This is a genomic window from Roseomonas haemaphysalidis (assembly GCF_017355405.1).
Taxonomy (GTDB): Bacteria; Pseudomonadota; Alphaproteobacteria; order Acetobacterales; family Acetobacteraceae; genus Pseudoroseomonas; species Pseudoroseomonas haemaphysalidis.
Window position 1 is genome coordinate 3023244 of record NZ_CP061177.1, and the last position, 112678, is coordinate 3135921.

Annotated in this window: 103 protein-coding genes (2 of these 103 only partly in view); 62 read left to right on the plus strand and 41 right to left on the minus strand. The window is 71.4% G+C overall.

The features are described from left to right. A protein-coding gene (locus tag IAI59_RS14030) for a nucleotidyltransferase family protein (protein WP_207419614.1) crosses the window boundary here: on the plus strand, positions 1-85 show its end. The gene continues 506 nt to the left of window position 1, outside the view; 85 of the gene's 591 nt are visible here — the last part of the coding sequence; its start codon lies off the left edge, out of view; its stop codon occupies positions 83-85. 28 nt (positions 86-113) lie between these two features. Here the strand turns inward: IAI59_RS14030 and IAI59_RS14035 are convergent, their stop codons facing one another. The 3 genes from IAI59_RS14035 to IAI59_RS14045 form a co-directional block, all read right to left on the minus strand. Then, positions 114-1253, minus strand: a complete 1140-nt coding sequence (locus tag IAI59_RS14035; protein ID WP_237181019.1) for a DegT/DnrJ/EryC1/StrS family aminotransferase — start codon at positions 1251-1253, stop codon at positions 114-116. A 29-nt stretch (positions 1254-1282) separates the two neighbouring features. Then, positions 1283-2260 carry an NAD-dependent epimerase/dehydratase family protein gene (locus tag IAI59_RS14040; RefSeq protein WP_207419613.1) on the minus strand — a complete coding sequence of 326 codons (978 nt, stop codon included), beginning with the start codon at positions 2258-2260 and terminating at the stop codon, positions 1283-1285. Between the two features lie 189 nt (positions 2261-2449). After that, positions 2450-2815: a RidA family protein gene (locus IAI59_RS14045; protein ID WP_207419612.1), complete on the minus strand. Its 366-nt coding sequence runs from the start codon at positions 2813-2815 to the stop codon at positions 2450-2452. Positions 2816-2991: 176 nt separating this feature from the next. On the opposite strand from IAI59_RS14045, the gene IAI59_RS14050 reads away from it, so the two are divergent. Both IAI59_RS14050 and IAI59_RS14055 read left to right on the plus strand, forming a co-directional pair. Beyond that, a complete protein-coding gene (locus tag IAI59_RS14050) occupies positions 2992-4224 on the plus strand; it encodes a glycosyltransferase (RefSeq protein WP_207419611.1) in 1233 nt (410 codons plus the stop codon). A gap of 17 nt (positions 4225-4241) precedes the next feature. Beyond that, positions 4242-5057, plus strand: coding sequence for a phytanoyl-CoA dioxygenase family protein (locus tag IAI59_RS14055; RefSeq protein WP_207419610.1), 816 nt, complete (start codon positions 4242-4244; stop codon positions 5055-5057). Here IAI59_RS14055 and IAI59_RS14060 read toward each other — a convergent pair. From IAI59_RS14060 to IAI59_RS14085, 6 genes are all read right to left on the minus strand, one after another. Then, positions 5054-6052 carry a branched-chain amino acid ABC transporter permease gene (locus tag IAI59_RS14060; RefSeq protein WP_207419609.1) on the minus strand — a complete coding sequence of 333 codons (999 nt, stop codon included), beginning with the start codon at positions 6050-6052 and terminating at the stop codon, positions 5054-5056. The genes IAI59_RS14055 and IAI59_RS14060 overlap by 4 nt on opposite strands. Positions 6053-6056: 4 nt before the next feature. Then, a complete protein-coding gene (locus IAI59_RS14065; protein ID WP_207419608.1) occupies positions 6057-6944 on the minus strand; it encodes a branched-chain amino acid ABC transporter permease in 888 nt (295 codons plus the stop codon). Positions 6945-6984: 40 nt separating this feature from the next. After that, a complete protein-coding gene (locus IAI59_RS14070) occupies positions 6985-8223 on the minus strand; it encodes an ABC transporter substrate-binding protein (protein WP_207419607.1) in 1239 nt (412 codons plus the stop codon). 27 nt (positions 8224-8250) lie between these two features. Next, positions 8251-8955, minus strand: coding sequence for an ABC transporter ATP-binding protein (locus IAI59_RS14075; RefSeq protein WP_207419606.1), 705 nt, complete (start codon positions 8953-8955; stop codon positions 8251-8253). Continuing rightward, the gene (locus IAI59_RS14080; RefSeq protein ID WP_456315977.1) at positions 8948-9664 is read right to left on the minus strand and encodes an ABC transporter ATP-binding protein; all 717 of its coding nucleotides are present in this window, start codon (positions 9662-9664) and stop codon (positions 8948-8950) included. Before IAI59_RS14080 ends, IAI59_RS14075 begins: the two co-directional genes overlap by 8 nt. Positions 9665-9860: 196 nt before the next feature. Further along, positions 9861-10379, minus strand: coding sequence for an RrF2 family transcriptional regulator (locus IAI59_RS14085; protein ID WP_207415694.1), 519 nt, complete (start codon positions 10377-10379; stop codon positions 9861-9863). A gap of 66 nt (positions 10380-10445) precedes the next feature. Here IAI59_RS14085 and cysK point away from each other — a divergent pair, with 66 nt between their 5' ends. Then, positions 10446-11414, plus strand: a complete 969-nt coding sequence (gene cysK / locus IAI59_RS14090) for a cysteine synthase A (RefSeq protein WP_237180482.1) — start codon at positions 10446-10448, stop codon at positions 11412-11414. A 201-nt stretch (positions 11415-11615) separates the two neighbouring features. After that, entirely contained in the window at positions 11616-12401 is a 786-nt protein-coding gene (locus IAI59_RS14095; RefSeq protein ID WP_237180481.1) for a prephenate dehydrogenase/arogenate dehydrogenase family protein, read from the plus strand. Here IAI59_RS14095 and IAI59_RS14100 read toward each other — a convergent pair. Further along, positions 12379-13842, minus strand: a complete 1464-nt coding sequence (locus IAI59_RS14100; RefSeq protein ID WP_237180480.1) for a DUF4403 family protein — start codon at positions 13840-13842, stop codon at positions 12379-12381. The two genes, IAI59_RS14095 and IAI59_RS14100, sit on opposite strands and share 23 nt — an antisense overlap. Before the next feature lie 98 nt (positions 13843-13940). Between IAI59_RS14100 and IAI59_RS14105 the strand changes: the two genes are divergently transcribed. The 3 genes from IAI59_RS14105 (at position 13941) to IAI59_RS14115 (ending at position 16054) form a co-directional block, all read left to right on the plus strand. Continuing rightward, positions 13941-14330 (plus strand): cupin domain-containing protein, encoded by a 390-nt coding sequence (locus tag IAI59_RS14105; RefSeq protein ID WP_207415690.1) that lies wholly within the window; start codon positions 13941-13943, stop codon positions 14328-14330. A gap of 102 nt (positions 14331-14432) precedes the next feature. Next, complete coding sequence (locus tag IAI59_RS14110) at positions 14433-15746, plus strand: DEAD/DEAH box helicase (protein WP_207415689.1); 1314 nt, start codon at positions 14433-14435, stop codon at positions 15744-15746. 32 nt (positions 15747-15778) lie between these two features. Beyond that, positions 15779-16054: a hypothetical protein gene (locus tag IAI59_RS14115; protein WP_237181131.1), complete on the plus strand. Its 276-nt coding sequence runs from the start codon at positions 15779-15781 to the stop codon at positions 16052-16054. Here IAI59_RS14115 and IAI59_RS14120 read toward each other — a convergent pair. Together IAI59_RS14120 and IAI59_RS14125 are read right to left on the minus strand one after the other, a co-directional pair. Further along, the gene (locus IAI59_RS14120) at positions 16027-16425 is read right to left on the minus strand and encodes a DUF4345 domain-containing protein (protein ID WP_207415688.1); all 399 of its coding nucleotides are present in this window, start codon (positions 16423-16425) and stop codon (positions 16027-16029) included. The genes IAI59_RS14115 and IAI59_RS14120 overlap by 28 nt on opposite strands. After that, positions 16422-17210, minus strand: coding sequence for a DUF1194 domain-containing protein (locus tag IAI59_RS14125; protein ID WP_237180479.1), 789 nt, complete (start codon positions 17208-17210; stop codon positions 16422-16424). Before IAI59_RS14125 ends, IAI59_RS14120 begins: the two co-directional genes overlap by 4 nt. Positions 17211-17297: 87 nt before the next feature. On the opposite strand from IAI59_RS14125, the gene IAI59_RS14130 reads away from it, so the two are divergent. Both IAI59_RS14130 and IAI59_RS14135 read left to right on the plus strand, forming a co-directional pair. After that, positions 17298-18860, plus strand: coding sequence for a circularly permuted type 2 ATP-grasp protein (locus tag IAI59_RS14130; RefSeq protein ID WP_456315974.1), 1563 nt, complete (start codon positions 17298-17300; stop codon positions 18858-18860). After that, complete coding sequence (locus IAI59_RS14135; RefSeq protein WP_207415687.1) at positions 18860-19807, plus strand: alpha-E domain-containing protein; 948 nt, start codon at positions 18860-18862, stop codon at positions 19805-19807. Before IAI59_RS14130 ends, IAI59_RS14135 begins: the two co-directional genes overlap by 1 nt. Before the next feature lie 70 nt (positions 19808-19877). Here the strand turns inward: IAI59_RS14135 and IAI59_RS14140 are convergent, their stop codons facing one another. Then, on the minus strand, positions 19878-20303 hold the full coding sequence (locus IAI59_RS14140; RefSeq protein WP_207415686.1) for a CsbD family protein: 426 nt from the start codon (positions 20301-20303) through the stop codon (positions 19878-19880). A gap of 160 nt (positions 20304-20463) precedes the next feature. Between IAI59_RS14140 and IAI59_RS14145 the strand changes: the two genes are divergently transcribed. From IAI59_RS14145 to IAI59_RS14170, 6 genes are all read left to right on the plus strand, one after another. Beyond that, the gene (locus IAI59_RS14145) at positions 20464-21945 is read left to right on the plus strand and encodes a PAS domain-containing protein (RefSeq protein ID WP_207415685.1); all 1482 of its coding nucleotides are present in this window, start codon (positions 20464-20466) and stop codon (positions 21943-21945) included. 137 nt (positions 21946-22082) lie between these two features. After that, complete coding sequence (locus tag IAI59_RS14150) at positions 22083-22265, plus strand: CsbD family protein (protein WP_207415684.1); 183 nt, start codon at positions 22083-22085, stop codon at positions 22263-22265. A 105-nt stretch (positions 22266-22370) separates the two neighbouring features. Then, on the plus strand, positions 22371-23306 hold the full coding sequence (locus IAI59_RS14155) for a hypothetical protein (RefSeq protein WP_237180478.1): 936 nt from the start codon (positions 22371-22373) through the stop codon (positions 23304-23306). 141 nt (positions 23307-23447) lie between these two features. Further along, positions 23448-25022: a GMC family oxidoreductase gene (locus IAI59_RS14160; protein ID WP_237180477.1), complete on the plus strand. Its 1575-nt coding sequence runs from the start codon at positions 23448-23450 to the stop codon at positions 25020-25022. Further along, positions 25019-26425 (plus strand): M20/M25/M40 family metallo-hydrolase, encoded by a 1407-nt coding sequence (locus tag IAI59_RS14165; protein ID WP_207415683.1) that lies wholly within the window; start codon positions 25019-25021, stop codon positions 26423-26425. Before IAI59_RS14160 ends, IAI59_RS14165 begins: the two co-directional genes overlap by 4 nt. Next, on the plus strand, positions 26422-27984 hold the full coding sequence (locus IAI59_RS14170) for an ABC transporter substrate-binding protein (protein WP_207415682.1): 1563 nt from the start codon (positions 26422-26424) through the stop codon (positions 27982-27984). The genes IAI59_RS14165 and IAI59_RS14170 overlap by 4 nt, the downstream gene beginning before the upstream one ends. Positions 27985-28016: 32 nt before the next feature. Here IAI59_RS14170 and IAI59_RS14175 read toward each other — a convergent pair whose 3' ends face one another. The 3 genes from IAI59_RS14175 to IAI59_RS14185 are packed head-to-tail and all read right to left on the minus strand — an operon-like array spanning position 28017 to position 30714. Beyond that, the gene (locus IAI59_RS14175) at positions 28017-28331 is read right to left on the minus strand and encodes an AtuA-related protein (protein WP_207415681.1); all 315 of its coding nucleotides are present in this window, start codon (positions 28329-28331) and stop codon (positions 28017-28019) included. Beyond that, complete coding sequence (locus IAI59_RS14180) at positions 28328-29719, minus strand: acyclic terpene utilization AtuA family protein (protein ID WP_207415680.1); 1392 nt, start codon at positions 29717-29719, stop codon at positions 28328-28330. The genes IAI59_RS14175 and IAI59_RS14180 overlap by 4 nt, the downstream gene beginning before the upstream one ends. 5 nt (positions 29720-29724) lie before the next feature. Further along, entirely contained in the window at positions 29725-30714 is a 990-nt protein-coding gene (locus IAI59_RS14185; protein ID WP_237180476.1) for a Bug family tripartite tricarboxylate transporter substrate binding protein, read from the minus strand. Positions 30715-30858: 144 nt separating this feature from the next. On the opposite strand from IAI59_RS14185, the gene IAI59_RS14190 reads away from it, so the two are divergent. Next, the gene (locus IAI59_RS14190; protein WP_207415679.1) at positions 30859-31749 is read left to right on the plus strand and encodes a LysR family transcriptional regulator; all 891 of its coding nucleotides are present in this window, start codon (positions 30859-30861) and stop codon (positions 31747-31749) included. Positions 31750-32332: 583 nt separating this feature from the next. Further along, complete coding sequence (locus IAI59_RS14195) at positions 32333-32926, plus strand: transglycosylase SLT domain-containing protein (protein WP_207415678.1); 594 nt, start codon at positions 32333-32335, stop codon at positions 32924-32926. A 28-nt stretch (positions 32927-32954) separates the two neighbouring features. Here IAI59_RS14195 and IAI59_RS14200 read toward each other — a convergent pair whose 3' ends face one another. After that, a complete protein-coding gene (locus IAI59_RS14200) occupies positions 32955-33803 on the minus strand; it encodes a type 1 glutamine amidotransferase (RefSeq protein WP_207415677.1) in 849 nt (282 codons plus the stop codon). Between the two features lie 126 nt (positions 33804-33929). Between IAI59_RS14200 and IAI59_RS14205 the strand changes: the two genes are divergently transcribed. Beyond that, the gene (locus IAI59_RS14205) at positions 33930-34691 is read left to right on the plus strand and encodes a transglycosylase SLT domain-containing protein (protein ID WP_207415676.1); all 762 of its coding nucleotides are present in this window, start codon (positions 33930-33932) and stop codon (positions 34689-34691) included. A 7-nt stretch (positions 34692-34698) separates the two neighbouring features. Here the strand turns inward: IAI59_RS14205 and IAI59_RS14210 are convergent, their stop codons facing one another. Beyond that, complete coding sequence (locus IAI59_RS14210) at positions 34699-35988, minus strand: NCS2 family permease (protein ID WP_207415675.1); 1290 nt, start codon at positions 35986-35988, stop codon at positions 34699-34701. Between the two features lie 180 nt (positions 35989-36168). Between IAI59_RS14210 and IAI59_RS14215 the strand changes: the two genes are divergently transcribed. The 5 genes from IAI59_RS14215 (at position 36169) to IAI59_RS14235 (ending at position 40136) form a co-directional block, all read left to right on the plus strand. Next, positions 36169-37008 carry a transporter substrate-binding domain-containing protein gene (locus IAI59_RS14215; RefSeq protein WP_207415674.1) on the plus strand — a complete coding sequence of 280 codons (840 nt, stop codon included), beginning with the start codon at positions 36169-36171 and terminating at the stop codon, positions 37006-37008. 64 nt (positions 37009-37072) lie between these two features. Next, a complete protein-coding gene (locus tag IAI59_RS14220) occupies positions 37073-37735 on the plus strand; it encodes an amino acid ABC transporter permease (RefSeq protein ID WP_207415673.1) in 663 nt (220 codons plus the stop codon). An 11-nt stretch (positions 37736-37746) separates the two neighbouring features. Then, complete coding sequence (locus tag IAI59_RS14225) at positions 37747-38514, plus strand: amino acid ABC transporter ATP-binding protein (RefSeq protein ID WP_207415672.1); 768 nt, start codon at positions 37747-37749, stop codon at positions 38512-38514. Position 38515: 1 nt separating this feature from the next. Continuing rightward, entirely contained in the window at positions 38516-39646 is a 1131-nt protein-coding gene (locus IAI59_RS14230) for an enolase C-terminal domain-like protein (protein WP_207415671.1), read from the plus strand. A gap of 88 nt (positions 39647-39734) precedes the next feature. After that, positions 39735-40136 carry a host attachment family protein gene (locus IAI59_RS14235; protein ID WP_207415670.1) on the plus strand — a complete coding sequence of 134 codons (402 nt, stop codon included), beginning with the start codon at positions 39735-39737 and terminating at the stop codon, positions 40134-40136. A 77-nt stretch (positions 40137-40213) separates the two neighbouring features. Here IAI59_RS14235 and glnA read toward each other — a convergent pair whose 3' ends face one another. After that, positions 40214-41653 (minus strand): type I glutamate--ammonia ligase, encoded by a 1440-nt coding sequence (gene glnA, locus IAI59_RS14240; protein WP_207415669.1) that lies wholly within the window; start codon positions 41651-41653, stop codon positions 40214-40216. Between the two features lie 142 nt (positions 41654-41795). Further along, on the minus strand, positions 41796-42134 hold the full coding sequence (locus tag IAI59_RS14245) for a P-II family nitrogen regulator (RefSeq protein WP_207415668.1): 339 nt from the start codon (positions 42132-42134) through the stop codon (positions 41796-41798). A gap of 318 nt (positions 42135-42452) precedes the next feature. Here IAI59_RS14245 and IAI59_RS14250 point away from each other — a divergent pair, with 318 nt between their 5' ends. Beyond that, positions 42453-43640 carry an aminotransferase gene (locus IAI59_RS14250; protein ID WP_207415667.1) on the plus strand — a complete coding sequence of 396 codons (1188 nt, stop codon included), beginning with the start codon at positions 42453-42455 and terminating at the stop codon, positions 43638-43640. 156 nt (positions 43641-43796) lie between these two features. Here the strand turns inward: IAI59_RS14250 and IAI59_RS14255 are convergent, their stop codons facing one another. Then, a complete protein-coding gene (locus tag IAI59_RS14255) occupies positions 43797-45341 on the minus strand; it encodes a GMC family oxidoreductase (RefSeq protein WP_207415666.1) in 1545 nt (514 codons plus the stop codon). Positions 45342-45520: 179 nt separating this feature from the next. Between IAI59_RS14255 and IAI59_RS14260 the strand changes: the two genes are divergently transcribed. Then, complete coding sequence (locus IAI59_RS14260; RefSeq protein ID WP_207415665.1) at positions 45521-45790, plus strand: HU family DNA-binding protein; 270 nt, start codon at positions 45521-45523, stop codon at positions 45788-45790. Between the two features lie 39 nt (positions 45791-45829). On the opposite strand, the gene IAI59_RS14265 is transcribed toward IAI59_RS14260, so the two are convergent. Genes IAI59_RS14265 through IAI59_RS14275 form a run of 3 tightly spaced genes read right to left on the minus strand, consistent with a single transcriptional unit; the run spans position 45830 to position 50372 of the window. Then, positions 45830-46522 (minus strand): ribonuclease activity regulator RraA, encoded by a 693-nt coding sequence (locus tag IAI59_RS14265; protein ID WP_207415664.1) that lies wholly within the window; start codon positions 46520-46522, stop codon positions 45830-45832. A gap of 17 nt (positions 46523-46539) precedes the next feature. Further along, a complete protein-coding gene (gene ydiJ, locus IAI59_RS14270; RefSeq protein ID WP_207415663.1) occupies positions 46540-49587 on the minus strand; it encodes a D-2-hydroxyglutarate dehydrogenase YdiJ in 3048 nt (1015 codons plus the stop codon). Then, positions 49584-50372, minus strand: a complete 789-nt coding sequence (locus IAI59_RS14275; RefSeq protein ID WP_207415662.1) for an enoyl-CoA hydratase — start codon at positions 50370-50372, stop codon at positions 49584-49586. The genes ydiJ and IAI59_RS14275 overlap by 4 nt, the downstream gene beginning before the upstream one ends. A 200-nt stretch (positions 50373-50572) precedes the next feature. Between IAI59_RS14275 and IAI59_RS14280 the strand changes: the two genes are divergently transcribed. From IAI59_RS14280 to IAI59_RS14290, 3 genes are all read left to right on the plus strand, one after another. Next, entirely contained in the window at positions 50573-51562 is a 990-nt protein-coding gene (locus IAI59_RS14280; RefSeq protein ID WP_207415661.1) for an ABC transporter substrate-binding protein, read from the plus strand. Further along, positions 51549-53294, plus strand: a complete 1746-nt coding sequence (locus IAI59_RS14285; protein ID WP_237180475.1) for an ABC transporter permease — start codon at positions 51549-51551, stop codon at positions 53292-53294. The genes IAI59_RS14280 and IAI59_RS14285 overlap by 14 nt, the downstream gene beginning before the upstream one ends. A gap of 90 nt (positions 53295-53384) precedes the next feature. Beyond that, positions 53385-53774, plus strand: a complete 390-nt coding sequence (locus IAI59_RS14290) for a DoxX family protein (RefSeq protein WP_207415660.1) — start codon at positions 53385-53387, stop codon at positions 53772-53774. 52 nt (positions 53775-53826) lie between these two features. Here IAI59_RS14290 and phoB read toward each other — a convergent pair whose 3' ends face one another. The 6 genes from phoB to pstS all read right to left on the minus strand — a co-directional run bounded on the left by phoB (position 53827) and on the right by pstS (position 59153). Then, positions 53827-54549 carry a phosphate regulon transcriptional regulator PhoB gene (phoB, locus tag IAI59_RS14295; RefSeq protein WP_207415659.1) on the minus strand — a complete coding sequence of 241 codons (723 nt, stop codon included), beginning with the start codon at positions 54547-54549 and terminating at the stop codon, positions 53827-53829. A 5-nt stretch (positions 54550-54554) separates the two neighbouring features. After that, the gene (gene phoU / locus IAI59_RS14300; protein WP_207415658.1) at positions 54555-55274 is read right to left on the minus strand and encodes a phosphate signaling complex protein PhoU; all 720 of its coding nucleotides are present in this window, start codon (positions 55272-55274) and stop codon (positions 54555-54557) included. A 17-nt stretch (positions 55275-55291) separates the two neighbouring features. Next, positions 55292-56140: a phosphate ABC transporter ATP-binding protein PstB gene (gene pstB / locus IAI59_RS14305; RefSeq protein ID WP_207415657.1), complete on the minus strand. Its 849-nt coding sequence runs from the start codon at positions 56138-56140 to the stop codon at positions 55292-55294. Between the two features lie 8 nt (positions 56141-56148). Next, a complete protein-coding gene (pstA, locus tag IAI59_RS14310) occupies positions 56149-57033 on the minus strand; it encodes a phosphate ABC transporter permease PstA (protein WP_207415656.1) in 885 nt (294 codons plus the stop codon). Further along, the gene (gene pstC, locus IAI59_RS14315; protein WP_207415655.1) at positions 57030-58013 is read right to left on the minus strand and encodes a phosphate ABC transporter permease subunit PstC; all 984 of its coding nucleotides are present in this window, start codon (positions 58011-58013) and stop codon (positions 57030-57032) included. The genes pstA and pstC overlap by 4 nt, the downstream gene beginning before the upstream one ends. A 90-nt stretch (positions 58014-58103) precedes the next feature. Further along, the gene (pstS, locus tag IAI59_RS14320) at positions 58104-59153 is read right to left on the minus strand and encodes a phosphate ABC transporter substrate-binding protein PstS (protein WP_237181133.1); all 1050 of its coding nucleotides are present in this window, start codon (positions 59151-59153) and stop codon (positions 58104-58106) included. Between the two features lie 277 nt (positions 59154-59430). Between pstS and IAI59_RS14325 the strand changes: the two genes are divergently transcribed. Continuing rightward, the gene (locus IAI59_RS14325; protein ID WP_207415653.1) at positions 59431-60411 is read left to right on the plus strand and encodes a sensor histidine kinase; all 981 of its coding nucleotides are present in this window, start codon (positions 59431-59433) and stop codon (positions 60409-60411) included. 21 nt (positions 60412-60432) lie between these two features. Here the strand turns inward: IAI59_RS14325 and IAI59_RS14330 are convergent, their stop codons facing one another. Then, positions 60433-60624: a hypothetical protein gene (locus IAI59_RS14330; protein WP_207415652.1), complete on the minus strand. Its 192-nt coding sequence runs from the start codon at positions 60622-60624 to the stop codon at positions 60433-60435. Positions 60625-60807: 183 nt separating this feature from the next. Between IAI59_RS14330 and IAI59_RS14335 the strand changes: the two genes are divergently transcribed. Continuing rightward, on the plus strand, positions 60808-61365 hold the full coding sequence (locus tag IAI59_RS14335) for a sigma-70 family RNA polymerase sigma factor (protein WP_207415651.1): 558 nt from the start codon (positions 60808-60810) through the stop codon (positions 61363-61365). Positions 61366-61396: 31 nt separating this feature from the next. Here IAI59_RS14335 and IAI59_RS14340 read toward each other — a convergent pair whose 3' ends face one another. After that, complete coding sequence (locus tag IAI59_RS14340; RefSeq protein ID WP_237180474.1) at positions 61397-61798, minus strand: PRC-barrel domain-containing protein; 402 nt, start codon at positions 61796-61798, stop codon at positions 61397-61399. A 209-nt stretch (positions 61799-62007) separates the two neighbouring features. Between IAI59_RS14340 and IAI59_RS14345 the strand changes: the two genes are divergently transcribed. From IAI59_RS14345 to IAI59_RS14435, 19 genes are all read left to right on the plus strand, one after another. After that, entirely contained in the window at positions 62008-62277 is a 270-nt protein-coding gene (locus tag IAI59_RS14345) for a hypothetical protein (protein ID WP_207415649.1), read from the plus strand. A 107-nt stretch (positions 62278-62384) separates the two neighbouring features. Then, the gene (locus IAI59_RS14350; protein ID WP_237180473.1) at positions 62385-62693 is read left to right on the plus strand and encodes a con-10 family general stress protein; all 309 of its coding nucleotides are present in this window, start codon (positions 62385-62387) and stop codon (positions 62691-62693) included. Positions 62694-62788: 95 nt separating this feature from the next. Next, positions 62789-62971, plus strand: coding sequence for a hypothetical protein (locus tag IAI59_RS14355; RefSeq protein WP_207415648.1), 183 nt, complete (start codon positions 62789-62791; stop codon positions 62969-62971). Between the two features lie 32 nt (positions 62972-63003). Further along, positions 63004-63261 (plus strand): hypothetical protein, encoded by a 258-nt coding sequence (locus tag IAI59_RS14360; protein ID WP_207415647.1) that lies wholly within the window; start codon positions 63004-63006, stop codon positions 63259-63261. Positions 63262-63427: 166 nt separating this feature from the next. Continuing rightward, entirely contained in the window at positions 63428-64069 is a 642-nt protein-coding gene (locus IAI59_RS14365; protein WP_207415646.1) for a PA2169 family four-helix-bundle protein, read from the plus strand. 105 nt (positions 64070-64174) lie between these two features. Further along, positions 64175-67162, plus strand: a complete 2988-nt coding sequence (locus tag IAI59_RS14370) for a maltotransferase domain-containing protein (protein ID WP_207415645.1) — start codon at positions 64175-64177, stop codon at positions 67160-67162. 9 nt (positions 67163-67171) lie between these two features. Continuing rightward, complete coding sequence (gene treS, locus IAI59_RS14375; protein WP_207415644.1) at positions 67172-70465, plus strand: maltose alpha-D-glucosyltransferase; 3294 nt, start codon at positions 67172-67174, stop codon at positions 70463-70465. Between the two features lie 5 nt (positions 70466-70470). Then, positions 70471-72621 carry a 1,4-alpha-glucan branching protein GlgB gene (gene glgB, locus IAI59_RS14380; protein WP_207415643.1) on the plus strand — a complete coding sequence of 717 codons (2151 nt, stop codon included), beginning with the start codon at positions 70471-70473 and terminating at the stop codon, positions 72619-72621. Between the two features lie 22 nt (positions 72622-72643). Continuing rightward, the gene (gene glgX / locus IAI59_RS14385) at positions 72644-74758 is read left to right on the plus strand and encodes a glycogen debranching protein GlgX (RefSeq protein WP_207415642.1); all 2115 of its coding nucleotides are present in this window, start codon (positions 72644-72646) and stop codon (positions 74756-74758) included. Continuing rightward, on the plus strand, positions 74755-76539 hold the full coding sequence (treZ, locus tag IAI59_RS14390) for a malto-oligosyltrehalose trehalohydrolase (protein WP_207415641.1): 1785 nt from the start codon (positions 74755-74757) through the stop codon (positions 76537-76539). Before glgX ends, treZ begins: the two co-directional genes overlap by 4 nt. Next, positions 76536-78575: a 4-alpha-glucanotransferase gene (gene malQ, locus IAI59_RS14395; protein WP_207415640.1), complete on the plus strand. Its 2040-nt coding sequence runs from the start codon at positions 76536-76538 to the stop codon at positions 78573-78575. Before treZ ends, malQ begins: the two co-directional genes overlap by 4 nt. 86 nt (positions 78576-78661) lie before the next feature. Continuing rightward, positions 78662-81262 (plus strand): malto-oligosyltrehalose synthase, encoded by a 2601-nt coding sequence (treY, locus tag IAI59_RS14400; RefSeq protein WP_207415639.1) that lies wholly within the window; start codon positions 78662-78664, stop codon positions 81260-81262. A gap of 372 nt (positions 81263-81634) precedes the next feature. Further along, positions 81635-82669, plus strand: coding sequence for a family 8 glycosyl hydrolase (locus tag IAI59_RS14405; RefSeq protein WP_237181134.1), 1035 nt, complete (start codon positions 81635-81637; stop codon positions 82667-82669). A gap of 135 nt (positions 82670-82804) precedes the next feature. Beyond that, entirely contained in the window at positions 82805-85861 is a 3057-nt protein-coding gene (locus IAI59_RS14410; protein ID WP_207415637.1) for an ATP-binding protein, read from the plus strand. Between the two features lie 149 nt (positions 85862-86010). Beyond that, entirely contained in the window at positions 86011-86766 is a 756-nt protein-coding gene (locus IAI59_RS14415) for a response regulator transcription factor (protein WP_207415636.1), read from the plus strand. A gap of 9 nt (positions 86767-86775) precedes the next feature. After that, positions 86776-87528, plus strand: coding sequence for an HD-GYP domain-containing protein (locus IAI59_RS14420; RefSeq protein ID WP_207415635.1), 753 nt, complete (start codon positions 86776-86778; stop codon positions 87526-87528). A gap of 63 nt (positions 87529-87591) precedes the next feature. Beyond that, positions 87592-88347 (plus strand): SDR family oxidoreductase, encoded by a 756-nt coding sequence (locus tag IAI59_RS14425; protein ID WP_207415634.1) that lies wholly within the window; start codon positions 87592-87594, stop codon positions 88345-88347. Between the two features lie 194 nt (positions 88348-88541). Next, complete coding sequence (locus IAI59_RS14430) at positions 88542-89048, plus strand: PepSY domain-containing protein (protein ID WP_207415633.1); 507 nt, start codon at positions 88542-88544, stop codon at positions 89046-89048. A 29-nt stretch (positions 89049-89077) separates the two neighbouring features. Beyond that, the gene (locus IAI59_RS14435) at positions 89078-89737 is read left to right on the plus strand and encodes a hypothetical protein (RefSeq protein WP_207415632.1); all 660 of its coding nucleotides are present in this window, start codon (positions 89078-89080) and stop codon (positions 89735-89737) included. Positions 89738-89791: 54 nt separating this feature from the next. Here IAI59_RS14435 and IAI59_RS14440 read toward each other — a convergent pair whose 3' ends face one another. Continuing rightward, the gene (locus tag IAI59_RS14440; protein WP_207416069.1) at positions 89792-90808 is read right to left on the minus strand and encodes a polyprenyl synthetase family protein; all 1017 of its coding nucleotides are present in this window, start codon (positions 90806-90808) and stop codon (positions 89792-89794) included. Between the two features lie 154 nt (positions 90809-90962). Between IAI59_RS14440 and IAI59_RS14445 the strand changes: the two genes are divergently transcribed. From IAI59_RS14445 to IAI59_RS14460, 4 genes are all read left to right on the plus strand, one after another. Continuing rightward, positions 90963-91709 (plus strand): tRNA1(Val) (adenine(37)-N6)-methyltransferase, encoded by a 747-nt coding sequence (locus IAI59_RS14445; protein ID WP_237181135.1) that lies wholly within the window; start codon positions 90963-90965, stop codon positions 91707-91709. Positions 91710-91773: 64 nt separating this feature from the next. Continuing rightward, positions 91774-94032, plus strand: coding sequence for a glycosyltransferase family 4 protein (locus IAI59_RS14450; RefSeq protein WP_207415631.1), 2259 nt, complete (start codon positions 91774-91776; stop codon positions 94030-94032). Next, positions 94029-95045 carry an NAD-dependent epimerase/dehydratase family protein gene (locus tag IAI59_RS14455; RefSeq protein ID WP_207415630.1) on the plus strand — a complete coding sequence of 339 codons (1017 nt, stop codon included), beginning with the start codon at positions 94029-94031 and terminating at the stop codon, positions 95043-95045. Before IAI59_RS14450 ends, IAI59_RS14455 begins: the two co-directional genes overlap by 4 nt. A gap of 77 nt (positions 95046-95122) precedes the next feature. Beyond that, positions 95123-96184, plus strand: a complete 1062-nt coding sequence (locus IAI59_RS14460; protein ID WP_207415629.1) for an alpha/beta hydrolase — start codon at positions 95123-95125, stop codon at positions 96182-96184. Between the two features lie 3 nt (positions 96185-96187). On the opposite strand, the gene IAI59_RS14465 is transcribed toward IAI59_RS14460, so the two are convergent. Together IAI59_RS14465 and alaS are read right to left on the minus strand one after the other, a co-directional pair. After that, positions 96188-97258 carry a DmpA family aminopeptidase gene (locus IAI59_RS14465; protein ID WP_207415628.1) on the minus strand — a complete coding sequence of 357 codons (1071 nt, stop codon included), beginning with the start codon at positions 97256-97258 and terminating at the stop codon, positions 96188-96190. Further along, complete coding sequence (alaS, locus tag IAI59_RS14470; RefSeq protein ID WP_207415627.1) at positions 97255-99903, minus strand: alanine--tRNA ligase; 2649 nt, start codon at positions 99901-99903, stop codon at positions 97255-97257. Before alaS ends, IAI59_RS14465 begins: the two co-directional genes overlap by 4 nt. A gap of 98 nt (positions 99904-100001) precedes the next feature. Between alaS and IAI59_RS14475 the strand changes: the two genes are divergently transcribed. The 4 genes from IAI59_RS14475 to gstA all read left to right on the plus strand — a co-directional run bounded on the left by IAI59_RS14475 (position 100002) and on the right by gstA (position 102769). Continuing rightward, positions 100002-101339 carry a replication-associated recombination protein A gene (locus IAI59_RS14475; RefSeq protein WP_207415626.1) on the plus strand — a complete coding sequence of 446 codons (1338 nt, stop codon included), beginning with the start codon at positions 100002-100004 and terminating at the stop codon, positions 101337-101339. An 85-nt stretch (positions 101340-101424) separates the two neighbouring features. Further along, positions 101425-101679, plus strand: coding sequence for a hypothetical protein (locus IAI59_RS14480; RefSeq protein WP_207415625.1), 255 nt, complete (start codon positions 101425-101427; stop codon positions 101677-101679). 59 nt (positions 101680-101738) lie between these two features. Beyond that, positions 101739-102128 (plus strand): CrcB family protein, encoded by a 390-nt coding sequence (locus tag IAI59_RS14485; RefSeq protein ID WP_207415624.1) that lies wholly within the window; start codon positions 101739-101741, stop codon positions 102126-102128. Positions 102129-102160: 32 nt separating this feature from the next. Beyond that, entirely contained in the window at positions 102161-102769 is a 609-nt protein-coding gene (gene gstA, locus IAI59_RS14490; protein ID WP_207415623.1) for a glutathione transferase GstA, read from the plus strand. On the opposite strand, the gene IAI59_RS14495 is transcribed toward gstA, so the two are convergent. Next, positions 102735-103007, minus strand: coding sequence for a hypothetical protein (locus IAI59_RS14495; RefSeq protein WP_207415622.1), 273 nt, complete (start codon positions 103005-103007; stop codon positions 102735-102737). The genes gstA and IAI59_RS14495 overlap by 35 nt on opposite strands. After that, complete coding sequence (locus IAI59_RS14500) at positions 103004-103873, minus strand: oxygenase MpaB family protein (RefSeq protein ID WP_207415621.1); 870 nt, start codon at positions 103871-103873, stop codon at positions 103004-103006. The genes IAI59_RS14495 and IAI59_RS14500 overlap by 4 nt, the downstream gene beginning before the upstream one ends. A 118-nt stretch (positions 103874-103991) precedes the next feature. Here IAI59_RS14500 and IAI59_RS14505 point away from each other — a divergent pair, with 118 nt between their 5' ends. Further along, positions 103992-104597 (plus strand): NUDIX domain-containing protein, encoded by a 606-nt coding sequence (locus tag IAI59_RS14505; protein ID WP_207415620.1) that lies wholly within the window; start codon positions 103992-103994, stop codon positions 104595-104597. Between the two features lie 4 nt (positions 104598-104601). Here the strand turns inward: IAI59_RS14505 and IAI59_RS14510 are convergent, their stop codons facing one another. Beyond that, positions 104602-104808, minus strand: coding sequence for a hypothetical protein (locus IAI59_RS14510; protein WP_207415619.1), 207 nt, complete (start codon positions 104806-104808; stop codon positions 104602-104604). A gap of 117 nt (positions 104809-104925) precedes the next feature. Here IAI59_RS14510 and IAI59_RS14515 point away from each other — a divergent pair, with 117 nt between their 5' ends. Beyond that, entirely contained in the window at positions 104926-105906 is a 981-nt protein-coding gene (locus tag IAI59_RS14515) for an RluA family pseudouridine synthase (protein ID WP_207415618.1), read from the plus strand. A 4-nt stretch (positions 105907-105910) separates the two neighbouring features. Then, positions 105911-108433: an AsmA family protein gene (locus tag IAI59_RS14520; RefSeq protein WP_207415617.1), complete on the plus strand. Its 2523-nt coding sequence runs from the start codon at positions 105911-105913 to the stop codon at positions 108431-108433. Positions 108434-108578: 145 nt separating this feature from the next. Here IAI59_RS14520 and recA read toward each other — a convergent pair whose 3' ends face one another. Together recA and IAI59_RS14530 are read right to left on the minus strand one after the other, a co-directional pair. After that, positions 108579-109616 carry a recombinase RecA gene (gene recA, locus IAI59_RS14525; protein WP_207415616.1) on the minus strand — a complete coding sequence of 346 codons (1038 nt, stop codon included), beginning with the start codon at positions 109614-109616 and terminating at the stop codon, positions 108579-108581. Positions 109617-109795: 179 nt separating this feature from the next. After that, positions 109796-111262: an ATP-binding protein gene (locus IAI59_RS14530; RefSeq protein ID WP_237181136.1), complete on the minus strand. Its 1467-nt coding sequence runs from the start codon at positions 111260-111262 to the stop codon at positions 109796-109798. A 419-nt stretch (positions 111263-111681) separates the two neighbouring features. On the opposite strand from IAI59_RS14530, the gene IAI59_RS14535 reads away from it, so the two are divergent. Further along, on the plus strand, positions 111682-111924 hold the full coding sequence (locus IAI59_RS14535; RefSeq protein WP_207415614.1) for a hypothetical protein: 243 nt from the start codon (positions 111682-111684) through the stop codon (positions 111922-111924). 8 nt (positions 111925-111932) lie between these two features. On the opposite strand, the gene speE is transcribed toward IAI59_RS14535, so the two are convergent. Beyond that, on the minus strand, positions 111933-112678 hold the 3' portion of the coding sequence (gene speE, locus IAI59_RS14540; RefSeq protein WP_207415613.1) for a polyamine aminopropyltransferase. Its footprint extends 118 nt past the window's final position; only the last 746 of its 864 coding nucleotides appear in the window; its start codon lies beyond the right edge, outside the window; its stop codon occupies positions 111933-111935.

The window sequence follows — 112678 nt, forward strand, 5'->3', positions numbered from 1 at the left end:
CAAGGCGGCCAGCTATCGCCGCCGCTGGCCCTGGCTGTCGGTGGAGGACCCGGCGGGCCGCGGCCCCACCGATCCTTCGGCGTAGCCCCGCCCGGTCCGCCGCGGATCGACGCTCAGGCCAGGGCGCGCAGCACGCCGCAAACGCGGTCCACCTGCTCGTCGGTCAGTTCCGGGAACATCGGCAGGCTCAGGATCTCGCGCGATGCCGCTTCCGTTTCCACGCAGCCGGCGGGGCCGAGGGCGACGCGGTCCAGATAAGCCGGCTGCAGGTGCACCGGCACCGGGTAATGGATGCCGCTGCCAATGCCCTGCTCCTTCAGCAACGCCATCAGGCTGTCGCGCTCGGGGTGCCGCACCACATACTGGTGGAATACGTGGGTGGCGCCGGCACGCCGCACCGGGGACACGATGGCGGTATCGGCCAGCGCGGCGTCGTAGCAGTTCGCGATATGCTGGCGGCGGGCGTTGCCGGCTTCCAGCAAGGGCAGGCGCACGCGCAGCACGGCGGCCTGCAGCTCGTCCAACCGGCTGTTCACGCCCGCCATGTCCGAGATGTAGCGCGACGTCCAGCCATACTGGCGGATGGCGGCGATGCGGCTGGCCAGCGCCTCGTCCGCCGTGGCCAGCACGCCGGCATCGCCCAGCGCGCCAAGGTTCTTGGTGGGATACAGGCTGAAGGCGGCCGCCACCCCCAGCGTGCCCAGCTTGCGGCCGCCGAGCGTGGCGCCATGCGCTTGGGCGCAGTCCTCGATCAGCGGGATGCCGGCCTCGGCGCAGGCCGCCAGCATGGGGTCGAGGTCGCAGGGCTGGCCATAGAGATGCACCGCGATCACCGCGCGCAGCGGCGGCAGGCCCGGCGGCGGGTCCTGCAGCACGGCGAGCAGCTCGTCGGCATCCATGGTGTAGGTGTCGGGGTCGATGTCGATCAGCACGGGCGTCGCACCCACCATCTCGATGGCGGCGACGGTGGCGACGGCGGTGTGCGACACGGTGGCCACCGCCATGCCGGGCCCGATGCCCAGGCCGCGCAGGATCAGCACCAGAGCGTCCGTGCCATTGGCGCAGCCCACCGCGCGCGGCAGGCCGAGCCAGTCGGCGAACTCGCGCTCGAAAGCCTCGCCTTCCTTGCCCAGGATGTACCAGCCGGAGTCGAGGGCGCGGCCCAGCGCCTCGTCCAGCGCATCGCGGTGCGCGCGATAGGCGGCGCCGGGGTCGGCCAGCGGGATCATGGTGGTGATCGGGGGCAAGGTCATCGTGCCCTTCTCCTCAGGGGACAGGCTGCTCACAGATAGGCTTCCAGGCGCGGGCGGAACCAGTCCAGGCTGCGGCGCAGCCCGTCTTCCAGCGACACCTTCGGCGCCCAGCCGGTGGCGGCGCGAAAGGCCGTGTCGTCGGCGTGGTAGGAGCCGATGTCGATCGCCGCGCGCTCGGCCGGGAATTCCTTGAACAGAAAGCGGCCGCCGCCATTGGCGGCCACGGCGGCCTCGGCCAGGGCCAGCAGGCTGACCGGCGGCGCGCCACCCAGGTTGAAGACGCTGCCGGCGCAGGACGGCGTTTCGGCCGCCAACAGAAAGGCTTCCACCACGTCGTCCAGATAGGCGAGGTCGCGCAGCTGCGCGCCGCCCCAGACCTCGAAGGGCTGTCCTTCCAGCAGGCGGCGCAGCCAGATGCCCAGAAAGGTCTGCCGTGCGTCGCGTACCCGGAGGCGCGGGCCGAAGCAGTTGGTCAGCCGCAGGGAGGTGACGCGGCGGTTGCGGGTGCGGTGCTCCAGCATCCAGTACTGCTCGCCCGCCAGCTTGGACACGCCATTGGGGTCGGGCGGCGCCAGCGGATGCGCCTCGTCCACCGGCAGGTAGCGCGGCGTGCCGTAGAACTGACGGGTGGAGGCATGCACCAGCACCGCGTCCGGCGACCCATCCCGCAGCGCCGCGATCAGCCTGAGCTGTGCGGTGGCATTGATGTCGAGGTCGGCAAAGGGGTCGGCCATGGACCCGGCATGGCTGGTCTGGCCCGCCATGTTGAACACCGCGTCCATGTCGCGGGTGTGCGGCGCCAGGTCGGCGTCGCGCAGGTCGGCTGTCACCAGGGTGGCGCCGCTGCCGTCCAGGTTGCCGGGATGCGCGCCGCTGCCGTCCAGCATGGCATCCAGCGCCAGCACCTCGGCGCCCATGGCCCCTAGCGCGTGGCACAGCCCGCTACCGAGAAAGCCCGCGCCACCGGTGACCAGCACGCGCTTGCCGCGCCAATGAGCGGCGTTCATGCCCGGTCCCGGCACGGGCAACCGCCGCTCGCGGAGTTGGACTGCATGGATCAGGTCTCTCGACAGCTGGACGAAGGCCCATCAGGCAGGGGAATTGCGGCGGAACCGGGACCCTCGCTTGTTGCGTCCGCGGCGGCGGCAGCATGCCCCGCGCGCGGCCGGCGGAGAAGGCCACACGCGGAATTTATTTTAGGAAGGCTGCAACCCTGGCGCCAAGGCGATGCCAGTGATTTCCACGCGCCAGCGCGGGTCCACCAGCAGGGCCTGGATGGTCATGCGGGCCGGCTTGGCGGAAGCATCCAGCCAACGGTCCCAGGCACGGTTCATGGCGGCGGCATCGGTGATGTCGGCCAACACGATCTGCACCTGCAGCAGGCTGCGCTTGTCGGTGCCGGCCGCCGCCAGCAGGGCGTCGATCTGCTGCAGGATGTCGGCGGTCTGGCCTTCGGCGTCCAGCGTGGCGTCGTCCGCCACCTGCCCGGCCAGAAAGATGAAGCCGTTGGCGACCGTGGCGCCGGACAGGCGCTCCTCCTCGGCAAGGCGGGTAATGTTCATGGCAGATCCTTGTTGATGCGTGGGGTCCCGTTGTCGGGCGCCGGGGAGCCGGGCGCAACGCCGTCTTACCCACCATGCCGTTCGTCTCAATAATAAAACAATCACGTATTTTTGTGTTTAATCCGCTGCGCGTCGCAGATTAGAACCACCGATATCGTTCGAGGCCTGAAACAAACATGCAGCCGCTGCGGGTTCTGGCTTTTTCCACGCTGTTCCCCAACGAGGCGCAGCCAGGGCACGGCGTGTTCCTGGAGCACCGCCTGTCGGCACTGGCGGCGCAGCCCGGCGTGCAGTTGCAGGTTGTCGCGCCGGTACCGTATTTCCCGCTGCGGCACGGGCGCTTCGGGCGCTATGCCCGCTTCGCGCAGGTTCCGCGCGGCGGCCGGCGCAACGGGCTGGATGTCACGCATCCGCGCTACCCGGTGGTGCCCAAGCTCGGCATGACGGTGGCGCCGGCGGCCATGGCCCTGGCCGTGCTGCCGCACCTGCGACGGCTGCAGGCGGCGGGCGAGGACTTCGACGTCATCGATGCCTACTACCTGTATCCCGATGGCGTCGCCGCCGCGCTGCTCGGCCGGCTGCTGGGCAAGCCGGTGGTGCTGACGGCCTTTGGCAGCGATGTCAGCCAGATCCCCGCCCACCGCCTGCCCCGTGCCGCCATCCGCTGGGCGATGCGCGGCGCCGAAGGCAGCACCGCCGTCTGCGCCGCGCTGCGCGAGGAGCTGCTGCGTCTCGGCGCCGCCGCGGAAGGCATGCGCGTGGTGCTGCACGGCGTGGACCTGACGCTGTTCCAGCCGCCGCAGGATCGCGCGGCGCTGCGCCGCGCCCTTGGCTTCGACGGGCCGACCTTGGTGTCCGCCGGCCACCTGATCCCGCGCAAGGGGCATGACTTCGCCATCCGTGCCATGCAGGACCTGCCGGACCACACGCTGGTGATCGTCGGCCAGGGGCCGGAGGAGGCGGCGCTGCGCCTTCTGGCGCAGCAACCCGGCGTGCAGCACCGCGTGCGCTTCGCGGGGCAGGTGCCGCAGATGCGGCTGGCCGAGATCTTCGGCGCCGCCGACGTGGTGCTGAACTGCTCGGACCGCGAGGGCATCGCCAACGTGCTGATGGAGGCCATGGCCTGCGGCACGGCCGTGGCCGCGACGCCGGTCTGGGGCTCACCCGAGGTCATCACCACGCCGGATGCCGGGCTGCTGCTGCGCGACCGCAGCGCCGGCGCCATCGTGGACGGCGTGCGGCAGCTTGCCGCCTGCCCGCCGGACCGCGCCGCCACCCGCCAGCACGCCGCCCGCTTCACCTGGGACGACACCGCGCGGCAGCACCTGGGCGTGCTGCGCCAAGCCGTCGCGCGGCGCAACACCGCCAGCCACACCCCGCGCGGCACCCCGGCCGCCAAGCCGATCTGACACAGCAGGACCGTACCATGACCCTTCAAACCGACATGCGGCGGGATGGCTACGTGATCCTGCGCGGCCTGCTGCGCCCCGACGAGATCGCCAGGCTGCGCGGCGAGTTGCGCGCGCACTTCGCCCGGTCCTGGCATGCCGAGGGGCTGGGCAAGCACCAGCCGGAAGCGGCGCTGAAAATTCCGGCGATCGGCTGGATCTACCATCACCCGGCGATCCTGCAGGGCTTTCGCGCCGTGTCCGGCAGCGACGCCCTGGTGTTCACCGCCAATTCCGACGCGCACATGAACATGCTGAGCTGGTGGCACAAGGACACCAGCGAAAACCAGGGCGGCTGCTTTTCGGGCGACTATTTCGCCCGGCCGGGCTGCAACGTCTTCCGCGCCGGGATCTACCTGCAGGACCAGAGCCACAAGGGCGGGCTGACCGTGCGCCCCGGATCGCAAACCAGCCGCTCGCCCATGACCGGCCCGGCCGAGACGCTGAAGACGGCGGCGGGCGACGTGGTATTTTTCGACATCCGCCTGTCGCATGCCGGGCAATTCCCCGACCCCGTGGAAACCGCGCTGCTGCGCGCCGCCCGCATCCGCCGGCTGCGGTCCACCGCCACGGTGCTGAAGCACGGGTGGCACCGGCTGATGCGCAAGCCGGACAAACTGTCCCTGTTCTTCACCTATGGCGCCGCGGCGGCGGATACGGAGGAGTTCTGCCACTTCGAGTGGAACCGCCAGGCCCGCGGCCGCAACGGCATCGCGCCGCCGCTGACGCCGGTGCTGTCGGGCGGGCTGGAACGGGCGGGCGTGCGCTTCGGCGCGATGGCGGCGGGCGGCTAGAGCCGCACCCGCAGCCAGCGCGCCACCTCGCCCACGATGCCGGCGCGAAAGGCCACCACGCAAAGCACGAAGATGACGCCCTGGATCACCGTGACCCAGGCGCCAAGCTCGGCCAGGTAGTTTTGCATGGTCACGATCACCGCGGCGCCCACCACGGGGCCGAACACGGTGCCGAGGCCGCCCAGCAGCGTCATCAGCACCACCTCGCCCGACATCGCCCAATAGACGTCCGTCAGCGTGGCGATGCCGAAGACCAGCGCCTTGGTGCCGCCCGCGACGCCGGCCAGCGTGGCCGACAATACGAAGGCCAGCAGCTTGTAGTCATCCGCCCGGTAGCCGAGCGAGATGGCGCGCGGCTCGTTCTCGCGGATCGCCGTCAGCACCTGGCCGAAGGGCGAGTGGATGATGCGGCTGATCAGCAGGAATCCCACCAGAAACACCGCCGCCACCACCCAGTACATGGACATGTCGGCCGACAGGTCGAAGAGCCCGAGCAGCCGCCCGCGCGGCACGCCCTGGATGCCATCCTCGCCGCCCGTGAAGCGTAGCTGCAGGCACAGAAAGTAGATCATCTGCGCCAGCGCCAGCGTGATCATGGCGAAGTAGATGCCCTGCCGGCGGATGGCGATCCACCCCGACACGGCACCGAGCCCCGCCCCCACCGCGCCACCCGCCAGGATGGCGAGCTCCGGCGAGAAGCCCCAGACCTTGGCCGCGTGCGCGGCGATGTAGCCGCCGGTGCCGAAGAACATGGCATGGCCGAAGGACAAGAGCCCGACATAGCCGATCAAGAGGTTGAAGGCGCAGGCGAACAGCGCGAAGCACAGCAGCTTCATCAGGAACACGGGGTAGAGAAAGAACGGACCCGCGACCAGAACGGCGAGCAACACCAGAAAGGCGACGGACTGCGCCCGGTTGAAGCCCAGCGCCTGCAACCCGGGCAGTCCGCGCGCGCGGGAGGTTTCGGGCGTCGTGGTCAGGCTGTCGGCGGCCATGGGCTCAGGCCCTCCCGAACAGGCCGGCGGGGCGCGCCAGCAGCACGATCGCCATGATGACGAAGATGACGGTGGAGGAAGCTTCCGGGTAGAACACTTTCGTCAGCCCCTCGATCAGCCCCAGGCCGAAGCCGGTGACCACGGAGCCGAGGATGGACCCCATGCCGCCGATCACCACCACCGCGAAGACGGTGATGATCAGGTTGGACCCCATCTGCGGGTTGACCGAGTAGATCGGCGCCGCCAGCACGCCGGCGAAGGCCGCCAGCGCCACGCCGGCGGCGTAGGTCAGCGTCACCATGCGCGGCACGTTGACGCCGAAGGCCTGCACCAGCGCCGCGTTTTCCGTCGCCGCGCGGAGATAGGCGCCGAGCCGCGTCTTTTCGATCACGAGCCATGTGGCGAGGCTCATGACGATCGCCGCGACCACCACCCACATGCGGTACTTCGGCAGGAACATGAAGCCGAGGTCCACCGGCGGCCCGGACAGGATCTCCGGCGGCGCGTAGGGCAGGCCGGAGGAGCCGAAGCCGTTGCGGAACACCCCTTCGATGATCAGCGCCAAGCCGAAGGTGAGCAGCAGCCCGTAGAGGTGATCCAGCTTGTAGAGCCTGGAGATCAGCACCTTTTCCAGCAGCACGCCGAAGGCGCCGACGATCAGCGGCGACAGTACCAGCGCCCACCAGTAGCCGAGCCCGCCCCAGGCCAGCAGCATCCAGGCCACGAAGGCGCCCATCATGAACTGGGCGCCGTGGGCGAAGTTGATGACGTTCAGCATGCCGAAGATGACGGCGAGGCCGAGCGACAGCAGCGCGTAGAAGGCGCCGTTCACCAGCCCCAGCACCACCTGCGGCAGCCCTAGCTCCAGCTGGAACAGGATGTCTTCGATCACCGGCTTCTGGTTCCGTGCATGACAGAGGGCATGGCCGGCGTCAGGTGCGGATCAGGCTGCAGCCGCCTTCGGACAGCGGGCGGAAGGCCTGGTCGGCGGGCGTGGTCTGCACCAGCTTGTAGTAGTCCCACGGTGCCTTGGATTCCTCGGGCGTCTTGACCTCGAACAGATAGGCGGGGTGCAGCTTGCGGCCATCGGCACGGATGGTGCCGGCGCCGAAGCAGTCGTCATCCGTCGGCATCGCCTTCATGCGCGCCACGGCGTCCGCGCCGCTGGCCTTGGCGGCCGCCGGGCCCATGTCGGCCGCGGCCTTCAGGTAGTGCAGCACGGAGGCATAGCAGCCCGCATGCGACATGGAGGGATAGTTGTTGGTGATGTTCGGCAGCACGCGCTTGGTGAAGGCGCGGGTGCGGTCGTTCATGTCCCAGTAGAAGGTGGCGGTGCAGACCAGGCCCTGCGCGGCCTTCAGCCCGAGGCCGTGCACGTCGCTGATGAACATCAGCAGCACCGCGATCTTGGTGCCGCGCTGGGTGACGCCGAATTCCGCCGCCTGCTTGACGCTGTTGATGGTGTCCGTGCCCGCATTGGCCAGCCCGATCACCTTGGCGCGGCTGCGCTGGGCCTGCAGCAGGTAGGAGGAGAAATCGGTCGAGGCGAGCGGGTGCCGCACGGCGCCCAGCACCTTGCCGCCGGCTTCCGTCACGAAGCGGCTGGCGTTGCGCTCCAGGTCGTGGCCGAAGGCGTAGTCGGCGGTGATAAAGAACCAGCTGTCGCCGCCGGCCTTGACCATGGCACCGCCCGTGCCCTTGGCCAGCATGTAGGTGTCATAGGTCCAGTGCACCGTGTTGGGGCTGCACTGCGCGCCGGTCAGGTCCGTGGTGCCGGCGCCGGAGTTCAGGAACACCTTGTTTTTCTCGCGCACGATGCCGTTGATGGCGAGCGCCACGGCGGAATTCGGCACGTCCACGATCACGTCCACCCCGTCGCGGTCGATCCACTGGCGCGCGATGGTGGAGCCGACATCGGGCTTGTTCTGGTGGTCGGCCTGCACGACCTCCACCGTCACGCCCTTGGCGGCGATGCCGGAATCGACCACCGCCTGCCGCACGCAGGCCGTGGAGGTCGGGCCGGAATTCTCGCGGTACACGCCGGACTGGTCGTTCAGCACGCCGACCTTCAGCGTGGGCTGCTGCGCGCGGGCGGGCACGGACAGGCCGACCGCCGGCACCAGGGAGGCAACGGCGGCGGATTTCAGCAGCGTGCGGCGATCATGGGCCATCTTGTGTTTCCTCCTGGGGGGCCGGCGTCAAACGCCGAGGTACTGGTGCAGCCGCTCCGTGGAGCCGGCCATGTCGTGGTTGGCGATCTCGTCCACCACCTGGCCGTGGTCGACCACGTAGTGCCGGTCCGCCACCGTCTGGGCGAAGCGGAAGTTCTGTTCCACCAGCAGCACGGTGAAGCCGCGCTGCTTGATCTGCCGGATGGTGTGGCCGATCTGCTGCACGATCACGGGGGCCAGCCCTTCCGTCGGCTCGTCCAGCATCAGCAGGCGCGCGCCGGTGCGCAGAATGCGGGCGATGGCCAGCATCTGCTGCTCGCCGCCCGACAGCTTGGTGCCCGGGCTGCGCGCGCGTTCCTTCAGGTTCGGGAACAGCGTGTGGATCTCCTCCACCGTCATACCGCCCGGCCGCACCACCGGGGGCAGCAGTAGGTTTTCCGTGACATCGAGGCTGGCAAAGATGCCCCGCTCCTCGGGGCACAGCGCGATGCCGGCGCGCGCGATGATGTCCGACCGCGCCCCGATCAGCTCCCGCCCCTCGAAGCGCACGCTGCCCTGGCGGCGGCCGATCAGTCCCATGATGGCGCGCAGCGTGCTGGTCTTGCCGGCACCGTTGCGGCCCAGCAGCGTCACCACCTCGCCTTCCCGCACCTCCAGGTCCACGCCGTGCAGCACGTGGCTTTCGCCGTACCAGGCATTCAGCCCGGCGAGCTTCAGCAAGGGCTCAGCCATGCGCCGCGGCCCCGCTCATCGCCGGGTCGGTGCCCAGATAGGCGGCGATCACCTCCGGGTGGCGGGACACGGTGGCATAGTCGCCTTCCGCCAGCACCCGGCCGCGCGTCAGCACCGTGATGGTGTCGCACAGCCCTTCCACCACCTTCAGGTTGTGTTCCACCATCAGCACGGTACGACCCTGCGCCACGCGCTTCACCAGCGCCACCACGCGGTCCACGTCCTCGGCGGTCATGCCGGCGGTGGGCTCGTCCAGCAGCATCATCACCGGGTCCAGCGCCAGGGTGGTGGCGATCTCCAGCGCGCGCTTGCGGCCATAGGGCAGCTCGCCGGCCGGGCGGTGCGTGAAGCCCAGCAGGCCCACGTCCTCCAGCAATTCCATGGCGCGGTCGTCATACTTCCGCAGCACGCTGTCGGACCGCCAGAAATCGAAGGAGCCGCCGCGGGCGCGCTGCAACGCCACGCGCACGTTTTCCAGCACGCTGAGATGCGGAAACACGGCGGAGATCTGGAACGACCGCACCAGCCCCAGCCGCGCCACCTCCGCCGGCTTCATGCGGGTGATGTCGCGCCCGTCAAACAGGATGCGCCCCTGCGTCGGTTGCAGGAACTTGGTCAGCAGGTTGAAGCAGGTGGTCTTGCCCGCGCCGTTCGGCCCGATCAGGCCGTGGATGCTGCCCCGCCGCACCCGCAAGCCGACATCGCTCACGGCCTTGAAGCCCAGAAATTCCTTGGTCAGGCCATCTGTTTGAAGAATGCTGCCTGAATCGAGGCTGTCCCGCACCCTGTGCCACCCCGCTTTTCCGAACGTCCCTTCGGGGCCTGTTGCACGGCCCGTTGCACAGCAGGATGCCGGGGCCATGACCGCGATGCAAGGGTGCTTTGCAGCAAGCGGGAAGGTCGCTTCAGATAGCGAAGTTGAGGGCTTCTGGGGTGGGGCGGCGGAGGCCCTTGGCGGCGGCCTGCTGCAGCAGCTGCGCGACCGTGGTCTCGCCCAGCCGGTCCAGCAGCAGCGCTTCCAGCGCGTCCCACAGCGGCGCCACCACCGCGGCATTCAGCGCCCCGCCCGCCGGTGCTCCGCCTGCCGGTGCTTCGCCTGCCGGTGCTTCGCCCGCCGCGCGGCCCGCGCCGGGCCCCGCCGCGTCGCCGTCCTCCTCGCTGGCCCCGCTCACCGCCCCCACCACCTCCGACAGCCGCATGTCCCGCGCCGCGCGCCCCAGCCGGTAGCCCCCCTTCGGGCCCCGCGTGCTGCCCAGCAGCCCCGCCCGGCTCAGCGCCTGCAGCACCGGCTCGATCCCCCGCCGCGCTTCCCCCAGCCGCTCCGCAATGTCGCCCGCCGGCACCGTGCCCCCGCGCCCCGCGTGAAACGCCACGTCCAGCACAATCGACACCGCCACCATCGCCCGGTCCCGCCGCAACAACATTTTTCCGCCCTTTCCCGCGATCCACGCCTGCATCACGTGGTATAGCGCCCCATGCCCCACGGTCACATGCCCCCGCCGCGGCCCGCCGCACCCCGCCTCTACAACAGCATCCTCGACACCGTCGGCCACACCCCCCTGGTCCGCCTGCCCCGCCTCGAGGCCGAGCGGGGCCTGACCGCCCGCCTCGCCCTCAAGCTCGAGTTCTTCAACCCGCTGGCCTCGCTGAAAGACCGCATCGGCCGCGCCATGATCGACGACGCCGAGGCCAGCGGCGCCCTCCGCCCCGATGCCAGCCCGCCGCAGACCATCGTCGAGCCCACCTCCGGCAACACCGGCATCGCCCTCGCCTTCGCCGCCGCCGCCAAAGGCTACCGCCTGGTCGTCACCATGCCCGACGGCGCCTCCGCCGAGCGCCGCAAGATGCTCCGCCTGCTCGGCGCCGAGGTGGTGCTGACCCCGGCCAGCCAGGGCATGGCCGGCGCCATCAGCCGCGCCGAGGCCATCGCCCAGCAAACCCCCGGCGCCTGGATGCCCCGCCAGTTCGACAACCCCGCCAACCCCGCCATCCACCAGCACACCACCGCCGCGGAAATCTGGGACGACACCGCCGGCACCGTGGACGTCGTGGTCGCCGGCCTCGGCACCGGCGGCACGCTGACCGGCATCGGCCGCGCCCTCAAGCCCCGCAAGCCCGGCCTGCTGCTGGTCGGCGTGGAGCCGGCCGAATCCGCCGTGCTGTCCGGCGACGACCCCGGCCCGCACGAGATCCAGGGCATCGGCGCCGGCTTCAAGCCCGCCGTGCTCGACCTCGAGCAGGTGGACACCCTCAAGCGCGTCACCGAGCGCGACGCCTTTGCCGCCGCCCGCCTGTGCGCCCGCAGCGAAGGCATCCCCATCGGCATCTCCTCCGGCGCCGTGCTCCACGCCATGCTCGACCTCGCCGCCCATCCCCAGCACCACAACCACCTCATCGTCGGCATCGCCGCCTCCTTCGCCGAACGCTACCTCTCCACCGATCTCTTCCACGGATTGTGAGAAACAGGACTTGACGGCGGCGCGCGGGGCAGGCTTGGTGGCGGCATGAACATGCTCCTGCCCGCATCGCGCCGGTATTACCGCCCGCTCCCATAGCGCGCGGCAGGATCGACCTTTCTCGAAACCATGCCGCCGCGAGGCGGCATGTTGGTTTCCGGACCCTCCCCTCGCCCCGGCGCTCCGCCTGACCCGAGGGACATCATGCTCGACACAGCCACCCAGCCCACCGGCCTGAAACGCCTCCGCCCGCGGCCGCGCCTGGGGCTGATCGGCCACGGCGCTTTCGGCGCCTTTATCGCCCCGTACCTGTCGCGGCTGTGCGACGTGGTGGTGCATGACCCGGGGCGGCCCGACCTGCCCGGCCGCGGCGCCACGCTGGCCGAGGCGGCGGCGCAGGAGATCGTGGTGCTGGCGGTGCCGCTGGCGGCCATGCGCGGCGTGGCGGAGGCCATGGCGCCGCTGCTGCGGCCCGGCACGCTGGTGGTCGACGTGTGTTCCCTGAAGGTGGCGCCGCTGGCGCTGCTGGCGGAGCTGCTGCCGCCGGCGGTGGACCTGCTGGGCACCCACCCGCTGTTCGGCCCGCAAAGCGGCCGTGCCGGCATCGCCGGGCTGCAACTGGCCCTTTGCCCCGTGCCCGGCCGCGCGCGGGGCCGGCTGGCGCGGCTGGCGCCCCGCGTGCTGGCCCGCGCCTTCGGCCTGGACGTGGTGGTGACGACGGCGGAGGAGCACGACCGCCAGATGGCCTATGTGCAGGGCCTGACGCACATCGTGTCGCGCATCGTGGTGGCCATGGACCTGCCGCCGCTGGCGCTGCGCACCACCACCTACGGCCACCTGGACCGCATGGTGGAAACCGTGCGCCATGACTCGGATGCGCTGTTCCGCACCATCGCGCGGGACAACCCCTTCGCGGCCGAGGTGCGAGCCCGTTTCGCGGACGCCACCGCAAGCGTTCTGGGCGGCCTCACGGCACCGGCAGCGCCCTGACCTCCGCCTCCACCCCCGCCTCGGCGGTGCCCAGGATGGCCAGCGCGTCGTTTTCCGGCACCACCCGCTCCAGCCGCAGCGCCGGGCGGGTCAGCGTCACCGCCAGCCCGCCGGTGAAGGCGGGGTCGGACAGGCGGCGGCGCAGCTCGGCCATGGCATCGTCCATGGCGGGCTTCAGGTCGTAGACGGCGACCTCCTCCACCCAGGCGCGGATCCGCTGCTCAAAGGCCAGGGTCAGCGCCGACCACACCAGGCTGTCCACGTCCCGCCCGATCTTGACGTCGCGCAGCCGGATGCGCGTGCCGTCCTGTTCCAGCACCGGCTCGGCCGAGATGGTCACGCGCCCGGCGGTGTCCGGCCAGCGCCCAGGCAGGTCGGCGCGGAAGCCGACATCCAGCGTGATGGCCGGCGCGCTGGGGTAGACGAAGATTTCCGTCACCCGCAGCCCCACCGTTCCCAGCGGCGTCTCGACCGGAATGTCCTGCCGGCCGAACTCGCGCATCAGCCAGTCGCGGATCATGTCGTAGCCGGCGCGCACCGGGATCGACAGCCGCAGGCGGCCATCCCGCGCGGCGCTGCCCGCCGGCAGCGCTTCCAGCGGCGGCAGAAAGCCCGGCGGCGCTTTCGGAGGCGGCGTCGAACCGATGGTGGTGCGCGCCCGCAGCCCCAGCACCAGCCGCAGGTCGCGCGCTTCCACCGCCACCTCCGAGAGCCCCACGGATTGCGGCGCGATGCCGATGAACAGCGGCGGCGCTGCGGGCAGCTGCACGCGGATGCTGCGCGGGTCCCACAGCGCCAGCGCCTGCGCGCGCACCGTGTTGCAGGGCAGCAGCGCGTCCAGCTGCGCCGGCAGGCCGGCCAGCGCGGTTTGCACCTGCGCGCGCACCCGTTCCTCGATGTCGATCCACCAGCCACCGACGATCTCCAGCCGTGGCGCGCGGGTCCAGCGGTAGTCCACCTTCACGTCCAGCCTGGGGCACCAGTCCCGGTCCAGGCCGACGCCCAGCACCGCCTGCACCTCCGCCGCCGCGTCGATGGGATTGCGGTCCAGGCCGAGAAACCGCGCCAGCCCGCCGCCCGTGCCGGCGGTGCCGTCCACCGTCAGCGCCAGGGTGGCGCGCAGCCGGCCACCGGCCTCCTCCAGCGTGATGGCACCGCGCCGGATGGTGATGTCATAGGGCGTGTCCGCGCCCGGCTCTGCGGCCAGATGGAAGCTCGCGGGCATAGCGCGCTCGGCCGCCTGCCGCAGCAGCGTGAAGGGCAGCCGCAGCCCCAGCGCCACCGCGCTGTCCTGCGCCGGCAGGGCCAGCACGGCGGCGCGGCGCGCAGGGGCCGCGTTCAGCGCGGCGTCCCGCCCCTGCAGCCACAGCACGCCACCGGCCAGCGCCAGCAGCGCCGAGCCGAACCCCACGCCCCAAACCCAGCGCCGGCGGCGCGACATCCAGCCTCGTTCCATGGCGCAAAGGATACCGGGGGAAACGGCTTCCGCCAGTACGCCGGGCGGCCTAGCCTGGAGTTGTTTCGATGAAGGATGCAGCCATGCTGTCCCGCAGACTCTTTGCCGGCTGCGCCCTGTGCGCGGGCCTCGGCCTCATCGCCGCGCCGGGCGGGGCGCAGACCGCGGTGACGCGCACGGTGCTGCGGCAGGTGCCGCTGGAGGGCACCAACATGGTGACCATCCAGGCTTTCGTGGACTTGGCGCCGGGCGCGCTGATCGCCCGCCACACCCACCCGGGGCAGGAAGGCAGCGTGGTGTTGGACGGCTCGCTGAACTTCGAGATCGACGGCCAGCCGCTGACGCTGAGCAAGGGTGACAGCTTTCTGGTGCCGGCCGGCGTGCCCCATGGCGGCACCAACGGCCCGGCGGCCACCCGGCTGTTCGCGACCTATGTGGTGGACAAGGACAAGCCGCTCGCGTCACCGGCGTAACGCGGCGTGCAATTCGATTGACGCACTGCAACATCGTGCATACAAGGCCGCCTCCTGTCCTGCGCCCCGGCGCTTCCCGCGCCTGGAGGCGCTGTTTCCACCATGACCGTTTCTTTCCATGAACTCGGCCTCGCCGAGCCCCTGATGCGCGCGCTGGTCGAGGAAGGGTATAGCACCCCGACCCCGATCCAGGCCGGCGCCATTCCGCTGCTGATGCAGGGCCGTGACCTTCTGGGCATGGCGCAGACCGGCACCGGCAAGACCGCCGCCTTTGCCCTGCCCATCCTGCACCGCCTGGCCACCGACCGCCGCGCGCCCCCGCGCGGCGGCGCCCGGGTGCTGGTGCTGGCGCCGACGCGCGAGCTGGTGTCGCAGATCGCGGCTTCCTTTTCCGCCATGGGCCGGCACCTGAACATCCGCGTCACCACCGTGTTCGGCGGCGTCGGCCAGGGCAACCAGGTGGCGGCGCTGAAGCCGGGCGTGGACGTGCTGGTGGCGGCGCCGGGCCGGTTGCTCGACCTCGTCGGCCAGCGGCTGTGCGACCTGTCGCAGGTCGAGGTGCTGGTGCTGGACGAAGCCGACCAGATGCTGGACATGGGCTTCGCCAAGCCGATCGAGCGCATCGTGGGCCTGTTGCCCCGCGCGCGCCACACGCTGCTGTTCTCCGCCACCATGCCGGCCACCATCGCGACGCTCGCCGCCCGCCTGCTGAGCGACCCCGCGAAGGTGCAGATCACCCCGCCGTCGACCGTGGTCGCGCGCATCGCGCAGTCGGTGATGTTCGTGGACGCGCACAACAAGCGCCCCGCCCTGCTGCATGTGCTGAAGCGCCCCGAGGTCGGCCAGTCCGTGGTGTTCACGCTGCAGAAAAGCACCGCCAACCAGGTGGCGCTGTTCCTCAACGAGGCCGGCATCCCGGCCGAGGCGCTGCACGGCAACCGCAGCCAGGGCCAGCGCGAGCGCGCGCTGGCCGCCTTCCGCGACAACTCGGTGCGCGTGCTGGTGGCCACCGACATCGCGGCGCGCGGCATCGACATCGATGACGTCACGCATGTGGTGAACTACGACCTGCCCAACATCGCTGAAAGCTACGTGCACCGCATCGGCCGCACCGCGCGCGCCGGCCGGTCGGGCTACGCCGTGTCGCTGTGCGAGGCGGAGCAGCGCGCCTGGCTGCGCGCCGTGGAGCGCGAAACCAAGGGCGCGATCGAGCGCGACGACGACCACCCCTGGCATTCCGAGGCCTCGGCCAACTCCACCATGCGCCCGCCCGTGCTGGGCGGCGGCGGCGGCAACCGCGGGCCGCGCCCGCAGCAGCAGCCGCAGCAGAAGCGCGAAGGCCGCAACTGGACGGAGGAAGAGAAGCTGGCCGCCCGCCGCGCGGCGCAGCAGAACAACCGCCGGCGCGCGGCCTGAAGTACCCGACCACCCCGGACGGCCGCTACTTCGTGGTGCGCGGCCGCCTGTGGCGCTGCGCCAACCCGGCCCTGGCGCCGGAGCGGCGGGCCGAGCTGCAGCGCGAGCTGATGGCCGCCCGCCGCGCCAAGGGCGTGGCGATGCGCGCCGGCGACGAGGCGGCGCGCGAAGCCGCCCGCCTTCGCGTGGATGCCGCCAAGCACGCCCTGGGCGAGCGTGGCGCCCCCTGGTGGGACGACGGCGCGCCCGACTACAACCGCCACATGGCACGCAACACGCCCTATGCGGACTGGTTCGCCGCCCTGTAGGCCACCCGCCCCTGCCACCAGCACAGCAGCGGCGTGACCACCAGCTCCATCCCCAATGCCAGCGACATCGGCGTGTCCGGCCAGCCGTGCAGCAGCACGCCCAGCAGCCGCCCCAGCCCGCCCGCCACCACCACCGCCGTCAGCAGCCGCATGCGCCCGGCGCGGCGCGGCAACGCGGGAATGCAGCTCCAGAACCCCAGCCCCAGACCCAGCAGCAGCCCGGATAGGTAGCGGAAGTGGCTGTCGGCGCCGGGCGGCGCGCTGTCCGCGCCCACCATCTCCAGGCCCAGCAGCACCCCCGCCAGCCCCGCGAAGACCGGCACGCAGCCGCCGAGGGCAATGGCGCAGCGCACCGCCAGCAGTTCCTTCATGCGATCTCCCGCACCAGCTTGGCGCGCATCGCGCGGGCGAAATCCGCCCGGCCCTCGGCGGTCATCACAAAGGCGCCGGGGCCGCCGATCACCTCGCGCCCGTAGATCTCCGCCAGCCCCGGCGTGCCGCCCAGGATGGCCAGGCCGTTGACGGTGATGCCGGCGGCCACCGCGCTGTCCCGCGCTTCGGGCGCGCGGCGCAGGCCCCGCATGTCCGGCGCATCGCCCGACAGGTCGATCACCTTCTCGTCCGCCACGAAGGGCGCGGCGGCGATCAGCCGGGCCGCGTGGTCGATGGCGTCGCCGATGGCGTTCCAGCTTTGCCGGGACCGCGGCGCGGCGCGGATGGCATCGCCCGCCGCCAGCGCACCCGCGGCATCGGCCACCCGCCGCCAGTCCACCACCGTGGCCGCACCGCCCGGCGCCCCCCATTCCACCAGCGCGATGCCGATGGCGCCCTGCGGCCCGCCCCGGATGGCCGCCAGCACGGAGGGATGCGCCAGCGCCTCGGCGCAGCCCTCGCGCTGCAGGCGGAATTCCTCGGCGTCGATGCTGCCGGAGGCATCGATCGCCAGCACCAGCAGCAGGTCCACGGGGTCGGCGGCCCGGGCCGGGGTGGCGGCGATCAGCGCGGGCACGGCGAGCATCTGGCGGCGCAGCATGCGGCGGTCCTTGCGGCGGACATCCAGGGTCGGCGGCGCCGGGGTTGCTGTCAACGCCATGCGCGCGGGCAGGCTGGGCAGGCTTTGGGCAGACAGGGCGCCGCCCCGCCCTGCGGCGGGCAATGAAACGATCCGGGCCGCTTGCGCGTCACCCCAAAGCCTTGCTCAAGTCGCAATGGACCATCCCAGCCGAGGAAGACGGAACCAACCGTGCCAGAACGACCTTCCTCCCGCCCCGCCGCCGCCTTCGACGAGATGCACGCCGAGGGCGCCATCCGGACCCCCTATGCGGAGATGGCCCGCTTTCTCGACACCACGGGCGAGGCCGCGCTGGAACAGAAGCGGCTGGAAGCGGAAACGCTGTTCCGCCGCATCGGCGTCACCTTCGCGGTGTATACGGAGGGCGGCGACCCGGAGCGGCTGATCCCCTTCGACGTCATCCCCCGCATCCTTGCCCGCGACGAGTGGGAGCGGCTGAGCCAGGGGCTGGAGCAGCGGGTGCGCGCGCTCAACGCCTTTCTGTCCGACGTCTACGGCAAGCGCGAGATCATCGAGGCCGGGCGCATCCCCGCGGCCCTGGTGCTGGAGAACGAGGGCTTTCTGCCGCAGATGCAGGGCTTCACGCCGCCGGGCGGCGTCTGGACCGTGATCAGTGGCATCGACCTGGTGCGCACCGGGCCGGATAACTTCTATGTGCTGGAAGACAATTGCCGCACGCCGTCCGGCGTGTCCTACATGCTGGAAAACCGCGAGGCGATGTTCCGGCTGTTTCCGGAGATCTGCGCCCGCCACCGCATCGCCCCCGTCAGCCACTACCCGGAAGAGCTGCTGGAAACGCTGAAGTCCATCGCCCCCGCCCGCTGCGGCGCCGAGCCCTGCGTGGTGGTGCTGACGCCGGGGCCCTACAACAGCGCCTATTACGAGCACTCCTTTCTGGCCGACGAGATGGGCGTGGAACTGGTGGAAGGCGCCGACCTGTTTGTGCGCGACGAAGCGGTGTTCATGCGCACCACCGCCGGGCCGAAGCAGGTGGACGTCATCTACCGCCGCATCGACGACGAGTTCCTGGACCCCGAATGCTTTCGCGCCGACAGCGTGGTGGGCGTGCCCGGGCTGATGGCGGCCTATCGCGCCGGCAACGTGGCGCTGGCCAACGCGCCCGGCACCGGCATCGCCGACGACAAGGCCGTCTATCCCTACGTGCCCGAGATGGTGCGCTTCTACCTGAAGGAGGAACCGATCCTGTCCAACGTGCCGACCTTCATGTGCGAGCGGCCGGCGGACCAGGACTACGTGCTGGCCAACCTGGACAAGCTGGTGGTGAAGCTGGCGCGCGGCTCCGGCGGCTACGGCATGCTGGTCGGCCCGCATGCCACGCAGGAGCAGCGGGACGACTTCGCGGCGCGCATCCGGGCGCGGCCGGGCGACTACATCGCGCAGCCGACCCTGGCGCTGTCCACCGTGCCGACGCTGGGAGAGGATGGCATCGGCCCGCGCCATGTGGACCTGCGGCCCTTTGTGCTGTTCGGCAAAAGCGTGCGCATGGTGCCGGGCGGGCTGACCCGCGTGGCCCTGCGGCAGGGCTCGCTGGTGGTGAACTCCTCGCAGGGCGGCGGCACCAAGGACACCTGGGTGCTGCTGGAGGACCCGCCGGATGCCGCGCAGCTCGCCCTGCCCGCGCCGCCGGACGCCGCCGCCATGGCGCAAAGCCAGACGTTGGGCGGCATGACGCAGTCGCAAACGCCCGGCAGCCAGACCCAGGGCAACGCCTGATGCTGTCCCGCACCGCCGACTGCCTGTTCTGGCTCGGCCGCTATTCCGAACGCGCGGGCAACGTGGCGCGCGGGCTCGCCGCCACGCTGCGCATGGCCATGCTGGCGCAGCCACTGGCCGCCGACAATGAATGGCGCGCGCTGCTGATCGCCACCGGCTCCGAGCCCGGCTTCAGCGCCAAGCACGCCCATGCCAATGCCGAGGCGGTGGTCCACTGGCTGACGCTGGACCTGGACAACCCGTCCGGCATCGCCGCCTGCGTGGAAGCCGGGCGGCGCAATGCCCGCACCGTGCGCACCGCGCTGACGGTGGACATGTGGGAAGCTATCAACGACACCTGGATCGAGTTCCGCCGGCTCGACCCTTCCGTCATCCGCGGCGACCGCCTGCCGGGCTTTCTGGACTGGGTGAAGTCGCGCGCCCTGCTGTTCAACGGCGCCGCGACCGACACCATGCTGCGCGACGACGCCTGGCGCTTCGTGCACCTGGGCACCATGCTGGAGCGCGCCGACAACACCGCGCGGCTGCTGGACGTGCGCCACGCCGCTTTCACCCCGGCGGCGGAAGGCGATGCCGCGCAATACGCGCAGTGGCAGGCGGTGCTGCGCTCCGTGTCCGCGCTGCGCGCCTACCAGCACGTGTTCCACGCCCGGCTGCAGCCGCATCTGGTGGCAGAGCTGCTGCTGCTGCGGCAGGAGCTGCCCCGCTCGCTGCTCGCCTGCTATCGCAACGTGGAAGCGGTGCTGGACGCGATCGCGGACAACAACGGCGGCACGCGCGGCGAATGCCACGCGCTGGCGGCGGCGCTGCATGCGCAGATGCGGCAGGGCAAGGTGGACGCTGTTCTGGCCGGCGGGCTGCACGACTTCCTGACCGGCACCATCGACCGCAACATCGCGCTGGGGCGCGAGATCGGCGCCTTCTACCTGTCCGGCCAGCGTTCCTGATACCGCCGCCGGCCGGCCACACGAGCGGGGCGCTTCGCCATGGGGCCGCCCGGGGCGGCCCCCGGCGGCGTCAGCGCCAGTCGCGGTTGTACCAGGCCTTCGGCTGGGGCGCCGTCACGCGGCCGGCCAGAAACGCCACCACGGCCACCAGGCCCAGGGTGACCAGCGGGAACCCGCGCACCACATGCGCGGCGCCGGATGCCCCGGCCACCACCGCGTCCCGGGCGTCGCGGCCGTATTCGCTGGCCTTGTCGCCCACCCGGTCGAGCAAGGGCCCCGGGCCCTCGCCGGCCAACTCGCTGGCCTTGCCGGACAGCGCCTGCGCCGCGTCGTTGGCGGCATCCTTGGCCTGACCGAAGGCGTTCCGGGCGGTGCCGGCGGCCTTGTCCAAGACGCCGTCGGCCTGCATGCCGCCGTCGCCCGTGGCGTTGCCGAGGGTTTCCTTGATGCTGCCGCCCGCCTTGTCGGCCGCGCCCTTGATCCGGTCTTCGTTCATTGCCCTGGTCTCCTGTGAACTGGTGGACGGCATTGCAACGCCCGGGCAGGCCGCACGGTCATCCAGCTTGCCAAATCCTCATCTGGCTCACAGGTTCCGGAGCATCCCGCAAACAGGTGCGCCCGCATCAACTCTGCGCCGCCTCGCCCGTTTGCGGCGCATGGCCCTCCCTGGCTCCCCCACCCATGCCGACACCCAGCAGCTCCGCTCCATCGTCGCCGGCGTCAGCGACGGCGTGATCCTGATCGACACCGACCAGCGCATCGTCTGGGCCAACCAGCCGGCCCTGGCGATGCACGGCGTGTCGGATGTCGAGGCGCTGGGCGGCACCGCCACCGGCTACCGCGAGCGGTTCGAGCTGCGCTACCGCAACCGCCACCACCTGCCGGAAGGCGAATATCCGCTGGAACGCGTCATGGCCGGCGAGGCCTTCGACGAGGTGGTGGTCGAGGTGGCGCGGGCCGGCGAGCCGGACGCGCAATGGACCCACCGCATCCGCAGCCTGGTGCTGACGGACAAGCACGGCGTGCCGGACCTCCTGGTGCTGATCCTGCGCGACGAGACGGAGCGCTTCGATGCGGAGGAGCGGTTCGAGCGCGCCTTCAACGCCAACCCCGCCCCCGCGCTGATCCTGCGCCTGTCCGACCTGCGCCACATCCGCGTCAACCGCGGCTTTCTGGAAATGACGGGCTTCCGCGAGGATCAGGTGGTCGGCCGCTCGGCCTATGACGTGGACGTGCTGGAAGGCGCCGCGCGGCGTGAGCTGGCGGTGGAACGGCTGCGCGAGGGCCGCACCATCCCGCAGATGGAGGCGACGCTGCAATTGCCGGACGGGCGCAAGAAATGCGTCGTGCTGGCCGGCCAGCCGATCGACATCGGCAGCACCGCCTGCATGCTGTTCACCTTTGCCGATCTGGACCTGCGCCGCCGTGCCGAGGTGGCGCTGCGCCACAGCGAGGAACGCTACGCCCTGGCCTTTCGCGCCCTGCCCGCGCCGGCGCTGCTGATGACCGGGGACGACTTCCGCGTTCTGCTGGCCAACGACGCCTTTTGCCGCGACACCCGCCGCGCGGAAGCCGACGTGGTGGGGCGCCTGGCCCGCGACTTGCCCCTGTGGGCCGACCCCGCCGCCGCCGCCCGCCTGGCCGAGCGCTTCCGCCGCGACGGCCGCCTGGCCGACGAGGACGCCGTGCTGCACGTGCAGGACGGCGCCCCGCTGGCCTGCCTGGTATCCGCCGCCGTGGTGGAGCTGGGCGGGCAGCGCTGCATGCTGCTGGTGGCCCCCCGCGCGCCGGAGCGCGCCAGGACCAGGGCGGATGTCGCGGCGGCGGTGGCCGCCGTGATGACGGATGCTGGTGCCATCCGCGCCATGGTGCTGGACCACCTGGCGCGCACCGCATCCGACCGGCCGCAGGACGTGCCCGCCCCCGCCCTGTCCGGCCTGCCGAAGCGGGCGCGGGAAGTGCTGGTCCTGGTGTCCCAGGGGCTGGACGACGGCGCCATCGCGGAGCGGCTGGGGCTCGGCCGCGTCACGGTGCGCAACCACATCAACCGGTTGTACCGGCGCCTCGGCGTCGGCTCGCGCGGGCAGCTCATCGTTTGGGCGCGCGAGCGGGGCATGGGCCAGGAAGACGGCCAGTAGGATCTGATGCCGCCGCATCCATTGAGCGGGTGCAGCCGAACCCCGTTCGCAACGTGCCGGCGCAACTCGCGCCGCATCCGCTGGTTCCACAACAGCCATGACGCCGCTCGCGCCATGGGCCAGCAGGGGAAACCGGGATGGACAAGGACCGCATCGAAGGCGCCGCCAAGCAGGCCGTGGGTTCCGTGAAGGAAGCCTTTGGCAAGCTCACCGGCGACAGCAAGACGCAGGCCGAAGGCGCCGCGCAGAAGGCCGAGGGCAAGGTGCAGAACACCGCCGGCGGCATCAAGGACACGGTGCGCGACATCGCCCGCAAGTAGCGGTCGCGCCCCGCCCACGATCGACCACAACCAACCGGCTCGGCGCCCCGCCGGGCCCTTTCGCGATATTGGCCGCCGTTCCGCGCGGCCCGAAGGAGCAAGCTTATGTCCTCCACCTATCGTGGGCAGGTGCCCGCCGGCACGGCGCCCGCCGCCGCCGTCGGTTCCCTGTTGCGCCGCGTGTCCTGGGGCGCGATCTTCGCCGGTGCCATCGTCGCACTGGCCGTGGGTCTGATGCTGAACGTGCTGGGCGCCGCCGTGGGCGCGACCCTGGTCGACGCCACCGCCCGTTCCACGCCCAACGCATCGAGCTTCGGCATCGGCGCCGGCGTGTGGCTGCTGGTGTCCAACCTGATCGGCCTGGGGCTCGGCGGCTATGTCGCGGCGCGCCTGTCCGGCACCGCCAGCAGCACCGACGCGACGCTGCACGGCATGACCATGTGGGCGACCTCGTTCCTGATCTCGGCCGTGCTGCTGGGCAACCTGGTGTCCGGCGTCGCCTCCACCGCCACCAACGGCATCGCCAGCGCCGTCGGCGGCATCGCGCGTGGCGCGGGCTCCGTGGCCTCCACCGCCGGCGAGCAGGTGGCCAACCGCACCAGCACGGGCACCATCCAGTCCGCCACGCAGTCGATCATCGATCGCGCGCAGAACGCGCTGTCCGGCACCGGCAACCCGCCCGCTTCCATGACCTCGGACCAGCGCAAGGCCGAGATGGCGACCCTAGTGGGCCGCCGCGTCACCGATGGCAACCTGTCCGCCCCCGACCGCGAGCGCCTGAACGCCCTGGTCGCGGCGGAATACAACATCAGCCCGCAGGACGCGCAGCAGCGCGTGACGCAGGCCGAGCAGCAGGCGCAGCAGGCTGTTCAGCAGGCCGAGCAGCGTGCCCGCGAGGCGGCCGACGCCGCCGCCAAGGGCGCTTCCGTGGCATCGTTCTCCATCTTCCTGACCATGCTGCTCGGGCTGGTCGCGGCGGTGGTCGGCGCGCGCCGCGGCACCCGTGACCACGCCGTGGCCTACGGCACCACGGTGGCCTGACCATCCGGCAGCGGCCGCTCCCGCCGATTTCGCATCGGCGCCGGGGCGGCCGCGTTCGGAATGTCTGCTGGCCCGCGCAGGCTTCCCAGCGGCGGGGATCGCGTCCACTCTGGTCTGATGAACAGGGTGGAACGGTCAGGAATGATGGAAGCCGAATACGATACCATCGTCATCGGCGGCGGCTCCGCCGGCGCCACGCTCGCCGCGCGGCTGAGCGAGGACCCGGCCCACCGCGTGTTGCTGCTGGAAGCCGGGCAGGACCTGCGCACCGCCGACACGCCCGAGCATATCCAGATCCCCAACCCGATGCGCGCCATCGGCGACGACGACTTCCGCTGGCCCGCCCTGATGGCGCGGCGCACCGAGCGGCAGGAGCCGCGCCTGTTGTGGCGTGGCCGCGCCATGGGCGGCAGTTCCACCATCAACGGGCAGATCGCCATCCGCGCCGTGCCGGACGACCTAAACCGCTGGGAAGCGGCGGGCTGCGCCGGCTGGGGCTGGGATGCGATGCTGCCGTATTTTCGCAAGCTGGAAACCGACAAGAACTTCCCCGACGCGCCGTACCATGGCGACAGCGGGCCGATCCCGGTCTACCGGGCGCCGATGGAAGACTGGGGCAACGTGGACCGCGCCCTGCGCGATGCCTCGCTGGCCCTCGGCTACGGCTGGTGCGAGGACCACAACGCCCCCACCGGCACCGGTGCCTCGCCCTACGCCATCAACAGCATCGCCGGGCGCCGCGTGTCCACTAACGACGGCTACCTGGAGCCGGCGCGCGGGCGCGCCAACCTGCGGATCGTCGGGCACGCGATGGTGGAAGGCATCCTGCTGGAAGGCAACCGCCCGCACGCCAGCGGCGTGCAGGTGCGCGTCAACGGCGAAACCCATCGCCCCCGCGCGCGGCGCGAGGTCATCCTTTGCGCCGGCGCCATCCATTCCCCCGCCATCCTGCAACGCTCCGGCATCGGTCCCGCGGCGCTGCTGGAAAAGCTCGGCATCGCGGTGCGGGCCGACCTTCCGGTGGGCGAGAATCTTCTGGACCACCCCATCGTCGGCGCCTTTCTGCACCTGCGCGACGACTCCCAGGTGGGCACGCTGATGCACCGCCACACCAACTGCTGCCTGCGCTACGGCTCCGGCCTCGGCGGCGCGGGCGACAACGACATGATCATGATCGCCGGCAACCTGGCCGGCGCGGCGCTGAGCAAGAATGGGCCGGATTCCACGCGCGGGCGCATCGCCGTGTCCGTGTACCAGGCTTTCAGCCAGGGCCATGTGCGCATCACCACCACCGACCCCGCCGTGGACCCGGCGGTGGAGGAGCGCATGCTGTCCGACGAGCGCGACCTCCTGCGCATGCGCGACGGCGTGCGCCGCCTGCGCGAGATCTGCCTGTCGGACGGCGTGCGGCGCGTCGCGCACCGTGCCGAATACGGCGTGTCCGGCCGCTCCATGGAAGATGCGCTGAGCGATGCGGAGCTGGACGACTGGCTGTTCGGGGAGGTCGGCGACGCGCAGCACGCCAGCGGCACCTGCCGCATGGGCGCGGAGGATGACCCGCGCAGCGTGGTGGACAGCGAATGCCGCGTGCTGGGCTGCACCGGGCTGCGGGTGGTCGATGCCTCCATCATGCCCGAGGTGCCGCGCGCCAACACCCACCTAACCACGGTCGCCATCGCCGAGCGCATGGCCGACCGGCTGGGCAACGCGGCATGAGCGACACTGTCGCCGATGCCCTGGCCGCGCGGGCCGATGCCGTCCGCGCCCGGCTGGAAGCGCTGATCCGCCTGCCCAGCGTCAGCACCGACCCGTCCTTCGAGCCCGGCATGCGGGCCGCCCGCGCCTACCTGCTGGACTGGTTCCGCGACATGGGGCTGGACGAGGTGCAGGAGCTGGATGGCGGCGGCCACCCCGCGCTCTACGGCAGCTGGAGCGGCGCGCCGGGCAAGCCCACCCTGCTGATCTACGGCCATTACGACGTGCAGCCGCCGGACCCGGTGGAGGAATGGACCAGCCCGCCCTTCGAGCCGACGGAGCGCGATGGCTGCCTGTTCGGCCGCGGCGCCTCGGACGACAAGGGCTCCTCCGTCATCGCCATCGCCGCCGTGGAGGCATGGCTGCGCCAGCCCGGCGGCTGCCCCGTCAACATCAAGCTGTTTCTGGAAGGCGAGGAGGAAGTCGGCAGCCCCACCCTGCCCGCCATCGTCGCGAAGTTCGGCACGCTGCTGCGGGCGGACGCCATGCTGTCCGCCGATGGCGGCCGCGCCAGCCGCACCATTCCCACCATCAATGTCGGCGCGCGCGGCAACACGGGCTTCGAGGTGAAGCTTTCCACCGCCGCCAAGGACCTGCATTCCGGAAAGTATGGCGGGGCCGTGCGCAACGCGCTGCACGAGATGGCCAAGCTGGTGGCCACCCTGCACGACGCGGAAGGCCGCATCGCGGTTGCCGGCTACCTGGACAGTGTGGCACCACCGTCCAACCAGGCGCGAAACGACACCGCCGCCTTTCCGGTGGACGAGGCGGAATTCTGCGCCGAGGTCGGCGCCGCGCCGCTGGGCGAGCCGGGCTACACCCTGCGGGAGCGGCTGACGCTGCGCCCTTCCATCGACGTCAACGGCCTGTGGGGCGGCTACACCGGCCCCGGCGCCAAGACCGTGATCCCGCGCGAGGCGCGCGCCAAGCTGACCATGCGGCTGGTGGCCGGCCAGGACCCGGCCGAGGCCCGCGCGCTGGTGCAGGCCCACCTGCGCGCGCAGTGCCCGCCCGGCGCGCGCGTGGAGTTCACGGTGCAGGGCGGCGGCTCGCCCGCTTCCAGCCTGCCGCTGTCCCACCCCCTGGTGCGGGCCGGCAGCACGGTGCTGGAGCGGTTGCTGGGCCAGCGCCCGGTGCCGGTGCGGTTGGCCGCGACGGTGCCCATCACCGCGCTGTTCAAGAAGCTGCTGGGCATCGAGACGCTGATGTTCGCCTTCGGCCTGCCGGACGAGGACGTGCACGCACCCAACGAGTTCTTTCGCCTGTCCTCCATCCCGCTCGGGCTGCGTGCCTGGGTGATGCTGCTGCAGGAGCTGGGCCAGGTGGACCCCGCCGCGTTCCATGTGAAGGACACCGTGCCATGAGCCGCTTCAAGGCCGCCCTGCTCGCCTTCGCCGTGCTCGCTTCCCCCGCCGCCGCGCAGGCGCCGCTGACGGTGCTGCGCGTGGTGCCGCAGGCCGACGTGGCGGTGACCGACCCGCTGTTCACCACCGCCTGGATCTCCACCATCCATGGCACCATGGTCTGGGAAAGCCTGTTCGCATGGGACAGCCAGTTGCAGGCGCGGCCGCAGATGGCACGGGAATGGAGCACCTCGGCCGACGGGCTCACCTGGCGCTTCACGCTGCGCGACGGGCTGAAGTTCCACGACGGCTCGCCCGTCACCACGGAGGACGTGATCGCCTCCCTGCGCCGCTGGATGGGCATCGACGCGATGGCCAGGAAGGTCGCCGCCGTCACCACCGCCATGACCGTGGTGGATGCGAAGACTTTTGAATGGCGCTTGTCCGCGCCCGTGCCCGGGCTGCTGGACACGCTGGCGGCCGCGCCGTCCCACTTCGCGGTCATCATGCGCGCGCGGGACATCCCGGAACCGGGCAAGCCCGCCACGTCCGTGATCGGCTCCGGCCCTTTCCGCTTCAATACCGACCTGCGCGTCAGCGGTGCCCGCGTGGTCTACGACCGCAACCCCGACTACGTGCCGCGCGACGAACCGCCGGATGGCCTCGCCGGCGGCCGCGTGGTCAAGGTGGACCGCGTGGAGTTCCAGGTGCAGCCCGACCAGGCCACCGCCGTCAGCGCCCTGCAGGCCGGCGAGGTGGACATCCTGGAACGCCCCTCCTTCGACCTGCTGCCCCTGCTGCGCGGCAACCGGCAGGTGAAGCTGCAGGTGCTGACGGAACTGGCCAGCCAAGCGGTACTGCGGCCCAACGCGCTGTATCCGCCGTTCAACGACCCGCGCGCCCGGCTGGCCCTGTCCTACATCATCAACCAGGACGACCAGATGTCCGCCGGCTACGGCGACGCCGCCTACTTCCAGGCCTGCAACTCGTTCTTCGTCTGCGGTTCGCCCAACGGCACCACGGCGGGTGCGGAGGACTTCGGGCCCAACCTCGCCCGCGCGCGCCAGCTGCTGGCCGAGGCCGGCTACAAGGGCGAGCCCATCCGCATGCCCGCCACGCGCGACATCTCCTACATGGGCCCCATGGCCGAGGTGGCGTCGGACGCCATGCGGCAGGCCGGGCTGAACGTGCAGGTGGAATGGAGCGACTGGGCCAGCGTGGTCAGCCGCACCACCAACCAGGGCGCACCCGATGCCGGCGGCTGGAACATCTATGTCAGCGGCATGCCCGGCGTGCTGGCCTGGACCCCCAGCACCAACATCTTCGCCGCCATGCCCTGCGACCGCAGCAACCTGGCCGGCTGGCCCTGCGACGAGGAGGTCGAGGCGCTGCGCACCCGCTACGCCAACGCCCCCACCGCCGAGCGGCCCGCCATTCTGGACGCGCTGCAGCGGCGGCTGGCGGTGGTCAACCCGTACCGCCTGCTGGGGCAGGCCACGCAGCCGGTGGCCTTCCGCAGCAACGTGGCGGGGCTGCTCAATTCGCCCGTCATCGCCTACTGGAACATCAGCAAGGACTAGCCGCGCGGGGGGGGGCCGTGGCCCCCGCCGCCTCAGCCCCGCTCCACCGGCATCTGCAGCAACAGGAACGACAGCGTCTTGCCGTGCCCGTCCAGGTTCAGCGCGCCGTTGACGCCGCCTTGCAGCACGTCCTCGATCACGAAGTTGAAGGCGCCGAGGCCGGGCAGGTCGAAGCGCCGCACCGATGTCGCGCCACGATGCGCGAACAGCGCCAGCACCTTCGCCTCCGTCACCTGCGCGGCCAGCAGCGGCCAGTCCCCGGCGCGATGCGCGACCAGCGCGATGTTCAGGCGGTTGCCCTTGTCGCCGGCGCGGGCATGCGCCAGCGCGTGCAGCGGGGTGCTCATGCGACGCCCTCCAGCTCCATCATCGTGACGCGCGGCGCCAGACGTTCCCGCGGCACCAGGAAGGACAGGGTGCGGATGCGGTCCGTCACCCGCTGGCGCACGCCGCCGCCGCCCGCCGGGCCGCAGCAATACATCGACAGCACTTCGCGCGAGGCCCGCGCCGCATCGGCCTTGCTGTCGCTGGCAAAGGCCAGCCGCAGCCGCACGTCGCCCGGTGCTTCCGCCGAAGCCTCCCGCAAACCGCCGCCATCGCCGTCGAACACGCTGACCACGCCGATCAGGTCCAGCCGCGACTGGCCGCGCAGCCCGAGCAGCCGGATGCGCTCCAGCAGCGTTCGCCCCGCCAGCTCGGCGCGCGCGCGGGCATTGGGGCCGGCGTAGGAGATCTCGCCCTCGCCCAGCCAGCCGCCGGGCAGGCTGACGGTGGCCTTCAGCGTCGGCGGCCGGGGGCGGCCATGCGCGCCGTAGATGCGCAGGCGGTCCGCCGCCTCCTGCACCATGGTGATGCCCGTCACGTCCAGCACCACGTCCGGCGTCAGATAGGCTGCGGGATCGTGCAATTCGTAGAGGAGCTGCTCCGTCACGGTCTGCCGGTCCACCCGGCCGCCGGTGCCGGCGGGCTTGGTGATCAGGATGCCGCCATCGGCGCTGACCTCGGCGATGGGAAAGCCCAGCGTGGCCATGCCTTCCACATCCTTGCAGCCGGGGTCAGCGAAGTAGCCGCCCGTGACCTGCGAGCCGCATTCCAGCAGGTGCCCGGCCAGGGTGCCGGCCGCCAGCCGGTCCCAGTCGTCCTCGCGCCAGCCGAAATGCGCCAGCATGGGGCCGAGCGCCAGGGCGGGGTCGGAGCAGCGGCCGGTGATCACCACCTGCGCGCCGCCGCGCAGCGCCTGCGCGATGGGCGCCGCGCCGAGATACACATTGGCGGCGATCACCTTGTCCGCTTCCAGCACCGCCCCCGCATCACCCTCCCACGGGTCGAGGTCGGCCAGCGCGTCCGTGCCGCGGATGTCGTCGCCTTCCACCACGCCGACGCGGAGCGCCGGCAGCGCCAGCTCCCGCGCCAAACCCAGCACGGCGGCGGCGGCGCCGCGCGGGTTGGCGGCGCCGCCGTTGGTGACGATGGGAATGCCCGCCGCCACGCAGCGCGCCAGAATGGGCCGCAGCAGGTCCAGCAGCGCCGGCTCGAAGCCGCCGCCGGGGTCCTGCAGCCGCTCGCGCTGCGCCAGGGCCAGGGTGCGCTCGCCCAGCACCTCCAGCATCAGCGCGGCGGGGCCGCCAGCGGCGGCCAGCGCCTCCACCACCGGGCCGGGCGCGTCCAGCCGGTCGCCGGAAAAACCGGAGCCGCAGCCGATGCGCAGCAGGGCCTTGGGGTCGGAACCGAGCACCGCGCTCAATCCGCGGTCGCGCCGGACACGCGCACCACCTCACGCCACTTGGCGATGTCCTTTTCCAGCCAGGGGCGGAACTCGGCGGGCGGCATGCCGATCGGGATCAGCCCCTGCGCGAACAGCAGGTCCTTGAGGTCGGGCGCGAACAGCGCTTCGCGCATCGCGGCGTAGATGCGGTCGCGGATCGGGTCGGGCAGCTTGGCCGGGCCGAACAGCCCGTGCCAGGCGGCGACGTCGAAGTCCGTGATGCCCTGCTCGATCGCGGTGGGCACCTCCGGCACCATCTCCAGCCGCTTGGCCGAGGTGGTGGCCAGCGCCTTGAGCCGCCCTTCCTTCACGAAGGGCAGCACGGCGGTGACCTGGTAGATGGTCATCGGCACGGTGCCGCCGATCACGTCCGTCACCGCCTGCGCGCCGCTGCGGTAGGGCACGTGCACGAAGGGCGCGCCGGTCTTCATCTTCAGCAGCTCTCCCGCCAGGTGGGAGGAGGTGCCATTGCCGGCCGAGGCATAGCTGACGCCGTTGCGCTGCTTCTTGGCCCATTCGATGAACTCGGGCAGCGTGCGCGCCGGCACGGACTGCGACACCACCAGGAGGTTGGGCGCCTCCGTCACCAGCGAGATCATGGTGAAGTCGCGCATCACGTCGTAGGGCATCTGCGGCATCAGCGACATGTTCACCGAATGCGAGGCGATGCTGCCCATGCACAGCGTGTAGCCATCGGGCGCCGATTTCGCCACCGCGTCGCTGCCCACCACGCCGCCGGCGCCGGCCCGGTTCTCCACCACCAGCGGCTGGCCCAGCAGCGGTTGCATGCGCTGCGCCAGCAGCCGCGCGATCACGTCCGTGCTGGTGCCGGCGCCGAAGGGCACCACCAGCTTGATGGGCCGGTTCGGCCAGCCATCCTGCGCGCGCGCCCCGGCGGCGGGCAGTAGCCCGGCGGCGAGGCCGGCGCCCAACAGGGCACGGCGGGTGGCGGTGATGGGGGGCATGTCGAGAACTCCTGGCCGCTTCCTGGCGGCGGCCGGTGGGGCCGCCGATGACCGGGCCTGTTGGCGGCCCTTCGCCCAGCAGTGAAGGCGCCCCGCGCCCATCAGGCAATTGCTATGTTTTTGGGTGAGTCATAACCTCCCGCTATGACCATATCCCTGCGGCAGCTACGCGCCCTGACGGCGGTGGTGGAAACCGGCAGCTTCGGCCGCGCCGCCGCCCGGCTGAACCTGTCCCAGCCTGCGCTCACGGTGCAGATCCGCGGGCTTGAACAGACGCTGGGCCTCACGCTGTTTGACCGCTCGGCCCGTGGCGCGCGGCCCACCCCCACCGGGCTGGGGCTGGCGCAATCCATCGACCGCGTGCTGACAGAACTGGACCACGTGGTGGAAGGCGCGCGCGACCAGGCGACGCGCCGCTCCGGCAGCGTGCGGCTGGCTGTGCTGCCATCGGTCGCCGCCACGCTGCTGCCCGGCGCCCTGGCGCGGCTGCGGGCCGAGCATCCGGGCATCCGGGTGCTGGTGCATGACGCGGTGACCCGGCGGGTGGCCGAGCAGGTGCGCGACGGCTCCGCCGAACTCGGCATCGGCACCCTGCCCGGACCCAGTGCTGAATTGCACGCCACGCCCTTGTTCGAGGACGATCTCGTGGCCGTGCTGCCCCCCGGCCACCCGCTGGCCGCCGCCACGCTGCTGACCCCCGCGCAACTGGCCGCCGAGCCGCTGGTGCTGACCGACCCGGACAGCAGCGTACATGCCCTGGCCGAGTGCGCCTTCGCCGCCGCCGGGCTGGTGCTGCGCCCAGCCTACGAGGCGACCTACATGAGCACGGCGGTGGCCATGGTTCGCGCCGGGCTTGGCATCGGCGTGCTGCCGGCGACGGCGGTGGACCTGCAGGTGGCACCGGCGCTGCAGACACGGCCGATCGATGCGCCCGCCATGCATCGCCACATCCTGCTGCTGCGCCGGGCGGGTGCCAGCCTGTCCCCGGCGGCGGAAGCGCTGACGGCATCGCTGCTGGCGTCCGTCAGGCGCTGACCTAACTGCCCAACAACTCCCACTAACCCCGAATACGTAGACGCGGCGTCGATCAACGAATCGCGCCAACGGCTAGCGGCCCGGACAGCATGAATTTTTGAGTTCTGCCTATTTCCTGATCACTGAAACGTGTGGTGAGTAACGCCATGAAGTGTCAGGCAAATCATTGTGGTGTCTGCGACACAACAGTGCCTGATCGCGGCAGCAGCGTGGTCCAATAAAGCGACGAATGACTATGGGCACGGCGGACTGCAACCTGACTCACAAGCAATAAAAGTTCCTAATGCTGGCACAAGCACCGTACGGATATCACACTACGATGGCAAAAATGCCATAGCGACATGCAGATATCTTTATATAAATGTACCCGCATGTCTCGCTAGGTGCCCGGTCTTTTTGCTTTGCCTCCCGGAACGGCCATGGTAGCGGAGCAGCCATGACGCCCGCGAAAAGCCGGCCGGTGCCCCCGCACCGGCGCAGATCCGCGGCGTTCCCGTGCAATTCCGCACGGAGCGCCACATCGCTCCGGGTTGCGGGCCTCGCGCACCGGTCCCGATCGTCGCAGCCTTCGCGGCTGGCGATCATGGCCTTTGCAACGGCCTTCGCGCTCGGCGCTCCCACCCTGGTGTCCAGGCCCGCCGAGGCAGCTGGACCACGATCCGAGTGCCTGGAAGCCGCCCGCGCCGCGGAAGCCGCCTATGACCTGCCGCAAGGTCTGCTGGTGTCCGTGGCCCTGGCCGAATCAGGCCTCCACGCCCATGCGTTGAATATCGGCGGCCGATCCTTCTATCCGGAAAGCGCCGTGGAAGCCCGCCGGTTGCTGGCATCGGCCAGTGCTGGCCAATCTGTGATGGCCGGCTGCGTGCAGGTCAACGCCAGGGTGCATGCCCCGGGTTCCGACTGGCCGCTGGACCCGCGCCGCGCCGCCAACTGGGCGGCCCGGCACTTGCGGACGCAGTACGAGCGCATCGGCAACTGGGCCGATGCCATCCGGCTGTGGAACGGCGGCGCGCCGGCCAGCTCCAACAAGCTGGTGTGCCGCGTCGAGGCGAAGCTGCAGGTGGTGAACCCGGGCAGCACCCTGCTGGGACGCACCGGCTGTGGCCGGGGCCAGATGGCCCGCGTCCGCAACAGCGGCACGACGCTGCTGGAACTGGCCGAAGCCTCGGGCAACTAGCGGCGCGACGGACCGGCGGTGCGCGCGCTCAGCGCGCGTCCCGCCGCGCCGCCGCCAGCCGGTCGATGAAGTTGCGCAGTTCCAGCCGCCGCATCGCCGTGTCCGTCACCTGGCCGTCCAGGCCCAGCTGCCACGCCAGGTCGCGCCGGTCCGGTTCCTCGGCCAGGGCATCCACCCGCCGCGCAAAGGCTTCCAATCCGCTCCGGTCCCGCGCCAGCCCGTCTTCCACCAGCGTGTCCGCCTGGCGCCCGAGCGCCGGCCCCACCTCGTTGAGCGACAATTCCGGGTGGTATTGCACGCCCCAGAACAGCCCCTCGCCCTGGCGGATCTCCACGGCCTGCACCGGCGTACCGGCGCTTTCGGCCAGCAGCACGGCGCCGGGCGGCAGGGTGTCCACCTCGTCGCCATGGATCGCGATCGCGTCCCAGGCCATGGATCGGCCGGCCAGCAGCGGGTGGCCGCGCCCCGCATCCGTGGCCGTGATGCGCCGGGCGAAGCCGGCTTCCTGCCCATGCCGGCGCTCGCGCACCGTGCCGCCCGCCGCCGCCACCGCCAGTTGCAACCCGGCGCAGGAACCGAAGGCCGGCACGCCCTGGGCGAAGACCCGCCGCGTGAAGTCCAGCATCCGCCGCACCTCCGGCGTATCCTCGTAGACATGCATCGGCGAGCCGCACAGGAACACCGCGTCAAAGGCGCGAAGGTCCTCCGGCGCCGCTTCCTCCACCGGTTTCACCAGGTCGATGCGGGCGTCAGGCTGCATCTGCCGCAGTGTCTCGGCGTAGCTTTCGCCGGAGCTGCGGCCCGCGCTTTCGCGACGCTGCTCGCGGGCTTCCCGCGGCTCGCTTTCGGCGAGAAGGAAGCGAAAGGTCTGAGGCATGGACGATCCTGCGCGACTGCCGTGGCGCCGCGTGCGTGTGAGGGCTGCCGTTCAACGTGCCGGCGGCGCCCGAGTTCCCCCGCCCCGCGCTGGACGCCGCCGCCCGCAGGCGCCACCTTTGGTGCGATGCCGCATCTCTCCTCCCTGCCCCGGCGCTTCCGGCTGGCCGCCATTGCCCTGGCCACGGCGGGGGCCTGCGCCGGCCCCGTCCTGGCGCAACAACCCGCCGACTGGGGCCGCTGCCGCGCGGCCATCGCGCAGGCGGAGGCCGGGTCCGGCGTGCCGCCCGGCTTGCTGGGTGCCATCGCGCTGGTGGAAAGCGGCCGGCGCAGCCCCACCGGGGCGCCGCAGCCCTGGCCCTGGTCCTACAATGCCGCCGGCGAGGGCCGCGCGCCCGCCACCAAGGCCGCCGCCATCGCCGAGGTGCAGGCATTGCAGGCGCGGGGCGTGCGCTCCATCGACGTCGGCTGCCTGCAGGTGAACCTGCTGCACCATCCGGATGCCTTCGCGGACCTGGACGCGGCCTTCGACCCGCTGATCAACGCCCGCTATGCCGTGCGCTTCCTGAAGGAGCTGCGAGGCCGCAGTGGCGACTGGGGCACCGCCATCGGCCGCTACCATTCCGGCGAAACCGAGCGGGGCGGCGCCTATTCCCGCCGCGTCGCCCTGGCGCGCATGGGGGCGGCCTTCAACGGCGGCGGCGGGGTGCCGCTGCCGCCGGGCCTGATGGCCGGCATCTGCGCCCCCGGCCTTTCGCCGATGCTGATGTTCGGCGGCGCGGCCGAGGCACGGCGCTTCATGACGCCCGAGGCCCGGCGCCGCGCCATCCCCGCCACGCCGGTCAGCAACCGGCCCCGCCTGGCCTGCCTGCGCCCCGCCCGGCGCTGAGGCGCCTTCAGGCGCCCAGCACGAAGCGCGCGGCGGACAGGGCCGCGATCAGCCACACCGCCCCGTGCACCTCCCGCCCGCGCCCGGCCACGAGCTTCACCGCCACGTAGGTGATGAAGCCCAGCTCGATGCCCGAGGCGATGGAGAAGGTGAAGGGCGTGGCGATGGTGACCACGATGGCGGGGAGGTATTCGGTGATGTCGTCCCACGCCAGGTCGCGCAGGCCCTGGGTCATCAGGCAGGCCACCAGCACCAGCGCCGGCGCCGTGGCGAAGCCGGGGATGGAGGTGGCCAGCGGCGCCAGAAACAGCGTCAGCAGGAACAGCACCGCCACGGTCAGCGCCGTCAGCCCGGTGCGACCGCCCGCCTGCACGCCCGCCGCGCTTTCAATGTAGGATACGGTGGTGGAGGTGCCCAGCGCGGCGCCGATCATCGCGCCGCCGGAATCGGCCATCAGCGCGCGGCCGAGGCGCGGCACGGAGCCGTCCTTGGCCATCAGCCCGGCGCGGTGGGTGGTGGCGATCAGCGTGCCGGCGTTGTCCAGCAGGTCCACCATGAAGAAGGTGAAGACGATGCCCGCGACGCCGAGCTTCAATGCGCCCGCGATATCCATCTGCAGAAAGGTGGGCGCCAGCGACGGCGGCAACGCCACGATGCCCTGAAAGTTGGTCAGCCCCAGCGGCACGCCCAGCAGCGCCGTGACGGCGATGCCGATCACCACGCCGCCGGTAACACCGCGCGCCACCAGCCCGGCGATCAGCAGAAAGCCGAAGCAGGACAACAGCGTCTTGGGCTCGTGCAGCGGGCCGAGCGTCACCAGCGTAGCGGGGTTGTCCACCACCAGCCCCATGCCCTGCAGCCCGATCAGCCCCAGAAACAGCCCGATGCCGGCGGCGATGCCGAGCTTCAGCGACAACGGGATGGAATTGATCAGCCATTCCCGGAAGCCGAACATTGACACCGCGAAGAAGATCAGCCCCGACAGGAACACCGCCCCCAGCGCCACCGGCCAGGGCACCCCCATGCCGCCGACCACGGCGAAGGCGAAATAGGCGTTCAGCCCCATGCCCGGCGCCAGCGCGATCGGGTAGTTGGCCAGCACGGCCATCAGCGCCGAGCCGATGGCGGCGGCCAGGCAGGTGGCGACGAAAGCGGCACCGTGGTCGATGCCGGCGGCAGCCATCATGCCGGGGTTGACCACCACGATGTAGGCCATGGTCAGAAACGTGGCGAGGCCGGCCAGCATTTCCCGCCGCGGCGTCGTGCCGCGCTCGGAAAGAAGGAAAAAGCGGTCCATCGGCAGGCCCCCACGCGTGTTGCGTCGCAAGATGGAACGGTTGCGGGTGTGTGACAACGGCCTTGCCCTGGCCGCTACCGGCGCCCGGTGCTTCGGGCTAAACACTGTGGCCTGCATGGCACGCCGCCTGCATCACCGCCGCGAAGCGGCCCGCCGGGCCAGCGAACAGGAGCATTCAGCATGGTCTCACGCCGCATGGTGGGAAGCGCCGCCGGCATCGCCCTCGCGATGGCCGCGGGCGCCACGGCACCCGCCCTCGCCCAGCCTGCCAATGAGTCGGTGTTCGACCGTGTCCGCCGCACCAAGAAGCTGCGCTCGGCCGCCGTCGCCGGTGGCGCGCCCTACTACCACAAGGACCTGGCGACGGGTCAGTGGCGCGGCTTCTACATCGACTTGCTGAAGATGCTGGCCGAGGAGCTGGAGGTCGAGCTGGAATTGAGCGAGACCACCTGGGGCAACGCGGTGCTGGATCTGCAGTCCAACAAGATCGACATCTTCTTCGGCCTGAACCCGACGCCCAAGCGCGCGCTGGTGGTGGATTTCTCCATCCCCTGCTTCAGCAATGCCTTTTCCTTCATCACCAAGAAGGGCTTCGCGGCCAAGACCTGGGACGACCTGAACAAGCCGGAGGTGAAACTCGCCGTGGACCTCGGCTCCTCGCAGGACCAGGTGGTGACGCGGCTGTGCCCCAAGGCGCAGGTGGCCCGCTTCAAGACGGCGGACGAGGCGACCATCGCGGTGCAGACCGGCCGCGCGGACGCGCAGTGCCTGGTGCTGATCCTGGCGCTGACCGCCAAAAAGAAGAACCCCGCGCTGGGCGACGTGCTGGTGCCGACGCCGGTCTTCGCCACCACCTCCAACGCCGGCTTCCGCCGCGAGCCGGACAAGACCTGGCGCGATTTTGTCAACGCCTGGATCGAGTTCAACAAGGGCCTTGGCGCGGTCCGCAATGCCATCGTCTCCAACATGGAGCTGGTGGGCATCTCGGAAAGCGACTTCCCGCCCGGCGTCACCCTCTGACCTGATCGCGGCGCGGCACCCCGCCGCGCCGCCCCATGGACTTCGCGCGCACTGGACGGCCGGCATGTATCAATGGGACTTCTCTTTCATCTGGAGCTATCGCTGGCTGTTCGTGAACGGCACGCTGGTGACGCTGGCCTTCACCGTCGGCATCGTGCTGCTGGGGCTGGCCGTGGGCCTGCTGTCGGGGCTGGTGCGGCTGTCGCGCTTCGCGCCGCTGCGCTGGCTGAGCCAGGCCTATGTGGAGGTGTTCCGCTGCACGCCGGTGCTGGTGCAGCTGGTGTGGTTCTACTACGCCCTGCCCATCCTGTCGGGCATCGAGATGTCGGCCACCACGGCGGGGGTGCTGGCGCTGTCGCTCTACGGCGGCGCCTTTTATTCCGAGATCGTGCGCGGCGGCATCGCTTCCATCGAGACGGGGCAGACCGAGGCCGCGCTGGCGCTGGGCATGACGCCCGCGCAGTCCATGCGCCGCATCGTCTTGCCGCAGGCGCTCAAGCGCATGGTGCCGCCGCTGATGAACCAGTCGATCATCCAGCTCAAAAACACCTCGCTGGTGTCCGTGCTGGCGGTGCCGGACCTGCTGTACCAGGGCCAGGCCGTGGCGCATGACACCTACCGGCCGCTGGAGATCTACACGCTGGTGGCCGTGATCTACTTTGTCATCCTGTTCCCCCTCACCCTGCTGGTCGGCCGCCTGGAACGCCGCCTGGCGCGTGCCGACTGAGGGCCGTCCGCATGACCGCGAAAATCGAAGTCGCCGCGCTGAGCAAGAGCTTCGGCGACCACCTGGTGCTCCGCTCCGTCGACCTGCGCGTCGATGTGGGCGAGGTGGTGGCGCTGATCGGCCCGTCCGGCTCCGGCAAGTCCACACTGCTGCGCTGCCTGAATCTCCTGGTGACGCCGGATGGCGGCCGCGTGCGCGTGGGCGAGCAGAGCCTGGACTTCGGCACCAGCCGCGCCCTGCCCGGCACCGCGGCACTGGCGAAATTCCGCGCCGGCACCGGCATGGTGTTCCAGCAGTTCAACCTGTTCCCGCACAAGTCGGTGCTGGGCAACGTCATGGAAGGCCCGCTGACCGTGCGCCGCATGAAGCGCCCGGAGGCCGAGGCGCTGGCGCGCGGGCTGCTCAGCAAGGTCGGGCTGGCGGACAAGGCGGAGCAGTTCCCCGCCCGCCTGTCCGGCGGCCAGAAGCAGCGCGTGGCCATCGCCCGCGCGCTCGCCATGCAGCCCGGCATCATGCTGTTCGACGAGGCCACCAGCGCGCTGGACCCCGAGCTGGTGGGCGAGGTGCTGGCCGTGATGCGCGACCTGGCCGCCGAGGGCATGACCATGGTCATCGTCACCCACGAGATCGCCTTCGCACGCGAGGTCGCGGACCGCGTGGTCTTCCTGCGCGACGGCGTGATCGTCGAGGACGGCCCGGCGAAGCAGGTGATCGACACCCCGCGCGAGGCCGCGACCCAGGCCTTCCTGTCCCACTTCCACCGCCAGCGAGACGCCTGACATGCCGCAAGGCCCCATCATCGACCGCCTGCGCATCTTCCTGGTGGAAAGCCCGATCAAGATGGCCCGCGCCCAGGGCGTCGGCAGCGTCAAGGGCAGCGTCAAGCGCGTGCTGATCGAGCTGACCACCGCCTGCGGCCTGACCGGCTGGGGCGAGGCCGCGCCGTGGGAGGTTTTCACGAATCCCGCCGAGGCCGCCTACGCGACGCTCGACGTTTATCTCCGCCCCATCGTGGTGGGCCACCCGGCGCGGCGCCTGCGCGAGCTGCTGGCGAAGATGGACCGCGCCGTGATCGGCCAGACCGACGCCAAGGCGGGCATCGAGATGGCGGTGCTGGATATCCTGGGCAAGGCACAGGGCGTCTCGGTCGCTGACCTGTTGGGCGGCCGGGTGCGGGACACGATCCCGCTGTCCTTTTCCATCGCCGACCCGGACTTCGCGGCCGACCTGGCGCGGATGCACAGCATGGTCCCGGCCGGCAACCGGCTGTTCAAGGTCAAGACCGGCGTCAAGCCGCATGCGGAGGACATGGCGCACTTGGAGGCCATCCGCGACGCCTTCGGCGACACGGTGGACCTGCGCCTCGACTACAACCAGGCGCTGGCCCCCTTCGCCGCCATGGCGGTGCTGCGGGACGTGGACCGCTTCCGCCCCACCTTCATCGAGCAGCCGGTGCCGCGCCGGCACCTGGACAGCATGGCCGGCTACGCCGCCGCGCTGGACACGCCCATCCTGGCCGACGAGAGCTGCTACGACGCCGCCGACCTGCTGGAGGTGGTGCAGCGCCGGGCGGCGGATGCCATCAGCGTCAAGCTGATGAAGTGCGGCGGCATGCTGCGCGCGCAGCAGATGATGGCGATCGCGGACACCGCCGGCCTGCCCGGCTATGGCGGCACCTTGTGGGAAGGCGGCATCGCGCTGGCCGCCGGGACGCAACTGATCGCGGCGACGCCCGGCATCTCGCTCGGCTGCGAGTTCTACATGCCGCACCACGTGCTGACCGAGGACGTGCTGGAACAGCGCATCCCGCATGAAAACGGCGCGGTGGTGGTGCCGGAGGGGCCCGGCCTCGGCATCGCGGTGTCCGAGGCCTCGGTGCGCCACGGCGCGCGCATCCTGGCGGAAGCCTGATCGGCGGCGCGCCACCTTTCGCGCTCACGGGCGTTGCACCCCCACGGCCGGGCCCTGGCGCCCGGCCACACACGTGGAAAGGCCGCACATGTCCCATGATATTCCGAACAACGCTCTGATCATCGTCGCCGACGGCGGCAAGGCCATGGTGCTGCGCAACACCGCTGCCAACGGCGCCGAGCTGGAACTGCGCGAGGAAGGGCACATCGCCCCCGACAGCAGCGCCCAGGGCCCGTCCGGCTCGCGCCCCGAGGACCAGACCCCGGGCCAGACCGGCGAGGCGACCTTCGCCAAGCAGGTGGCCCAGGCATTGAACACCCTGAAGCAGCGCAACGACTTCGACGCGCTGGTGCTGGTGGCCGATCCGCAGACGTTGGGCCAGATTCGCGGCGCGCTGCACAAGACGGTGGAGAACGCCGTGATCAAGAGCCTGTCCAAGGACCTGACCAACCACAGCCTGAGCGACATCGCCAAGGCGCTGGTGAAGTAAGGCGCGGCCCCAGGGCCGGAACGCAAAACGCCCCGGGGCTTCCCCCGGGGCGTTTCCGTATCTGCTCCCGCGAGGGATCAGACGGAGTAGTACATCTCGAACTCGACCGGGTGCGGCGTGTGCTCGAACTTGTACACGTCCTGCCACTTCAGCTCGATGTAGCTCTCGATCTGGTCCTTGGAGAACACGTCGCCGGCCAGCAGGTACTCGTGGTCGGCGGCCAGGGCCTCCAGCGCCTCGCGCAGCGAGCCGCAGACGGTCGGGATGTCGCGCAGCTCCTCCGGCGGCAGGTCGTACAGATCCTTGTCCATGGCATCGCCCGGGTGGATCTTGTTCTTGATGCCGTCCAGGCCCGCCATCAACATCGCCGAGAAGGCGAGGTACGGGTTGGCGGTCGGGTCGGGGAAGCGGACCTCGACGCGCTTGGCCTTGGGGTTCGTCGCATACGGGATGCGGCAGGAGGCCGAGCGGTTGCGGGCCGAATAGGCCAGCAGCACCGGCGCCTCGAAGCCCGGGATCAGACGCTTGTAGGAGTTGGTGGACGGGTTGGTGAAGGCGTTCAGCGACTTGGCGTGCTTGATGATGCCGCCGATGTAGTACAGCGCCTCGTTGGACAGGTCCGCATAGCCGTTGCCGGCGAAGAGCGGCTTGTTGTTCTTCCAGATGGACTGGTGAACATGCATGCCCGAGCCGTTGTCGCCGTAGATCGGCTTCGGCATGAAGGTCGCGGTCTTGCCGTAGCTGTGCGCCACGTTGTGGATCACGTACTTGTAGATCTGCATGTGGTCGGCATGCTGCACCAGGGGCCCGAAGCGGGTGCCCAGCTCGTGCTGCGACTGCGCCACCTCATGGTGGTGCTTCTCGCCGGCCACGCCCATCTCGATCATGGTCGAGAGCATCTCGGCGCGCAGGTCGCTTTCGGTGTCCACCGGCGGCACCGGGAAGTAGCCGCCCTTGACCACCGGGCGGTGGCCCATGTTGCCTTCCGGGTAGTCCTTCATGTTGGCGCCCGGGCCCTCGATGCTGTCGAGGGAGTAGTGGCCGTAGTTGCCGCCCGTGCCGAACTTCACGCTGTCGAAGATGAAGAACTCGGCCTCGGCGCCGAACAGCGCGGCATCGCCGATGCCGGTGGAGGCCACGTAGGCCTCGGCCTTCTTGGCGGTCGAGCGCGGGTCACGCGAATAGCTCTGGCCGGTCGAGGGCTCGATGATGTCGCAGAACAGGATCAGCTGCGGCTTGGCGGCGAACGGGTCCATGCAGGCGGACGCGGCGTCCGGCATCAGGATCATGTCGGACTCGTTGATCGCCTTCCAGCCGGCGATCGAGGAGCCATCGAACATGATGCCGTCGGTGAACATGTCCTCCTCCATGGTGGAGACATGCTGGGCGGTGTGATGCCACTTGCCCTTCGGGTCCGTGAACCGGAAATCAACGTACTCGACGCTGTTCTCCTTGATCATGTCCATGACCTTGGAGACAGCGTTGGACGCTGCTGCGGCTGCGGGCTTCTTGGCCATGCTGTGTGGTCCTGTTCCCTAACGACACTCAAACCGCGCGACCGGAACTCGCTCCGCCCGCGTGCGGCCCCCGCCCGCCACATGGCGCCGGGAGCCTGAACCGACGCCACCCCGCGCTGCGGGGCGGCGAAACCTGGATCGACTAGACCGCGTCCTCGCCCCGCTCGCCGGTGCGGATGCGGATCACTTCCTGCACGTCGGACACGAAGATCTTGCCGTCGCCGATGCGCCCGGTGCGGGCCGCGGCCTGGATGGCCTCGATCGCGCGCTCGGCCAACCCGTCGGAGCAGACCACCTCGATCTTCACCTTGGGCAGGAAGTCCACCACATACTCGGCGCCGCGATACAGCTCGGTATGCCCCTTCTGCCGCCCGAAGCCCTTGGCCTCGACCACGGTCAGACCCTGCAGGCCGATCTCGTGCAGCGCGTCCTTCACCTCGTCGAGCTTGAAGGGCTTGATGATCGCCTCGATCTTCTTCATCGGCTCCACTCGCGGGCGGCGGCCTGCGCAGCTCCGCCCGTCCTCTCCCCCCGGTATGCCCGCCGCCGCGCCCCCACCGGGCGCTGGCAGCCACGGCGAAGCCCGGCGGCTTGAGGTGCTGTGTCGCACGGGGTGAGGCGCAGGGGCAATGGCACCCCTTCGGGTTTTCCACCGTGAAACCACTTGCCCTGGCGGGAACGGCTCGCGAAACAGGCAACCTGCCCACCGAAGCGGCAGCCGCGCGCTGCCGAGGTTGCATCGCCGCCGCCCCCCCGGCATGATCCCGCACCCCCAAGTCCGAAAGCGACGCCCGACGCCATGAAGCCGCTGAACGCCCTGCTCTCCGCCTCCGGCACCACCGTCTTCACCGTCATGTCGGCGCTGGCCGCGCAGCACCAGTCCATCAACCTGGGCCAGGGCTTCCCCGACTACGAGGGACCGGCCGATGTGGTGCAGGCCGCCGCCGATGCGCTGCTGGACCACCGCAACCAGTACCCGCCACTTGCCGGCGTGCCGGAACTGCGCGCCGCCGTGGCCGAGGCGAATCGCCGCTTCTACGGCCTGGAGATCGACCCCGCGACGGAGGTGGTCGTCACCTCCGGCGCCACGGAGGCGCTGGCCGCCGCGCTGATGGCGCTGATCAACCCGGGCGACGAGGTGGTGCTGTTCGAGCCACTCTACGACACCTACCTGCCCGTCGTCCGGCTCCTGGGCGCCACGCCCCGTGTGGTGCGCCTCAGCCCGCCGAAGTGGGAGCTGCCCCGCGCCGAGCTGGCCGCCGCCTTCGGCCCCAGGACCAAGGCCGTGCTGCTGAACACGCCGATGAACCCGGCCGGCAAGGTCTTCACCGCTGCCGAGCTGTCCTACATCGCGGAGCTGCTGCAACGCCACGACGCCTATGCGGTGTGCGACGAGGTCTACGAGCACCTGACCTTCGACGGCTGGAAGCACATCCCGCTGATGACGCTGCCCGGCATGCGCGAGCGCTGCCTGCGCATCGGCTCCGCCGGCAAGACCTTCAGCCTGACGGGCTGGAAGGTCGGCTACATCACTGGTGACAAGAGCCTGATGCCCAACGTCGCCAAGGCGCACCAGAACCTGACCTTCACCACCGCGCCTAACCTGCAGCGCGCCGTGGCGGTCGGCCTGTCCAAGCCGGACAGCTATTTCGAGGGCCTGTCCACCGAGTTGCAGGCGCGGCGCGACCGCCTGGCCACGGGCCTTGCCGCGCTGGGCTTCGGCATCCTGCCCACCCAGGGCAGCTACTTCATCACCGCCGACTTCTCGCCCCTCGGCTTTTCCGGCGACGACGTGGCGTTTTGCCGCCACATCACGGAAGCCGCCAAGGTCACCGCCATCCCGGTCTCGGCCTTCTACGACGGCGCAGATGCACCCCGGCACTACGCCCGCTTCGCCTTCTGCAAGAACGAGGCGGTGCTGGACGAGGCGCTGGCGCGGCTGAAGGCCTGGAAAGAAGCCCGCAACCCCGAGGCACTCGCGGGTTGAAGCAAAGGCCGGGGGAAGGAATTCCCCCGGACCCCCATCTTTTTTCTATCGGTCAAGAAACACGCCCCAGCCGATTGGCGCTTCGCCCATCACGGGAACCAAACAGTCAAAAAGAAGAGGGAAGATCGGGGGAATTTCTTCCCCCGACCTTCCCTCTCACGCCGCCGCCCGCATCCGCCGCGCGATCTCCTCGCCGATCATCACGCAGGTGAAATGCGTGTTCGCCCGGCAATCCGCCGGCATGACCGAGGCATCGGCCACCAGCAGTCCCTGCAGCCCCTTCACACGCCCATCCGGGTCGACCACGCCGCGCGGGTCCTCCCACGCGCTCATGCGGCAGGTGCCGGCGGCGTGCTGGATGTCGGTGGCCTGCTCCAGCATCAGGCGGTCGAGTTCCTGTTCCGGCAGCGCGGCGGCTTGCGCGATGGGCAACCCGGTGTCGGCCAGCGTCACGGCGGTGGTGATGGCGGAAAGGCCCGGCCGGGCCGCCAGCGCCGCCAGGCGGCGCACGGCGTCGCGCATCCGCAGCCGGTCGGCGGGATGGGACAGCATGTTCTCCTCCACCACCGGGTCCGCCGCGGGATCGGGCGAGGCGAGCGTGACGGCGCCGCGCGAGAACGCCTCAAACACGCTGGCGGCGATGGCGCCGCTGTCGGTTTCCATGCGGTGGTTGAAGGCCATGAAGATCATGTCCCGCGTGCCGCCACCGCCCAGGCCGGAGCTGTAGGTGACGCAGCAGTTGGTGTGCCGCGAATCGATGTGCGGCGAACGGTGCGACGGTGCCAGATGCAGCGTCGCGCGCATTACCGGGTGGTCCATGAAATGCCGCCCCACATCCGGCAGCTCATGCGCCACCTCGATGCCTAGGGCGCGCAGCGCGGCGCCGCCGCCAATGCCCGAGCGCATCAGGATGGCCGGCGAATGCACCGCCCCCGCGCACAGCACCACCTGCCGTGCCGCGATCTCCGTCCACCCCTCGCCCGGCAGCATCACCCGCACGCCGCGCACCGTGCGCCCGTCCAGCAGCACGCGGTCCACCAGCGCGCCGCCGCGAATCTCCAGGTTGGTGCGGCCACGGATGGGTTCCAGGTAGGCGTCGTTGGTGGTGACGCGCTGTCCGTCGCGGCTGTTGATGGGGTAGCAGGAGACGCCCTCGCCGGTCGCGGCGTTGAGGTCGGGGTTCCAGGGGTAGCCCTCGGCCAGCGCGGCGTCGCGCAGCCCCTTGTCCACCGCGCCCCAGTTCTCCTGCGGCGCGCGATACACCGGGATGGGCCCGCCGACGCCGTGGCCCGGCGCACCGGGATCATCCTCGAAGCTCTGGAACACGGGCATCACGTGCTCGGCGTCCCAGCCCTCGCAGCCGAGCTCCGCCCATTGGTCGAAGGCCGCCGGCACGCCACGGATGGCGATCTGCCCGTTGACCACGGAGCTGCCGCCCAGCGCCTTGCCACGCCAATAGAACTTCGGCGCCTGCTCCGCCGTGCGGCGCGAATGCAGCGCGGACCATTGCCACGCTTCCTGCTGGGCGCGCTGGTGGATGATCGGGATCGGGTTGGCGCTGCGCAGCACCTGCGGCGCTTCCGCCGCGCGCCAGTCGCGGCCGGCTTCCAGCAGCAGCACGCGCCGATTCGCGTCTTCCGATAGCCGGGCCGCCAGCGGCGCCCCGGCGGAGCCCGCGCCCACCACGATCACGTCATACATCCGGCGTCTTTCCTGTGAAGTTCGGGTCGGGCGGCATTGTTCCATCACCTGACGGGCAAATCCAGACACGCCGGAGGATCGCCGGGGTGGAACATCAGGCTCCGATTTGCTAATGCTGGACGCAGGAGAGATCCGGGCGCTTCCAAAAAGCGCCACAACCAGAACGAAAGTCACGCACCATGTCGAAAGCCTTCTTGTCCCAGGTGATCCAGGATTCCATCGGCTGCACCGGCGTCGCCGCCAACCAGGCCGCGACCGACCTGGTGGCCGCCATCGTCAAGGAAATGAAGAAGAACGGCGGCTTCACCCTGCCGTCCTTCGGCACCTTCGTGGTGCGCAAGACCAAGGCGCGCAAGGGCATGAACCCGCGCACCGGCGAGCCGGTGAAGATCAAGGCCGGCAAGACCGTGCGCTTCAAGGCCTCGCCGAACCTCAAGAAGGCGGTCTGAACCAAAGCGGGGCGGGCCTTCCGGCCCGCCCCGCGGCGGTCACTTCTTGCTGGCCTCGTAACGGGCCTTGTTCTCGGCATTGGGCGGATACAGCCCGGGCAGCGTGGCGCCGTTCTCCACCTCGCCCATGATCCAGTTTTCCAGCCGCTCCTGCTCCTCGGCGATCTCGACCACCTGGGCCAGCAGCGCCTGCGGGATCAGCACGGCGCCGTCCTGGTCCACCACCACCACGTCGTCCGGGAACACCGCCACGCCGCCGCAGCCGATCGGCTGCTGCCACGCCACGAAGGTGAGCCCCGCCACCGACGGGGGCGCCGCCGCGCCGTCGCACCACACCGGCAGGCCGGTGCCCAGCACGCCCGCCTTGTCGCGCACCACGCCATCCGTCACCAGCGCGGCCACGCCCTTCTTGGCCATGCGGGCGCAAAGGATGTCGCCGAAGATGCCGGCATCCAGGCAGCCCATGGCATCCACCACGGCGATGCAGCCTTCCGGCATGTCCTCGATCGCCGCGCGGGTGCTGATGGGCGAGGACCAGGATTCCGGCGTCGCCAGATCCTCGCGCGCCGGCACGAAGCGCAGCGTGAAGGCGCGGCCGACGATGCGCGGCTGGCCTTCGCGCAGCGGCTTGGTGCCGCGCATCCAGACGTTGCGCAGCCCCTTCTTCAACAGCACCGTGGTCAGCGTGGCGGTCGAGATGCCTTCCAGCACCGCCTTGGTCTGGGCGTCCATTCCGTTCGTTCCCTGTGTCATGCAGCGTGTTCCACGACGCTGCCGGCCGGCGCGGCGCGCAGCCGGCGCAGCAGCGCCTGGATGGGGTGGTCGATCCGCACGCCGTCGAGGCGCTTGATCTGCGAGCGGCAGGAATAGCCCGTGGCCACCAGCGCGTCGCCATGCGCCGCCACCGTCTGCCGCCAGCCGAGGTCGTAGATGCGCTCGGACATCTCCCGGTGCTCCGCCTCGTGGCCGAAGGTGCCGGCCATGCCGCAGCACCCCGACGGCAGCAAGCGCAGCGGCGCGCCGAGGTGGGAGAACACCGCCTGCCAGTCCTTCAGGCTGGCCACGGCGTTTGTCCGCTCGGTGCAATGCGGCAACAGCAGCAACGGCTGGCCCGCGGGCAGCGGCGGCAGCAGCGGCAGGCGCTGCGCCAGCCATTCCTGCACCAGCCGCACCTTGGGCGCCTCGCCGCCCAGAGCCGCCGCGTATTCACCGCGATAGGTCAGCGTCATGGAGGGGTCGAGCCCGACCAGTTCCACCCCCGTTTCCGCCAGCGCCCGCAGCATCGCCGCGTTGTCGCTGGCCTGCCGCTGGAACTGGCCCAGGAAGCCATGCACGTGCAGCGGCTTGCCGTTGGGGCGGAAGGGCGCCAGCCAGGGCGTGAAGCCCATGGCCAGCAGCGCGTCCAGCAGGTCCAGCACCAGCCCCGTCTCGAAATAGCTGGTGAAGGCGTCCTGCACGATGACGACATGCCGCTCGCGCTCGGCGGCCGGGATGGCCTTCAGGTCCACCCGGTTGGCCAGCCGCACGCCGCGCTTCGCCGCCTCGCGCCCGAGGTCGAGGCCGCTGAACAGCGGCGCGTCCACCAGCCCGGCCCGCTTCGCCAGCGCGCGGCCGAGGCCGCTGCCGGTCACGGCATTGGCGACCCCGGAAAACCTCGCGCCCAGCGGCAGCAGGCGTTCCATCGCGCCCACCACATGGTCGCGCAGCGGGCGGCCGTAGCGGGTGTGGTAGAGTTCCAGGAACTTCGCGCGGAAGCTCGGCACGTCCACCTTGATCGGGCATTGCCCGGTGCAGGACTTGCAGGCCAGGCAGCCATCCATGGCGTCCTTGACCTCGTGCGAGAAGTCCTCCCGCCCGTCCCGCCGGTTGGCCCAGCGGGTGAAGGCGCCGGCCAGCGGCGAGGCCGCGCGCGCCCGGCGCGACATCGCCACCGGGTCCACCCCCTCATCGGACAGCCGCCGCAGCCATTCGCGGAACAGCGAGGCGCGGCCCTTGGGCGAATGCCGCCGGTCGCCGGTGGCCTTGAAGGAAGGGCACATCGCATCGGCGGGGTCGTAGTTGAAGCAGGCGCCGTTGCCGTTGCAGTGCAGCGCCTCGTCATAGGCCGCGCGCGTGGCGGCGGGGATGGTGCGGTCGAGCTGCCCGCGCATCGGCACGCGGTCGATGGCCAGCAGCGCCTCGCCATCGGGGGCCGCGATCTTTCCGGGGTTGAGCTGGTTGCGCGGGTCGAAGGCCGCCTTGATGGCCTGCAGGCTTTCGTAGAGCGGCCCGAAGACCTGCGGCACGTATTCCGACCGCACGCCCTTGCCGTGCTCGCCCCACAGCAGCCCGTTATACTTGCGCGTCAGCGCGAAGACCTCGTCCGACACCTCGCGGATCAGCGTCTCGGCGCCCTCCGCCTTCATGTCGATCGCCGGGCGCACATGCAGCACGCCGGCATCGACATGGCCGAACATGCCATAGGCGAGGCCGCGCCGGTCCAGCGCCGCGCGGAACTCGGCGATGTAATCCGCCAGGTTCTCCGGCGGCACCGCGGTATCCTCGACAAAGGGGATCGGCCGCGCGTCGCCGGCCATGTTGCCCAGCAGCCCCACCGCCTTCTTGCGCATCGCCTGGATGCGCTCGCCGGCCGCGTCCCAGGCCACGGTGTGGCCGCGCCGGCCCATGGAACGGCCCTCGGCCGCCAGCCGGTCCTCGACCACGGCGAGCTTGAGGCGCACCGCGTCCTCGCTGTCGCCCACGAACTCGATCAGGTTGATGCCGGCGGCCACGCCCTCGGCATCGTCGGGAAAGTATTCGCGGATGCCTTCCCAGCCGATGTCGCCCCGCGCCAGCCCCAGCACCTTGGAGTCCACCGTCTCGACCGAGGCCGCGCCCAGCACCATGATCCGCTGCGCGTCGCGCAACGCGGCGTCGAAGCTGTCGTAGCGCAGGTTGATCAGCGCCGCGTGCTTCGGGATCGGCAGCACGCGGAGCTTCACTTCCGCGATCATCGCCAGCGTGCCTTCGGAACCGCACAGCACCGAGTTGAGGTCGAACAGCCCGTTCTCGTCGCGGATATGCGCCAGGTCGTAGCCGGTCAGGCAGCGGTTCAGCGGCGGAAAGCGCTCCGCGATCAGCGCACGCCGCTCGCGGAAGATGCCATCCACCACGCGGTGCACCGCGCCCACCATGTCCTGCCGCCGGGCGGCGGCGGCGAGCCCTGCCTCGTCCAGCTTTTCCGAGCGCCACAGCGTGCCGTCCTGCAACACCACGTCCAGCGCCAGCACGTGGTCGCGCGTCTTGCCGTACAGGCACGACCCCTGGCCGCAGGCATCCGTGCTCACCATGCCCGCCAGCGTGGCGCGGTTGGAGGTGGAGCACTCGGGCGCGAAGAACAGGCCCTGGGCCTTGATGGCGGCGTTCAGCGCGTCCTTCACCAGCCCCGGCTCGGCGCGGATCCAGCCCTGCTCGGCATTCACCTCCAGCAGCCGGTTCATGTGGCGGGACAGGTCCACCACGATGCCGTCGGTCAGCGACTGGCCGTTGGTGCCGGTGCCGCCGCCGCGCGGGGTGAAGGCCACGCCCGCGAAGCGCGGGTCGGCGGAAACGCGGGCAATGCGCTGCAGGTCCTCGACCCCGCGGGGAAAGACCACCGCCTGCGGCTGGCGCTGGTAGATCGAGTTGTCGGTCGCCATCACCAGCCGCTGGGAAAAGGCGCTCTCGATGTCACCCGCGAAGCCGCGCAGCCGCAGTTCGTCCAGGAACGCCACGGCCGGCGCCGCCGGCTCCGGCAGTCCGGCGAGGCGTGGGATCATTCGCCCGTCCACTCCGGCTTGCGCTTGTTCAGGAAGGCATCCATGCCCTCGCGGAAGTCGCGGCTCATGTAGCACATCAGGATCAGGTCCCGCCCTTCCTCGGAGGAGATCTGCGGCCGCAGCCGGCCGATCGCCTCCTTGGTGGCGCGGATGGTCAGCGGCGCGTTGGCGGCGACCGTGCGGGCCAGGGCCAGCGCGCGTTCCGGCAGGTCCGCCACCTCCGGCACCACCTCGTGCAGGAGGCCGATGCGCTGCGCCTCGTCAGCCTCGATCAGCCGGGCGGTGAAGATCATTTCCTTCACCTTGGAAGGGCCGACCAGCGCCACAAGACGGGAAAAAGCGCCCATCGACAGGATGTTGCCCAGCGTCCGCGCGATCGGAAAACCGAACTTCGCGTTGCTGGCCCCGATCCTGAGGTCGCAGCAGGCGGCGATCGCCCCGCCGCCGCCCGTGCAGGCGCCGGCGATGGCGGCGATGATGGGCTTCGGGCACTGCTCCAGCGCCTGCACGATGCGGCCGATCCGCTCCTCGTACTGGATCGCGTCCTCGGGCGTCTTGAAAGCGCGGAACTGGTTGATGTCGGTGCCGGAGGCGAAGGCCTTGTCGCCCGCGCCGGTCAGGATGATGGCGCGGACCGATTTGTCCCCGGCCACCTCGGCGCAGAAGGCGCCCAGCCGCTCATACATGTTGAAGGTGAAGGCGTTGCGCGCCTGCGGCCGGTTGAAGGTGACGCGGCGGATGCCGCCCTCCAGCGTTTCGAACAGAATGTCGTCCTGGCCGTCCATGGCGCCCTCCCCCCGGTTCGGCGACCCCGGCGGGTGGCCGCCCTTCCGCTATAGGATCGGCCCCGGCTGGTGTAAACTCGGCCCCAAGGCCAGGGGGGCGGGTCAAGCATCATGGAAATGTCACACCAGCCCCCTGCCCTCGCGCCCGCCCGGCCGCTATCGGGGGCGCCGTGATCCTGTCAGGCTGGGAACCCCCCTCCATGCGCCGCCGCTCCGCCCTGCTTCTCGGTGCCTCCCTGCTCGCCGTGCCCGCCGTGGCCAAGGCGCAGGCCCCGCTGTCCGGCAACCTGGTGCTCTACACCAGCCAGCTGGAACCCGACGCGGCGGCGACGGTGGAAGCCTTCCGCAAGCGCCACCCGGGCGTGGCGGTGGAATGGATCCGCGGCGGCACCAACCAGATCCTGCCCCGCCTCCGGGCCGAGATCGCGGCCGGCAGCCCGCGCGCCGACCTGTTGCTGCTGGCCGACAGCCTGACCTTCGAGGGCCTGAAGGCCGAGGGCCTTTTGCGCGCGAGTCCGGAGGTGGAGCTGGGCGCCACCCCCGCCACCCTGCACGACCCGGCGCGCCACTACTTCGGCACCAAGCTGCTGACCACCGGCATCGTCATGAACACCCGCGCGCCCTTCACGCCCAAGGTCTGGGCCGACCTGCTGCGGCCCGAGGCGCGCAACCTGACCGCCATGCCCTCGCCCGCCGTGTCGGGCGCCGCCGCCATCCACATCCAGACCCTGGCGCAGGACCCGGCGCTGGGCTGGACCTATATCGAGAAGCTGGCCCAGGCCGGCATCCAGCCGCGCGGCGGCAATGGCGCCGTGCTGCAGGCCGTGGCGGGCGGCGAGCGCGCCTTCGGCATCATCGTCGACTACCTGCCGATCCGCGAAGCCGCCAAGGGCGCCCCCCTGCGCTTCATCGCCCCGGAAGACGGCGTGTCCGCCGTGACCGAGCCGGCGGCGATCCTGAAGTCCAGCCGCAACCCGCAGGCGGCGGCCGCTTTCATCTCCTTCCTGCTGTCGAAGGAGGGCCAGGAATTGGCCTCGCGCCAGGGCTTCCTGCCCGCCGACCCCGCCGTTGCCCCGCCCCCCGGCTTTCCGGACCCCAAGGCCATCAAGCTCCTGCCCTTCGACGCCGCCCGCGCGGCGGCCGAGGCGGAGGCCACATTGAAACGCTTCAACCAGCTTGTCGGACAGTAACCTTTCCGAACGCCCCGCCGCCGTGCCGCCCATCGCGGCGCCGGCGGCGGCGGTGCCGGCCATCCCCGCCGCTTTCCCGCCCGCCCGGCGCCCCTGGCTGCGGCGTCCGCCCGCGCTCGCCGTCCTGGCCGTGCTGTGGCTGTGCGTCATCGGCCTGGCCCCCACCGCCCGCCTGCTGGCCGAGGCCGCCGGCCCCGCCCTGTCCACCCTGGCGCAGGACCCTGGCGTGTGGCGTGCCGCGTGGCGCAGCCTGCTGGTGGCCGGCGGTGCCGCCGCGCTGGCCACGCTGATCGGCGGCGCGCAGGCCGGGCTGCTGCTGTTGCGGGACATGCCGGGCCGTCGGGCGCTGATCTTTCTGTGCATCCTGCCTCTGCTGGTGCCGCCGCAGATCATGGCGCTGGCATTCATCCAGGCCAGCGGCCCCTCCTCGCCGCTGCTGGTGTCGCTGGGGCTGGCACCGCCGCTGGGCTCGCCCAACCCTTTCTACGGCCCTGGCGGCATGATCCTGCTGCTGGGCGTGCAGGGGGCGCCGCTGGTGTTCCTGGCGCTCGCCGCCCTGGCGCGCCGCCTGCCGGGCGAGGTGCTGTCCGCCGCCCGCGGCCTCGGCGCCCGCCCCGGCCGAGCGCTGCGCATGGCGGTGTGGCCGCTGCTGCGGCCGGGGCTGCTGGCCGGCGCGGGCCTCGCCTTCGTGTCGGCGCTGGGCAACTTCGGCATCGCGGCGCTGCTGGGCATCCCGGGCCGCTTTCCGCTGCTCACGGTGCTGATCTGGCAGAAGCTGTCCGCCACCGGCCCGGCGGCGCTGTCCCAGGTGGCGGCGCTGTCCATCCTGCTGGCGGCGCTGACCCTGCCGGGGCTCCTGGCCCAGGGGCTGGCGGCGCGGCGCGGCGGCTGGCCGGCCGGGCGCCCCTTCGTGCCGCTGGCCCCCACGCGGCTGGACCGGCTGCTACTGCTGCCGCTCGGCCTGTATCTCCTGGCCGTGCTGGCGCTGCCGCTGGCGGCGCTGCTGACCGCGGCCCTGGTGCCGGCCATGGGCGTGGCGCTGAGCGGCGACACCCTGACCACCCGCCACTTCGCCGCCACCCTGGCGCCCGGCGCGCATACCCTGGCGGCCTTCGGCAACTCGCTGCTGCTGTCGGGCGGCGCCGCGCTGCTGCTGGGGCTGGCGGCGCTGCCCGTGGCGCTGGCGCTGCGCCACCGCGCGGTGCGCGCCGTCAGCACCGCCACCGACCTCACCTACGCCCTGCCCGGCGCCTGCACCGCCGTGGCCACCATCCTGCTGGTGCTGGGCCTGCCCGGCGGCGGCGCGGTCTACGGCACGCTGGGCATCATCCTGTTCGCTTACCTGGCTCGCTTCCAAACGCTGGCGCTGCGCCCCGTGGCCGCCGCCGCCGCGCGGCTGGACCCCCGGCTGGAGGACGCCGCGCGCGGCATGGGCGCCGGGCTGTGGCTGCGGCTGCGCGTGGTGCACCTGCCGCCCATGGCGCCCGCCATCGCCGCCGGCGCGCTGCTGGTGATGCTGCTGGCGATCAACGAGGTCACGGTCAGCAGCCTGCTGAACGGCCCCGGCACGCAGACGCTGGGCGTGCTGGTGTTCAACCTGCAGGATGGCGGTCAGTCTCCCCAGGCCGCCGCCGTGGGTTGCCTGTCACTCTTGCTGGTGGCGGGGCTGATGCTGCTGGCCGGCCTGCTGGGCCGCCGCCTGCCACCCGGCACCTTGCCCTGGCGCCCCTGACCGGCCCGCCGCACGCAAACAGTGTCCAGCGTGGCCGCGGCCGTGATAGGAGCGGGGGCAGAGACCCTTTTCCTGAAAGACCTGAGACGCATGGCCAATCCACTTCCGCCGCAGACGGCCTCCTATGCCCTGGGACTGCTGCGCATCGTCGCCGCGCTGCTGTTCATCGAGCACGGCACGCAGAAGCTCTTCGGCTTTCCCATCGCCCCCGCGGGCGGTGCCTCGCCCGCCATGTTCAGCATGTTCTGGTTCGCCGGCGTACTGGAAACGGTGGGCGGCATCCTGGTGCTGGTCGGCTTCTTCACCCGCCCCGCCGCCTTTGTGCTGTCCGGGCTGATGGCCTTCGCCTACTTCATCGCCCATTTCCCGCGCAGCTTCTGGCCGGTGGCCAATGGCGGCGACGCCGCCATCCTGTTCTGCTTCGTGTTCCTGTATCTGGCCGCCGCCGGCCCGGGCGCCTTCAGCATCAACAAGCGCTGACATGAAAAAGGGGGCCGCGAGGCCCCCTTCCCTGTTCCGCCGCGCCGGCCGCTCAGTGCGGCTCCACGTCCAGCGCGTAGCCGGCCGAGCGCACGGTGCGGATCACGTCCAGCTCGCCATCCCCGTTCACCACCTTGCGCAGCCGGCGGATATGCACGTCCACCGTGCGCGGCTCCACATGGATGTCGCGACCCCACACGCTGTCCAGCAACTGCTCGCGCGAGAAGACGCGGCCCGGGTGCTGCAGAAAGAACTCCAGCAGCCGGTACTCGGTGGGGCCGAGGTGCAGGCCCCGCCCGGCGCGCACCACGCGGTGGGCGTCCTGGTCCATGGAAATGTCGCGCCACGCCAGCACCCCCTTGGCGCCGACACCGACGGAGCGCCGCAGCAGCGCGCGGATGCGCGCCAGCAGCGCATCCATCACGAAGGGCTTGGCGATGTAGTCGTCCGCGCCGGTGTCCAGCGCGCGCACCGCGTCCTGGTCCTCGGTGCGGGCGGTGACCATGATGATCGGCAGGTCGCGCGTCGGCGCCCGGCGGCGCAGCTGGCGGCAGACCTCCAGCCCCGACAGGGCGGGCAGCATCCAATCCAGCAGGATCAGGTCGGGCGGCGCTTCCGCCACGCGCAGCAGCGCTTCCTGCCCATCGCTGGCTTCCTCCACGCGGAAGCCCTGCTTTTCCAGGTTGTAGCGCAGCAGCGTCAGCAGCGGCGCCTCGTCCTCCACCACCAGGATGGTGGGGCGCCCGCCGGCGGCGATCTCAGCCACGGAAGCCATCTCCCTCAGGCCGGCGGCCGGGCGACGGCGAAGGGCGAGGTGTCGCCCTTCGGCCGCTCGTCCGGCAACCCGGCGCCGCGCACGGAATAAAAGACCGTCTCGGCGATGTTGGTGGCGTGGTCGCCGATGCGCTCGTAGTTCTTGGCGACGAACAGCAGATGGGTCGCGGCGGTGATGTTGCGCGTGTCTTCCATCATGTGCGTCAGCAGCTCGCGGAAGATGCCGTTGTACACGTCGTCCACGCTGGCATCGGCCGCCCACACCCGCTCGGCGGCCGTGGCATCCTGGTTGACCAGGGCGTCGATCGATTCCTTGAGGTTTTCCTGCACCAGCTTGGCCATCCATTGAAAGCTGCTGAAGCCCGTCAGCTGCGGCTGCTGCGCGATCACCACCGCGCGCTTGGCGCAATTCCGGGCATAGTCGCCGATCCGCTCGATGGCGTTGGACACCTTCATGGCCGCGATGATGAAGCGCAGGTCGCCCGCCATGGGCTGGCGCAGCGCCAGCAGGCGGACGCAGAAATTCTCGATGTCGCGCTCCAGCTGGTCGATCTCGCCGTCACGGCCGATCACCTCGGCGGCCAGCTCCGTGTCGCGGCGCACCAGGGCATAGGCGGCATCCGCCACCTGCCGCTCGGCCAGCCCGCCCATGCGGGCGATCATCTCGCGCAGTTTCTTGAGCTGCTCCTCGTAGGAGCGGACGATGTGCTCGGATTTCTCAACCATGCTCTGCGTCCCCCGCCTCAGCCGAAGCGGCCGGTGATGTAGTCTTGCGTCCGCGGCTGCTTGGGCGCCGTGAACATCTCCTCGGCCGGCGCCACCTCCACCAGCTCGCCCAGGTAGAAGAACGCCACCTGGTCGGCGCAGCGCGCCGCCTGCTGCATGTTGTGCGTGACGATGGCGATGGTGAAGTCGCGCTTCAGCTCGTCGATCAGCTCCTCGATCCGCAGGGTGCTGATCGGGTCCAGCGCCGAGGTCGGCTCGTCCAGCAGGATCACTTCCGGCCGCACCGCGATGGTGCGGGCGATGCACAGGCGCTGCTGCTGGCCGCCGGACAGGCCCATGGCGGAACTGTTCAGCCGGTCCTTGACCTCGCCCCAGATGGCGGCGCGCGTCAGGGCCCATTCCACCCGCTCGTCCATCTCGGTCTTGGACAGCTTCTCATGCAGCCGGATGCCGAAGGCGATGTTCTCGTAGACCGTCATCGGAAAGGGCGTTGGCTTCTGGAACACCATGCCGATGCGCGAGCGCAGCGCGTTGATGTCCACGTCGTCGTCCAGGATGTTCTGCCCGTCCAGCAGCACCTGCCCGGTGGCGCGCTGGCCGGGGTACAGGCTGTACATCCGGTTCAGCACGCGCAGCAGCGTCGACTTGCCGCAGCCCGAGGGGCCGATCATCCCCGTCACCTGCCGCGCCGGCAGGTCGAAGTTGATGTGCTTCAGCGCCTGGCTGGCGCCGTAGAAGAAGTCCAGGTCGCGCACCTGCAGCCGCGCCTCGGCGGCGGGGGCGGCGGGGCGGGCCTGGGTGGCGAAGCCCGGCGCCGCGGGGGCGGCGGGCTTGGCGGCGGTGTTGGCGGTGGTGGCGCTTTCCATGATCTTTCTCACTTCCGCAGCAGGCTGCGCGCCGCGATGTTGAGCCCGAGCACGCCGAGCGTGATGATGAGGGCACCGGCCCAGGCCAGGGCGATCCAGTCCGCATAAGGCGAGCCGGCATAGGCGTAGATGGTCAGCGGCAGGCTCGACATCGGCGCCGACAGGCTGAGCGACCAGTTGAGGTTGCCGAGCGAGGTGAACAGCAGCGGCGCCGTCTCGCCCGCCACGCGGGCCACCGCCAGCAGGATGCCGGTCATGATGCCCGAGGCGGCGGCGCGCCAGCAGACCAGCGTGATCATCTTCCACTTCGGCGCGCCGAGCCCGATCACCGCCTCGCGCAGCGTGTCCGGCAACAGGCGCAGCATGTCCTCCGTGGTGCGGACCACGATGGGAATGACGATGATCGCCAGCGCCACGCAGCCCGCCCAGCCGGAGAAGCCGCCGAAGGGCACCACCAGCACCTGGTACACGAACAGGCCGATCAGGATGGACGGCGCGGACAGGAGGATGTCCGACACGAAGCGGACCGCGTGCGCCAGGGGCGAGGCCTTGGAATACTCGGCCAGGTAGGTGCCCACCAGCAGCCCGATCGGCGTGCCGATGGCGGTGCCGATGACCGTCTGGATGATGGAGCCGATGATCGGGTTCAGCAGGCCGCCGTTGGAGCCGGGCGGCCGGGTCACGTCCGTGAACACGTGCAGCGACAGCGCCGAGGCGCCGTTCCACACCAGCGTGCCCAGGATCGACACCAGGAACAGCACGCCGACCACGGTGGCCAGCAGGCACAGCGTGCGGACCACGGCATCGGCCCGCCGGCGGCGGCGGCCCAGCGCGGCCGAGGCCCGCAGGTCCTTCGGCCGGCCGGGGATGGAGGAGGCGGTGGTGGCGCTCACTTGCGGGCCCCCTGCGGCGCGCGTTGCCGCAGCAGCAGCCGCGACAGCGCCAGCACGATAAAGGAGATGACGAACAGGATGAAGCCGAGGCCCAGCAGCGCGGACAGCTTCAGGCTACCCACCGTCGCCTCGCCGAATTCCAGCGCGACCAGGGAGGCGATGGTGTTGCCGGGGCCGAACAGGCTGGTGCTGATGCGGTTGGCGTTGCCGATCACGAAGGTGACGGCCATGGTCTCGCCCAGCGCGCGGCCGAGGCCGAGCATGATGCCGCCCACCACGGACACCCGGGTGTAGGGCAGCACCACGCGGCGCACGACCTCCCAGGTGGTGCAGCCCAGGCCGTAGGCGCTTTCCTTGAACACCGGCGGCACCGTGTTGAACACGTCGCGCATCACGGCGGCGATGAAGGGCAGCACCATGATCGCCAGGATCAGCGCCGCGGTGAAGATGCCGGTGCCGAAGGGCGGGCCGGCGAACAGGTTGCCGATCACCGGCAGCTCGCCCAGCGTGTCGATCAGGAACGGCTGGAAGGTCTGCGACATGAAGGGCACGATCAGAAAGAAGCCCCACATCCCGTAGATGATCGACGGCACCGCCGCCAGCAGCTCCACAGCCGTGCCCAGCGGGCGGCGCAGCCAGGCGGGCGCCAGCTCGGTCAGGTAGAAGGCAATGCCGAAGGCCACCGGCACGGCCATGACCAGCGCCAGCACGGCGGTGACCACGGTGCCGTAGATCGACACCCCGGCGCCGAACACCTCCTGCACCGGGTCCCAGTCCGTGCCGAACACGAAGCCCGCCCCGAAGGTGCGAAAGGCGTCCCAGCCGCCGATGAACAGCCCGGCGATGATGGCGCCCAGCAACAGCAGCACGAAGATGCCGGCGCCGCGGCAGGCGGCGGCGAAGATGACATCCCCGGTGCGGCCACCGCCGCGGGCGGCGCCGGCTTTCGGGATGGCGGTCAGGGTGGCGGCCTGCTGCAAGGCGGATGCCTCCGGTGGTGGTTCAAGCAAAGCGGGCGGGTGGCCTTGCCGCCACCCGCCCCGGTCAGCCGGCGCGAGGCGCCAGGATCATCAGTTGGCCGGCCAGACCGGCTTGCCGTCCACCTGCACCTGCTTGGCCCAGGCGGCGCGCACCGCGTCCTCCACCGCCGGCGGCAGCGGCACGTAATCCAGGCTGGTCGCGGTCGCGTCGCCGTCGCGATAGGCCCAGTCGAAGAAGCGCATGACGTTCTGCGCCTTGGCGGCGTCCGTCGGGTTGCGCGGCAGCAGGATGAAGGTCGGCGTCACGATCGGCCAGGAGGTCGCGCCATGCGTGTCCACCAGCGAGGCCGCGAAGTCCGGCACCGTCCAGTCGGCGTTGGCGGCGGCGGCCTGGAAGCTCTCGGTCGTCGGGCTGACGAACTGGCCCGCCTTGTTGCGCAGCTGCGTGGTGACCAGGTTGTTGCTGTGGGCGTAGGCGTATTCCACGTAGCCGATGGCGCCGCGCACGTTGCGGACGGTGCCCGCCACGCCCTCATTGCCGCGGGCGCCCGTGCCGGCCGGCCAGCGCACCGAGGTGCCGATGCCGACGCCGCTCTTGAAGGCCTCCGACACGGCGGACAGGTAGCTTACCCAGACAAAGGTCGTGCCCGAGCCATCGGCGCGGTACACGGGCGCGATGGCCAGGTTCGGCAGGGTCAGGCCGCTGTTCAGCTCGACGATGCGCGGGTCGTTCCACTTGCTGATCTTGCCGAGGTAGATGTCGGAGATCACCTCGCCGGTCAGGCGCAGCTTGTTCTGCTCCACGCCCGGGATGTTCACGATGGCCACGATGCTGCCCATGGTGGACGGGAACTGCATCAGATTCGCTTCGCGCAGCTGCTCGGCGGTCATCGGCGCGTCGGAAGCGCCGAAATCCACGGTGCGATTGCGGATCTGCGCCTGGCCTGCGCCCGAGCCCACGGACTGGTAGTTGAGCTGGATGTTGGCGCCGGCCTTCGCCGCCTCGCCCCACTTCTGGTACAGCGGGTTGGGGAAGCTGGCGCCTGCCCCGGTGATGGTGGCCTGCTGGGCCGAAGCGCCGAAGGCGACGCCGAGGGTCGCGGTCAGGCCGACGGCCAGGGCCAGGATGCGATTGCTCACCGGAACACTCCATATCTCTCTTGCACGAAACCCGCCCGCCCAGTTGGTCTGGACAAGCGGCCGGGCTTGGCGGGGTTCTAGGTGCCACCCACGACCGTTCCGTTGCAGATTTGTGAAGCTATGATGACAGCCCCGGCCCCTCGCCACCAGCCGCATCCCGGCTTCGGGCTTGCCGCGCCGCCCTGGTTTTGCTGAAACCGCACATGGCCACGCGCGCGACGCCTGCGGCGGGGCGCCCTCAAGATCGGACATGTGATTGAAATACGGGCTGGATCAGGTGACACGTCCCCGCACCCTCGGGGGCATGGCGGGGTTGGTGGCCGGGGTGCTGCTGGTCGCGGTGCTGGTGCGCATCCTGTTGTCGCTGCTGTTGCCGGCCGCCTGGGCGCAACTGGTGTTCCTGCCCGCGGCCCTGCTGGCCGGGCTGGGCGGCGGCTGGATCGCCGTGGCGCTGTCGCTGCTGGTGATGGACATCGACCTGGCCTTCCATCCGCTGCCCGGCCTCGCCACACCGCAGGCCGGCGGCAATGCGCTGCTGCTTGAAACGGTGCTGGTGCTCACCGGCGGCCTCGGCGCCATGTTGCGGCGGCAGTGGCTGGCCCGCCCGGAGGAAGCAGCGCCTTCGGCCCCCGCGCCGGTGGCTCCGGACGCCGAGGCCCGCATCGCCCTGCTGCAGCACGAGCTCAGCCACCGGGTGAAGAACAACTTCCAACTGGTGGGCAGCCTGCTGCGGCTGCAAGCCCGGCGTGCCGGCAACGAAACGGCCTCGCGCATCCTCAACACTACGGTGCTGCGGATCCAAGGCATGTCGGCGCTGCATGAAAGCCTGTATCGCAACCGCGACATCGGACGGGTGGAGCTGGCGGCCTATCTGCGCGAGGTCTGTGGCCGCGTGGCGGAAGCGCAGCGGGACGGCCGCCCGATCCAGGTGACCTTCGAGGGCGACGCGGCGGAACTGCCGGGGGAATATGCCCTGCCGCTGGGGCTGGCGGTGTCGGAGCTAGTGTCCAACGCCCTGCGCCACGCCTTCCCCGCCGGTCAGGCCGGCACGGTAAGCGTCAGTCTGCGCCGGCAGGGCGAGGAACTGTCGCTGGCCGTGCAGGACGACGGCACCGGCCTGCCGGAGGAAACCAACGAGGCGACCGGCTTCGGCATGCTGCTGGTGGCGTCCTGCGCCACGCAGGTAGAGGGCGAGCTGATCACCCAGCACCGCCCCACCCGCTTCGAAATCCGTTTTCCCGCCACCCTCGCGGCCTGACCGCGGGGTGGCGGAAGCCGCCTAGTCCTTTTTGCCGTCTTCCGGCGCCGGCTCTTCCCAGCCCACGGTCTTGGTGGGGCTGCCGCTGGCCGGCGGGTCGCTGGCGGGGAAGGTGTCTTCCAGCGCGGTTTCCAGCGTCGCGTCCTTCTCGACGTGGCTCTTCGGGGCGTCCTTGACGCTGTCCTCGCGGCCCGGCTTCGCAGGGTCTGCCATGTTGTTCTCCTTGTTGCGGCGGCGCCCGCGATATCGCGGCGCGTTACAACCCAGGAACCGCGTCCCGCCCCCGCGGGTTGCAGCCGCCCCGTGCGGGGGCCGGCCAGACCTCGGCCGTGGCCAGCAACTTCGCGTTGCACAAGGCGTTGAGCAACAGACATGTTTTGAAGGTGGCAACTGGTCGTGACGACCCCGATCGAACACGACCTGATCGCCTGCCTGCCCGACCTGCGCGCCTATGCCCGCTCGTTGACGCGCAACCGGCATGACGCGGACGACCTGGTGCAGGACACCGTGCTGCGCATCATGAAGTCGCAGGACCGCTTCCAACCCGGCACCAACTTCAAGGCCTGGGCCTTCACCATCCTGCGCAACCGCTTCCTCAATGAATTCGTCGCCAAGCGCAAGCAGACGCGCGAGATGGAAGAGGGCGAGCTGGAACAGGTGCCGACCTCTGCCCGCCAGGAAGAAGGGCTGGAGGTCGCGGACTTCCAGCGCGTGTTCCATATGCTGCCGGAAGACCATCGCTCCATCCTCACCCTCGTCGCCGGTTCCGGCATGCCGTACGAGGATGTGGCCCGCGTGCTGGACGTGGCGGTCGGCACGGTGAAGAGCCGGGTGCACAGGGCACGCATGGCGCTCTACGCCCTGCTGGAGCAGGAACACGCCGCGTCCGGCAAGCGGGAGCGCTTTCACCGCAGCACCACGGCCGAGGAACGGCGCAAGGCGGAAGCCGGCTAGGCCTCCGCCTCACCCCATCCGGTCCCCGGCGCTAAAGGCCCGGCCGCGCGCCGGCGGGACCATAGTAGCTGTGGACCCGCTCGCCCCATTCGGTGTCCGCGAGGTCCACATGCTCCTCCGGCGCGAAGGAGGGCGCGGCTTCCAGATCGGCCAGGGCCAGCCCGACCACGTAGCCTTCCAGCTCGGTGTCGTAGCGCAGCTGGTGCCAGGGCAACGGGTAATGCCGCGCGCCGAAGCCGAGGATGCCGCCATAGGCCAGCACGGCGTAGGTCACCACGCCGCGCTGCTTGTCGATCATCAGCGTCTCGATCTCGCCCAGCCGCTCCGCGCCCGCGCCGTAGACCGCGCTGCCGCGCACCTTGTCGGCGGAGATCAACGACAGCGTCTCGTCCCGGGCCACGGCTTCCGGCGTGGTGAAGGCGGGTTCCGTCATGACGTCCTCCATGTTGGGGGCTGCATGCCCTGATGAGTGAACCGGCGGCGGCGCCGGCGGTTGCCGCGCCGCCCCGGCGGTGGTCGTGATGAAACCTTCACCGCGGCCGCCGCCTTGTTGCCGCACGGACTGCCCTGGCGGGCGAAGCGCGGCCCCTGCCCGGTGGCATCCCCGCGCCCCCGCCCTTTGCCATTTCCGGAGTTGCCACGATGTCTGACACCCGTTCCCCCACCCCGCGCGACGACAGCCTGCGTGAAACGCCGCACGGCGCGCCGCAGGAAAGCCTTGGCGCCAACCCCACCACGCGTGAAGGCGCGGCCCAGCCGCGCGACACGCATCGCGAGCCGCCCATGCCGGAGCGGCCGCTGAGCACGGAAGCCGCGCGCGGTGCCGCCACCACGGGCCACATGCGCTACGTGCTGCCCATCTCCATCGCGCTGGCCATCGTCGCATTGATCCTGGCGCTGACGCTGAGTTGAAGACATCCGCCAATCCGCTGAAATAAGCCGGGAACTTGGCCAAATCTCAGCGGTTGTTGGTGGCAGAGGGCGCTGACGGCCCCATCGATTAAGGAAAGGATCACAGCATGGCTTCGACCCGAAGTGGTGGCGGAAAGCAGGGCTTTGCCTCGATGGACCGGGCCAAGCAGCGCGACATCGCTTCCAAGGGCGGGCAAAGCGTGCCGGCCGAGAAGCGGTCCTTCGCGCAGGACCCGGCGCTGGCCGCCGAGGCGGGCCGCAAGGGTGGCCAAAGTGTGCAGGCGGAATCGCGCTCCTTTTCACGCAACCGCGAGCTGGCGGCGCAAGCCGGCCGCAAGGGTGGCCAGGCCACCCAGGGCAACCGCGAGCAGACCGCCGCGTCGCGCCGCAGCGTGACGGACAAGCCGGCCGAATAGCAACCGGCGGCCGGTGGCCGTCGTTGAGACAAGCGGCCGGTGGCCGCGAGGGATGGCCGTCACTTGGGGCGGGTCCCGGACAAGGATGGGACAAGATGCTGGTGGCGCGCTCACCGAATTTCATCGATGCCGCCGGGAGCGAGCCGCAGAAGCCGGACAATGCGTCCTACGCGCTGCGCGCCGCCCTGGCTTGGCGGCTGATCGCGCGGCCGGCCCAGGAGGCTCCGCCGATGGCCGTGCCGCCGGCTCCCGTTTCGTTGCCGTCCATCGCCGCCTGAGCCGCCAGGCGAACACCAGACAGGAGGCACGCATGATCGACACCCAGGACCAGACGGCGGTTCCCGCCACGGCGTCCGACCAGCCGTCGATGCCGCAGGAAGTGCCGTCGCAACCGCAGACCACCCCGAGCGAGGCTCCGGCCCAGGCCCCCGCCGAGCCCAGCCCGCCGCCGCCGGAAGCGCCGGCGCGTGAGGATCCCTCGCCCACACCGGTGACGCCGAACGCGAACAAGGAATTGCCGGAAGGGCGCTACGGCAAAAGCGAGATCATCGACAAGCCCAACACCTAGGGCTGGACCGGACCAGGGGCACGCGATCGTCGCGTGCCCCTTTTTGCTGCGCCCGCGCTGGAACCGCCAAGCCAGAGTCAACTCTTGCCTGCCTGCGTCGTTGTTTCCCCAGGTGGCCGGCGATCCGGTGGCCCATGATCCATGACCTCCAGGGGAGGATGCTTTAATGCCCGATTCCAAGACCGCCTCGGCCGTGACCGGCCTTGAGGCCCTGGCCAGCCAGGCCGTGTCCGGCCACGGCCACCAGGCGGCGCTGTCCACGCTCAGCGCCCATCTGCACGACAGCCACCGTGGCTACGAGGCCGGCAAGCGCCAAACCAGCGACCGCTTTCTGCGCATCGAGTTCACCGAGCTGGCCAGCAAGCGCGCCAGCATGGCGCAGGAGCTGGACGAGCGGCTGCGGGCGAGCGGCGTGCGCCCGGAACATGATGGCAGCACTCTCGGCAACGTGCATCGCGCGGTGCTGGACCTGCAGGGCAAGCTGTTCGGGCGTGGCCGCAGCAGCGTGCTGCGCGAGATCGTGCGCGGCGAAGGCGTGTTGGAAAACGCCTATGCGGAAGCCCTGTCGGAGGAGCTGCCGCCCGAAACCCGCGCCGTGCTGAAGAAGCAGTACCGCCAGGTACGCGCCACCGGTGACCGTTACGAGGCGATGCTGGAAGAGGACGAGGTCGCCTACAACGCGCCCAACACCCTGCTCGGCCGCATCGACCGGCTGACCAAGCCGCTGACCAGCAACCCGATCCTGTCAGCCATCGTGGTGACGGCGGTTTCCGCCCTGACGGCGCGCCTGCTGCGGCCCCGCCGCTGAGCAGCCGCCGGCACGGGCGGCAAGCGGACCAGGACAGACAACGAGGACCATGCGTGACCTTCAAAAGCAGAAGCCCTTTCCGTTTCCTGACCTGGCGGTCCTGAGATGACCGCGCTGCCGCCCGCCTGCGGGCTGTTCCATACCAGTGGCTCCACCGAGGCGGCGGTCCGCCACGCCGCGGCCCGCGCCCGGGCCTTGGGCTTTCGCGCGCTGTGCGTCACGGACCCCGCCCTGGCCGGCGCGGCCGAGGGGCTGGAGGTCTGGCTCGACCTGCGCATGGACCAGGACAGCCCGGCCGACGCCGGCAGTCCGCTGGACCCCCGCTTCTCCGGGCTGCACCGGCCGGCGGCCGGCCGCGATGCCCAACACTGGCTGGAGCACTGGGAAGCCCGGTTGATCGGGTTGCGCGGCATCGCCGGCGTGCTGTGCCGCCTGCCGGAATGGCTGACCGACAGCAGCCTGCGCAGCCTCGCCGCCGCCGTGCGCGGCGCACAGCCGGAGCTGCAGCTCGCCGCCATGGTGCCCCGCCCCCGCGCCGGGCTGGAGGGCTTCAGCTTCGTGGCCCCCGCGATGCCCTGGGTGGATGCCCTGGCGGACGCCGGGCGCTGGCTGTCCGGCCCGCCTTTGCTGGCTCTGGCCGAGGTTCCCGGCGGCCGCCGTCTGGCCGGCCGCTTCGGCAACCGACCCACCGCCGCGCATGCGCTGAGCCGCGCCATCCGCCTCGCCGCCTTTTCCGGTGCCGCCTGGCTGCTGCCGGAAGGGCTGGAGCATGGCGCGCTGCACCGCGGCGGCCTTGCCACCGATGGCGCCGCGCCGCGCCTGGCGCTGGAGCCGGTGGTGATGGCCGCCAACGAGGCCGCGCAGCCTGGCGGCGCCCGCCTGCTGTCCGCCCCGCACGCGCCGGTCGTGCTGCTGCGCGACACCGGCGCCGGCCGCGCGCTGGTGCTGGCCAACCCGTCCCTGTCCCGCCCGCAGCTCGTGCCCGCCGGGCAGGTGCTGGGGCTGTTGCCCGCGCCCGGCACGTTGCCGGCCGGAACCCTCGATGCCGAGGGGCGGCTGCGCCTCTCTCCCGCGGAGGTGCGTATCCTGCCCATCCATGATTCGGCGCCCGTGCGCCAGCCGCTGCGCGACGGCGCCGCCGAGCGCGCCACCGAGATGCCACGCATCGCCATCGAGGCCGTGTCCCCCGCCGTGGATGACGGCCGCTTCGCCGTGAAGCGTGCCGTGGGCCAGGAGGTGACGGTCACCGCCGATGTCTTCACGGATGGCCACACGCGCATCGCCGTCCGCCTGCTGTGGCGCGCGGCGGATGAGGCCGATTGGCACGAGCTGCCCATGAAGGCGCTGCCCAACGACGTCTACACCGCGACCTTCGTGCCCGAGCGCATCGGCCGCCACTTCTACACCGTGGAAGCCTGGGTGGACGTCTTCGCGTCCTTCGACAACGAGATCACCAAGAAGCACGCCGCCGGCATCGACATCTCGCTGGAGCGGCGCGAAGGCCGTGCCCTGCTGCAGGCCGCCGCCGGCCGCATGGGCGAGCATGCCGGCCACCTGGCGCAGGTGCTGGACGCCGAGCAGGACGCGCCGCCGGAACAGGCCGTCGCCCTGTTCACCAGCGCCGAAACGCGCGCGGCGATGCTGGCCGCCGACCCCCGCCCCTTCCGTGAGCGGCGCGAGCCGCTGCCGCTGGATGTCGAGCGCCGCGAAGCCGGCTTTGCATCGTGGTACGAGATCTTCCCGCGCTCGCAGACCGATGACCCCGCGCGCCACGGCACCTTCCGCGACGTGATCGGCCAGCTGCCGCGCGTGCGGGACATGGGCTTCGACGTGCTGTACTTCACGCCTATCCATCCGATCGGCAAGAAGAACCGCAAGGGCCGCAACAACACCCTGACGCCGGGGCCGGACGACGTGGGCAGCCCCTATGCCATCGGTTCCGAGGCCGGCGGCCACGATGCGCTGCACCCCGAGCTCGGCACCATCGAGGACTTCCGCGCCCTGGTGGCGGCGGCGAAGGAGCACAGGCTGGAGCTGGCGCTCGACTTCGCCATCCAGTGCTCGCCCGACCACCCCTGGCTGAAGGAGCATCCGGGCTGGTTCGACTACCGCCCGGACGGCTCCATCCGCTACGCCGAGAACCCGCCCAAGAAGTACGAGGACATCGTCAACGTCGACTTCTATAAGCCGGACGCCATGCCGGCGCTGTGGCTGGCGCTGCGCGATGCCGTGCTGTTCTGGGTCAAGGAAGGCGTCACGCTGTTCCGCGTGGACAACCCCCACACCAAGCCCCTGCCCTTCTGGGAATGGATGATCGCGGAAGTCCGCGCCCGCGCGCCGGAAGCGGTGTTCCTGTCGGAAGCCTTCACGCGGCCCAAGGTGATGTACCGCCTGGCCAAGGTCGGCTACAGCCAGTCCTACACCTACTTCACCTGGCGCAACGAGGCGTGGGAGCTGCGGCAATACCTGGAGGAGCTGAACCAGGCGCCGGTCAGCGACTTCTTCCGCCCGCATTTCTTTGTCAACACGCCCGACATCAACCCGGAATTCCTGCAAACCAGCGGGCGCCCGGGCCACCTGATCCGCGCCGCGCTGGCGGCCACGCTGTCCGGGCTGTGGGGCGTCTACAACGGCTTCGAGCTGTGCGAGGCGACGCCGGTCAAGCCCGGCAAGGAAGAGTACCTCGACAGCGAGAAGTACGAGATCAAGGTCTGGGACTACGACCGCCCCGGCAACATCGTGCCCGAGATCACCGCGCTGAACGGCATCCGCCGCGAGAACCCGGCGCTGCAGACCCATCTCGGCGTCACCTTCCTGCCGTCAGGCAACGACAAGGTGCTGGCCTACCTGAAGCGGACGCCGGATGGCTCCAATGCCGTGCTGGTGCTGGTGTCCATGGACCCTCACGCGCCGGTGGACTGCTGGTACGAGGTGCCGCACTGGCTGCTCGGCGCGCCCGCCGGTGGCCCCATCCTGGCCGAGAACCTGCTGTCAGGCGGCGAGGAAAGCTGGACCGGCACGCACCGCCACCACCGCTTCGACCCCCATTCCATGCTGCCCTACGCCATCTGGCGTCTGCGCGCCGCCGTTTAAGGCTTGACCATGCCCGACAGCAACATCTCCACCGTGACCGACGCGCACCAGCAGGACCCCCTGTGGTACAAGGACGCGGTCATCTACCAGCTGCACATCAAGTCTTTCTTTGATTCCAACAATGACGGCGTGGGCGACATCCCGGGGCTGATCGAGAAGCTGGACTACGTCGCGGAACTCGGCGTCGACGCCATCTGGATGCTGCCCTTCTACCCCTCGCCGCGGCGGGACGACGGCTACGACATCGCCGACTACACCAGCGTGCACCCCGAATACGGCACGATGGACGACATCCGCCGCTTCATCGACGCGGCGCATGCGCGCGGCATCCGCGTGATCACCGAGCTGGTCATCAACCACACCTCGGACCAGCACCCCTGGTTCCAGCGCGCCCGCAACGCCCCCAAGGGCTCGCCGGAGCGCGACTACTACGTGTGGTCGGACAGTGACGAGAAGTACGACGGCACCCGCATCATCTTCCTCGACACCGAGAAGTCGAACTGGACCTGGGACCCGGTGGCCGGCCAGTACTTCTGGCACCGCTTCTATTCGCACCAGCCGGACCTGAACTTCGACAACCCGGCGGTGATGGAGGAAGTGCTGTCCGTCATGCGCTTCTGGCTGGACCTCGGCATCGACGGGCTGCGGCTGGACGCCATCCCCTACCTGATCGAGCGGGACGGCACCAACAACGAGAACCTGCCCGAAACCCATGTGGTGCTGAAGAAGATCCGCGCCGCGCTGGACGAGCACGCGACCGGCCGCATGCTGCTGGCCGAGGCCAACCAGTGGCCCGAGGACACTCAGCAGTATTTCGGCGACGGCGACGAATGCCACATGTCGTTCCACTTCCCCCTAATGCCGCGCATGTACATGGCGATGGCGCAGGAGGACCGCTTCCCGATCACCGACATCCTGCGCCAGACGCCCGAGATCCCCGAGAACTGCCAGTGGGCGATCTTCCTGCGCAATCATGACGAGCTGACGCTCGAGATGGTGACCGACAAGGAACGCGACTACCTGTGGGACACCTACGCCGCCGACAAGCGCGCGCGCATCAACCTCGGCATCCGCCGCCGCCTGGCGCCGCTGCTGGAGCGTGACCGCCGGCGGATCGAGCTGATGAACTCGCTGCTGCTGTCCATGCCCGGCACACCGGTGCTGTACTACGGCGACGAGATCGGCATGGGCGACAATATCCACCTCGGCGACCGCGACGGCGTGCGCACGCCGATGCAGTGGTCGCCCGACCGCAACGGTGGCTTCTCACGCGCCAATCCGGCATCGCTGGTGCTGCCGGCGATCATGGACCCGATCTACGGCTTCCAGGCCGTCAACGTGGAAGCCCAGGCCAGCGACCCGCATTCGCCGCTGAACTGGACGCGCCGCATGCTGGCCGTGCGCAAGCGCCACCAGGCCTTCGGCCGCGGTTCCTTCGGCTACCTGTATCCGGGCAACCGCAAGATCCTCGCCTATACCCGCGAATACGAAGGCGAGACGATCCTGTGCGTGTGCAACCTGTCGCGCACCGCCCAGGCCGTGGAGCTCGACCTCGCCTCCCACGCCGGCAAGGTGCCGATCGAGTTGGTCGGCGGCGCCTCCTTCCCGCCGATCGGCCAGCTCACCTATCTGCTGACCCTGCCGCCTTACGGCTTCTACTGGTTCCTGCTGGCCACCGAAGCCGCCCTGCCCACATGGCATACCCCGGCACCCGAACCCATGTCCGAACTCTCGACGCTCGTGATGCGCAACAGCCTGACGGAGGTGCTCGTGCCGCCGCAGCGGGGCACGCTGGAGCGTGACGCGCTGCCGCAGTACCTCGCCCGCCGGCGCTGGTATTCCGGCAAGGGCATCGCCGGCGCGCCCCCCGTGCTGGCCTTCACCGAGGTGGTGAAGTCCCCCCAGGCGGAGTTCATCATCGCCGAGGTCGAGGCCCCGGCCGCGGAAGGCAGCGCCCGCTACTTCCTGCCGCTCGGCACGGCGTGGGAGGATGAGAACCCCTCCGCCCTGGTGCAGCAGCTCGCGCTCGCCCGCCTGCGGCGCGGCCGCCGCGTCGGCCTGCTGACGGATGCCTTCGCGCTCGATACCCTGCCCTTCGCCATGCTGCGCAGCATGGCCGACAGCGACGTCGTGCCGTTGAGCGAGGGCGAGATCCGCTTCCTGCCCACCTCGCAGTTCGATGCCTCCGCCGTGCCGGAGGACGCCGAGATCCGCCGCCTGTCGGCCGAGCAAAGCAACTCCTCGCTGATCATCGGCGAGCACGCGGTGATGAAGCTGGTGCGCCGCGTGACGGAAGGCATCTCGCCGGAAACCGAGATGACCCGCTTCCTGACCGAGAAGGGCTTCGCGCAGACCGCGCCCCTGCTGGGTGAGGTGGTGCGGGTGGATGGTGCCGGCGTGCCACGCACCCTGGTGGTGCTGCAGGGCTTCGTGCGCAACCAGGGCGACGGCTGGGGCTGGACGCTGGACTTCCTGTCCCGCGCCGTGGAGTCCATGGCCGTCACGGATTCCTCCGAGGACGAGCAGCAGGACGCCTTCGCCGGCTACGCGGTCTTCGCCACCGCGCTTGGCCGCCGCCTGGCCGAGATGCACGCCCTGCTGGCCGAGCCGTCGGAGGACGAGGCCTTCGCGCCCGTCGCCGCCAGCGAGGCCGAGGTCACGCATTGGGCCGAGGACGCCCGCAAGCAGCTCGCCACCGCGCTGGACGCCCTGGCGCGCGTGCCGAGCTGGGACAACGAGGTGGATGCCGAGCGTGCCGCGTGGCTGGCCGCCAACCGCGACCGGCTGATGGCGGCGGTGGACGGCCTCGCCAAGTCCGCCCCGGGCGCGCTGCGCACCCGCATCCATGGCGACTTCCACCTGGGCCAGGTGCTGGTGGTGCAGGGCGACGCCTGCATCATCGACTTCGAGGGCGAGCCGGCCAAGACGCTGGACCAGCGCCGTGCCAAGACCTCGCCGCTGCGCGACGTGGCGGGGCTGCTGCGCTCCTTCGACTACGCGGTGGGCGCCGCGCTGCCGGGCCAGGCCGCGGCCTCCTCCGCCGCCGATGCGCGGCGCGGGCCGATGCTGGAAAGCTTCCGCGAACACGCGGGCCGGGCATTCCTGGATGCCTACCACGCGGTGCATGAGGCGGCACCGCAACGCTGGGCGGAGCCGGCGGCCGAGCAGGCGCTGCTCGACCTCTTTCTGATCGAAAAGGCGGCCTACGAGATCTGCTACGAAGCCGCCAACCGCCCCACCTGGATCGGCATTCCGCTGCGCGGGCTGGACGAGCTGGCCCGCCGCGTGACGGAAAAGGAATAATCGCCATGGCCGACATCACCATCGACCTGGGCGGCGCCGCCGCCCTGGCGGAAGCCCGCCACGGCGACCCCTTCAGCATCCTCGGCCCGCATGACGGGCAGGTGCGTGCCCTGTTGCCCGGTGCCACGGGGGTGGAGGCGATCTCCAACGGCACCGCCCACCGCCTGACGCAGGTGCACGATGCCGGCCTCTTCGCCGGCCCCGTACCGCCCGGCCCCTATACGCTGCGCATCGACTGGGCCGGCACGGTGGAGGAAACCGAGGACCCCTACAGCTTCGGCCTGCTGCTGGGCGAGTTCGACCTGCACCTGCTGCGGGAAGGCACGCACCAGGACATCGCCATGTGCCTCGGCGCGCAGCCGATGGAGGTGGATGGCATTCCCGGCGTGCGCTTCGCGGTCTGGGCGCCGAATGCCCGCCGCGTGTCCGTGGTCGGCGACTTCAACTCATGGGACGGCCGCCGCCACCCCATGCGCCACCGCGTGGAAGCCGGCATCTGGGAGTTGTTCATCCCCCGCCTGACGCCGGGCGCAGTCTACAAGTACGAGCTGCTGGGCCCGCAGTGGAACCTGCTGCCGCTGAAGGCCGACCCCTTCGCCTGGCAGGTCGAGGTGCCGCCCGCCACCGCCTCGGTGGTGGCCGACATCGCCGCCATCCCGAAGCCCAGGCCCTGGAACCGGCCTTCGCCGCAGGACGGCCAGCCCGTCTCGGTCTACGAGGTGCACGCCTCCTCCTGGGCGCGGGGCGACGGCGACGTGGCGCTGGGCTGGGAGGAGCTGGGCGACAAGCTGATCCCCTATGCCGTCGAGATGGGCTTCACCCATCTCGAATTCCTGCCAATCATGGCGCATCCCTTCGGCGGTTCCTGGGGGTATCAGCCGCTCGGCCAGTTCGCGCCGCACGCGCCCTTCGGCCCGCCGGAGCACTTCGCCCGCATGGTGGAGCGCTGCCATGAGGCCGGGCTCGGCGTCATCCTGGACTGGGTGCCGGCGCACTTCCCGTCCGACCCGCACGGCCTCGCGATGTTCGACGGCACGCCGCTCTACGAGCATGCCGACCCGAAGGAAGGGTTCCACAAGGACTGGAACACCCTGATCTACAACCTCGGCCGGCGGGAGGTGCGCAACCTCCTGATCGGCTCCGCCGTGCATTGGCTGGAGCGCTACGGGGTGGACGGGCTGCGCGTGGATGCGGTGGCCTCGATGCTGTACCGCGACTACAGCCGCAACCCCGGCGAGTGGGTGCCCAACATGTATGGCGGGCGCGAGAACCTGGAAAGCATCAGCTTCCTGCAGGAACTTTCCCGCGTCATCGCCGAGCGCTGCCCGGACCGCCTGTTGATCGCCGAGGAAAGCACCGCCTTTCCCGGCGTCACGCGCAAGCCGGACGACAACAACGGCCTGGGCTTCGACTTCAAGTGGAACATGGGGTGGATGCACGACACGCTCGAATACATGGAGCGTGACCCGATCCACCGCCGCCACCACCACGGCCAGATGACCTTCGGCCTGGTCTATGCCTTCAGCGAGAAGTTCATGCTGCCGCTGTCGCATGACGAGGTGGTGCACGGAAAGGGCTCGCTGATCGGCAAGATGCCGGGCGACGAGTGGCAGAAATTCGCCAACCTGCGCGCCTACCTGTCCTTCATGTGGACGCATCCGGGCAAGAAGCTGCTGTTCATGGGCGGCGAGATCGCCCAGCACCGCGAATGGAACCATGACCGCTCGCTGGACTGGCACCTGCTGGACGACCCCAAGCACGCCGGCGTCCAGCGGCTGGTGCGGGACCTGAACCGGCTGTATCGCGGCCTGCCCGCGCTTTACCAGCGCGACACCTCGCCCGACGGCTTCGCGTGGTCCGTGATCGACGACGCTAGCAACAGCATCTTCGCCTATCTGCGCTTCGGCAATGAGGGCGAGAAGCCGGTGCTGGTGGTGTGCAACCTGACGCCCGTGCCACAGCAGGCCTATACCGTGGGCGTGCCGGTGGCCGGCGCCTGGCAGGAGGTCTTCAACTCCGATGCCGGCATCTACGGCGGCAGCAACATGGGCAATGGCGGCGTGGTGCAGGGGGCGGAGGAATCGTCGCACGGCCAGTTGGCCTCGCTGACGCTGACGGTGCCGCCGCTGGCCACCATCATCCTCACCCCCGCCTGAGCCACTTCGCGGAAACCACCACTTGCCGCCACTCGCTGACCGGCTGTTGCCGGGACGCCCCGACCCTCTCGGCGCAAGCTGGGACGGGTTGGGCGTCAACTTCGCCCTGTTCTCCGCCCATGCGGAACGCGTGGAGCTGTGCCTGTTCGATGCCGCCGGCCGCCGCGAGGTCGCGCGGCTCGACCTGCCGGAATGCACCGATGAGGTGTTCCACGGCTACCTGCCCGAGGCCCGCCCGGGGCTGATCTATGGCTACCGCGTGCACGGCCCCTACCGCCCGGAACAAGGCCACCGCTTCAATCCCAACAAGCTGCTGCTCGACCCCTATGCCAAGCAGTTGCACGGCACGCTGCGCTGGACGGACGCGCTCTACGGCTTCCGCGGCCCACGCGGCGACCTGGGCTTCGACCGCCGCGATTCCGCCGCCGCCATGCCCAAGGGCGTGGTGACGGACGACGCCTTCAACTGGGGCGACGACCGCCCGCCCAATGTCCCCTGGGACAAGACCTTCATCTACGAGACGCATCTGCGCGGCCTGTCCGTGCTGCGCGACGACCTGGCCCCGCGCGAGCGCGGCACCTTCGCGGCGCTGGCCGACCCGCGCGTCATCGAGCACCTGCAGAAGCTCGGCGTCACGGCGGTGGAACTGCTGCCGGTGCACGCCTTCGCGCAGGACCGCTTTCTGGTGGAAAAGGGGCTGCGCAACTACTGGGGCTATTCCACCCTGTCGTTCTTCGCGCCCGAGCCGCGCTACCTGTCCCAGGGCTCGCTGGACGAGATCCGCGTCGCCATCCGCCGGCTGCATGCCGCCGGCATGGAAGTGATTCTGGACGTCGTCTACAACCACACCTGCGAGGCCAGCGAAACCGGCCCCACCCTGTCCTGGCGCGGCATCGACAACAGCAGCTACTACCGCCTGATCCCGGGCGAGGAACGCCGCAACATCGACGAGACGGGCTGCGGCAACACCGTCAACATCACCCACCCGCGCGTGCTGCAGATGGTGATGGACAGCCTGCGCTACTGGGCCACCTCCTTCCGGGTGGACGGCTTCCGCTTCGACCTCGGCTCCGCGCTGGGACGGGAAGCGCACGGCTTCGACCCCGGCTCCGGCTTCTTCGACGCCATCCGCCAGGACCCCGTGCTGTCGCGTCTGAAGCTGATCTCCGAGCCCTGGGACATCGGCCCCGGCGGCTACCAGCTCGGCAACCACCCGCCCGGCTTCTCGGAATGGAACGACCGCTTCCGCGACGATGTGCGCCGCTTCTGGCGGGGCGACAGCGGGCTGCGCCCCGGCCTCGCGGCCCGGCTCGCTGGCTCGTCCGAATTGTTTGACCGCCGCCGCCGCCGCCCCTGGGCCAGCATCAACTTCGTCGCCGCGCATGACGGCTTCACGCTGCACGACCTCGTGTCCTTTTCCACCAAGGACAACCTGCGCAACGGCGAAAACAACCGCGACGGCCATGACGACAACCACAGCAACAACTGGGGCGAGGAAGGCCCCACCGGGGACCCCGTCGTGCTGGCGCGGCGTGAGCGCATCAAGCGCGCCATGCTGATGACGCTCTTGGGCAGCCATGGCACGCCCATGCTGCTGGGCGGCGACGAGTTCGGCCGCACCCAGGGCGGCAACAACAACGCCTATTGCCAGGACAACGACATCTCTTGGCTGGACTGGGGCGATGGCCCCGGCGGCTCCGGCAGCGCCGATGGCATCGCCCTGTCGCATTTCATCGCCCGCGCCAGCGCCGCCCGCCGCGCCCACCCGACGCTGCGCTCCGCCAGCTTCCTGCACGGCCAGGACGAGCCGCTGCCCGACATCCCCGACGTCAGCTGGTTCGACGAAGGGGGCGAGCCGCTGACCCCGGAAGGCTGGCACGACCCGCAAGGCCGCCTGCTGGTGTTGCGCCGCGCGGCGCGCACCGACGCGGGGGTTGAGGTGTCGCTGCTGCTGCTCAACGGCGGCGCGGAGGACCGCGCCGTCACCCTGCCGCTGCCCGCCCTGCCCTGGATCTCCGTGCTCGACAGCGCGGAACCCCTGGCGGAGGAGCGCGTTGTCCAGACCGCCATCGAAGCGTTGCCGCGCCATTCCGCGCGGCTGCTCGTCGCCATCGTCGCGCAAGAGGACCAGGCATGACCGTCACCACCACCTTCGGGGCTGTGCCGCAACAAGGTGGGGCCACCCGCTTCCGGCTTTGGGCCCCCGGCCACAGCGGCGTGTCGCTGGAGTTGCAGAACAAGCCTTCCCAGCCCCTGCGCAAGCTGGACGGCGGCTGGTGGGAAGCGGAAGCCGAGGCCCCCGCCGGCACGCGCTACCGCTACACCCTCGGCAACGGCATGACGGTGCCCGACCCCGCGTCCCGCGCGCAGGATGGCGACGTGGATGGCTGGAGCGTGGTGACCGACCCCGCCGCCCACCAGTGGCAGCACCCCGACTGGAAGGGCCTGCCCTGGGCCGCCGCCGTGGTCTACGAGCTGCATGTCGGCCTGTATGGCGGCTTTCGCGGCGTGATGGCGGACCTGCCGCGCCTCGCGGCCCTGGGCGTCACCCACCTGGAGCTGATGCCGGTCAACGACTTCGCCGGGCTGCGCAACTGGGGCTACGACGGCGTGCTGCCTTACGCGCCGGACGAGACCTACGGCACGCCGGAGGACCTGAAGGCCCTGGTCGATGCCGCGCATGGCCACGGCCTCGCGGTCATGCTGGACGTCGTCTACAACCACTTCGGCCCGGCCGGAAACTACTGGGGTGCCATCGCGCCCGTGTTCTTCCACGCCGACAAGAACAACCCCTGGGGCCAGTCCATCGACTTCGAGCGGCCCGAGGTGCGCGACTTCTTCATGGAGAACGCGCTCTACTGGCTGACCGAGTTCCGCTTAGACGGCCTGCGCCTCGATGCCGTGCACGCCATCGACAGCGCCAGCTTCCTGCCCGAGCTGGCCGGCCGCATCCGCGAGGCCACCGCCGGCCGCGAGATCGCGCTGGTGCTGGAAAACGAGCGCAACGACGCCAGCCTGCTGGAGCGCGACTACAGCGCCCAGTGGAACGACGACGTGCACCACTGCCTGCACGTGCTGCTGACCGGCGAGGAGGATTCCTACTACAAGGACTACGCCGGCCAGCCTGCCGCGCTGCTGGCCAAGGCGCTGTCGACCGGCTTCGTGTACCAGGGCGAGGAATCCAAGAACCTCGGCCACGCCCGCGGCAAGCCCAGCGGCCACCTGCCACCCTCGGCCTTCGTCAACGCGCTGCAAACCCACGACCAGGTGGGCAACCGCGCGATGGGCGAGCGCATCGCGCAGCTCGCCCCGCCCGAGGGCGTGCGCGCCGCGCTGACCCTGCTGCTCCTGTCGCCCCAGGTGCCCATGCTGTTCATGGGCGACGAATGGGCCAGCGAGCGCCCCTTCCAGTTCTTCACCGGCTTCACGGACGACACGCTGGCCGAGGCGGTGCGCGAAGGCCGCCGCAAGGAATTCGCCGGCTTCAAGGCCTTCGCGGACCCCGAGCACCGCGAGAAGATCCCCGACCCCAACGCCATCGCCACCTTCAACAGCAGCCGCCCCGACCCGTCGGAACGCGCGCTGCCCCGGCACGCGGCCGTGGAAGCGCTGGTGACGCGCCTGCTGGCCGCCCGCAAGGCGCAGCTCGCCGCGCGCCTGTCCGGCGCCACGAGCCTGGAGGCCGAGGCGCTGGGCGACACGGGCGTGCTGGCCCGCTGGCGGCTGAACGACGGCGCGGTGCTGACCGTCGCCGCGCAGTTCGGCGAAGACGAGATCGCCCTCGCCGCCCCCACCGGCACCCTGCTGGCGGAATCGCGCGACGGCGTGGCCGAGGCGGCGGTCCGCGGCACCCTGCCGGGCTTCGCCGCCGCGGGCTGGATCGCCAGCGAGGCGCCGATCGCCGAGACGATCCGATGAGCGACGCCGCCCTGCTGCAACTCGCCCGCGCCGCCGGGCTGATGGCGGAATGGGAGGACGCGGCCGGCAAGTCCCATACGGTCGCGCCGGATGCGCTGCGCGGGCTGCTGGGCGCGCTGGGCCTGCCGGCCGGCAGCGAGGCGCAGATCAAGGAAAGCCTGGCCGCCCACCGGCACGCCAGCCGCACCGCCCTGCCGCCGCTGGCCACCGCCGAGGCCGGCACCGCCGTCACCCTGCCGATCCCCCCCGGCCGCTATCGAATCACCACGGCGGACGAGGAACTGGAAGCCGAGGGCACGGCCGAGGCCGCCCCCGGCGGCGCGCGGCTCACCGCCCCCGCCACCCCGGGCTACTACACGCTGGAAGCCGGCGCGCGGCAGATGGTGCTCGCCGTCGCCCCCGCGCATGGCCACCGCATCACCGATGCCGTGCCGGACGGCCGCGCCTGGGGCCTCACCGCGCAGCTGTATTCGCTGCGGCGCGGCTCCGACCAGGGCGTGGGCGACTATGCCGCGCTGGCCGGGCTGTGCGCCCCGGCGGCGGCACTGGGGGCGGACGCCATCGCCATCAGCCCGGTGCACGCGCAATTCTCCGCCGACCCCAGCCGCTTCAGCCCCTACGCCCCCTCGTCCCGCGCGCGGCTGGACGTGCGGCACGCCGACCCGGGCGACATCCTGGGCGCCCCCTTCCCGCCGCCCAGGAAGCTGGCGGCGGAGCTGGCACGCCTGGAAGCCTTGCCGCTGGTGGACTGGCCCGCCACCGCCCGTGCCCGCCTGGCGCTGCTGCGCGACAGCTTCACTGCGTTCCGCCGCGACGGCACGCCCGAAGCCCGCGCCGCCTTCGCGGCCTTCCGTGCCGAGGGCGGCCCGTCCCTGGAGCGCCATGCGCGCTTCGAGGCGCTGCACGCCGCGCAGTTCGCCGAAGGCCGCTGGCTGTGGCGCGACTGGGCCGCGCCGCTCCGCGACCCGGACAGCCCCGAGGTCGCCGCCTTTGCCGAGGAGCATGCCACGGAGGTCGAGTACCACGCCTTTCTGCAATGGCTCGCCGATCGCGGCCTGGGCGCCGCGCAGCGCGCCGCGACGGAAGGCGGCATGCGCATCGGACTGATCGCCGACCTCGCCGTGGGCGTGGATGGCGGCGGCAGCGACGGCTGGGGCCGGCAGGCGGAGATCCTGCAGGGCATCGAGATCGGCGCACCGCCGGATCTGTTCAACGCGCGCGGGCAGGGCTGGGGCATCACCTCCTTCTCGCCGCAGGGGCTGCGTGCCTCTGGCTTCGCGGGTTTCCGCGAGATGCTGAGCAGCGCGCTGCGCAACGCCGGCGGCGTGCGGCTGGACCACGTGCTGGGCCTGCGCCGCCTGTGGCTGGTGCCGGAAGGCGCCACGCCCAGGGACGGCGCCTACCTCCGCTATCCGCTGGATGACCTGCTGCGGCTGGTGGCCCTGGAGTCCCACCTCAACAAGGCCGTGGTGATCGGCGAGGATCTCGGCACCGTGCCCACCGGCTTCCGCCCGAAGCTGGAAAAGATGGGCCTCGCCGGCATGCGCGTCCTGTGGTTCGAGCGCAACGGCGCCCGCTTCAGCCAGCCGAAGCGCTGGACCCCCACCGCCGTGGCCATGACCTCCACCCACGACCTCGCCACCGTGGCCGGCTGGTGGGAAGGCCGCGACATGCAGTGGCGCGAGAAGCTGGACATCCAGCCGCTGGAAACCGAGGACAACCGCGCCACGGAGCGCCGCGCGTTGTGGCAGGCGCTGCGCGGCTCCGGCGTTGCCCAGGGCGCGCCGCCCAAGCGGGCCGACGGCGCGGCGGTGGCCGACGCGGCGGCGGCGCATATCGGCCGCAGTGCCTGCCACCTGGCCCTGCTGCCGCTGGAAGACGCGCTGGCGGCGGTGGAGCAGCCCAACCTGCCCGGCACCACCGACCAGCACCCCAACTGGCGCCGCCGCTTCGAGCAGCCGGTGGAGCGCATGCTGGCCGACCCGGCGGTGGAGCACCGGCTGAAGGGCCTGGCGCGGGCGCGGCGGGCCGAATAGCGGATACGCCCGGCGGATAATCCCCGCCGGGCGCAACCGCGAACCGGTCCATGCGTCAAGCATAGGCCGCGCCAGGAGAAAGCCGCATGACACCGCCCGCCACCACCATCCCGCGGGCTACCGCGCGGCTGCAACTGCACAAGGACTTCACGCTGGACGACGCGGCGGCGACCGTCCCGTATTACGCCGCGCTCGGCGTCAGCCACCTCTACGCCTCGCCCATCCTGCAGGCCCGCGCCGGCTCGACCCACGGCTACGACACCGTCAGCCACGAGCGGGTGAACCCCGAGCTGGGCGGCGAGGATGCGCTGCGCCGGCTGGTGGCGGAGCTGCGCAAGCACGGCATGGCGCTGCTGCTGGACATCGTGCCCAACCACATGGGCGTGGGCGGCAACGACAACGCCGTCTGGATGGACGTGCTGGCCCATGGCCCGAACGGCCGCTACAGCAAGTTCTTCGACGTGGACTGGGAAAGCGACGACCCGGCCCTGCGCGGCAAGATGCTCGCCCCCTTTCTGGGCCGCCCCTATGGCGAGGCGCTGGCCGAAGGCGAGCTGAAGCTGGCGGAACACGGCCCCACCGGCCTGGTGCTGGATTACTTCGACAACTGGTTTCCCATCCGCCCCGAGGACGTGGCCGCCGTGCGCGCCGACCTTTCGGCCTATGACAGCGCCACGCCGCAAGGGCAGGCGCGCATCCACGAACTGCTGGAGCGCCAGCACTTCCGCCTGTCGCACTGGAAGCTGGCGGCGGACGAGATCAACTGGCGCCGCTTCTTCGACGTCACCGGCCTCGGCGGCGTGCGGGTCGAGGTGCCAGAGGTGTTCGAGGAAAGTCACGCCGTCATCCTGCGGCTCTACGCCGAAGGGCTGATCGACGGGCTGCGCATCGACCACGTGGATGGCCTCGCCCAGCCCGGCGCCTATTGCCGCAAGCTGCGCCGCTGCATGGAAACCGCCGCCCGCCAGCGCCCGGCCGACGCGCCCCGGGTCGAGCCCTACATCATCGTCGAGAAGATCCTGGCGCCGGGCGAGCCCATGCCGGCCGACTGGCGGGTGGACGGCACCAGCGGCTACGACTTCATGGACCAGGTCGGCGCCGTGCTGCACGACCCAGCCGGCGAGGCGCCGCTGTCGCTGCTGTGGCAAGAGGTTTCCGGCAGCAACCGCGACTTCCCGGCCGAGGAGCGCATCGCCCGCCGGCAGATCCTGCGCGACAACCTGGCCGCCGAGCGGGAATCCTGCGCCCGCGCCCTGCACCGCATCGCGCGCTCCAGCCCCATGACGCGCGACATCCCGCTGGCCGCCATCCGCCGCGTGCTGACGGAGGTGCTGGTGCACTTCCCCGTTTATCGCACCTATACCCGTGCCGGCCGTGCCACCTCGCAGGATGCCACCATGCTGGCCCGCGCCGTGGGCCGCGCCCGCGCCAACCTGCCGGACAACGAGCACGCCGTGCTGGACCACCTGCACCAGTGGCTGGGCGAGGAACGCATCCTCGCCCTGCCGGCGCCCGACCGTGCCCTGCGGCTGGTGGCCCGCGTGCGGTTCCAGCAGTTGTCCTCGCCCACCGCGGCCAAGTCGGTGGAGGACACCGCCTTCTACCGCTACGGCCGCCTGCTGTCGCGCAACGAGGTCGGCTCGCATCCCGACCAGTTCTCCTTGTCCCCCGCCGGGTTCCACGCCGCCTGCGCGGAACGGCAGGCGCTGTATCCCGGCGCGCTGCTCGCCACCGCCACGCACGACCACAAGCGCGGCGAGGACGTGCGGATGCGGCTGGCGGTGCTGTCCGAGATCGCCGACGAATGGTCCGCCACGCTGCGCGGCTGGATGGCCGAAAGCGCCCCGCTGCGCGAGGAAATGGACAGCGGCCCCGCCCCCGAGCCGGGCGAGGCGGCGATGCTGTTCCAGATGCTGGTGTCCGCCTGGCCGCTCGGCCTGGAGGCCACCGACCGCGCGGGCATCGAGGGCTTCGCCGAGCGGCTGGCCGGCTGGCAGCAGAAGGCGATGCGCGAAGCCAAGCGCCGCACCGGCTGGGGCGCGCCGGACGAGGCTTATGAATCCGCCGCCCGCCGGTTCCTCGATGCCGTGCTGGCCGATGGCTCGCCGCTGCTCCCGGAGATCGCGGGCTTTGCCGCGCGCATCGCCCCGGCCGGCGCCGCCAAGGGCCTCGCCCAGGCCGCGCTGCGCTTGACCACGCCGGGCGCCCCCGACCTGTACCAGGGTACGGAATACTGGGACGAAAGCCTGGTGGACCCGGACAACCGCCGCCCCGTCGATTTCGCCGCGCGGCGCGCCTCGCTGGATACGCCGCTGGCCGATGCCCTGCCGCAGTGGCAGGACGGCGTGGTCAAGCAGGCCATGATCCGCCGCCTGCTGTTGCTGCGGGCCGAGATGCCGGAGTTGTTCAGCCGGGGCAGCTACCAGCCTGTGGAGGTGGCCGGCCCCCGCGCCGCCGAGGTGCTGGCTTTCCAGCGCCAGGATGGCGACCGCGCCGTGCTGGTGGCGGTGCCGCTGCGCGCCGCGCCGGTGCGGGCCGGCACCCTCGGCTTCCCGCCCGGCCATTGGAACGGCACCCGCCTGGTGCTGCCCGACGCCGGCGCCTGGAAGCCGGTGCTGGGCGACGGGGGCGCCGACCTGGCCGCTTTGGAACAGGGTTTGCCGGTTCTGGTGCTGCGGCGCGGCTGAGAAACGGAAGGGTCGCCGCCGTTGTGCGGCGGCCCGCAACCACCGGTTGCCTGCCACGCCTGAGCTTACTTTCGTGAGATCACTCCTTTGTGAAGGTCGAGCTTAGGCATAGGAGGGCGTCGTTGCCGCTTACCCAGAGTGTAAGATTTTCCGACGCTTAGCCAAGTTCGTTGCGATATCAATCGCCTTTCCCACAGTCCCCTGACGTTCCTTTACAACTCAATACTCGGGAACCCTTTAACCCTTGCACGTTTAACGAGCATAAGCGGCCGACAAATCACCCCTCCGGGGTGGGCGTCGTCGGCACAGTGTTCAACTGGAACGTGCGGGTCAGGGATCGATATGCGGGCTGCGCTGTCACGCCGGGGTGTCGTGGGGTTGCTTGCGGGGGCGGCCGCGCTGGGCGTCGTCCGCAACCCGGGCCATGCCGAGCTGAGCAAGGCGCCGCCGGCGCAGGACCCGGCGGAATACCACAGCTTCCGCGCCCGCTTCATCTCCGGCGGCCGGGCCATCGACACCGCCAACGGCAACACCTCGCACACCGAGGGTCAGGGCTGGGCCCTGCTGATGGCCGAGGCGCATGACGACCAGCCGACCTTCGACCGCCTGCTTGCCTGGACGGCGCGCGAGCTGCGCCGGCCGCAGGACAAGCTGCACGCCTGGCGCTGGATGCCGAACCGCCCCATTCCAGTGGAAGACCACAACAACGCGGCAGATGGCGACATCTTCATCGCCTGGGCGCTGCTGCGCGCCGCGCGCCGCTGGCAGCGGCCGGAGCTGGCGGAGCGTGCGCAGGCCATCTGCGCCGACCTGGAACGCCTGTGCGTGCGCGAGATGGATGGCCGCACGCTGCTGCTGCCCGCCGCCTTCGGCTTCGAGCAGCGCGACCACCTGGTGGTGAACCCCTCCTACTACGTGTTTCCCGCCTTTGTGGATTTCGCCGCGCTGCGCGGCCCAGGATCGCCCTGGATGCGCCTGCACCGCGACGGGCTGCTGCTGATGCGCGAAGCCCGCTTCGGCCGCTGGGGCCTGCCGGCCGACTGGGTGCGGCTGCCGCGCAGCGGCGCCCGCGTTGCCCCCGCGCCCGGCTGGGTGCCCCGCTTTTCCTACGACGCCGTGCGCGTGCCGCTGTACCTGGCCTGGGCCGGCCTGGGGATGGAGCCCGCGGCGCGCGCCGCCGCCGCCTTCTTCACCCAGCCCGGCACCCCCGCCTGGACCGAGTTCCAGGGCGACAAGCTGGCCCCTTATGCCGTGAACAGCGGCCAGCGCGCCGTGGCGCTGCTGGCCGCCTCCCCCGGCCAGGTCACGGCGCTGCCATCCGTGTCCGAAGCGCAGGATTATTACAGCGCCGCCCTGACCCTGCTGACCCGCATGGCGGCAAACGAACGGCTGCCTCTCCTAACCTGACAAAAAACAGCTCGGCCCTGGCTTGTGCCGGCGTCCCACGCCGGCGCAAGCTCGCCCCAGCACCATGCATCACCCCGCGCCCGCTCCCTGCCCCGCCGCGGCCCCCGCCCGTCCAGCCGGCGCGGGCCGCCAGGCATGAGCGTGCCTGCCGCCACGCCCGGCCACGCCGCCGGCGAGCCCGCCTTTTCGCGCCGCCTCGGCGCCGTGATGCTGGCCACCATGCTGGCGGTGCTGGGCGGCGGCGTCGCGCTGTCGCTGGCCATCGACCGCCAAGCCACGGAGCAACAGGTGCTGCACGCCACCGGCGTGCTGGCCGAGACCATCGGCGCCCAGGCCGGCGCGCTGGTGGGCGGGCTGGAACAGGCGCTGCTCGGCATCAACCACCTGGCCGGCTCCGGCGTGTCCGCCACCACCCTGGCCGCCACCATGGCCACACGGGAAAACGTGTTGCCGGACGGCGTGGTGCTGGCCGTGGTGGACAGCGCGGCCAACCCGGTGCTGGCCACCGCCGCCGGCCGGCGCCGCATGGCGGGCCTGCAATCGGGCGTGCTGGCGCGCGCGCTGGGTGCCATGGGGCCGGTGCCGGTCGGCCAGCTGACCTACCTGCCGCCCATCCGCAGCGTCGCTGGCTCCGTCCTGCCGCTGGCCGAGCGGCTGGAAGACGGCCGCATCGCCGTCGCCCTGCTGCCGCTGCGGCTGATGGAAGGCTTCTACGCCCGGCTCGGTCTGGGTTCCGGTGCCGCCGTGGCGCTGCTGGACGAATCCGGCCGCCTGCTCAGCCGCATGCCCCCGGTGCCGGTGGAGATGGTGGGCGAGCCGCTGCCCCGCGCCCTGCCCATCGCCGGCCTGCTGGCGCGCGGCGAGGGCTGGACCGGGCTCTACGTGTCCAACGCCGACGGCATCCCGCGCTACACCGCGATGCGCCCGGTGCCCGGCCAGCCGCTGGCGGTCGCCGTCGGTGTGCGCGACAGCGAGGCCCTGGCGCAATGGCGCCGCCGCGCCTGGCTGGCCAGCTCGCTCACCGTGCTGGCCATTCTCGCATCCGGCGGCGGCCTGCTGCTGGTGGGGCGCGAAGCGCGGCGGCGGCTGGACGCGCAGGCCTCCGCCTCGGCGCGGCTGGAACTGCTGGCGCGTGGCTCGGCCGGCATTGCCGCCATGGCGGAGCTGCCGGCGCTGCTCGGCCATGTGGGCCGCATGGCGCGGGAAACCCTGGCCGTGCCCTACGCCTGCATCGCGCTGCACGGCGCGGCGCGCGACGGCGGCCAGCACGCCGTCAGCCTGGCGCCCGCCGGCGGCTGGTTCCGCCCGCACAACGCCTGGCACCGCGCCCCGGACGAGCGCCACCGCCTGCCGCCCCGGCCGCCCGGCCAGCAACCGGCCGGGGAGCCGCCCCCCGCCCTGCTGTCCACGCTGGAGCAATGGGCCACCGACCCGGCGCTGGCCGCCGCCGCCCTCGGCCCCCGGCTGTTTCCGGCCGAGCCCCTGGCCGGGCTGCCCGCCCGCGCCGCCATCGCGCTGCGCGACGAGCAGGGGCGCCCGCTGGGCGTGCTGGCCGTGGCGCGCGCCGACGACACCGGCTTCTCGGCCGACGACGCGGCGATGCTGTCGCAGCTTGGCCGCATGGCCGGCATCGCCATCCGCAACCGCGCCCTGATCGCCGGCATGCAGCGCGCCGCCGAGGAAGCCTCCAGCGCGCGCGAGCGGATCGAGCGGCTGCTCGAATCGGTCAGCGACGGCTTCATCGCGCTGGATGCCAACTGGCACATCACCTACGCCAACGCCGCCGCGCTGCGGCTGGTGCGCCGCCGCCACGACCGCCTGGTGGGCCGTTCGCTGTGGGACATGTACCCGGTGCTGGTGGAGCTGGAAGCCTTCGAGCAGTTGCAGGCCGTCGCCTCGCTCGGCCAGCCGCGCGAGTTCGAGCAGCACTTCGCCGGCGCCCCCGGCCGCTGGTTCCAGTGCTACGCCTTCACCGCCGCCGACGGCGTGGCGGTGTTCTTTCGCGATGTCACGGAAACCCGCCACACGCAGGAGCTGATGCGCGCCAGCCAGCGCATGGAGGCGGTGGGCCAGCTCACCGGCAGCGTGGCGCACGACTTCAACAACCTGCTCGCCGTGATCATGGGAAACGCGGAGATGCTGGAAGACACGCTGGACCCGGCGGACCAGGAAAACCGCCACGCCGCCTGGCTGATCCGCGATGCCGGCGACCGCGGCGCGGCCCTGGTGCGCCGCCTGCTGGCCTTCGCCAGCCACCAGCCGCAGGCGGTGCAGGTGGTGGTGCCCGAAACCCTGCTGGAAGGGCTGCTGCCGCTGCTGCGCCGCTCGGTGGGCGACAAGGTGCGGCTGCTGCTGACGCGGCACGAGGCGCTGCCCCGCCTGCTGCTGGACCCCGGCCAGGCCGAGAATGCCCTGCTCAACCTGGCCATCAACGCGCGCGACGCGATGCCCGACGGCGGCACCCTGACCATCGCCCTGGCCCCCGCCGAGCTGGATGAGCCGGAGTTGGAAGGCTTTCCCGTCGCCCGCCCGGGCCGCTTTCTGCGCCTTTCCGTGACCGACACCGGCTCCGGCATGACGCCTGAGGTGCTGGCCCGCGCCGCCGAGCCGTTCTTTTCCACCAAGGCGGATGGCCGCGGCTCCGGACTCGGCCTCGCCTCCGTGTACAGCTTCGTGCGGCAAAGCGGCGGCGTGCTGCGGCTGGAAAGCCAGCCCGGCGAGGGCACGTGCGTGACCATGCTGCTGCCGGCCGACCCCGCCATCCCGCCCGCCGCGCCGGTGCCGGCGGAGCTGGCGCCCGTCCCCACGCCGCAGCATGGCGGCAGCGAGCACGTGCTGCTGGTGGAGGACGAGGCCTCGCTGCGGCACAACCTGACGCAGCAGCTGTCGCGCCTGGGCTACCACGTCACCGCGCTGGCCTGCGGCCCGTCGGCGATGGCGGCGCTGCGCGACGGGCTGCGGCCGGACCTCATGCTGCTGGACGTGATCCTGCCCGGCGGCATCAGTGGCCCGCGCCTGGCGGGGCTGGCGCGCCAGCACGTGCCGGACCTGCCGGTGCTGCTGATGTCCGGCTACGCTCTGGCCGCCGGCGGGGAGGAGGAAGGCGCGCTGCCGCTGCTGATCAAGCCCTGCCCGCAGGCGGTGCTGGCCCGGCGGCTGCGCCACATGCTCGACGCGCGCGAGTGGTCCTGAAGCCCCGCGTTACAATTTACCCGCGAGGGTTGGTGGCGCGAACACGCTTTGCTATCTTTCCTTACATGGATACGCGGTCCACAACCTTAGCAGTCTCACAATCCCGTGGACCCAACCGTGGTGGCAGAACCGTGATGGCTACGAGCACAATGGCAAGCGCCTTGGGCACGGCACCGATCCCGCAGCCCGCGCCGCAACCCCCCGGCGGCACCGAGGCCGCCGCCCCCGCCCGCATTCCCGTGTTGCTGGTCGAGGACGACCGGGACCTCGCCGACACGTTGCGCCGCGCGCTGGAGCGCGACGGCTTTTCCGTGGAGATCGCGGGCAGCATCGGCGCCGCCCGCGCGCATCTGGGCGCCGCGCGCATCATCCTGGTGGACCTCGGCCTGCCGGACGGCAGCGGCCTCAGCATGGTGCGCGACCTGGCCGGCCGGCGCGACCGCGGCATCCTGATCCTCACCGGCCGTGCCACCGAGGTGGACCGCGTGCTGGGGCTGGAACTCGGCGCCGACGACGTGCTGACCAAGCCGTTTTCCATGCGCGAGATGACGGCGCGCATCCGCGCCGTGTTGCGGCGGCTGGACGAGCCGGACCGGGCCACCGATTCCGGCACGGAAGTCGCGGGCGTGCTGCTGGACCCGGCGCGCCAGCGCATCTGCGGCCCGCAGGGCGAGGGCCACCTGACCGGCGCCGAGGCCGGGCTGCTGGCCATGATGCTGGCCGCCCCCGACCGCATGGCGGACCGCGAGGTGGTGGCGCAGCAGGTGCTGGGCTACGCCCTGCAGCCGCAGCAGCGCGGCGTGGACCAGTTCGCGTCGTCGCTGCGGCAGAAGCTGCTGGAAGCTTCCGGCGGGCGCATCCGCGTCACCGCCGTGCGCGGCCGCGGCTACCGGCTGGTCTGGTAGGCCGCCACCATGGACGGCATCGCCGCCGCCACCAGCACGCTGCCCGCTTCCGCCGCGCTGGGCGAGCCGGCCCTGGCCGCGGGCGCCGACCTGTCGCGCCAAAGCCTGCGCCTGCTGGCGGCCCTGCGCACGCACCATCCTGCCAGCGCCGACCATTCCATCCGCGTCGCCACCGTGCTGCTGGCCATGGCCAGCACCCCCGCCGCCCAGCTGGGCGAGCCGGCGCTGGTGGTCGCCGCCGGGCTGATGCACGACCTGGGCAAGCTGTTTCTCCCCGTGTCGCTGCTGGATGCCGCGCGCGGCCTGACGGCCGAGGAAACCGTGGCCATGCGCGCCCACCCCGGCACCGGCGCCGAAACCCTGACTGCCCTGCGCTTTCCCGACGCGGTGGTGGCTGCGGCGCGTGACCACCATGAGCGCTGGCTGGGCGGCGGCTACCCCAGCGGCTGCCGCGGCATCACCCTGTCGCCGCTGTCGCGCGCCGTGTGCGTGGCGGATGCCTTCGTGGCCATGATCGAGCCCGGCCGCTCCTACCGCCCGCGCCTGACCGTGGCGCAGGCCTTGACGGAGGTGGAGGCCTGTTCCGGCACGCAGTTCGACCCCGGCTTCGCCGCCGTGCTGGTGCAGGGCCTCGGCCCCGCCTTTCAGCAGGAGCTGGGGCTGGACGCCGCCCCCGGCCGCTGGCAGCCGCGCGAGCGTGCCGGCCTGCTGTTGTCGCACCGGCTGGAGCACGCGCTCGGCCTGCCGCCCTGCCCCTGGTAGCTTGCCACCCGGCCGCGCGCGCCGCACCCTGCGCCCCAGGGATACAACAGGGGAAACGGCCACATGGCTGAATCGAAGATCGCCGTCGTCACCGGCGCCGGCAGCGGCGTCGGCCGCGCCACCGCGCTGGCGCTGCTGGGCGCGGGCTGGAGCGTCGCGCTGGCCGGCCGCCGCGCCGACGCGCTGGCCGCCACGGCGGAGGCCGCCGGCGAGGCCGGGGCGCGCTGCCTGCCGGTGGCGACCGACGTGGCGGACGCCGCTTCCGTCGCCGCGCTGTTCGCCGCCGTGGCGCAGAAGTGGGGCCGCGTGGACCTGTTGTTCAACAACGCCGGGCGCGGCAGCCCTCCCGTGGATTTCGACGAGATCACCGCCGAGGACTGGCGCGGCACGGTGGATGCCAACCTCAACGGCGCCTTCTTCTGCGCGCAGTCGGCCTTTCGCATGATGAAGCACCAGTCGCCGCGCGGCGGGCGCATCATCAACAACGGCTCCATCAGCGCGCATGTGCCGCGCCCACGCTCGGCCCCCTACACCGCCACCAAGCACGCCATCACCGGACTGACGCGTTCCATCAGCCTGGACGGCCGGCCGTGGGACATCGCCTGCGGGCAGATCGACATCGGCAACGCCGCCACCGAGATGACCGAGCGCATGACCCAGGGCGTGCTGCAGCCGGACGGCTCCACCCGCGTGGAGCCGCGCATGGACGTGCGCCACGTGGCCGAGGCGGTGCTGCACATGGCGTCCATGCCGCTGGATGCCAACGTGCAGTTCATGACGGTGATGGCCACCGCGATGCCCTTTATCGGGCGCGGCTGACCGGCACCGCCGGTTCCCGCCACCGCCCGCCGCAGAAAACGCCCGCGGTGCCGCAAGCAAAGCCCAAGTCACCGCGGGCCTGACGGCACCGCCGGCGCTTTCCAGGGATCGTCACGCAAACATTGGGCGCCTGCGCCGTTAGGTGTTCATTCGGCGGCATCAAAGCCGCCAAAGAACAACAACGGAGAAGACGCATGCGATCCATGAAAACGCTGGCGCTGTTTGCTGGTCTGCTTGCCGCTCCCGCAGCCTTCGCCCAGGGCACCACGCCGGCCCAGCCCGGCACGCCGGGCACCACCACCGCCCCCGCCATGCCCGCGCCCGGCACCAGCGGCGGCAACATGGGCACCGGCACCGGCAGCGGCATGGGGTCCGGTTCCAACATGGGCACCGGCAGCAGCATGGGGTCCGGCAGCAACATGGGCACGGGCAGCAACATGGGCACCGGCACCGCCGCCCCCGCCGCCACGCCCCGCGCCGAGGGCCCGCCGACCACCACCACCCCCGCCGCCGGCGCCAACAGCTTCACCGAGGGCCAGGCGCGCAGCCGCATCGAGGCCGCCGGCTACACGGACGTGCAGGGGCTGTCCAAGGACGACCAGGGCGTGTGGCGCGGCAAGGCGATGCGCAACGGCACCCAGTCCGACGTCGGCCTGGACTTCCGCGGCAATGTCGTGACCGGTAGCGGCGCGGCGCGCTGAGCGGCAACGGACGCAGAAAAGGAAACGCCATGAACCAGACCATCACCCGGATGTTCGACACCCGCGAGCATGCCCTGGCCGCCGTGCGCGACCTGGAAGCCGCCGGCTTTCCGCATGACCAGCTCGGCATCGTCGCCAGCAACGCGGACAACAGCGGCGTCACCCACACCGGCACGGCCGACCACGCCGTGCATTCCGAGACCGCCGAAGGCGCCAAGAGCGGCACCGGCATCGGCGCGACGCTGGGCACGCTGGTGGGCGGCGGCGCCGGCCTAGCGGCGGGCCTCGGCGCGCTGGCTATTCCTGGCATCGGCCCCATTGTCGCGGCGGGCGCGCTGGTCGCGGCGCTGACCGGCGCGGGCGCCGGCGCGGTGGCGGGCGGCCTGGTGGGCAGCCTGACCGGTGCGGGCGTGTCGGAATCCGACGCGCATGTCTATGCGGAGGGCATGCGCCGCGGCGGCAGCCTGGTCACAGTCAGCGCGGACGACACCCGCCGGGCCGAGGCCGAGCGCATCCTGGACAGCCATGGCCCCGTGGACACGCGGGCGCGTGAAACCGATTACCGCGCCGGTGGCTGGAATGGCTACGACGAGGACAGCAGCATCGGCGCCACCCGCGATGGCGTGGCCACCGACCCGCTGGTGCCCGGCACCCCGCTGACCCGCCCGATCGGCGACCGCCAGATCTGATCCGGCGGCTTCAACGGAAAAGCCCCGGCCTGACGGCCGGGGCTTTTTTCGTTTCTACCGCGCGCGGGCGATGCAGAACTCGACCACATTGGCCAGCGCCTGCTTTTCTGGATTGTCGGGAAAGCCCGCCAGCGCCGCGATGGCGCGGTCGCCGTAGTCCCGCGCGCGGGCAATGGTGTCCTCGAAGGCGTGGTGGCGCTGCATCAGCTCCAGCGCCTGCGGCAGGTCCGCCTCGTCCTGCTGCCGCTCCTCCAGCACGCGCTTCCAGAAGCCGCGCTCCGCCTCGTCGCCGCGCGCGAAGGCCAGCAGCACGGGCAGGGTGATCTTGCCTTCGCGGAAGTCGTCGCCCACCGTCTTGCCCAGCGTTTCCTGCTTGGCGGAATAATCCAGCGCGTCGTCCACCAACTGAAAGGCGATGCCGAGGTTGCGGCCATAGGCGTCCAGCGCCTCGGCCTCCGCCTGCGGCCGGTCGGCCACCACGGCGCCGACGCGGGTGGCAGCGGCGAACAGCGCCGCCGTCTTGCCCTCGATCACGTCCAGATACTGTTCCTCGGTGGAGGAGGTATCGTTCTGGATGACCAGCTGCAGCACCTCGCCTTCCGCGATGGTGGCGCTGGCGCCGCACAGGATGCGCAGCACTTCCAGCGAGCCGTCCTCGACCATCAGCTCGAAGGAGCGGGCGAACAGGAAGTCGCCCACCAGGACGCTGGCCTGGTTGCCGAACACCGCGTTGGCGCTGGCGCGGCCGCGCCGCAGGTCGCTCTCGTCCACCACGTCGTCGTGCAGCAGCGTGGCGGTGTGGATGAACTCCACGCAGGCGGCCAGCCGCACGTGGCGGTCGCCGCGGTAGCCGCACATGCGGGCCGCCGCCAGCGTCAGCAGCGGCCGCAGCCGCTTGCCGCCCGCCGCGATCAGATGCGCCGCCAGTTGCGGGATCAGCGCCACCGGGCTTTGCATGCGCTCCAGGATCTGCCGGTTGCAGGCGTCCAGGTCCTCGCGCACCAGCGCCACCAGGGCGGTCAGCGCGTCCTCGCTGTCGGGTGCGGGCGGCGTCTTCAGGGCGGGGGACATCACGCGGGGATTGACCTCTGGGCTGGCGGCCGCACCATAGCCACCGGGGTCCGCACCAGCAAGCCGAGCCCATTCCCCGCCGGAGCCAACCACCCTGCCCCCTTCCCCCACCGGCCCCGCCCGCTGGCGCCCGCCCGAACCCCCGCCGCCCCTGGTGCTGGACACCCTGACGGAAGACACGCTGCTCGGCGGCCGCGTGCGCCTGCTGCAACCGCGCACCGGCCTGCGCGCCGGGCTGGACGCGGTGCTGCTGGCCGCTGCCATTCCCGCCCGCCCCGGCCAATGCGTGCTGGAAGGCGGCTGCGGCACCGGCGCCGTGTTCCTGTCCCTGATGGCGCGCGTGCCGGAGCTGCGCGTGGTGGCCGTAGAGCGCGAGCCGGCGCTCGCCGCCCTGGCCCGGGACAACGCAGGGCGCAACGGCTGGGCCGACCGGGTGGAGGTGCTGCAGGGCGACATCGCCGACCCGGCCCTGCTGGCCGGCCGCCGCTTCGACCACGGCTTCGCCAACCCGCCCTACTGGCCCGGCGGCACCCTGCCCCCCGGCCGGCTGCGCCGCGCCGCGACGCATGAGGACCACGGCCCGCCCCTGGCCGACTGGGCGCGGGCGCTGGCCGCCCCGCTGGCGCATCGCGGCAGCGTCACCTTCGTGCTCCCCGCGTCCCGCTTCGCCGAGGCCGCCTCGGCCCTGCATGGCGCGCAATGCGGCGGCGTGGCGCTGCTGCCGCTGTGGCCGCGCGCCGGCCAGCCCGCCCGCCGCGTGCTGGTGCAGGCCCGGCTGCGCGGCCGCCAGCCGGACTGGCTGTCCCCCGGGCTGGTGCTGCACGAGGAGGGCGGCTGGACGGCGGCGGCCAACGCCGTGCTGCGGGACGGCGCCGCCCTGCCGCCGCGCCAGCCCGGCTGAGCGGCACCTTCGCGCCCGCAGCATCGTTGCGCCGGCCTGGGCTGTGCTTTACCACCACCCCCGCATGTCCTCCCTTTCCGCCGACCCGGATGCCCTGCTGCAACTGGCCGACCGCCAAAGGCAGGCGCGCGACTTCCTGGCCGCCGCCGAATCCTACCGCGCCTTCACGGAGCTGCGGCCCGATGCCTGGGGCATCCGCGTGCAGCAGGGCCACTGCCTCAAGGAAGCCGGCCGCGTGGCCGAGGCCCTGAGCTGCTACCGCGACGCCGAGGCTGCGGCCCCCGACGACGCCGACCTGCAACTGCAGATCGGCCACGCGCAGAAGATGCTGGGCCGCTGGCGCGATGCCGCCCGCAGCTACGCCCGCGCCCTGGCGCTCGCCCCCGGCAACGACGACGCCCGGCGCGAAGCGGACAGCACCGCCGAATGGAGAAGCGGCCCGGAGATCGAGGCCGCCGACCGCGCCGCCCTCGGCCTGCCGCCCGGCGAGGCGGAGGACGGGAGCGAGCCGGAGGCGCCGGACACCCTGTCCGTGGTGTTCGACATCACGGACCTGCTGCACTTCTTCGCGGCCCAGCGCACCCCGACCGGCATCCAGCGCGTGCAGCTCGGCATCGTATCCCGCGCCCTGCGCGCCGCGACGCCCGGCATGGCGCTGTCGCTGGCCATGTTCGACAGCCGCAGCCGCTGCTGGCGCGCCGTCGGCGCCCCCGGCTTTCTGCGCCTGTGTGCCCTGTCGGCCGAAGGGTCGGACGCCGCGGACCCGGCCTGGACCGCGCTGCGCGATGCCCTGCGCCGGCAGATCAACGGCCGTCCGCCCCTGCGCTTCCGGCAGGACGCGCTCCTGGTCAACCTCGGCAATTCCTGGTCCATGCCGGACTACTTCCGCGCGCTGCGCATCGCGGCGCGGGAAAGCGGGCTGCGCTACGTGCCCTTCGTGCACGACTGCGTGCCGCTGATCGTGCCGGAGCATTGCCTGGCCGATCTGGTGCGCAACTACGCCCGCTGGTTCGGCGGCGTCGGCCTGCACGCCCACGGCATCCTGTGCAACTCCGAGAACACCCGCCGCGACGTGGAGCGCCACCTGCGCGCCCTGCTGCCCGAAGGCCCCCTGCCCCCCGCCTTCGTGGTGCGCCTGGATGCCGACCCCCGCGCCCTGCTGCCGGCTGCCACCGCCGATGCGCCCCTGCCGCCCGCGCTGCGGGAGGACGAGCCCTTCGCGTTGTTCGTCGCCACGCTGGAAAGCCGCAAGAACCACCTGCTGGTGTTTTCCGCCTGGCTGAACCTGCTGCGCCGCCTGGGGCCGGACGCGGTGCCCCGGCTGGTGTGCGTCGGCAAGCCGGGCTGGCACGCGGAAGCCGCCCTCGGCCTGCTGCGCGGCGCGCCGGAGCTGAAGCGCCACGTGCTGTTGCTGCACGACGTGTCGGACGCGGCGCTGGACGCGCTGTACCGCCGCGCGCAGTTCACCGTCTACAACAGCCACTATGAGGGCTGGGGCCTGCCCATCACGGAAGCCTTCGCGCATGGCCGCATTGTCGTCACGCCGCGCCATTCCGCGCTGGTGGAGGCGGGTGGCGAGGCCGCGCTGTACTTCACCCCGCAATCCCTGCCAGAGCTGACCGCGCTGCTGGAACGCGTGATGCTGGACGGCCCCTTCCGCGCGGAACAGGAAGCCGTGGTGCGCCAGAAGGGCCGCCCCCGTTCCTGGGACGCGGTCAAGGACGAGGCGCTGGACGCCATCGCCGCCCTGGCCGCGCGCCCCGCCACCCCCGCCGCCCCGCCGCCGCTGCGCCCCGGCCACCGCTACAGCTTCGCCCATGGCGAGGCGACGGAACCGCGGCTCGACCCCGTGATGGCCGACCTGGTGCGCCACGGCACCGGCTGGTTTCCGCTCGACGACTGGGGCGTGTCCGCCGCCGCCGACCTGTCCACCCTGCGCCTGCCGCTGCCCGATGCCGCCCCCGCCGCCCCGCTGCGGCTGTACCTGGAAATGCAGGCGCCCCGCGCCGCCATGCCCGGCGGCACCATGGACATCCTGCTGCGCGCCGGCGCGCCAGGCGGGCCGGTCACCAGCTTCGCCGTTCCGTTGGAATGGGGCGAGGCCGCCACCTGCGTGTTCGACCTGCCCGCCATCGCCGGCCCCGTGCTGCAGGTGGAGATCGACAGCGGCGAGGGCGTGCGCGCCCTGCAGCATGGCGAGGCCCGGCTGCTCGGCGTCGGCCTGCGCGGCTTCATGCTGTGCCGCCAGGACGACCACCTGTCCCGCATCGCCTTTCTGGAGGCGCAGAGCCTGTCCAGCGTCATTCCGGAGCCCACGCCGTGACCCCCAGCCTGCAAGGCGCGCATGTTCTCGTCACCGGCGCCGCCGGCTTCGTGGGCGCGGCGCTCAGCCAACGCCTGCTGGCCGAGGGCGCGCGCGTCACCGGCTGCGACAACCTCAACACCTATTACGACCCCGCCCTGAAGCAGGCGCGGCTGGACGGGCTGCTGGGCCGGCCCGGCTTCGCCTTCCACCGGGTGGAGCTGGCGGAGCGCGACGCGCTGGGCGCGCTGTGGCGCGAAGCCAGGCCGGACCACGTGGTGCACCTCGCCGCCCAGGCGGGGGTGCGGTATTCCATCGACAACCCGCGCGCCTACGCGGCCTCCAACCTCGATGGCTTTCTGGAAGTGCTGGAAGCGGCGCGCGAGACGCCCGTGAAGCACTTGGTCTACGCCTCATCCTCTTCCGTCTACGGCGCCAACACCAAGGTGCCCTTCTCGGAAAAGGACGCGGTGGAGCAGCCGGTCTCGCTCTACGCCGCCACCAAGCGCGCCAACGAGCTGATGGCGCAAACCTACGCGCACCTGTACCGCATCCCCGCCACCGGCCTGCGCTTCTTCACGGTCTACGGGCCGATGGGCCGGCCGGACATGGCCTACTGGGGCTTCACCAAGGCGTTGTTCAGCGGCGCGCCCATCAACGTCTTCAACCATGGCAACGTGTGGCGCGACTTCACCTTCATTGACGAGATCGTCGAGGCCATCGCCCGCCTGACGCCCCGCCCCCCGGCCGAGGCCGATGAGCCGGGCCGCGTGGCGCCCGAAACGCCGCACCGCATCTTCAACATCGGCAACGACACGCCGGTGAAGGTGGACGAGTTCCTGGGCATCCTGGAACGCCTAACCGGCCGCACCGCCAACCGCCGCGACCTGCCCATGCAGCCGGGCGACGTGGAGCGCACCTGGGCGGATGTGTCCGCGCTGCGCACCGCCATCGGCTTCGCGCCGCGCACGACGCTGGAGGAAGGGCTGGGCCGCTTCGTGCAATGGTACCGGGAATACCACCAGATCCGCTGACGGCCGCTTGCCGCCGGCCCGGCATGGGTCCAGGCTCCGCCCCGGCAGGCCGGCAACAGGCCGCCGGAGGACAACCCATGCCGCTTTTCCGCTTCCGCCCGGCCCTGCTGGCCACCACGGCCCTGCTGCTGGCCGCCCCCGCCCTGGCCCAGGCCCCCGCGGCGCCCGCCGCGCGCGAGGTGCCGGCCAAGAGCATCCCCGTGCCCGGCACCGTCAGCCCGCAGATGCAGGCCATCATCGGCCAGCCGCTGCGGCAGAACTGGGACAAGCCCCCCACCACGCCCGAGGGCTGGCGCGCCCTGGCGGAAAGCAACGTCGCCGCCGTGGCGCCGCAGATCCCCGCCATGGCCGAGCGCATGCGCGTCTCGATCGAGCCTTCCACCATCGACGGCGTGCGCGTCTACACCATCACGCCGGCCGACATGCCGGCCGGCAACCGCAACCGGCTGGCGGTGCATGTGCATGGCGGCTGCTACGTGCTGAACCCGCGCGAGGCCGCCTTGCCGGAAGCCATCTTCCTGGCCGGCTTCGCACGCATGACCGTGATCGCGGTGGATTACCGCATGCCGCCGGAGGCGTATTTCCCGGCGGCGCTGGACGATGCCATGACGGTCTACAAGGCCGCCATCCGCCGCGTGCCGCCGGCCAACCTGGCGGTGTTCGGCAGTTCCGCCGGCGGTGCCCTGACGCTGGAGATGATGCTGCGCGCCAAGCAGGAAGGCCTGCCCATGCCCGGCGCCATCGCCCCCGGCACGCCCATGTCGGACGTGACCAAGCAGGGCGACAGCTTCCAGACCAACGCCCTGGTGGACAACGTCCTGGTCTCGCCCGATGGCTTCTGCGATGCCGCCACCCGCTTCTACGCCAACGGCCACGACTTGGCGGACCCGCTGCTGTCGCCGGTTTATGGCGACGTGCGGGGCTTTCCGCCCACCATCCTGACCACCGGCACGCGGGACCTGCTGCTCAGCAACACCGTGCGCATGCACCGCGCCCTGCGCCAAGCGGGCACGGAGGCCTCGCTGCAGGTGTATGAGGGCCAGTCCCACGCGCAGTTCTACCGCGACGACCGGGTGCCCGAGGTCAAGGAAGCCTTCGGCGAGATCGCACAGTTCTTCGACCAGCACCTGGGCCGGTAACGCCTATCCGGCGTCGGGCCGCCGCAACGCGGCCCGCACGGCCTCGATGTCGATGGCCTCCACCCGGCGCTTGCGGCCCGTCGCCGGGTCGCGGCTTTCCACCGTGGTGGCGCGCAGCAGCGAATTCAGCACCGCCTCCTCCACCGCCTCGGCGGCGGCGACGAACAGCGGCGACATGCGCTCGTTCGGCCAGTCCGCAACCATGCCCCCCGCCGCCGGGCGCCGCACGCCCGGGTGGGTGGAAAACGCAATGGCATAGTCGCCCGAGCCGTCCGAGAAGGCCGCGCCCGTGCGCGCCAGCCCCGCCATGGCGCGCAGCGCCAGCCGCGCCAGGTTGCGGTCGGACAAGGGTGCGTCGGTGGCGATCACCACCATCACGGAGCCGTCCGCGTCGCCTTTGTCCGCATGCTCGCGCAGATAGAAGCGCCCCAGCATCCGCCCCACCGGCACGCCATCCATCAGCAGCGCGCCGCCGTAGTTGCTTTGCACCAGCGCGCCGACCGTGAAGCCGCCCAGCGCCGCCGGCAGCAGGCGGGAAGACGTGCCGATGCCGCCCTTCCAGCCGAAGGCCACGGTGCCCGTGCCGGCGCCGACGCTGCCTTCCGCCACCGGGCCATCCGTGGCGCCATCCAGCGCCAGCAGCACGTCCTGGCTCGTGATGCCGCGGGCGCGGATGTCGTTCAGCCGGCCGTCATTGGTTTCGCCCACCACGGCGTTGACCGAGCGCGCCTCGGGGTTGCGCGCCAGGGTCCAGTCCACCACCGCCTCCACCGCGCGGCCAACGGCCAGGGTGTTGACCAGCACGATGGGGCTTTCCAGCTCGCCCAGCTCCTGCAGCTGCGTGGCGCCCGCCAGCTTGCCGAAGCCGTTGATCACCGCCAGCCCCGCCGGCACCCGCTCCGCGAACAGGTTGCCGGAATGCGGGCGGACGGCGGTGACGCCAGTGCGCGTTCCCTCCCCCGCGATGCGGGTTTCCTGGCCCACCAGCACGCCCGCCACATCCGTGATGGCATTCAGCGGCCCGGGCGCGAACTGCCCCGGCCGCAGCCCCAGGTCGCGGGCGCGCGGCCTCACGCCGCCAGCGCGGCCCGGATGGCGGCCAGCGCCTCGTCGGCCTTCGCCGCATCCGGCCCGCCGGCCTGGGCCATGTTGGGCCGCCCGCCGCCGCCCTGGCCGCCGACCGCCGCTGCCGCCGCGCGCACCAGCGCCACCGCATCGGCCTTGCCCGCGCCACCGGCGCCGACGCCGACCACGATGCTCGCCTTGCCATCGGCGGTGGACACCAGCGCCACCACGTCGGCCGCGTCCGACTTCAACAGCGCCTCGGCCACGCCGCGCAGGTCCTTGGGCGGGATCTCGCCCAGGTTGCGGGCGGAAAGTCGCACGCCGCCCACTTCCTCCGCCGCCGCCGCGCTGCCGCCGGTCGCCATCTGCTTGCGCAGCTCGGACATCTCGCGTTCCAGCTTGCGGCGCTCTTCCAGCAAAGCCGCGATGCGGCCGGGCAGCTCGGCGGGGCGGGCCTTCAGCAGGCCCGCCGCCTCGCGCAGCACCTTCTGCTCGCCTTCCACCAGCGCCAGCGCCGCCTCGCCCGTCACGGCCTCCACGCGGCGCACGCCGGCGGAAACGGCGGCCTCGGCCACGATCTTGAACAGCCCGATATCGCCGGTGCGGCCGACATGCGTGCCGCCGCAGAGTTCCAGCGAATACACGCCGTGCTTGCTGGTGGCCTCGGGGTCGAAGCCCATGCCGACCACGCGCACCTCGTCGCCGTACTTCTCGCCGAACAGCGCGGTGGCGCCAGCCTCCACGGCGGCTTCCGGCGTCATCAGCCGCGTCACCACCTCGGCATTCTCGCGGATGCGCCCGTTCACCTCGGCCTCGACCCAGGCCAGGTCTTCGCTCGTCATCGGCGTCGGCTGGCTGACGTCGAAGCGCAGCCGGTCCGGCGCATTCAGGGAACCCTTCTGCGCCACGTGGTTGCCGAGCCGCCGGCGCAGCGCCTCGTGCAGCAGGTGGGTGGCCGAGTGGTGCGCGCGGATGGCGCCGCGCCGGGCATGGTCCACCTCCGCCACCACCGCCTGCCCGACCGAAGCCTCGCCCGCCTCGACCACGCCCAGGTGCAGAAACAGCCCCAGCTTCTTCTGCGTGTCCCGCACCGCGATGCGCAGCCCGCCCGGGCCGGTGATCACGCCGGCATCGCCCACCTGGCCGCCGCTTTCGGCGTAGAACGGGGTCTGGTTCAGCAGCACGCCGACCTCGGCGCCGGTGGCCGCCTTGTCCACGGCCGCGCCGTTCACCACCAGCGCCAGCACCTCGGCCTCCGCGCGCTCGGTGGAATAGCCCAGGAACTCGCTGGCATCGCCCAGCTTGTCCTTGAGGTCGAACCACAGCGTCTCGGTCGCCGCCTCGCCGGAGCCGGACCAGGCGGCCCGTGCCCGGCGCTTCTGCTCGGCCATCGCCGTTTCGAAGCCCGCCACGTCCACGGAGCGGCCCTCGGAGCGCAGGGCGTCCTGCGTCAGGTCCAGCGGGAAGCCGTAGGTGTCGTACAGCTTGAAAGCCACGTCGCCCGGCAGCGTGCCGCCCTCGCCCAGCCGCGCCGTCTCGTCCGCCAGCATGCCGAGGCCGCGCTCCAGCAGGGAGCGGAAGCGGTTCTCTTCCAGCTTCAGCGTCTCGCTGATCAGCGCCTCGGCCCGCACCAGCTCCGGGTAGGCCGCGCCCATCTGGCGGATCAGCGCCGGCAACAGCCGGTACAGCAGGGGCTCCTTGGCGCCCATCATGTGGGCGTGGCGCATGGCGCGGCGCAGGATGCGGCGCAGCACATAGCCGCGCCCCTCGTTGGAAGGCATCACCCCGTCGGCGATCAGGAAGGCGCCCGAGCGCAGGTGGTCCGCCACCACGCGGTGGCTGATCTTGAACGGCCCGTCCGGCGCCTGCCCGGTGGCCTCGGCCGAGGCCAGGATCAGGGCGCGGAAGGTGTCCGTGTCGTAGTTGTCGTGCACGCCCTGCAGGATGGCCGCGAAGCGCTCCAGGCCCATGCCGGTGTCGATCGAGGGGCGCGGCAGCGGGTTGCGGGTGCCCGCCGGCTCCTCGAGATACTGCATGAACACGAGGTTCCAGATCTCGATGAACCGGTCACCGTCCTCGTCCGGCGAGCCCGGCGGGCCGCCGGGGATGGACGGGCCGTGGTCGTAGAAGATTTCGGAGCACGGGCCGCAGGGGCCGGTGTCGCCCATGCGCCAGAAGTTGTCCGAGGTCGCGATGCGGATAATGCGCTCGTCCGAAAGCCCGGCGATCTTGCGCCACAGGGCGGCGGCGTCCTCGTCCTCGGAATACACCGTGACCAGCAGCTTGTCCTTGGCCAGGCCGAAGTCGCGGGTCAGCAGGGTCCAGGCGTGCTCGATTGCCTGTTCCTTGAAGTAATCGCCGAAGGAGAAGTTCCCCAGCATCTCGAAGAAGGTGTGGTGGCGCGCGGTGTAGCCGACGTTGTCCAGGTCGTTGTGCTTGCCGCCGGCGCGCACCGACTTCTGGGCGGAGGTGGCGCGCGAATACGGCCGCTTCTCCTGACCGGTGAAGACGTTCTTGAACTGCACCATGCCGCTGTTGGTGAACATCAGCGTCGGGTCGTTGCGCGGCACCAGCGGCGAGGATTCCACCACCGTGTGGCCGTTGCGGGCGAAGTAATCGAGGAAGGTGGCGCGGATATCGTTGCTGCTGGTCATATTCCGTCGTTTCGCCCGAAAGAGAATTTGGCGCCTGAATTAGCCCGGATGCCCCAAGGCTGGGAAGCCCTGGGCACCCTGCCCTATACTGCGCGGCCATGCCCCGCAAAGCCGCCGCCCCCGCTGAAGACCTGTTCGCCCCGGAACCCGGCGCCGCCCCCGCGCCCGCCACCCAGCCGCTGGCTGACCGCCTGCGCCCGGCGACGCTGGCCGAGGTCGCGGGCCAGGACCACCTGCTCGGCCCCGGCGCGCCGTTGGCCCGCATGGTGACGGCGCGCGCCATCAGCTCCATGATCCTGTGGGGCCCGCCCGGCACCGGCAAGACCACCATCGCCCGCCTGCTGGCCGGCGCCACCGACCTGCGGTTCGAGGCGGTCTCGGCCATCCAGGGCGGCGTGGCCGACCTGCGCCGGGTGTTCGACGCGGCCCGCGCCCGCCGCACCTCCGGCCAGGGCACGCTGCTGTTCGTGGACGAGATCCACCGCTTCAACCGCGCCCAGCAGGACGCCTTCCTGCCCTATATCGAGGATGGCACCATCGTCCTGGTCGGCGCCACGACGGAGAACCCCTCCTTCGAGCTGAACGGCGCCATCCTGTCCCGCGTCCGGGTCTTCATCCTGAACGCGCTGGACGAGCCCGCCCTGCGCGCCCTGCTGGACCGCGCGGAAGCCCATCTCGGCGCCCCCCTGCCGGTCACGCCCGAGGCGCGCGAGGCGCTGATCGAAATGTCCGGCGGCGACGGCCGCTACATGCTCAACATGGCCGAGCAGATCGCGACGCTCGCCGGCGGCGAAACCCAGGACATCCCGTCCATGGGCCAGCTCCTGCAACGCCGCATGCCCTCCCACGACAAGGCGGGCGACGGGCATTACGACCTGCTCAGCGCCTTCCACAAGTCGCTGCGCGGTTCCGACCCGCACGCCGCGCTGTACTACGCCGCCCGCATGATCCAGGCGGGCGAGGCGCCGGAAGCGGTGTTCCGCCGCCTCGCCTGCGCGGCGTCGGAGGATGTCGGCATGGCGGACCCGCAGGCCATGGTGCAGGTCGCCACCGCCTGGCAGATGTTCGAGCGCATCGGCTGGCCGGAAGGCCGGCTGTTCCTGGCCCAGGCCATCAACTACGTCGCCACCGCCCCCAAATCCAACGCCAGCTACAACGGCTGGAACGCCGCCATGGCCGCCGCCCAGCGTTCCGCCCACGTGGCCCCGCCCATGAGCATCCTTAACGCCCCCACCAAGCTGATGAAGCAGATGGGCCGCCACGCCGGCTACCAGTACGACCACGACCACCCGGACGCCTTTTCCGGCCAGCAGTTCCTGCCGGACGAGCTGGAAGGCCAGACCTTCTTCGCCCCCAACGAGCGCGGCTTCGAGCGCGACGTGAAAAAGCGCCTGGACTACTGGTCCGGCCTCAAGGCCCGCCGCCGCGACGGCTGAGCGCGGCCCCGCATGTCCAAGCTTTCATGCACCGCCCGCCCCGCCTCCGGCGTTGATCCGGCAGCGAACAACCGGAGTTTCCCCCATGCGTAGCATCCTCGCCGCCACCATCCTCGCCGCCGGCCTGGGCCTCGCCGCGCTGCCCGCTTCCGCCAAGGAAGGCGGCTGCGTCAAGGACGGCGCGGTGGGCGCCGTGGCCGGGCATTTCGTGGGCAGCGGCCATGCCGTGGCCGGTGCCGCCGCCGGCTGCGCGGTCGGCGTGCATCGCCGCCATGCCGCCGAGCGGCGCGACCAGCAGCAGCAGCCGAACCAGCAGCAGAGCCAGACCCCCCGCGGCTGAGCTGCCGGGGCGCGGTGGATGCCGCGCCCCGCCCGTGCCCGCATGCTATCCTGCCGTCCATGAATCCGTTTTCCCCCCACCTGCTCGCTCTGGTCGCCATCGGCGGCGCGGGGGGGTCGTTGCTGCGCTATGCCACCGGCATCTGGTGCGCCGGCTGGTTCGGCACGGCGCTGCCCTGGGGCACCCTGGCGGTCAACGTGGCCGGCAGCGCCGTCATCGGCCTGCTGGGCGGGCTGATGCTGGGGGGCCTCGCCGTCAGCCAGGAGGCCCGGGTGCTGCTGATCACCGGCATCCTGGGCGGCTTCACCACCTTTTCCGCCTTTTCGCTGGATATCGGCACGCTGGCGCTGCGCTCGCCCGCCCTGGCCCTCGGCTACCTCGCCCTCACGCTGCTGGGCGGGCTCGGCGCCTTTGCGCTGTGCTTCGCCTTCGGCCGCGTGCTGGCCTGAACCCGTTTTCCCTTTCCGGAGATCCCCGTCCCATGAAGCTGTTCTACGCGCCCGGCGCCTGCTCGCTGTCCCCCCACATCGCCCTGCACGAGGCCGGGCTGCAGCATGAGCTGGAGAAGGTGGACATCCGCGCCGGCGGCAAGCTGGAATCCGGCGGCCAGTTCGGTGCCATCAACGGCAAGGGCTACGTGCCCGCCTTGCAGATCGACGGCGGCCCCCTGCTGACCGAGGGCCCGGCCATCGTGCAATACATCGCCGACCAGGCCCCCGCCTCCGGCCTCGCGCCCGCCGCCGGCAGCATCGAGCGCTACCGCCTGCAGGAATGGCTGAACTTCATCTCCACCGAGTTGCACAAGGGCATGGGCTCCATGTTCAACCCGGCGCAAACGCCGGAATGGCGCGCCGCCGCCAGCGCCACGCTGAGCAAGCGGCTGAACTGGCTGAGCGAGGCGCTGGGCGACAAGCCGTTCCTGATGGGCGAGCGGTTCACGGTGGCCGATGGCTACCTGTTCACCGTGCTGCGCTGGGCCGGGCCGGTGAAGTTCGACCTGTCCCCCTGGCCGGCGCTGGTCGCCTTCCGCGACCGGGTGGCCGAGCGCCCGGCGGTCAAGGCGGCGCTGAAGATGGAAGGCCTGAACTAGCCGCCCGGGGCCTGGCGCCCCCCGGCGCCCTGCCCGCCGGCCGGACCCGCGCCGGCAGGGCGGGCGGCGCCGGCGGCGGCGCCAGGTTCGCCTGCTCCGGCCGTGCCGCGGCCTGCTCCTCCAGCCACACCGCCGGCACGGCCGCCGCAGGGCGTTTCGCGAACACCGCCAGCTCGTCCAGCCCCACCAGCGTCAGGGCAAAGTCCAGCCAGCGCCGCCACGCGGCGTCCGGCCTCATTCAAAAGCCCAGCGCAGCGTCCGCGCCACGCCGAACGTCCCGGCCCGCAGCAACGGCCGCGTCAGCAGCGGCACCTCCAGCCCGTGCATCCGCCGCGCCCAGTCGGGCAACAGGTCCACGCCCGCCTGCATCACCAGCGCCTGCACCGGCTCGGCGGCGCGGTGCTCGGCCGGGCGGGTCAGCACCAGCCGCGCCACCTCGCGCGTGCGGGCGTCCTGGCGCAGCAGCGGGCGCGTGTCCTGGATCAGCGCGCGCGCCTCGGCGCGCGAGCGCGGCACCGGCAGGGCGCCCAGGCGCTCTGCCACTTCCGCCATTTCCGCGAAATAGCGGTCCTGGTCGGCGCCGCTCATGCGCGGCTCGCCGTAGCGGATCCAGGACTGCAGAAAGCTGCTGGCTTCCGTCACATGCACCCAGGCCAGCAATTGCGGGTCGCGCGCGGAATACGGCGTGCCGTCCGGCAGCGTGCCCGTCACCTGCTCGTGGATGCGGTTGATGCGGGCGATCAGCGCCTCCGCCTCGGCCCGGCCGCCATAGGTGGTGGTGGCGATAAAGCGCGCGGTGCGCTTCAGCCGGCCGTGCATGTCGGCGCGGAAGTTGGAATGGTCCCACACCCCCGCCAGCACCGCCGGGTGCAGCATCTGCAGCAGCAGCCCCGCGATGCCGCCCACCATCATGGAGCCGACGTCGCCATGCACCCGCCACGCCACCGATTGCGGCCCGAACAGCCCGCCCGGCTGGCGCGCCACCGGTGCCTCGCCGCGCGAGCGGTCGTTGAACAGGGCGGTCACGCGGTCGGCGATGGCGCGCTTCATCGGGTGGTCGATGCGGCGGGGGGCCGGCTGGCCGGCGGTCTGGCGATAGGACATCGGCGGCATGTTCTCCGGCCACGGGGGCGGCCTGGACCTGATATCGGGTCGCTCCCGCCACCTGTCACCGGGGGGTGGGCGCGCTATCCTGCGGCCATCGTGCAGGGAGCCCCGGGCCATGAGCATCGCCGACCGCGTCCGCGTCCACAGCGTTGAAACGCTGTCCGACAACCACTACACCCTGCGGCGCGCCACCTTCGACTTCCGCCGCAACGACGGCCGGTGGCAACGCCAGGTGCGCGAAAGCTTTGACCGCGGCGACGCCGCCGCCATCCTGCTGTTCGACCCCGACCGCCGCACCGTGGTGCTGGTGCGGCAATTCCGCTTTCCCGCCTTCAGCAACGGCCACGACGCGCTGCTGCTGGAGGTGCCCGCCGGCATGCTGGACGCCGCGGCGCCCGCGGCGCGCATCCGCACCGAGGTGGAAGAGGAAACCGGCTTCCGCGTGTCCGGCGTGGAGCCGGTGTTCCAGGCCTTCAGCAGCCCCGGCGCGGTGACGGAGCGGGTGCACTGCTTTGTCGGCCGCTACCGCCCCGCCGACCGCCACGGCCCGGGCGGCGGCCACGCGGCGGAAGGCGAGGACATCGAGGTGCTGGAGCCGAGCATCGAGGATGCGCTGGCGATGCTGCGCGACGGCGGCATCCGCGACAGCAAGACCATCATGCTGTTGCAGCACGCGGCGCTGCACCTGTTTCCCGGCGCGGTGGCGACACCAGGAAAATAATCCTTCACTTGGCGGCGGGTTTGCGGCTATGCTGCGCAGCCGCCACCGGCCGTGGCTTGTCCGCCGGGCAAACCAGCCGCGCCGGCCACAGCAGCAGCACGCCGTCGCAGACCTGCGTGCGGAAATACACGGGATTGCCCAGTTGCTCGACCACTGCGCGCGGCAAGGTGAGCTGGTTTTTGCTGGTGAGCTTCGCCATGCCGGTGGTCATCGCCGCTGTTCTCCGTAAGAAAGTAAGATGGTAAGGAATATATTCCTTGTTGTCAAGCCCAAGCCGGTGCCGGCAATGTGGCTCGACGCGCCGCGCCCGCGCGGCTAATCCGCGCGCATGACCGTCCAAACCCGCACCGTCCACGCCGCCGACGCCGACTCCAGGCTGGACCGCTGGTTCCGCCGCTACTTTCCGCAGCTCACCCAGGGCGCGCTGCAAAAGCTGCTGCGCACCGGCCAGGTGCGGGTGGACGGCAAGCGGGCCGAAGCCAGCACGCGGCTGGAGCGCGGCCAGGAAGTGCGCATCCCGCCCATTCCGGAAGGCCCCGCCCCCGACACCGGCCCCCGCGTGCGGGAGGTCTCGGCCGCCGACGCCAAGATGCTGGAACAGGCCATCCTCTACATGGACGACCAGGTGATCGCGCTGGACAAGCCGCATGGCCTGGCCGTCCAGGGCGGCCCCAACATCACCAAGCACCTGGACGGCATGCTGGACGCGCTGCGCTTCGACCACGAGGAGCGTCCGCGGCTGGTGCACCGGCTGGACCGCGATACCTCCGGCGTCATCCTGCTGGCGCGCGACCAGCGCTCGGCCTCGTTCCTGGCCGCCAACTTCCGTTCGCGCGACGCGGAAAAGACCTATTGGGCCATCGTGGTGGGCCAGCCGCAGTACGAGGGCGGGCGCATCGACATGCCGCTGGCCAAGCAGGGCGGCGGCCCGATGGGCGAGCGCGTGGTGCCCGCCCAGGGCAAGGAAGGCGCCTTCGCCGTGACCGAGTATTCCACCATGGACGTGGCCCGCCGCCACGCCACCTGGCTGGAGCTGCGGCCGCTGACCGGGCGCACCCACCAGCTGCGCGTGCACTGCGCCGCCGCCCTGGAATGCCCGATTCTGGGTGATGGCAAGTATGGCGGCCAGGCCGCGCACCTGGAGGGCATGTCGCACAGCCTGCACCTGCACGCCCGGCGCCTGTCCATCCCGCACCCCGAGGGCGGGCGGATTGAAGTGACGGCCCCGTTGCCGCCGCACATGCTGGAAAGCTTCGCCACGCTGGGCTTCGGCAAGCCGCGCAACGCGGCGGCCAAGCGCACGGCCTGACGCGATGAACGCGCCGCGCCGCGCCCTGGTGGTCCTGGCCGTGGTGCTGGCGGTGCCGGCCGCCGCCTATGGCACGCTGCGCTTTCTGCTGCGCGACGAGGCGCTGCGCCCCCGGCTGGTCGCCGCCGTGGAACAGGCCACCGGCCGCCGGCTGAGCATTGCCGGCCCCATCGGCCTGAAGCTGTCGCTGGTGCCGACGCTGACGCTGGAAGGCGTGGCGTTGTCCAACCCGCCCGGCGCCAGCCGCCCGGACATGCTGACCGCCGGGCGGGTGGAAGCCTCGCTGGCCCTGCTGCCCCTGTTGTCCCGCCACGTGGCGCTGGAACAGGTGACGCTGATCGACCCCGACCTGCTGCTGGAGCGCGATGCCACGGGTCGCGGCAACTGGCTGTTCGGCCCGCCCCGCGCGCCCGCCGCGCCCGCCCCCGCCGCAGCGGCCCCCGCCACGGCGCCGGCCGAGCCGCTGCAATTGTCGATCGCCGCCGCCGGCGTGCAGGGCGGCCGCGTCGCCTGGCTGCCCGCCCCCGGCGGCCGGACCGAGACACTGGAGATCGGCGCGCTGTCGCTGCGCGCCGCGGCCCCAACCGCGCCCATGGAGCTGTCCGGCCAGGTTACCTGGCGCGGCGTTTCGCTGGCGGCGGAAGGCCAGTCCGGCCCGCTGCCGCGCCTGCTGGGCGCCACCGCCGAGCCGGCGGCCTGGCCGTTGCGGCTGGCGCTGTCCGCGCCCGGGCTGCGGGCGGTCCTGGACGGTGCCGTGAGCCGGCCGGAAGCCGCCGCCGGCTGGCATGCCACGCTGGATGCCTCGGCCGACCGTGCGGAGCGGCTGGCGCCCCTGTTGCCGGGCCTGTCGCTGCCGCCGTTGCTGGGGCTGGAGGTGCAGGCGGAACTGGCCGATGCCGGCGCCGGCCTGCCGCCGCGCCTGCTTTCGCTGCGGGCCAGCACCGATGGCGGCGACCTCGGCGCCTTGCTGCCCGGGCTGGCGCTGGGCGCCGCCACGTTGGCCATACCAGCGGAAAACGCCCCGCCGCAGGCCGAGGCGGCCGTCACGGTGCGCGGCACCGGTTGGCAGCTGCAGGCCGCGCTGCCGCCGCCGGCCACCCTGCTGTCCGCCGCCCCCTGGCCGGTCACCGTGGCGCTGCGCGGCGAGGGCATTTCCGCGCGGGCGGAGGGCATGCTGGCGGGCAGCGCGCACCGCGACTGGGATGGCCGGCTGGAGCTGCAGGCCGCCGACACCACGCCGCTGCTGCAGGCCCTGGCGCTGCCCTGGCCCAAGCAGCACGACCTGCGGCTGGCCACCGGGCTGGCGCGCGACGCCGCCGGGGTGACGCTGGCCGGGCTGCAGCTTTCCACGCGCGAGCTGGCGCTGGAAGGCGGCGCCAGCATCGCCACCACCGGTCCGCGCCCGGCGATCCACGGCGTGCTGCACGCGCCGCGCATCGACCTCGATGCCCTGCTGCACCCGCTGCCGGCGGCGTCCCCCGCCACCAGCCCGGCACCGGCCGTGCCCGCCACCCCCGCCGTGCCGCAGCCCGCGAACACCGACCGCATGGTGATTCCGCCGCTGCCCCTGCCCTTCGGCTGGCTGCTCCGGCTGGACGCCGACCTGCGGCTGACGGTCGGCGAGCTGGTCGCCAATGGCATCACCTATCGCGACCAGCGCGCCACCCTGGCCCTGGCCGGGGGCCGGCTGGTGGCGGACCCGGTTTCGCTCGGCATTCCGGGCGGGCGGCTGTTTCTGGCACTGCGGGCCGACGCCACCGCCACCCCGCCGCAGCTCGCGCTCAAGGCACGGCACGAAGGCGCCGGGCTGGAGCTGCGGCCCCTGCTGCAATCCTACCACCTGCCCGCCCAGGCCGATGGCCGGCTGGAACTGGATGCCGAGCTGGCCGGCCGGGGCGGCGACCTGCGGTCCCAGGCGGCCTCGCTGAACGGCAGCCTCGGCCTCGCGGTGGCCAATGGCCAGGTGGACGTGGCGCTGCTGGACCGCGTGTCGGGCGAGCTGCGCCGGCTGTTGCTGCCGGAAGCACCGGCCGGCGGCAGCGCGCCGCTGCGCTGCCTCGCATTGCGCGTGGCGCTGCGCGACGGCGTGGCCCGGCCCGAGGCGTTGCTGCTGGAAAGCGGGCTGGGCAACGTGGCCGGCAGCGGCGAGATCGACCTGGGGCAGGAGCGGCTGAACCTGCGCCTGCTGCCGCAGGTGCGGCTGGGCGGCGTTGGCATCAGCGCGCCGGTGCGGGTGACGGGCAGCTTCGCCAAGCCGGGCTACCGGCTGGACCAGGGCGGCGCCGCGCAGGCGGCGGCGGGCATCGTGGGGGAGCTGGCGTCGCGGCAGCGCGAATCCGGCGTCGCCGCGCTGGGGCAGCTGGCGGAAGCCCTGGCCGGGCGCCCCGGCGGCGGCCTGCCGGATTGCGCGCAGCAACTGGCCGTGGCGCGCGGAGGCCGGGCCGGGCCAGTGCCGCCGGCGGAGGCCCGGCCGGAACAGCGGCGGGTCAATCCGGGCGAACTGCTGCGTGGGCTGCTGGGGCGGTAAACAAGAGAAAGGCCGAGGAAGGAATTCCCCGGCCTTTCGTTATCTGACGCATCGGTTCCGGTAGCGGCCGGAATGCCACGAGGCCGTGGCTGGTCCGGTCGGGCCCGGACAAAGCGACCGGGGGAATTCCTTCCCCCAGCCTTGCTTACTCCGCCGCCGCAGCATCCTCGGCATCCGGCGTCGTCAGCATCGCATCGGCCACCACGCCCGCCTGGGCGCGCACCCGCTTCTCGATGCTTTCGGCCATCGCCGGGTTGTCGCGCAGGAACTGCTTGGCGTTCTCGCGCCCCTGGCCGATGCGCTGGTTGTCGCAGGAGAACCAGGCGCCCGACTTCTCCACCACGCCGGCCTTGACGCCGAGGTCGATCAACTCGCCGACCTTGGAGATGCCCTCGCCGTACATGATGTCGAACTCCAGCTGGCGGAACGGCGGCGCCATCTTGTTCTTCACCACCTTCACGCGCGTCTGGTTGCCGACGACGTTCTCGCGATCCTTGATCTGCCCGATGCGGCGGATCTCCATGCGGCAGGAGGCGTAGAACTTCAGCGCGTTGCCGCCCGTGGTCGTCTCCGGGTTGCCGAACATGACGCCGATCTTGAGCCGGATCTGGTTCAGGAAGATCAACAGCGTGTTGGAGCGCGACACGGTGCCGGTCAGCTTGCGCAGCGCCTGCGACATCAGGCGGGCATGCAGGCCCACATGGGTGTCGCCCATCTCGCCTTCCAGCTCGGCGCGCGGCACCAGGGCGGCGACGGAATCGACCACCACCACGTCGATGGCGCCGGAGCGGACCAGCGTGTCGCAAATCTCCAGCGCCTGCTCGCCGGCGTCGGGCTGGGAGATCAGCAGGTTGTCCACGTCCACGCCCAGCTTGCGGGCATAGCCGGGGTCCAGCGCATGCTCGGCGTCGATAAAGGCGCAGGTGCCGCCCTTCTTCTGCGCCTCGGCGATGGCATGCAGCGCCAGCGTCGTCTTGCCCGAGCTTTCGGGGCCGTAGATCTCGATGATGCGGCCCTTGGGCAGGCCGCCGATGCCCAGCGCCAGGTCGAGGCCGAGCGAGCCGGTGGAGATCACCTCCACCTCGTCGTTCCCCTGCTTGGCGCCCATGCGCATGATAGAGCCCTTGCCGAAGGCCCGTTCGATCTGGCTGAGGGCGGCGTCGAGCGCCTTGTTCTTGTCCATGGTGTAAGCAGCCCTTCTGGCAATCGCCGTGATGGTAGGAGAGGCGGTGGGGCAACGTCCAGCGGCACCCACCGCTCACTCACGAAGTCGCGATCACTGTGGCGGGCTTTCCGGAGCCGGAAAAGACCACCGCGTTCGTGTTCGCTATATGTTCACATCGGCGCCCCGGTGCAAGGGTTTCAGCATGCCGGAACCACCGCTTTTCCCACCGCCTCGACCAGTCCCGCGGGGCTGTAAGGCTTGGCCAGGAAACGGATGCCCGCCGCGTCCGGCGCCGCCTCCACCGCCGACTGCGCGTAGCCACTGACCAGCAGCACGGGCAGCGCCGGAAAGCGCAGGCGCAGGGCCTGTGCCAGCGCCACGCCGTCCATGCCCGGCATCGCCACGTCGGACACCAGCTGGCCCGGCACCAGCCCGGCCTCGATCAGTTCCAACGCGGTCTCGGCATCCTCGGCCACCGCCACGTCATGCCCGGCGCGGCGCAGGGCGCGCTCCGCCAGGCGGCGCAGCGGCGCCTCGTCCTCCACCAGCAGCACCGGCCCGGCGGGCGGCGCCAGCGCTGCGGCCGCGGGCGGCGCGGCGGGCGCCTCCGCCTCGCCCTCCACCCGCGGCAGCAGGATGCGGAAGCGGGTGCCCTGCCCCGGCGCGCTGTCCACCACCATGAAGCCGCCGGACTGGCGCACGATGCCGTGCACGGTGGCCAGTCCCAGCCCGGTGCCACCCTGGTCGATGCGCGTGGTGAAAAACGGCTCGAAGATCCGTGGCAAGGCCTCGGGCGCGATGCCCTGGCCGGTATCGGCCACCTCCAGCACCGTCCAGCGCCCGGCGGGCACGGTGTCCGGCGTGCCGCACAGCGGGGCCAACAGCACCTCGCGCGTCGTGGACAGCCGCAGCCGGCCGCCCTGGGGCATGGCCTGCCGCGCGTTGATCGCCAGGTTCATCACCACGCGGTCCAGCTGCGAGGGGTCGATTCGCACCAGCCGCCCAGGTTCGTCCAGCGTCACCTCCAGCACCACGCCCTGGCGCTGGCCGCCCGATTGCAGCAAGGCGGCGATGCCCTGCACCGCCTCGTTCAACGGCACCAGCCGGGGTTCCAGCACCTGTTGGCGGGCATAGGCCAGCAGCTGCCGCACCAGCCCGGCGCCCCGCTCCGCCGCTTGGCGCACCTGTGCCAGCTCCGCCGCCAGGGCTGGGTCGGGCGACGGGCCGGCCAGCCGCAGCGCATCCTCGCCAGCACCCAGCACCACGGTGAGAAGGTTGTTGAAGTCGTGCGCGATGCCGCCTGCCAGCGCGCCCAGGGTTTGCAGCCGGTCCGCTTCCGCCGAGTCCTGCACGGGGACCAGCGGTTGCAGCAGCAACAGCGCCTCGCTCCCCGGCAGGGGAATGCGCCGTGCCGCGACCGGTGGCTCCGGCATGCCTTCAGGCGCCGCCAGACGAAATTCCCGCACGCCCTGCCCATGGTCCAGCCAGCCCGCCACGGCGTCCCGATCCACCGCCGCGAACAGGCGTGGCGCCGGCAGGCCGGGCTGTGGCGGGCGGGTCGGTCCCAGTGCGGCGCGCAGCGCGGGGTTGGCGTGGCGCAGCACGCTGCGCGCGTCCAGCAACGCCGCCGGGCCGGGCCAGCCTTGCAGCACCGCCAGCGCCACCGGGTTGATCCTGGGTCGAAACGGCCACCATCTCATGGTGGCCAGCATACCCTCACGAAGCCGTGATGCGCAGAGATTATCGGAGCATCCTGAGCGTCTGGCTCAACAGACCCTGGCAGCTGCGCAGGGTGCTCAGATTGTCCGAGGGGCCCGAGGGTACTGGCAACAAACCCAGGCCGCCCGGGCCACGGGCGGCTGGCAGGGCGGAACCGGGCTCGCCGTCCCGCGTCAGCTGGCCGGCAACGGACAGGATCTGCTCCGGTCCCGGCGCCTGGCCGGCCGCCACCGCCAAGGCGTGATCCATTCGCATGCTGCCGCTCCTGCCATTGTGCGGCGGCAATCTGGCAGGCCCCGGTGAAGAAACCGTCAAGGCCGGCGCGTTAGCGATTCGCTCACCGGCCAGCGGCTAGAATGCGGGCATGACCGACGCGCCCCACCCCGCCATCCTGGCGAGCATCGACCGGATGGACACCACGCTGGCGTTGGCCACGGCGCTCGCCAATTCCGGGCGGACGCTGGACCTGGACGGGCTGGAAGCGGAAATGACCCGGCTGTGCGGCGCCGTGCTGATGCTGCCGGCGCCGGAAGGCCGGGCGTTGCGCCCGGCCATGGCCGGGCTGCTGGCGCGGCTGGAAAGCCTGTCCGCCACGCTGCTGCGCTGAAGGCCGCCTTAGGGCAGGTGCTTGCTGATGTAGGGCGGCAGGTTGAAGGCGCCGGTGTGGATCTCGGGCGTCCAGTACTGCGTCTGGCCCAGAATGCCGGCGGCCTCGGCCCGGGCGCGGATGGTGGCGGTATCCACCTGCCGCAGGGCGCTGTCCTTGGCCGACCAGCCCAGCGTCATGAAGCCGCCCACATAGGTCGGCACCGCGGCGACATAGGCGTAGATGTCGGCAAAGGACTTGGCGCGGCGGATGGAGGTGTCGCGCAGCTCCTCGGCCTGCATGGCCGGCACGCCGCACTGGTTGACGATCACGCCCTTGTCCGACAGCAGCCGCGCCACGTTGCTGTAAAACTCATCGGTGAACAGCACCTCACCCACGCCGATCGGGTCCGTGCTGTCCACGATCACGACGTCAAAGGAGCCGGCCTCCGCCTTGCGGACGTAGTCGATGCCGTCGGCCACCAGCACCTCGGCGCGCGGGTCGTTCCAGGCATCGCCGGCAATGTTGGGGAGGAACTCCTTGGACAGGCGGATCACCTCGCCGTCGATCTCGACCATGACGGCCTTCTCGACATTGCGGTGTTGCAGCACGCGCTTCAGCACGCCGCCGTCGCCGGCGCCGATGATCAGCACGCGCTTGGCATCGCCATGCGCCAGCATCGGCACATGGGTCAGCATCTCCTGGTAGACGAACTCGTCGCCCTCGGTGATCTGGATGCAGCCGTCGAGCACCAGCACGCGGCCATGCGTGTAGC

Excerpts from the sequence above, each read along its gene's own strand:
- IAI59_RS14415 (WP_207415636.1), top strand. The coding sequence starts at position 86,011 with ATGGCAAGCGCCTTGGGCACGGCACCGATCCCGCAGCCCGCGCCGCAA.
- IAI59_RS14230 (WP_207415671.1), top strand. The coding sequence starts at position 38,516 with ATGCCGCAAGGCCCCATCATCGACCGCCTGCGCATCTTCCTGGTGGAA.
- IAI59_RS14410 (WP_207415637.1), top strand. The coding sequence starts at position 82,805 with ATGAGCGTGCCTGCCGCCACGCCCGGCCACGCCGCCGGCGAGCCCGCC.
- IAI59_RS14220 (WP_207415673.1), top strand. The coding sequence starts at position 37,073 with ATGTATCAATGGGACTTCTCTTTCATCTGGAGCTATCGCTGGCTGTTC.
- IAI59_RS14185 (WP_237180476.1), bottom strand. The coding sequence starts at position 30,714 with ATGCCCCCCATCACCGCCACCCGCCGTGCCCTGTTGGGCGCCGGCCTC.
- IAI59_RS14280 (WP_207415661.1), top strand. The coding sequence starts at position 50,573 with ATGCGCCGCCGCTCCGCCCTGCTTCTCGGTGCCTCCCTGCTCGCCGTG.
- IAI59_RS14265 (WP_207415664.1), bottom strand. The coding sequence starts at position 46,522 with ATGGACGCCCAGACCAAGGCGGTGCTGGAAGGCATCTCGACCGCCACG.
- IAI59_RS14515 (WP_207415618.1), top strand. The coding sequence starts at position 104,926 with ATGACCGTCCAAACCCGCACCGTCCACGCCGCCGACGCCGACTCCAGG.
- IAI59_RS14440 (WP_207416069.1), bottom strand. The coding sequence starts at position 90,808 with ATGTCCCCCGCCCTGAAGACGCCGCCCGCACCCGACAGCGAGGACGCG.
- treS (WP_207415644.1), top strand. The coding sequence starts at position 67,172 with ATGCCCGACAGCAACATCTCCACCGTGACCGACGCGCACCAGCAGGAC.
- IAI59_RS14425 (WP_207415634.1), top strand. The coding sequence starts at position 87,592 with ATGGCTGAATCGAAGATCGCCGTCGTCACCGGCGCCGGCAGCGGCGTC.
- IAI59_RS14175 (WP_207415681.1), bottom strand. The coding sequence starts at position 28,331 with ATGAGCACCCCGCTGCACGCGCTGGCGCATGCCCGCGCCGGCGACAAG.
- IAI59_RS14105 (WP_207415690.1), top strand. The coding sequence starts at position 13,941 with ATGCTGTCCCGCAGACTCTTTGCCGGCTGCGCCCTGTGCGCGGGCCTC.
- IAI59_RS14095 (WP_237180481.1), top strand. The coding sequence starts at position 11,616 with ATGCTCGACACAGCCACCCAGCCCACCGGCCTGAAACGCCTCCGCCCG.
- IAI59_RS14235 (WP_207415670.1), top strand. The coding sequence starts at position 39,735 with ATGTCCCATGATATTCCGAACAACGCTCTGATCATCGTCGCCGACGGC.
- IAI59_RS14520 (WP_207415617.1), top strand. The coding sequence starts at position 105,911 with ATGAACGCGCCGCGCCGCGCCCTGGTGGTCCTGGCCGTGGTGCTGGCG.
- IAI59_RS14250 (WP_207415667.1), top strand. The coding sequence starts at position 42,453 with ATGAAGCCGCTGAACGCCCTGCTCTCCGCCTCCGGCACCACCGTCTTC.
- IAI59_RS14110 (WP_207415689.1), top strand. The coding sequence starts at position 14,433 with ATGACCGTTTCTTTCCATGAACTCGGCCTCGCCGAGCCCCTGATGCGC.
- IAI59_RS14505 (WP_207415620.1), top strand. The coding sequence starts at position 103,992 with ATGAGCATCGCCGACCGCGTCCGCGTCCACAGCGTTGAAACGCTGTCC.
- IAI59_RS14420 (WP_207415635.1), top strand. The coding sequence starts at position 86,776 with ATGGACGGCATCGCCGCCGCCACCAGCACGCTGCCCGCTTCCGCCGCG.
- IAI59_RS14100 (WP_237180480.1), bottom strand. The coding sequence starts at position 13,842 with ATGTCGCGCCGCCGGCGCTGGGTTTGGGGCGTGGGGTTCGGCTCGGCG.
- IAI59_RS14040 (WP_207419613.1), bottom strand. The coding sequence starts at position 2,260 with ATGAACGCCGCTCATTGGCGCGGCAAGCGCGTGCTGGTCACCGGTGGC.
- phoB (WP_207415659.1), bottom strand. The coding sequence starts at position 54,549 with ATGGCTTCCGTGGCTGAGATCGCCGCCGGCGGGCGCCCCACCATCCTG.
- IAI59_RS14150 (WP_207415684.1), top strand. The coding sequence starts at position 22,083 with ATGGACAAGGACCGCATCGAAGGCGCCGCCAAGCAGGCCGTGGGTTCC.
- IAI59_RS14370 (WP_207415645.1), top strand. The coding sequence starts at position 64,175 with ATGACCGCGCTGCCGCCCGCCTGCGGGCTGTTCCATACCAGTGGCTCC.
- IAI59_RS14290 (WP_207415660.1), top strand. The coding sequence starts at position 53,385 with ATGGCCAATCCACTTCCGCCGCAGACGGCCTCCTATGCCCTGGGACTG.
- IAI59_RS14345 (WP_207415649.1), top strand. The coding sequence starts at position 62,008 with ATGTCTGACACCCGTTCCCCCACCCCGCGCGACGACAGCCTGCGTGAA.
- IAI59_RS14475 (WP_207415626.1), top strand. The coding sequence starts at position 100,002 with ATGCCCCGCAAAGCCGCCGCCCCCGCTGAAGACCTGTTCGCCCCGGAA.
- ydiJ (WP_207415663.1), bottom strand. The coding sequence starts at position 49,587 with ATGATCCCACGCCTCGCCGGACTGCCGGAGCCGGCGGCGCCGGCCGTG.
- IAI59_RS14170 (WP_207415682.1), top strand. The coding sequence starts at position 26,422 with ATGAGCCGCTTCAAGGCCGCCCTGCTCGCCTTCGCCGTGCTCGCTTCC.
- pstB (WP_207415657.1), bottom strand. The coding sequence starts at position 56,140 with ATGGAAAGCGCCACCACCGCCAACACCGCCGCCAAGCCCGCCGCCCCC.
- cysK (WP_237180482.1), top strand. The coding sequence starts at position 10,446 with ATGCCCCCGCCGCGGCCCGCCGCACCCCGCCTCTACAACAGCATCCTC.
- treY (WP_207415639.1), top strand. The coding sequence starts at position 78,662 with ATGACACCGCCCGCCACCACCATCCCGCGGGCTACCGCGCGGCTGCAA.
- IAI59_RS14365 (WP_207415646.1), top strand. The coding sequence starts at position 63,428 with ATGCCCGATTCCAAGACCGCCTCGGCCGTGACCGGCCTTGAGGCCCTG.
- IAI59_RS14135 (WP_207415687.1), top strand. The coding sequence starts at position 18,860 with ATGCTGTCCCGCACCGCCGACTGCCTGTTCTGGCTCGGCCGCTATTCC.
- IAI59_RS14430 (WP_207415633.1), top strand. The coding sequence starts at position 88,542 with ATGCGATCCATGAAAACGCTGGCGCTGTTTGCTGGTCTGCTTGCCGCT.
- IAI59_RS14435 (WP_207415632.1), top strand. The coding sequence starts at position 89,078 with ATGAACCAGACCATCACCCGGATGTTCGACACCCGCGAGCATGCCCTG.
- IAI59_RS14355 (WP_207415648.1), top strand. The coding sequence starts at position 62,789 with ATGCTGGTGGCGCGCTCACCGAATTTCATCGATGCCGCCGGGAGCGAG.
- IAI59_RS14500 (WP_207415621.1), bottom strand. The coding sequence starts at position 103,873 with ATGTCCTATCGCCAGACCGCCGGCCAGCCGGCCCCCCGCCGCATCGAC.
- IAI59_RS14535 (WP_207415614.1), top strand. The coding sequence starts at position 111,682 with ATGACCGACGCGCCCCACCCCGCCATCCTGGCGAGCATCGACCGGATG.
- alaS (WP_207415627.1), bottom strand. The coding sequence starts at position 99,903 with ATGACCAGCAGCAACGATATCCGCGCCACCTTCCTCGATTACTTCGCC.
- IAI59_RS14190 (WP_207415679.1), top strand. The coding sequence starts at position 30,859 with ATGACCATATCCCTGCGGCAGCTACGCGCCCTGACGGCGGTGGTGGAA.
- IAI59_RS14050 (WP_207419611.1), top strand. The coding sequence starts at position 2,992 with ATGCAGCCGCTGCGGGTTCTGGCTTTTTCCACGCTGTTCCCCAACGAG.
- IAI59_RS14155 (WP_237180478.1), top strand. The coding sequence starts at position 22,371 with ATGTCCTCCACCTATCGTGGGCAGGTGCCCGCCGGCACGGCGCCCGCC.
- IAI59_RS14085 (WP_207415694.1), bottom strand. The coding sequence starts at position 10,379 with ATGTTGTTGCGGCGGGACCGGGCGATGGTGGCGGTGTCGATTGTGCTG.
- IAI59_RS14255 (WP_207415666.1), bottom strand. The coding sequence starts at position 45,341 with ATGTATGACGTGATCGTGGTGGGCGCGGGCTCCGCCGGGGCGCCGCTG.
- IAI59_RS14075 (WP_207419606.1), bottom strand. The coding sequence starts at position 8,955 with ATGGCTGAGCCCTTGCTGAAGCTCGCCGGGCTGAATGCCTGGTACGGC.
- glnA (WP_207415669.1), bottom strand. The coding sequence starts at position 41,653 with ATGGCCAAGAAGCCCGCAGCCGCAGCAGCGTCCAACGCTGTCTCCAAG.
- IAI59_RS14035 (WP_237181019.1), bottom strand. The coding sequence starts at position 1,253 with ATGACCTTGCCCCCGATCACCACCATGATCCCGCTGGCCGACCCCGGC.
- glgB (WP_207415643.1), top strand. The coding sequence starts at position 70,471 with ATGGCCGACATCACCATCGACCTGGGCGGCGCCGCCGCCCTGGCGGAA.
- IAI59_RS14165 (WP_207415683.1), top strand. The coding sequence starts at position 25,019 with ATGAGCGACACTGTCGCCGATGCCCTGGCCGCGCGGGCCGATGCCGTC.
- IAI59_RS14340 (WP_237180474.1), bottom strand. The coding sequence starts at position 61,798 with ATGACGGAACCCGCCTTCACCACGCCGGAAGCCGTGGCCCGGGACGAG.
- IAI59_RS14225 (WP_207415672.1), top strand. The coding sequence starts at position 37,747 with ATGACCGCGAAAATCGAAGTCGCCGCGCTGAGCAAGAGCTTCGGCGAC.
- IAI59_RS14260 (WP_207415665.1), top strand. The coding sequence starts at position 45,521 with ATGTCGAAAGCCTTCTTGTCCCAGGTGATCCAGGATTCCATCGGCTGC.
- IAI59_RS14510 (WP_207415619.1), bottom strand. The coding sequence starts at position 104,808 with ATGACCACCGGCATGGCGAAGCTCACCAGCAAAAACCAGCTCACCTTG.
- IAI59_RS14350 (WP_237180473.1), top strand. The coding sequence starts at position 62,385 with ATGGCTTCGACCCGAAGTGGTGGCGGAAAGCAGGGCTTTGCCTCGATG.
- IAI59_RS14450 (WP_207415631.1), top strand. The coding sequence starts at position 91,774 with ATGTCCTCCCTTTCCGCCGACCCGGATGCCCTGCTGCAACTGGCCGAC.
- IAI59_RS14480 (WP_207415625.1), top strand. The coding sequence starts at position 101,425 with ATGCGTAGCATCCTCGCCGCCACCATCCTCGCCGCCGGCCTGGGCCTC.
- IAI59_RS14055 (WP_207419610.1), top strand. The coding sequence starts at position 4,242 with ATGACCCTTCAAACCGACATGCGGCGGGATGGCTACGTGATCCTGCGC.
- recA (WP_207415616.1), bottom strand. The coding sequence starts at position 109,616 with ATGGACAAGAACAAGGCGCTCGACGCCGCCCTCAGCCAGATCGAACGG.
- IAI59_RS14140 (WP_207415686.1), bottom strand. The coding sequence starts at position 20,303 with ATGAACGAAGACCGGATCAAGGGCGCGGCCGACAAGGCGGGCGGCAGC.
- IAI59_RS14060 (WP_207419609.1), bottom strand. The coding sequence starts at position 6,052 with ATGGCCGCCGACAGCCTGACCACGACGCCCGAAACCTCCCGCGCGCGC.
- IAI59_RS14120 (WP_207415688.1), bottom strand. The coding sequence starts at position 16,425 with ATGAAGGAACTGCTGGCGGTGCGCTGCGCCATTGCCCTCGGCGGCTGC.
- gstA (WP_207415623.1), top strand. The coding sequence starts at position 102,161 with ATGAAGCTGTTCTACGCGCCCGGCGCCTGCTCGCTGTCCCCCCACATC.
- IAI59_RS14330 (WP_207415652.1), bottom strand. The coding sequence starts at position 60,624 with ATGGCAGACCCTGCGAAGCCGGGCCGCGAGGACAGCGTCAAGGACGCC.
- IAI59_RS14045 (WP_207419612.1), bottom strand. The coding sequence starts at position 2,815 with ATGAACATTACCCGCCTTGCCGAGGAGGAGCGCCTGTCCGGCGCCACG.
- phoU (WP_207415658.1), bottom strand. The coding sequence starts at position 55,274 with ATGGTTGAGAAATCCGAGCACATCGTCCGCTCCTACGAGGAGCAGCTC.
- IAI59_RS14485 (WP_207415624.1), top strand. The coding sequence starts at position 101,739 with ATGAATCCGTTTTCCCCCCACCTGCTCGCTCTGGTCGCCATCGGCGGC.
- IAI59_RS14200 (WP_207415677.1), bottom strand. The coding sequence starts at position 33,803 with ATGCCTCAGACCTTTCGCTTCCTTCTCGCCGAAAGCGAGCCGCGGGAA.
- IAI59_RS14460 (WP_207415629.1), top strand. The coding sequence starts at position 95,123 with ATGCCGCTTTTCCGCTTCCGCCCGGCCCTGCTGGCCACCACGGCCCTG.
- IAI59_RS14205 (WP_207415676.1), top strand. The coding sequence starts at position 33,930 with ATGCCGCATCTCTCCTCCCTGCCCCGGCGCTTCCGGCTGGCCGCCATT.
- IAI59_RS14495 (WP_207415622.1), bottom strand. The coding sequence starts at position 103,007 with ATGAGGCCGGACGCCGCGTGGCGGCGCTGGCTGGACTTTGCCCTGACG.
- IAI59_RS14070 (WP_207419607.1), bottom strand. The coding sequence starts at position 8,223 with ATGGCCCATGATCGCCGCACGCTGCTGAAATCCGCCGCCGTTGCCTCC.
- IAI59_RS14195 (WP_207415678.1), top strand. The coding sequence starts at position 32,333 with ATGGCCTTTGCAACGGCCTTCGCGCTCGGCGCTCCCACCCTGGTGTCC.
- malQ (WP_207415640.1), top strand. The coding sequence starts at position 76,536 with ATGAGCGACGCCGCCCTGCTGCAACTCGCCCGCGCCGCCGGGCTGATG.
- IAI59_RS14145 (WP_207415685.1), top strand. The coding sequence starts at position 20,464 with ATGGCCCTCCCTGGCTCCCCCACCCATGCCGACACCCAGCAGCTCCGC.
- IAI59_RS14160 (WP_237180477.1), top strand. The coding sequence starts at position 23,448 with ATGATGGAAGCCGAATACGATACCATCGTCATCGGCGGCGGCTCCGCC.
- IAI59_RS14360 (WP_207415647.1), top strand. The coding sequence starts at position 63,004 with ATGATCGACACCCAGGACCAGACGGCGGTTCCCGCCACGGCGTCCGAC.
- treZ (WP_207415641.1), top strand. The coding sequence starts at position 74,755 with ATGACCGTCACCACCACCTTCGGGGCTGTGCCGCAACAAGGTGGGGCC.
- IAI59_RS14245 (WP_207415668.1), bottom strand. The coding sequence starts at position 42,134 with ATGAAGAAGATCGAGGCGATCATCAAGCCCTTCAAGCTCGACGAGGTG.
- IAI59_RS14215 (WP_207415674.1), top strand. The coding sequence starts at position 36,169 with ATGGTCTCACGCCGCATGGTGGGAAGCGCCGCCGGCATCGCCCTCGCG.
- IAI59_RS14275 (WP_207415662.1), bottom strand. The coding sequence starts at position 50,372 with ATGGACGGCCAGGACGACATTCTGTTCGAAACGCTGGAGGGCGGCATC.
- IAI59_RS14210 (WP_207415675.1), bottom strand. The coding sequence starts at position 35,988 with ATGGACCGCTTTTTCCTTCTTTCCGAGCGCGGCACGACGCCGCGGCGG.